The sequence below is a fragment of the Nostoc sp. TCL26-01 genome (genome assembly GCF_013393945.1).
Lineage (GTDB): Bacteria > Cyanobacteriota > Cyanobacteriia > Cyanobacteriales > Nostocaceae > Trichormus.
On sequence record NZ_CP040298.1, the window covers coordinates 114,355 to 215,845 of the forward strand.

Annotated in this window: 89 protein-coding genes and 5 pseudogenes (1 of these 94 cut by a window edge); 45 read left to right on the forward strand and 49 right to left on the reverse strand. The window is 40.2% G+C overall.

All coding sequences use genetic code 11. The features are described from left to right. The 4 genes from FD725_RS29785 to FD725_RS29800 all read left to right on the forward strand — a co-directional run. Positions 1–1,433: the final stretch of a strawberry notch-like NTP hydrolase domain-containing protein gene (locus FD725_RS29785; protein ID WP_179051820.1), read on the forward strand. 2,821 nt of this gene lie to the left of the window's left edge; the window shows 1,433 of its 4,254 coding nt (coding positions 2,822–4,254); its start codon lies off the left edge, out of view; its stop codon occupies positions 1,431–1,433. Between the two features lie 110 nt (positions 1,434–1,543). Continuing rightward, positions 1,544–1,792: an MmgE/PrpD family protein gene (locus FD725_RS29790; protein WP_179051821.1), complete on the forward strand. Its 249-nt coding sequence runs from the start codon at positions 1,544–1,546 to the stop codon at positions 1,790–1,792. 128 nt (positions 1,793–1,920) lie between these two features. Beyond that, positions 1,921–2,337, forward strand: coding sequence for a XisH family protein (locus FD725_RS29795; protein WP_179051822.1), 417 nt, complete (start codon positions 1,921–1,923; stop codon positions 2,335–2,337). Then, positions 2,325–2,654 carry a XisI protein gene (locus FD725_RS29800; protein WP_179051823.1) on the forward strand — a complete coding sequence of 110 codons (330 nt, stop codon included), beginning with the start codon at positions 2,325–2,327 and terminating at the stop codon, positions 2,652–2,654. The genes FD725_RS29795 and FD725_RS29800 overlap by 13 nt, the downstream gene beginning before the upstream one ends. 343 nt (positions 2,655–2,997) lie before the next feature. On the opposite strand, the gene FD725_RS29805 is transcribed toward FD725_RS29800, so the two are convergent. Then, positions 2,998–3,759, reverse strand: coding sequence for a DUF6748 domain-containing protein (locus FD725_RS29805; protein WP_179051824.1), 762 nt, complete (start codon positions 3,757–3,759; stop codon positions 2,998–3,000). A 344-nt stretch (positions 3,760–4,103) separates the two neighbouring features. On the opposite strand from FD725_RS29805, the gene FD725_RS29810 reads away from it, so the two are divergent. The 8 genes from FD725_RS29810 to FD725_RS29845 all read left to right on the forward strand — a co-directional run bounded on the left by FD725_RS29810 (position 4,104) and on the right by FD725_RS29845 (position 20,497). Further along, entirely contained in the window at positions 4,104–6,101 is a 1,998-nt protein-coding gene (locus FD725_RS29810) for a pentapeptide repeat-containing protein (RefSeq protein ID WP_179051825.1), read from the forward strand. A gap of 37 nt (positions 6,102–6,138) precedes the next feature. After that, positions 6,139–7,905: a pentapeptide repeat-containing protein gene (locus tag FD725_RS29815; RefSeq protein ID WP_179051826.1), complete on the forward strand. Its 1,767-nt coding sequence runs from the start codon at positions 6,139–6,141 to the stop codon at positions 7,903–7,905. A 3-nt stretch (positions 7,906–7,908) separates the two neighbouring features. Beyond that, a complete protein-coding gene (locus FD725_RS29820) occupies positions 7,909–9,084 on the forward strand; it encodes a WD40 repeat domain-containing protein (protein ID WP_179051827.1) in 1,176 nt (391 codons plus the stop codon). Positions 9,085–9,190: 106 nt separating this feature from the next. Next, positions 9,191–11,398 carry an NACHT domain-containing NTPase gene (locus FD725_RS29825; protein ID WP_179051828.1) on the forward strand — a complete coding sequence of 736 codons (2,208 nt, stop codon included), beginning with the start codon at positions 9,191–9,193 and terminating at the stop codon, positions 11,396–11,398. An 82-nt stretch (positions 11,399–11,480) separates the two neighbouring features. Continuing rightward, on the forward strand, positions 11,481–12,902 hold the full coding sequence (locus tag FD725_RS29830) for an AAA-like domain-containing protein (protein WP_179051829.1): 1,422 nt from the start codon (positions 11,481–11,483) through the stop codon (positions 12,900–12,902). Between the two features lie 7 nt (positions 12,903–12,909). Beyond that, positions 12,910–14,940 carry an AAA-like domain-containing protein gene (locus FD725_RS29835; RefSeq protein WP_179051830.1) on the forward strand — a complete coding sequence of 677 codons (2,031 nt, stop codon included), beginning with the start codon at positions 12,910–12,912 and terminating at the stop codon, positions 14,938–14,940. A gap of 341 nt (positions 14,941–15,281) precedes the next feature. After that, the gene (locus FD725_RS29840; protein WP_179051831.1) at positions 15,282–17,669 is read left to right on the forward strand and encodes an AAA-like domain-containing protein; all 2,388 of its coding nucleotides are present in this window, start codon (positions 15,282–15,284) and stop codon (positions 17,667–17,669) included. Next, positions 17,669–20,497 carry an AAA-like domain-containing protein gene (locus FD725_RS29845; RefSeq protein ID WP_179051832.1) on the forward strand — a complete coding sequence of 943 codons (2,829 nt, stop codon included), beginning with the start codon at positions 17,669–17,671 and terminating at the stop codon, positions 20,495–20,497. The genes FD725_RS29840 and FD725_RS29845 overlap by 1 nt, the downstream gene beginning before the upstream one ends. Before the next feature lie 125 nt (positions 20,498–20,622). Here FD725_RS29845 and FD725_RS29850 read toward each other — a convergent pair. Beyond that, a pseudogene (locus FD725_RS29850) lies at positions 20,623–20,772 on the reverse strand (IS630 family transposase); the annotation flags it as partial. 430 nt (positions 20,773–21,202) lie between these two features. Here FD725_RS29850 and FD725_RS33220 point away from each other — a divergent pair. After that, a pseudogene (locus tag FD725_RS33220) lies at positions 21,203–22,306 on the forward strand (ISAs1 family transposase). Between the two features lie 12 nt (positions 22,307–22,318). On the opposite strand, the gene FD725_RS29865 reads toward FD725_RS33220, so the two are convergent. Together FD725_RS29865 and FD725_RS29870 are read right to left on the reverse strand one after the other, a co-directional pair. Continuing rightward, positions 22,319–22,678, reverse strand: coding sequence for a hypothetical protein (locus FD725_RS29865; RefSeq protein WP_179051754.1), 360 nt, complete (start codon positions 22,676–22,678; stop codon positions 22,319–22,321). A 677-nt stretch (positions 22,679–23,355) separates the two neighbouring features. After that, on the reverse strand, positions 23,356–24,348 hold the full coding sequence (locus FD725_RS29870; RefSeq protein ID WP_179051833.1) for a hypothetical protein: 993 nt from the start codon (positions 24,346–24,348) through the stop codon (positions 23,356–23,358). Between the two features lie 22 nt (positions 24,349–24,370). Between FD725_RS29870 and FD725_RS29875 the strand changes: the two genes are divergently transcribed. After that, positions 24,371–24,739 carry a hypothetical protein gene (locus FD725_RS29875; protein WP_179051834.1) on the forward strand — a complete coding sequence of 123 codons (369 nt, stop codon included), beginning with the start codon at positions 24,371–24,373 and terminating at the stop codon, positions 24,737–24,739. Between the two features lie 492 nt (positions 24,740–25,231). Continuing rightward, on the forward strand, positions 25,232–26,116 hold the full coding sequence (locus tag FD725_RS29880; RefSeq protein ID WP_179051835.1) for an SH3 domain-containing protein: 885 nt from the start codon (positions 25,232–25,234) through the stop codon (positions 26,114–26,116). An 83-nt stretch (positions 26,117–26,199) separates the two neighbouring features. Here FD725_RS29880 and FD725_RS33225 read toward each other — a convergent pair. Further along, positions 26,200–26,382: pseudogene (locus FD725_RS33225) on the reverse strand (deoxyguanosinetriphosphate triphosphohydrolase); the annotation flags it as partial. Between the two features lie 85 nt (positions 26,383–26,467). Here FD725_RS33225 and FD725_RS29890 point away from each other — a divergent pair. Then, positions 26,468–27,259 (forward strand): IS5 family transposase, encoded by a 792-nt coding sequence (locus tag FD725_RS29890; protein WP_179051837.1) that lies wholly within the window; start codon positions 26,468–26,470, stop codon positions 27,257–27,259. Between the two features lie 34 nt (positions 27,260–27,293). On the opposite strand, the pseudogene dgt reads toward FD725_RS29890, so the two are convergent. From dgt to FD725_RS29910, 4 genes and pseudogenes are all read right to left on the reverse strand, one after another. Continuing rightward, positions 27,294–28,448, reverse strand: a pseudogene (gene dgt / locus FD725_RS29895) (dGTP triphosphohydrolase); the annotation flags it as partial. A 765-nt stretch (positions 28,449–29,213) separates the two neighbouring features. After that, positions 29,214–30,467, reverse strand: a complete 1,254-nt coding sequence (locus FD725_RS29900; RefSeq protein WP_179051838.1) for a hypothetical protein — start codon at positions 30,465–30,467, stop codon at positions 29,214–29,216. 88 nt (positions 30,468–30,555) lie between these two features. After that, positions 30,556–32,217 (reverse strand): hypothetical protein, encoded by a 1,662-nt coding sequence (locus FD725_RS29905; RefSeq protein WP_179051839.1) that lies wholly within the window; start codon positions 32,215–32,217, stop codon positions 30,556–30,558. Positions 32,218–32,549: 332 nt separating this feature from the next. Next, positions 32,550–32,828, reverse strand: coding sequence for a helix-turn-helix transcriptional regulator (locus FD725_RS29910; RefSeq protein ID WP_306296909.1), 279 nt, complete (start codon positions 32,826–32,828; stop codon positions 32,550–32,552). Between the two features lie 356 nt (positions 32,829–33,184). Here FD725_RS29910 and FD725_RS29915 point away from each other — a divergent pair, with 356 nt between their 5' ends. The 9 genes from FD725_RS29915 (at position 33,185) to FD725_RS29955 (ending at position 42,249) form a co-directional block, all read left to right on the forward strand. Next, the gene (locus tag FD725_RS29915) at positions 33,185–34,003 is read left to right on the forward strand and encodes a hypothetical protein (protein WP_256871997.1); all 819 of its coding nucleotides are present in this window, start codon (positions 33,185–33,187) and stop codon (positions 34,001–34,003) included. 106 nt (positions 34,004–34,109) lie between these two features. Continuing rightward, positions 34,110–34,475 carry a hypothetical protein gene (locus FD725_RS29920; RefSeq protein WP_306296910.1) on the forward strand — a complete coding sequence of 122 codons (366 nt, stop codon included), beginning with the start codon at positions 34,110–34,112 and terminating at the stop codon, positions 34,473–34,475. Beyond that, complete coding sequence (locus FD725_RS29925; protein WP_179051840.1) at positions 34,468–34,665, forward strand: hypothetical protein; 198 nt, start codon at positions 34,468–34,470, stop codon at positions 34,663–34,665. Before FD725_RS29920 ends, FD725_RS29925 begins: the two co-directional genes overlap by 8 nt. A gap of 20 nt (positions 34,666–34,685) precedes the next feature. Next, complete coding sequence (locus FD725_RS29930) at positions 34,686–34,892, forward strand: hypothetical protein (RefSeq protein ID WP_179051841.1); 207 nt, start codon at positions 34,686–34,688, stop codon at positions 34,890–34,892. 20 nt (positions 34,893–34,912) lie between these two features. Continuing rightward, positions 34,913–35,982 (forward strand): ISKra4 family transposase gene (locus tag FD725_RS29935; protein WP_179051842.1). Its coding sequence is split into 2 segments (ribosomal slippage): positions 34,913–35,069 and positions 35,069–35,982, totalling 1,071 coding nucleotides; the frame shifts between segments, so codons are not numbered across the junction. Between the two features lie 188 nt (positions 35,983–36,170). Further along, the gene (locus tag FD725_RS29940) at positions 36,171–36,986 is read left to right on the forward strand and encodes a hypothetical protein (protein WP_179051898.1); all 816 of its coding nucleotides are present in this window, start codon (positions 36,171–36,173) and stop codon (positions 36,984–36,986) included. Positions 36,987–37,316: 330 nt separating this feature from the next. After that, complete coding sequence (locus FD725_RS29945; RefSeq protein ID WP_179051843.1) at positions 37,317–37,775, forward strand: DUF1392 domain-containing protein; 459 nt, start codon at positions 37,317–37,319, stop codon at positions 37,773–37,775. A 40-nt stretch (positions 37,776–37,815) separates the two neighbouring features. Continuing rightward, positions 37,816–38,553: a KilA-N domain-containing protein gene (locus FD725_RS29950; RefSeq protein ID WP_179051844.1), complete on the forward strand. Its 738-nt coding sequence runs from the start codon at positions 37,816–37,818 to the stop codon at positions 38,551–38,553. A 510-nt stretch (positions 38,554–39,063) separates the two neighbouring features. Further along, positions 39,064–42,249 carry a plasmid replication protein, CyRepA1 family gene (locus tag FD725_RS29955; protein ID WP_256871998.1) on the forward strand — a complete coding sequence of 1,062 codons (3,186 nt, stop codon included), beginning with the start codon at positions 39,064–39,066 and terminating at the stop codon, positions 42,247–42,249. 18 nt (positions 42,250–42,267) lie between these two features. Here the strand turns inward: FD725_RS29955 and FD725_RS29960 are convergent, their stop codons facing one another. The 5 genes from FD725_RS29960 to FD725_RS29980 all read right to left on the reverse strand — a co-directional run bounded on the left by FD725_RS29960 (position 42,268) and on the right by FD725_RS29980 (position 44,989). After that, the gene (locus FD725_RS29960) at positions 42,268–42,699 is read right to left on the reverse strand and encodes an HNH endonuclease (protein WP_179051845.1); all 432 of its coding nucleotides are present in this window, start codon (positions 42,697–42,699) and stop codon (positions 42,268–42,270) included. Beyond that, positions 42,689–43,084 (reverse strand): hypothetical protein, encoded by a 396-nt coding sequence (locus FD725_RS29965; RefSeq protein WP_179051846.1) that lies wholly within the window; start codon positions 43,082–43,084, stop codon positions 42,689–42,691. Before FD725_RS29965 ends, FD725_RS29960 begins: the two co-directional genes overlap by 11 nt. 112 nt (positions 43,085–43,196) lie before the next feature. Then, positions 43,197–43,469, reverse strand: coding sequence for a hypothetical protein (locus tag FD725_RS29970; protein WP_179051847.1), 273 nt, complete (start codon positions 43,467–43,469; stop codon positions 43,197–43,199). After that, positions 43,466–44,053, reverse strand: a complete 588-nt coding sequence (locus tag FD725_RS29975; protein WP_179051848.1) for a PEP-CTERM sorting domain-containing protein — start codon at positions 44,051–44,053, stop codon at positions 43,466–43,468. The genes FD725_RS29970 and FD725_RS29975 overlap by 4 nt, the downstream gene beginning before the upstream one ends. A 222-nt stretch (positions 44,054–44,275) precedes the next feature. After that, the gene (locus FD725_RS29980) at positions 44,276–44,989 is read right to left on the reverse strand and encodes a chromophore lyase CpcT/CpeT (RefSeq protein WP_179051849.1); all 714 of its coding nucleotides are present in this window, start codon (positions 44,987–44,989) and stop codon (positions 44,276–44,278) included. Positions 44,990–45,257: 268 nt separating this feature from the next. Between FD725_RS29980 and FD725_RS29985 the strand changes: the two genes are divergently transcribed. Next, positions 45,258–45,458 carry a hypothetical protein gene (locus tag FD725_RS29985; RefSeq protein ID WP_179051850.1) on the forward strand — a complete coding sequence of 67 codons (201 nt, stop codon included), beginning with the start codon at positions 45,258–45,260 and terminating at the stop codon, positions 45,456–45,458. Between the two features lie 28 nt (positions 45,459–45,486). Here FD725_RS29985 and FD725_RS29990 read toward each other — a convergent pair whose 3' ends face one another. Next, positions 45,487–45,843, reverse strand: a complete 357-nt coding sequence (locus FD725_RS29990; protein WP_179051851.1) for a hypothetical protein — start codon at positions 45,841–45,843, stop codon at positions 45,487–45,489. Between the two features lie 122 nt (positions 45,844–45,965). On the opposite strand from FD725_RS29990, the gene FD725_RS29995 reads away from it, so the two are divergent. Continuing rightward, positions 45,966–46,199 carry a hypothetical protein gene (locus FD725_RS29995; RefSeq protein ID WP_179051852.1) on the forward strand — a complete coding sequence of 78 codons (234 nt, stop codon included), beginning with the start codon at positions 45,966–45,968 and terminating at the stop codon, positions 46,197–46,199. 149 nt (positions 46,200–46,348) lie between these two features. Continuing rightward, positions 46,349–47,281, forward strand: coding sequence for a GIY-YIG nuclease family protein (locus tag FD725_RS30000; protein WP_179051899.1), 933 nt, complete (start codon positions 46,349–46,351; stop codon positions 47,279–47,281). A gap of 63 nt (positions 47,282–47,344) precedes the next feature. Here FD725_RS30000 and FD725_RS30005 read toward each other — a convergent pair whose 3' ends face one another. The 3 genes and pseudogenes from FD725_RS30005 to FD725_RS30015 all read right to left on the reverse strand — a co-directional run bounded on the left by FD725_RS30005 (position 47,345) and on the right by FD725_RS30015 (position 49,383). Further along, positions 47,345–47,692 (reverse strand): hypothetical protein, encoded by a 348-nt coding sequence (locus FD725_RS30005; RefSeq protein WP_179051853.1) that lies wholly within the window; start codon positions 47,690–47,692, stop codon positions 47,345–47,347. A gap of 63 nt (positions 47,693–47,755) precedes the next feature. Further along, positions 47,756–48,046: an HNH endonuclease gene (locus FD725_RS30010; protein ID WP_256871999.1), complete on the reverse strand. Its 291-nt coding sequence runs from the start codon at positions 48,044–48,046 to the stop codon at positions 47,756–47,758. A 266-nt stretch (positions 48,047–48,312) separates the two neighbouring features. Next, positions 48,313–49,383: pseudogene (locus FD725_RS30015) on the reverse strand (ISKra4 family transposase). A 68-nt stretch (positions 49,384–49,451) separates the two neighbouring features. Between FD725_RS30015 and FD725_RS30020 the strand changes: the two are divergent. Together FD725_RS30020 and FD725_RS30025 are read left to right on the forward strand one after the other, a co-directional pair. Beyond that, positions 49,452–49,640, forward strand: a complete 189-nt coding sequence (locus tag FD725_RS30020) for a hypothetical protein (protein ID WP_256872000.1) — start codon at positions 49,452–49,454, stop codon at positions 49,638–49,640. 333 nt (positions 49,641–49,973) lie between these two features. Beyond that, entirely contained in the window at positions 49,974–50,804 is an 831-nt protein-coding gene (locus FD725_RS30025) for a HEAT repeat domain-containing protein (protein ID WP_179051854.1), read from the forward strand. Positions 50,805–51,150: 346 nt separating this feature from the next. Here the strand turns inward: FD725_RS30025 and FD725_RS30030 are convergent, their stop codons facing one another. The 5 genes from FD725_RS30030 to FD725_RS30050 all read right to left on the reverse strand — a co-directional run bounded on the left by FD725_RS30030 (position 51,151) and on the right by FD725_RS30050 (position 52,708). After that, positions 51,151–51,399, reverse strand: coding sequence for a hypothetical protein (locus FD725_RS30030; RefSeq protein ID WP_179051808.1), 249 nt, complete (start codon positions 51,397–51,399; stop codon positions 51,151–51,153). A 17-nt stretch (positions 51,400–51,416) separates the two neighbouring features. Next, on the reverse strand, positions 51,417–51,737 hold the full coding sequence (locus FD725_RS30035; protein ID WP_179051809.1) for a hypothetical protein: 321 nt from the start codon (positions 51,735–51,737) through the stop codon (positions 51,417–51,419). A 74-nt stretch (positions 51,738–51,811) separates the two neighbouring features. Beyond that, the gene (locus FD725_RS30040) at positions 51,812–51,997 is read right to left on the reverse strand and encodes a hypothetical protein (protein WP_179051810.1); all 186 of its coding nucleotides are present in this window, start codon (positions 51,995–51,997) and stop codon (positions 51,812–51,814) included. A gap of 97 nt (positions 51,998–52,094) precedes the next feature. Further along, complete coding sequence (locus FD725_RS30045) at positions 52,095–52,349, reverse strand: hypothetical protein (protein WP_179051855.1); 255 nt, start codon at positions 52,347–52,349, stop codon at positions 52,095–52,097. Between the two features lie 104 nt (positions 52,350–52,453). Beyond that, positions 52,454–52,708: a TIGR03643 family protein gene (locus FD725_RS30050; RefSeq protein ID WP_179051856.1), complete on the reverse strand. Its 255-nt coding sequence runs from the start codon at positions 52,706–52,708 to the stop codon at positions 52,454–52,456. A gap of 49 nt (positions 52,709–52,757) precedes the next feature. On the opposite strand from FD725_RS30050, the gene FD725_RS30055 reads away from it, so the two are divergent. From FD725_RS30055 to FD725_RS30065, 3 genes are all read left to right on the forward strand, one after another. Further along, positions 52,758–53,021 (forward strand): hypothetical protein, encoded by a 264-nt coding sequence (locus FD725_RS30055; protein ID WP_179051857.1) that lies wholly within the window; start codon positions 52,758–52,760, stop codon positions 53,019–53,021. Positions 53,022–53,109: 88 nt separating this feature from the next. Further along, positions 53,110–53,568: a hypothetical protein gene (locus tag FD725_RS30060; RefSeq protein WP_179051858.1), complete on the forward strand. Its 459-nt coding sequence runs from the start codon at positions 53,110–53,112 to the stop codon at positions 53,566–53,568. 136 nt (positions 53,569–53,704) lie between these two features. Continuing rightward, complete coding sequence (locus FD725_RS30065) at positions 53,705–57,970, forward strand: strawberry notch-like NTP hydrolase domain-containing protein (RefSeq protein ID WP_179051859.1); 4,266 nt, start codon at positions 53,705–53,707, stop codon at positions 57,968–57,970. Between the two features lie 72 nt (positions 57,971–58,042). On the opposite strand, the gene FD725_RS30070 is transcribed toward FD725_RS30065, so the two are convergent. The 3 genes from FD725_RS30070 to FD725_RS30080 are packed head-to-tail and all read right to left on the reverse strand — an operon-like array spanning position 58,043 to position 59,544. Then, complete coding sequence (locus FD725_RS30070; RefSeq protein ID WP_179051860.1) at positions 58,043–58,294, reverse strand: hypothetical protein; 252 nt, start codon at positions 58,292–58,294, stop codon at positions 58,043–58,045. Between the two features lie 3 nt (positions 58,295–58,297). Beyond that, on the reverse strand, positions 58,298–58,549 hold the full coding sequence (locus FD725_RS30075) for a DNA-binding protein (RefSeq protein ID WP_256872001.1): 252 nt from the start codon (positions 58,547–58,549) through the stop codon (positions 58,298–58,300). 59 nt (positions 58,550–58,608) lie between these two features. Further along, positions 58,609–59,544: a M48 family peptidase gene (locus FD725_RS30080; RefSeq protein WP_179051861.1), complete on the reverse strand. Its 936-nt coding sequence runs from the start codon at positions 59,542–59,544 to the stop codon at positions 58,609–58,611. Positions 59,545–59,565: 21 nt separating this feature from the next. Here FD725_RS30080 and FD725_RS30085 point away from each other — a divergent pair, with 21 nt between their 5' ends. Beyond that, positions 59,566–60,357: an MGMT family protein gene (locus FD725_RS30085; protein ID WP_179051862.1), complete on the forward strand. Its 792-nt coding sequence runs from the start codon at positions 59,566–59,568 to the stop codon at positions 60,355–60,357. An 81-nt stretch (positions 60,358–60,438) separates the two neighbouring features. Here the strand turns inward: FD725_RS30085 and FD725_RS30090 are convergent, their stop codons facing one another. Continuing rightward, the gene (locus FD725_RS30090) at positions 60,439–65,211 is read right to left on the reverse strand and encodes a hypothetical protein (protein WP_179051863.1); all 4,773 of its coding nucleotides are present in this window, start codon (positions 65,209–65,211) and stop codon (positions 60,439–60,441) included. 39 nt (positions 65,212–65,250) lie between these two features. Between FD725_RS30090 and FD725_RS30095 the strand changes: the two genes are divergently transcribed. Next, positions 65,251–65,787 carry a hypothetical protein gene (locus tag FD725_RS30095; RefSeq protein WP_179051864.1) on the forward strand — a complete coding sequence of 179 codons (537 nt, stop codon included), beginning with the start codon at positions 65,251–65,253 and terminating at the stop codon, positions 65,785–65,787. A gap of 3 nt (positions 65,788–65,790) precedes the next feature. Here the strand turns inward: FD725_RS30095 and FD725_RS30100 are convergent, their stop codons facing one another. The 5 genes from FD725_RS30100 to FD725_RS30120 all read right to left on the reverse strand — a co-directional run bounded on the left by FD725_RS30100 (position 65,791) and on the right by FD725_RS30120 (position 69,438). Further along, complete coding sequence (locus FD725_RS30100; RefSeq protein ID WP_256872002.1) at positions 65,791–66,408, reverse strand: restriction endonuclease; 618 nt, start codon at positions 66,406–66,408, stop codon at positions 65,791–65,793. A gap of 29 nt (positions 66,409–66,437) precedes the next feature. Further along, on the reverse strand, positions 66,438–66,803 hold the full coding sequence (locus FD725_RS30105; RefSeq protein ID WP_256872003.1) for a hypothetical protein: 366 nt from the start codon (positions 66,801–66,803) through the stop codon (positions 66,438–66,440). A gap of 41 nt (positions 66,804–66,844) precedes the next feature. Continuing rightward, on the reverse strand, positions 66,845–67,660 hold the full coding sequence (locus FD725_RS30110; protein WP_179051866.1) for a hypothetical protein: 816 nt from the start codon (positions 67,658–67,660) through the stop codon (positions 66,845–66,847). 202 nt (positions 67,661–67,862) lie between these two features. Beyond that, complete coding sequence (locus FD725_RS30115; protein ID WP_179051867.1) at positions 67,863–68,318, reverse strand: hypothetical protein; 456 nt, start codon at positions 68,316–68,318, stop codon at positions 67,863–67,865. After that, positions 68,311–69,438 (reverse strand): ParM/StbA family protein, encoded by a 1,128-nt coding sequence (locus FD725_RS30120; protein WP_179051868.1) that lies wholly within the window; start codon positions 69,436–69,438, stop codon positions 68,311–68,313. Before FD725_RS30120 ends, FD725_RS30115 begins: the two co-directional genes overlap by 8 nt. Before the next feature lie 561 nt (positions 69,439–69,999). Between FD725_RS30120 and mobF the strand changes: the two genes are divergently transcribed. Further along, a complete protein-coding gene (gene mobF, locus FD725_RS30125; RefSeq protein ID WP_179051869.1) occupies positions 70,000–74,805 on the forward strand; it encodes a MobF family relaxase in 4,806 nt (1,601 codons plus the stop codon). 6 nt (positions 74,806–74,811) lie between these two features. Here the strand turns inward: mobF and FD725_RS30130 are convergent, their stop codons facing one another. The 17 genes from FD725_RS30130 to FD725_RS30210 form a co-directional block, all read right to left on the reverse strand. Beyond that, positions 74,812–75,918: a hypothetical protein gene (locus tag FD725_RS30130; protein WP_179051870.1), complete on the reverse strand. Its 1,107-nt coding sequence runs from the start codon at positions 75,916–75,918 to the stop codon at positions 74,812–74,814. Next, entirely contained in the window at positions 75,915–76,310 is a 396-nt protein-coding gene (locus tag FD725_RS30135; protein WP_179051871.1) for a hypothetical protein, read from the reverse strand. The genes FD725_RS30130 and FD725_RS30135 overlap by 4 nt, the downstream gene beginning before the upstream one ends. A 119-nt stretch (positions 76,311–76,429) precedes the next feature. Next, positions 76,430–78,190, reverse strand: coding sequence for a type IV secretory system conjugative DNA transfer family protein (locus tag FD725_RS30140; protein WP_179051872.1), 1,761 nt, complete (start codon positions 78,188–78,190; stop codon positions 76,430–76,432). Between the two features lie 100 nt (positions 78,191–78,290). Beyond that, the gene (locus tag FD725_RS30145; RefSeq protein WP_256872004.1) at positions 78,291–79,517 is read right to left on the reverse strand and encodes a hypothetical protein; all 1,227 of its coding nucleotides are present in this window, start codon (positions 79,515–79,517) and stop codon (positions 78,291–78,293) included. Beyond that, entirely contained in the window at positions 79,514–80,404 is an 891-nt protein-coding gene (locus tag FD725_RS30150) for a hypothetical protein (protein WP_179051873.1), read from the reverse strand. Before FD725_RS30150 ends, FD725_RS30145 begins: the two co-directional genes overlap by 4 nt. Continuing rightward, on the reverse strand, positions 80,401–81,924 hold the full coding sequence (locus tag FD725_RS30155) for a hypothetical protein (protein WP_179051874.1): 1,524 nt from the start codon (positions 81,922–81,924) through the stop codon (positions 80,401–80,403). The genes FD725_RS30150 and FD725_RS30155 overlap by 4 nt, the downstream gene beginning before the upstream one ends. Beyond that, positions 81,921–82,643, reverse strand: coding sequence for a hypothetical protein (locus FD725_RS30160; protein WP_179051875.1), 723 nt, complete (start codon positions 82,641–82,643; stop codon positions 81,921–81,923). The genes FD725_RS30155 and FD725_RS30160 overlap by 4 nt, the downstream gene beginning before the upstream one ends. Next, the gene (locus FD725_RS30165; RefSeq protein WP_256872005.1) at positions 82,640–83,668 is read right to left on the reverse strand and encodes a hypothetical protein; all 1,029 of its coding nucleotides are present in this window, start codon (positions 83,666–83,668) and stop codon (positions 82,640–82,642) included. The genes FD725_RS30160 and FD725_RS30165 overlap by 4 nt, the downstream gene beginning before the upstream one ends. Positions 83,669–83,695: 27 nt before the next feature. Then, positions 83,696–84,520 (reverse strand): hypothetical protein, encoded by an 825-nt coding sequence (locus FD725_RS30170; RefSeq protein ID WP_179051876.1) that lies wholly within the window; start codon positions 84,518–84,520, stop codon positions 83,696–83,698. Then, positions 84,459–85,004: a hypothetical protein gene (locus FD725_RS30175; RefSeq protein WP_179051877.1), complete on the reverse strand. Its 546-nt coding sequence runs from the start codon at positions 85,002–85,004 to the stop codon at positions 84,459–84,461. The genes FD725_RS30170 and FD725_RS30175 overlap by 62 nt, the downstream gene beginning before the upstream one ends. Beyond that, entirely contained in the window at positions 85,001–87,742 is a 2,742-nt protein-coding gene (locus FD725_RS30180) for a helicase HerA domain-containing protein (RefSeq protein ID WP_179051878.1), read from the reverse strand. The genes FD725_RS30175 and FD725_RS30180 overlap by 4 nt, the downstream gene beginning before the upstream one ends. Further along, a complete protein-coding gene (locus FD725_RS30185; protein ID WP_179051879.1) occupies positions 87,723–88,061 on the reverse strand; it encodes a hypothetical protein in 339 nt (112 codons plus the stop codon). The genes FD725_RS30180 and FD725_RS30185 overlap by 20 nt, the downstream gene beginning before the upstream one ends. Beyond that, positions 88,062–88,472 carry a hypothetical protein gene (locus FD725_RS30190; protein ID WP_256872006.1) on the reverse strand — a complete coding sequence of 137 codons (411 nt, stop codon included), beginning with the start codon at positions 88,470–88,472 and terminating at the stop codon, positions 88,062–88,064. It abuts the gene before it with no gap. A gap of 106 nt (positions 88,473–88,578) precedes the next feature. Further along, complete coding sequence (locus FD725_RS30195; RefSeq protein WP_179051880.1) at positions 88,579–88,929, reverse strand: hypothetical protein; 351 nt, start codon at positions 88,927–88,929, stop codon at positions 88,579–88,581. A gap of 576 nt (positions 88,930–89,505) precedes the next feature. Continuing rightward, positions 89,506–90,705: an AIPR family protein gene (locus FD725_RS30200; RefSeq protein ID WP_179051881.1), complete on the reverse strand. Its 1,200-nt coding sequence runs from the start codon at positions 90,703–90,705 to the stop codon at positions 89,506–89,508. A gap of 253 nt (positions 90,706–90,958) precedes the next feature. Continuing rightward, the gene (locus FD725_RS30205) at positions 90,959–91,795 is read right to left on the reverse strand and encodes an SWIM zinc finger family protein (protein ID WP_179051882.1); all 837 of its coding nucleotides are present in this window, start codon (positions 91,793–91,795) and stop codon (positions 90,959–90,961) included. Positions 91,796–91,800: 5 nt separating this feature from the next. Further along, positions 91,801–95,010 (reverse strand): DEAD/DEAH box helicase, encoded by a 3,210-nt coding sequence (locus FD725_RS30210; protein ID WP_179051883.1) that lies wholly within the window; start codon positions 95,008–95,010, stop codon positions 91,801–91,803. 74 nt (positions 95,011–95,084) lie between these two features. Between FD725_RS30210 and FD725_RS30215 the strand changes: the two genes are divergently transcribed. From FD725_RS30215 to FD725_RS30250, 9 genes are all read left to right on the forward strand, one after another. Beyond that, a complete protein-coding gene (locus tag FD725_RS30215) occupies positions 95,085–95,447 on the forward strand; it encodes a hypothetical protein (RefSeq protein WP_179051884.1) in 363 nt (120 codons plus the stop codon). Further along, positions 95,444–95,878 (forward strand): HNH endonuclease, encoded by a 435-nt coding sequence (locus tag FD725_RS30220; RefSeq protein ID WP_179051885.1) that lies wholly within the window; start codon positions 95,444–95,446, stop codon positions 95,876–95,878. Before FD725_RS30215 ends, FD725_RS30220 begins: the two co-directional genes overlap by 4 nt. A gap of 365 nt (positions 95,879–96,243) precedes the next feature. Next, the gene (locus FD725_RS33230) at positions 96,244–96,477 is read left to right on the forward strand and encodes a four helix bundle protein (protein ID WP_372726749.1); all 234 of its coding nucleotides are present in this window, start codon (positions 96,244–96,246) and stop codon (positions 96,475–96,477) included. Then, a complete protein-coding gene (locus tag FD725_RS33235; protein ID WP_372726750.1) occupies positions 96,461–96,679 on the forward strand; it encodes a four helix bundle protein in 219 nt (72 codons plus the stop codon). The genes FD725_RS33230 and FD725_RS33235 overlap by 17 nt, the downstream gene beginning before the upstream one ends. A gap of 61 nt (positions 96,680–96,740) precedes the next feature. After that, positions 96,741–97,616 carry a hypothetical protein gene (locus tag FD725_RS30230; protein ID WP_256872007.1) on the forward strand — a complete coding sequence of 292 codons (876 nt, stop codon included), beginning with the start codon at positions 96,741–96,743 and terminating at the stop codon, positions 97,614–97,616. 24 nt (positions 97,617–97,640) lie between these two features. Then, positions 97,641–98,687: a site-specific integrase gene (locus FD725_RS30235; RefSeq protein ID WP_179051886.1), complete on the forward strand. Its 1,047-nt coding sequence runs from the start codon at positions 97,641–97,643 to the stop codon at positions 98,685–98,687. 3 nt (positions 98,688–98,690) lie between these two features. Beyond that, positions 98,691–99,158, forward strand: a complete 468-nt coding sequence (locus FD725_RS30240) for a hypothetical protein (protein ID WP_179051887.1) — start codon at positions 98,691–98,693, stop codon at positions 99,156–99,158. After that, positions 99,155–99,838 carry a hypothetical protein gene (locus FD725_RS30245; RefSeq protein ID WP_179051888.1) on the forward strand — a complete coding sequence of 228 codons (684 nt, stop codon included), beginning with the start codon at positions 99,155–99,157 and terminating at the stop codon, positions 99,836–99,838. The genes FD725_RS30240 and FD725_RS30245 overlap by 4 nt, the downstream gene beginning before the upstream one ends. 625 nt (positions 99,839–100,463) lie before the next feature. Continuing rightward, on the forward strand, positions 100,464–101,195 hold the full coding sequence (locus tag FD725_RS30250) for a hypothetical protein (protein ID WP_179051889.1): 732 nt from the start codon (positions 100,464–100,466) through the stop codon (positions 101,193–101,195). Positions 101,196–101,491 lie beyond the last annotated feature (296 nt).

Sequence of the window (101,491 nt, forward strand, 5' to 3'; positions counted from 1 at the left end):
TCATGGCGGGAGATAAGCAAATTCTCATCTTCTCTGATGCTGGTGGTACTGGTCGCAGTTACCATGCTGACTTGAATGCACTCAATCGTCGGCGGCGATCTCATTATTTGCTGGAAGCTGGCTGGAGAGCCGATAATGCCATTCAAGGGCTTGGGCGCTCTCACCGGACTAACCAAGCATCTGCACCAGTTTTCCGTCCTGTAACAACCAACGTTAGAGGTGAGCGCAGGTTCATTTCGACCATTGCTAGACGATTGGACAGTCTCGGCGCACTTACTCGTGGGCAACGACAAACGGGTGGCAACGGAATATTTGACACTAAGGATAACCTAGAATCTCAATACGCCGAATACGCCTTGTACGAATTATTCAAGCAGATATTCCAAGGTCGATTTGCCCAAGTGCCTCTGGGTACATTCGAGCAGATGACAGGTTTATCACTAACTTCTCACGAAGGAGGTATGAAAATAGACCTGCCACCTCTGCGACAGTTCCTCAATCGCTTGCTGGCTTTAACAATTGGGATGCAAAATACGATTTTCGAGCGCTTTGAACTTTTGCTGAGTCAGCAAATCGAGACAGCGATCGCTAATGGTGTCTTTGAGGTTGGTGTCGAAACTCTCCGGGCTGAACAGTTTACGATTGAAAGTAGTCAAACAGTATATACTCACCCAGATACCGGGAGTGTAACTAACTACTTGAAGGTTGAGCAAGTTCAGAAAACCAACATTAAAACGGCTGTCGAAATGCTGGAGTTTGCCTCCCAACACCAGGGGCGACTCATAGTAAATGCAACTTCAGGTAATGCTGCTGTGTCAATTCCTACTCATAGCTTATTTGACACTGAGGGTGGTGTTGTACCACGAGTTCTTCTCATTCGTCCCCAAAAGGAAACCCGTGTCCCCGTTGATAAGCTGGAATCTTCTACTTGGAAAACGGTTTCAGTCGATGAGTTTGTTGCAGCTTGGTCGAAGGAGGTAGACGAATTACCCTCTTTTACCACCGATTACCTGCACTTGATGACAGGAATATTACTACCAATTTGGAAAATTCTGCCGCAGAAGAACAGCCGGGTATTTCGCCTGCAAACTAGTGATGGTCAGAAGATTCTGGGACGGGTGGTCAATGCACAAGATATTCAGTCTGTGGCTGAACAATTGGGGATGAAGAACAAACTGCTTTCTCCAGCAGAACTTGTATCACTGGTTCTTAACGAAGGCTATTCTCAGCAATTGCCGGGTGGCGTAACCTTGCGTCGTTCTTACATTGCTAGCGAACCACGCTTGGAATTGGTTGAGGCTCTTTCCCTGGAAGAGAGACTTGTTGCTGTGGGTTGCTTCACGGAAATTATTCAATGGCGTAAGCGGTTGTTTGTGCCAACTGGAGATCGATCTGCGGCTGTTCTAGCGGCGGTGATTGGGATTCTTGGGTAATGAGAGCAAAGCGATGTGGTTTTACCCATCGCTTTGTTTTTCTGAAATTCTGGTGTGCATATAAACTGAAACAGTGACTTCTATTTGGGCTAAAACTAGGGAGATTTTAGATGATACAGGAAAATACTGAATCTAATAACAGCAAACAGAGTAAATTCTCTATCTGGGGGAAAGAGCTTGAGCCGCTAGCTCAAGAAGGCGTGAAGAAAGAAATTAGCAAACATAAAGTTGCTGGTTGTCCAATTTTTTATTCTTTAAAGGGTGTAGCCATTATAGAGTTATCAGATGGTCGTTGCTTTGAATATCATCTACGAAAAAACGGAACACGAGAAATCATCCGTGAAGTTAAGAGTCGATGACGCAACCAATACCTACCCCAACTATCATTGCTGGCCCGAATTGGTCATTCTCATAATGAGAATTGCTGGATTTTCGGAAGGCGATCGCTTCATGGTATGAGTAGTGGTAATATAAATTTAATATATGTATGCCAGCTAAAGATATATTTCATAACACAGTTAAAATAGCCCTCGAAAAAGATAAATGGACAATTACTGACGAGCATCTATTTATTCAAGTTGAGGATATTGATTTTTACATAGACCTAACAGCAGAGAGAATTTTAGCTGCTGAAAAAACTGGTAAAAAAATAGCAGTAGAGATAAAATCTTTTTTAGGAGCATCGGACGTAACTGAATTTCATCTAGCTCTTGGTCAATGTCTCAACTACCGTTCAGCATTGAGGTTGACCGAACCCGGTCGGATTTTGTATTTAGCCGTTCCAGTAGATGTTTATCATGAGTTTTTTCGTCGGAAGTTTATTCAAAGAATAATAGACGAATATCAGCTAAAATTACTAATTTTTAATCCAGAGCAAGAGGAGATTGTTATATGGAGAGACTAAATTATCAAGAAATAGTCCAAAAAATTCTGGAAAGTCACGCCAAAAATCGCTCAAATAGCCAGACAGAAGTCAAATTGTTATTTGATACTGAGCGCGATCGCTATCAAGTTATGAATATTGGTTGGCAAGACCTAACTCGAATATTTGGTTGTATTATTTACGTAGAAATTAAAAATGGCAAAATTTGGATCGAACGCGATGGAACGGAAATCGGAGTGGCTAATGAATTAGTAGAAGCTGGAGTTCCTAAACAAGATATAGTTTTGGCTTTTAAAGCCCCATACAAACGAAAATTTACTGAGTTTGCTGCTAGTTGAAGCACATAGGAGTTAGGAAATATACGGTAATTAGGGAAATAACAGATTCTGGGAAAATGCGATTGCCTCGTCTTGTCGGCTAACGTACCTTTTGAATTATTGCTGAAATTGACCATTTTTTGAATTTGGCACAGCAGAGGCGATGGAAGAGTTGTTCTCCCTGCGGGATGCTACGCGAACATGAGTATCTGCTCTGTCTTTTGAGTCATAAACAGGGTGTTGGGTATAGGGAGGGCATGGGGATGAGCCTTGAAACCATGACCAATGCAATCTTTCTGACGGAACAGGGATAGCGGCTCAAAGATTGTTGGGGTGATCTTTTCTCTTACTTATCAAAATTCCTTTAGTTCGACTCTACTCTTAGATAAAATTGTGTAGTGACAAACTTAGTATCTCTCTTGGTTGGGTCTACGTTTTCTACTACCTCAGTTCTACCTACAGCAATCAAACCTTTACCAAAAATTTCGCTTGTTGCTGCGTCAAGTTGTTTTTGTGTTGCACCCGTTTGACCCAAATCAATTGACGAAACTTGAGAAATCTTCGGCTTATTCAAAACCAGTTGATCTGTGGAGAAGCAAGGAGTGGTAATGCAACGAATGCCATTGTCTTTTAGTCCCACAAAAGTACCTTTTTCGGGGGTATTTGTAGCGGCTATGAAGGCTTCTTTTACTCTCAAATTCCCAAACTCACCGAATCCGAGAAATGTCACTGGAACGATGTTACCTCTCAGGAGCAAACGGCTACCATCATCATTTTGAATTTTTACCAGTTGGTAAGGTGAGACTTTCAGAGAACTCCAATCAATTGCAGACACATAGCATTCGGAGCGAAAAACGCCATCTACGCAAGGAGTAGCTTTCAAGTTGACTTGTTTGATGAAATATCCCCCACATATAGGAGAAACACATTTGCGAAAATCTCTTCGTATCGTGTAATATCCCCACTGTGGAAACTCTTGGTTTTTGACAGTGGCTAGTGCAGAATCAGTGGTGTCTGGAGCAGAAATGTCTTGAGCAGATACTTTGGCGAAAAATCCGTTGCTAAGTATAATTGCGCCTAATAGAGGAATGATTGAGTATTTGTAGCTAAATGATTGTTTGTTCATGGTAACTTTAGATTTTATTTGAGGGTTTAATATCTTTGTTAAGAGCAGAGTTGACAGAATTTCTGGCGAAAACTAGGAAAATTACTCACATACTAAGCTATTACTTGACAAAGTATGTGGAAATGTCAGAAATTTTACATTACCGTCAATAGGTTAAAAAAACCTCACAGGAAACCTTAAAGGAATTTTAAAGACTCATTGTTTTTGCCAAACTTTGTCCCAGAACCGTCTGAATGTACGCTCAAAACTGCGATCACAATAGCTCAGAGATGTTGTGCAAAAGTCCGTAAAACCGCATACTTAAGTTGTATCTAGCGTAAACCCCCGTTTTGACTAGCCCTGTTATGCCGCAAGATTTCTCTTATCAGAATCTCCGAGGTCGTTCATTCAAGGGACAAAATTTGGCTGGGGCAAACTTTAGTTATGCAGATATTCGAGGAACAGATTTTACAGGGGCTAATCTAACTGGGGCAAACTTCAGTCATGCTACAGATGGACTGATGTGGAGTGAATTAATTATTTTATTAACTACTGCATTGTTTTTCGCAATATTAGCTGGTTTATTTTTACCTTATTTCGCTTTCGATACTATATCTTTACTTACTACGAAAAGAGACCTAATTGACCTAATTAAAGTGTTGGTATTGGTAATATTAGGATTTTCCTTTAGTTACTTGTTTATGCGTCAAGGCTTATTGATTGCCTCATCTGTTATAGCTTTGTCAGCAACTTTTAGTGGTGTAACGTCTTTGGCAACTAGCATGGTATCTGTTTTAGTTTTAACTTTAGCAGTAACTATAGCTGCGGCTGTGGGTAAAAAAGCTGTGAACATAACATTGGCAACATCAGCAATTGCAGCTTTATATACAACTCTATATATAACTGTAGTATCTAGGAAGACGCAACCAGAATTATTAACTTTAGTTATGATGATGACCATAGCACAGGTTGCATTATCAGATTATATTAGCCGACAAGCTCTAGCAGGAAAGCAAAAATATTCCCTTGTTCGGACTTTTGCAATCATATTCGGAATCGGTGATGGAACTCATTTTCAAAAGAGTGACTTAACAGATGCAAATTTTGCTGGTGCAACACTCCAAAGTATAAATTTGCTAGATGCCAATGTGACTCGCACTTGCTGGTTGAATGTAAAAAAGCTTGACATTGCTCGTTTTGAAAATACTTATCTGGAACAGCCACCAGTACGAAAATTAGTTACGACAGGGCAAGGACAAAATAAAAGCTTTGACCATCAAAATCTACGTGGAGTCAACTTACAAGGAGCCAATCTAACAGATTCCAGCTTTATCAGTGCAGACTTGAGCGGGGCTAACTTACAAGACGCAGACTTATCAAGAGCCAAGCTAGTGCAAACCCAACTAGACGGCACTAACTTCACAGGTGCAACTCTCACAGGAGCATACATCGAAGACTGGAACATTACCACCAACACCAAGTTTGACGGAGTGCGCTGTGAATACGTTTATATGCGCCTGCCCACAAAAGACAACCCCGACCCCCACCGTAAACCAGACAACAGGCAGGAAGTGTTTGCTGATGGTGAGTTTGGAGATTTCATCAAGCCCATCTTCGATACCCTTGACCTCTACCATAGCCAAGGAGTTGACCCCAGAGCGATCGCCATCTCGTTTAAGCAGTTAGCTGAAAATCACCCAGAGGCAGATTTGCGGATTGTTGGTATGGAAGTACGTGGTGAGGACAAGTTTTTACTCCGTGCTAAAACAGCAATCGCCGCAGATAAATCCCAACTGAGTGTGGAATATTTCGCTACATATAATCAGCTAAAAGCTCTAGTAGAACAAGAAGTTCAACAATTAATTGCCGAAAAGGATAATAGAATTGTTGATTTACAAACTATGGTAGTGACAGCACTACAACGCCCCAGCTTCTACGCCCAGACTTATCAAAATCAAGGAGATACCATAATGCCAGATAGCTCAAAACAAGTATTCAACAACAACTTACAGGGCGCTCAATTCGCAGGCAGTCTAGTCAATGCCGACACAGTAACAGCAGGGCAAATCGGCGGCAACATAACCAACTACAACCCAGAGCAAAAGCAGAACCTCGCTCAAGCCGCAGCCGACATTCAGCAGCTTCTCAACCAACTGAGCCAGACATACCCCACGAATACAACATCGGAGAAAATGAATGTTGTGGCTAAGGCTGTGGATGAAATTGAGAGTAACCCAACATTGAAAGCACGGGTGATTGGTGCATTGAAGGCTGGGGGAACGGAAGCATTAAAGGAACTAATCGATAATCCTTTGATTAATATACTGCTGGCATCAATCGACGGATGGCAGGATGCGGAGTAGTTTATTACTGACAGGTGAGCAGAGGGGTTAGCCCAAGATGGCGAATGAGGAGCATCTGGCAATACTGCGGCAAGGGGTAGAGGTTTGGAATGAATGGAGAGATAAGAATAGATATATCACAGTAGACCTTAGCATGGCTAATCTTCAAAAGAAAGACCTTCGCAAATTTAATTTTAAAGGAACAAATTTAAAACAGGCTAATCTTCATGGTGTTACTCTTTGGGACGCTGATCTGAGTGAAGCTAATCTTAGAGACAGTAATCTTAGTATGGCTGGACTGATGGGAGCCAATTTCAGCAAGGCGGATCTTCGTAGAGCGAACCTTAGTGCTACTAATCTTGATAGTGCTAATTTCAGTAATGCTGATTTGTGTTTAACTAATCTGAGTAATGCTAACCTTAGTCAAGCTAATTTTAGTAAGGCTGATTTAAGCGGAGTTATATTAAATAACACAAAATTAAAGGGAGTTATTCTCAGCGAGGAAACAATTATTGCTGAAAAATGGCGTATGGTCTGCAATCTTATTCATGGGAATATAGCAACCCAAAACCTTTGTAATGCTGATTTGAGCGAAGTTGACCTTGGTGAAATTGATTTTAGTGGGGTTAACCTAAGTGGTACTATTTTTATTAAATCTAATCTTTCTCAAGCTAATCTTGCCAGAGCTAATCTTACTAGAGCTAATTTGAGAGAAGCAGACTTAAGCGAAGCTGATTTAAGTGAGGCAGACCTTTCTTTTGCTAATTTAGATGAAGCTGATTTAAGTGAAGCAGACCTTTCTTTTGCCAACCTTCAGCAGGCCAGTCTAATCAATGCAAACCTTGTTCAGTCTAATCTCGCAGAATCAGACTTAAGCAATACGGATTTGCGAGGAATTACCTTTAGTGAATTTGATTTTCTCTACAGTGAATTTTCAGATGATTTCGTAGAATCTCTAACTTACGAAGATATTCAAGATATTAATAAAAGCACAGCTATTTTAACTAACGCAGTTTTGAGCAATGCTAATCTTAGTAATGTTAGCCTTTGTGGACTTGATCTTAGCGGGGTAAATCTGAGCGGAGCAAATTTGAGTGGTGCTAACCTGACAGAATGTAAACTTAGTTACTCTAACTTAACAAAAGCATCTTTAGAAAATGCTAATTTGAAAAACGTTCAAGCTCTAGAAACAGATTTTACTTCAGCAAATTTCACAGGAGTCTGTATACAAGATTGGCAGATAAACAGTAACACAAATCTTAATAACGTAATTTGTGACTATATTTACCTCCGCCAAGGTCAACAAGAACGCCGTCCCAGCAGTGGTAACTTTGCCCCTGGAGAATTCACCCAACTATTCCAAAAATCCCTAGAAACAGTTGACCTAATCTTTCGCAACGGTATCGATTGGGATGCTTTCGCCTACTCCTTCAAAAAAGTAGAAGTCGAAAACCAAGGCGCACAATTGGATGTCCAAAGTATTGAAAAGAAAGGTGATGGCATTATCTTAGTCAGAGTGGCTATTGCCCCTAATGCAGACAAACCGAAAATCCACAACGACTTCATGCAGGGGTATGAATTTGCGGCTAAGACATTGGAAGGGCAGTACCAAGGTAGGTTGGAAGATAAAGATAAAATAATCAACCAGCTATTTTCCACAATTAACCTGCAAAATAAGTTACTAGCTCAGACGGGTGATAAAGTCTCAATTTACTACCAACCGAACTCGCAGTTTGCAGGTGGTATAGTGGATGCCAAGACTGTTGATGCACAGCAAATCGGTGGTAACATTCAAAACAATAACACTGAAGACTTTCCAAGCTAACCCATGCCAGACTCCCAAGACCCGAAGCAAGTCAATAACAACGACTTAAGCAATGCTCAGTTTGGCGGTGGGTTTATTAATGCTGAGTCAGTAAACGCAGGGCAGATAGGTGGCGATGTCTACAATATTTACCTTGGGAAGCCAATATTAGATAATCCAAAATCATCACCTAGCCAAAAGCAGCAAGCGCATAAAGAAAGCAAAAGTAGCGAAACACAGTATTCTTCCGATACATTAGGTCAAGAATGTGAAATAGGTAAATATTCGCTAAATGGTCATTCAGGAGCAATTCAATCAGTAGCAATCAGCCCAGATGGACGATTACTTGCTAGTGCCAGCAGTGATACAACAGTTAAACTCTGGGATTTAAGTAATCGAAAATTACTGTTTAGTATGAATAGTCATTCAACTGTCACTAGAGCCGTAGCTTTTAGTCTAGACGGACAAACTCTTGCTAGTAGTAGCAATGTAGATGTACAAGATGGCAATATCAAATTATGGGATGTGTCCACTGGTTCCTTAAAACGAATTATCGGCGGGGGAGTCTCAACTTTTCGAGTTAATTGTTTGGCTTTCAGCCTAGATGGTAAAGTTCTTGCTAGTGGTCAAGTTAACACGGTAAAACTCTGGAATTGGCAAACAGGAGAAGAAATAAGAACTTTGTGGGGACACGCGATTGATGTTAATACTGTGGTATTTACTCCAGATGGAAAGCATCTTGTCGCTGGATGTTCTCAAGGAGATATCAAAATTTGGGAGTGGCAGACTGGTAATCTGTTACGCACACTCAATCAAACTTCAGATTTGTTTGGTGTAATCGCATCTTTTATTCTTCAAGGGCTTTGGTGGGTAACAGTTAGTCCAGATGGACAACTGATTGCCAGTTGTGGTTATGGACAGCCCATCAATATCTGGAACTTCAATACGGGCAAAATTATTTCTACTCTCAATCATCAATCAGGTGGCGTTCATTATGTTGCGTTTAGCCCAGATGGTCAAGTTCTTGCTAGTGGTGGTCAAGATAAGACCATTAAGTTTTGGAACGTCAAGAATGGAGATTTGCTTTACAGCTTTGAACATCAAGATGCAGTGAATTGTCTTGCTTTCAGCCAAAATGGCAAGCTGTTAGCTAGTGGAGGCGAAGATAAAGCAATTAGAATTTGGACGACATCTTTTTAAGGAGTTTATCTAAAGTTTTAAGAATGCTCAAGCATTTAGCTAGAATACACAGCAGGTAGATGGTAACATTCAAAACAACAACACTGAAGACTTCCCAAACTAACCCATGCCGGACTCTCAAGACCCGAAGCAAGTCAATAACAACGACTTACGCAATTCTCAGTTTGGTGGCGGGTTGATTAATGCTGAGAATGTTAATGCTGGCAGAATAGGCGGGGACATCTGGAATATTTTCTTTGGGGGGCAGCAGACAATACCAGTGGGCAACCCGACTCGACCAAAGAACGAGCGCATACTACTGGCCGCAGTTAAAGAAGAAGTGACTGCACGATTAAGGCAATCTCTACACAATGCCGTTCTGATTAACTTAGGGAAGGAGTCACAACCCCAGCAGGTAAAGCGCCCTTGGGATGCAGAAATAAAAATTGGTTTAAAGCCGGCTGAACCTCTCCCAGACACCACAACAATTTTAGAAGTTTTTGATTCAGAAGAAATTGCAGGCAAATCATTAATTTTGGGTGCGCCAGGATCAGGCAAAACTACTACGCTGTTAGAACTGGCTCAAGCTTTAATCAACCGTGCCGAAGAACAGCCTGATTATCCTGTTCCTGTTTTATTCAACTTGTCCTCATGGAAAGATAACCGACAATCGATAACTGACTGGTTGGTAGCTGAACTCAAATCTAAATATGGTGTTTCAACCAAACTAGGTAATGAATGGGTTGCAGATCACCAATTACTACCATTTCTTGATGGCTTAGATGAGCTTGAACCACAACGTCAAGATTCTTGCGTCCATGGTATTAATCAGTTTTTAGCAGGCGAAACAAGACCGCTTTATCTAGTCGTTTGTAGCCGAAGTGAAGAATATAGTAACTACACCGCTTTATTACAACTTAACGGTGCTATTTCTTTACAGCCTTTAACCAGTAATCAGATTTGTGATTATCTAACATCAATAAATTATTTAGAACTTTGGTCAACCATTAGTAATGATTTAGATTTACTAGAGTTGGTTAGAACTCCCTTACTACTCAGTGTTACTGTCTTAGCATCTCAGGAAATCTCCGTTCAACAATGGCAGTATCTGACTTTTACAGCAGACCCTCTTCAGTATATGCTAGACGCTTATATAGGTAGAATGTTAACACGGAATATTAATAATAAGGCATATTTACTTATCAAAAAGTATAACTCTAAAAAAACGCGAATGTGGCTTGTTTGGTTAGCCAGACAAATGCGGATGGAAGCCAAAACGGAGTTTTTGATAGAAGAAATGCAACCTAGTTTGTTAAAAAGCAAAAGTGCCAAGATTATTTATAATTTAATAGTCTGGGGGAGTATACAAATGCTGATAGCTGGGCTAACTTCAGGATTAATTAATGGGCTAATTATTGGCTCAATTGATAGGTTAATCAATGGTTTAGCTAATGGCTTGATTGGAGGACTTATTGGAGGAGCGATTAATGGTTCATTTGGTGAAATCATAGAGTTAAAAATAGAAGAAATAAATTTTATTAGCTCTAATAAGTTCTTTAGCAAAACTGTTATGAGATGGCTAATTAATGGATTAATTGGTGGTCTAACTGGTAGTCTGATATCTGGTTTAATTTTTGGTTTAATTGGCGGTTTAATTGGTGGGATAATTTTTGGTTTAATTGGCGGTCTAATTGGCGGTTTACTTTTTGGAATAATTGGAGATAAAATTGAAGCAGTTGAAAGTATACAATTTTCTCCTTATAATTTAAGAAATGGATTATTTTTAGGGTTGATTTTAGGTTTGTTCAATGGCTTAATTTCTGGAATTATTTTATATCCTACTTTAGGAGTAATTAATACGTTAATTAGAGGAATAATTTCTGTACTAGTTGGCAGCTTAATTGGTGGTTTACTTTTAGGGTTTCATGGTTTGGAAATTGAAGAAAAAACTATTCCTAACCAAGGTATATGGCAATCTGCTAAAAATACTATTAGGTTCTCATCTTTGTTATTTTTACCTTCTACAATATTAATATTTTTTATCCAACGAACTTTACAGACTAATTCTAGTCCAGTCAAGATTTTGATTTTGAGCTTAGTGTCTGGATTATTTTTGGGACTATTAGGGGGGATACCTAGAAGTGGAACGCCAGTTATTAAACACTTCACCCTACGCCTCATCCTCTACTTCAACGGTTACATTCCTTGGAACTACGCCCGTTTCCTCGACTACTGCACCGAGCGTATGCTGCTCCAGCGCGTCGGTGGACGTTATCGCTTCATCCACAAACTGCTGCAAGACCACTTCGCTCAAATGGAGTTTAGGCGAGATTAAGAAAGAATTTGCATCTGTTGACCTAAATATCAATGGTGATATTATTTACAATAACAACGCTTAAATCTGCCAAAACTGATCTATGCCTGACGACCAAGATCCAAAGCAAGTCACTAATAACGACTTACCCGATTCTCAGTTTGCCGGAGGGTTGATTAATGCTAATACGGTGAATGCTGGGCAAATTGGTGGGAATGTCTACAATATTCACTTTGGGCCGCAGGCAACATCAGATAATTCATCCCCATCACGACAGCAAACAAACCGATTGCAACAAGAAAGAGAATCAATATACAAAGCATACACATTGCAAAGCCAGAAAGTTGCAAATATAAGAAACGCATGGGTAATTGAGACAGACCCATCCCGTAAGTTTCAATATGGACAACAGCTTCAGACTGAAGAACGCACTTTACAAGAGCTTGGTGACAAGTTAGAAACTATTGAACAAAAGCTTTCAAAAGTTGACAATGAACAGACTAAAACAAACGCAAACATATATATTAAACGTCCACCGATTGAAGAAAAATGCTACAACGCAATTGTTCAGCCTGGGGCGTTAATTCGCATCAAAGCCCCCCAAAGAATGGGTAAAACTCTTTTACTAGAGAAAATATTAGACCATACCAGAGGGCAGGGCTATCAAACAGCAAAGCTCGATTTAAAACTAGCTGATGTTGAAAATCTAGCTAACTTAAAAACATTCCTGCAATGGTTGTGTGTTGATGTAGCAGATAGCTTGGATTTAGAACCACAACTAGATAAGCACTGGCAAGAAGTGTTTGGGCTGAATAAAAACTGTACTCGCTATTTTCAAAAATATTTACTATCGGTCACAGATGCACCCCTAGTTTTGTCCATCGACAACTTTGAGCGACTGTTTGATTATCCAGAGATTTTCCCTCAGTTCTGCTTACTGCTGAGGGGATGGTATGAAGCAGCCAAGCAAGGTGACAAGATTGGCAACATCTGGAAGAAACTGCGCCTTGTAGTAGTTCATTCCACTGAATCCTACCCCTCTCTCGATACTAATCACTCTCCGTTTAACGTTGGGTTGCCCATTGAGTTACCTGAATTTAATGATCAACAAGTATTAGACCTTGCTGAACAACAGGGTTTAAATATGTTTGGAGAACAGGGCTTAAATGGGTTGATGGGTTTGGTTGGGGGACATCCTTATTTGGTACAGTCTGCGATAACTGCGTTAAGCTCCGCTAACGCACATCTGAAAAGCCAGCAGATACTGTTAGAAGAACTTTTGAGACTTGCCCCAACAGAGCAAGGAATATTCAGCGACCACCTGCGACAACAACTGTGGCATTTACAACATAATCCCCAGCTTGAGACAGGGTATAAAAGAGTAGTAATGACAGATGTACCTGTCAGGTTAGATACTGAAGTTGCATTCAAGTTACATAGCTTGGGCTTAGTAAAACTTGTTAGTAATGATTGCGTTGCTAGTTGTGATTTGTATCGCCAGTATTTCTCAACTCGTTTGGGTTAGGTGAGTTATGGTTGACCAATACATATTTTCTGGAAGCCTACCTGAAAATGCTAGCACCTACGTCACCAGAGAAGCTGATGCTCAGTTATATGAAGGGCTGAAAGCGGGAAAGTTTTGTTACGTACTAAATTCACGTCAAAGTGGAAAGTCCAGCTTGCGTGTGCGTACCATGCAGAGATTGAGAGATGAAGGTGTACATTGTGCCGCCGTGGATCTTTCTGCTGGTGGGATTCAAAATGTCCCGCCTGAACAATGGTATGCAGATTTGATTGACAATCTCATCGATAGTTTTGCTCTGGAACTAAATTTTTGTGATTGGTGGGAGGAAAATCAGTTAAATTCATTAGTAACCCGATTTCGTAAATTTTTAGAAAAAATCTTACTAACTAATATTAAAGAAAATATCGTTATTTTTATTGATGAAATTGATAGTGTATTAAGTTTGAATTTTCCTACTGATGATTTTTTTGCTTTGATTAGAGCTTGCTATAACAAACGTGTTGATAATCCTGAATATAATCGTCTTACCTTTTGTTTACTAGGAGTGGCATCCCCCAGCAATTTGATAGAGGATAAACAGCGTACTCCGTTTAATATTGGGCTAGCTATCTCTCTCAATGGGTTCCAATTACATGAAATAAAACCATTAGAAAAAGGATTGTATGGTAAATTTAACAATCCTCAATTAGTAATGCGAGAAATTTTAGACTGGACAGGGGGGCAACCATTTCTAACACAAAAGTTGTGTCAACTTATGTTTGAAGAATCTGAGCAGAAACATCCTCGTTCGGTTGCAGCGGTTGTTCGAGAATGTATTATTGAAAATTGGGAATCTCAAGATGAACCTGAACATTTACGGACTATTCGAGATAGAATCCTCAGAAATGAGCAAAAATCTGGCTATTTATTAGGATTATACCAACAAATTTTAATAGCTGAAGAAAACTCGAAGTTAATAGAAAATAATATTTTAGAAGAAAGTGAATTACATCTTACTGGTTTAGTTATTCGATATAAAAATAAATTAAAAATTTATAATAAAATTTATAAATCTATATTTAATCAAAATTGGCTCAATCAAGAATTAGCTAATTTACGTCCATATTCTGAAGCAATAACAGCTTGGTTAGCTTCTCAATATAAAGACAATTCTCGCTTATTACAAGGACAAGCTCTACAAGATGCTCAAGAATGGGCAGAAGGAAAAAAATTGAGTAATGAAGATTATCATTTTTTAACGGCTAGTGCGAAACTAGATAGACAATTAATTTTAAAACAACTTGATACAACATCGCAAGAAGTAGAGCAGAAAAAAAGAGAATTTTTGGACAACATAAATTATGAAATACGTACTCCTCTCAACGGTATGATTGGGTTTTTAAAACTAATTTTAGAAGGCATGGTAGATGATGTAGAAGAAAAGAATCAGTTTATAAAAGAAGCCCACCACCTATCCCTACATCTGCTTAATATTGTTAATGATGTTTTGGATATAGCGAAAATTGAAGCAGGAAAGATGGAAATAGTTAGCACTAGCGTCAACCTCAATGAATTATTTTCTGATGTTGAAAACTTCATGCGTCCTCAAGCAGAAGCAAGGAATCTTAGCTTTCAATTGGAATTACCAAATTCGGAAGAAGTTATTGTTTACGGTAATTATCAAAGATTACTACAAGTAATGCTGAATTTAGTAGGGAATGCCATCAAATTTACATATGAAGGCAATATTACTGTTAGTGCCGATCTTATCAACAAAGATAAATCACTAGAAAAACAAATTCCTAGTATGGTGATAGTCACAATAAGAGACACAGGTATTGGTGTCTCCCTAAATAAACAAGACAAACTATTTCAACTATTCTCGCAAGTAGATGGTTCTCGTAGCCGCCAATATGGTGGTACAGGTTTAGGGTTAGTAATATCTCAAAAATTGATAGAGGCAATGGGTGGTGAAATAAATTTTTTCAGTCTTGGGGAAGGGTTGGGTTCTACTGTCACATTTACTATACCTCTGTATCAACAACCTGTAATGTTTTGACAGATTTAGCAAATCAATTGGTTACAATCCTAAAGTTTATGTAATATCTATCGTTTATTTTGCTTATAAAAAACAAGTTCAAGTTTATATCGCTCTTAAACCTCATCCTTTGTTTTAATGCCTACATTCCCTGGAACTATGCCCGTTTCCTCGACTACTGCACCAAACGTATGCTACTCCAGCGTGTCGGTGGACGCTATCGCTTTATCCACAAGCTGCTGCAAGACCACTTCGCCCAAATGGAGCTTAGGCGAGATTGAGCCAGATTTTGCACCTGTTGACCTAAAAATTAAAGGTGATAGTATTTACAGTAGAATACTTAAGTATGCTAAAACCGATCCATGCCGGACTCCCAGGAACCGAAGCAAGTCACCAATAACAATGCACCCAATTCTCAGTTTGGTGGAGGGTTGATTAACGCAGGTATAGTAAATGCTGGGCGCATAGGCGGCGACACTTATAATATTCACTTTGGACAGCCGCAGGGGACATCAGCAAATCAGTATACCCAGCAGCAGAAAATCTTGATTTTGGCAGCAATCCCTCATGGTTTGCGTTTGGATCGAGAGATCAGAGAAATTGAGGAAGCCATACGACGAGCCACAAGACGGGATTTATTTGAGATTCGCATTAGAACGGCTGTACGTCCTCAAGATATTCGTCGTGCGATCGCAGAAGAACGTCCTTTCATCGTTCATTTCTGCGGACATGGCTTGGAGGATGGCAGTTTGTTACTGGAAGATGATGGTGGGAACAACAAACCCGTTTCACCAGAAGGATTAGCAGCGCTGTTTAAATTACACGCCGATTATGTCAACTGTGTCTTACTCAATGCTTGTTATTCAGCTAAACCCGCTCATGCTATTAGCCAACATATTAATTATGCAATTGGCATGAACCAGCCCATTGGTGACAAAGCTGCAATTGTATTTGCTCAAGGATTTTATGATGGTTTAGGTTACGAAAACTCAGAAACTCAAAATGTATTCCAAAGAGCTTTTGACGAGGGTTTAGTTGCAATTCAAATGGAAGACCTTTCACAAGGACAAATACCAGTTTTAAAGCAGAAGTCAGAGAACAACTTACAATTTAGTGATGAAAAGCCGGGACAAGTATCTAAACAAGAACTTGTTTCAAATATCTCATATTCAGTTGACTCTCTTCAAAGAGCTTCTTCCACTGTCTCAACAAAACCCATAACTAGTCAGCGAGTTTTCATCAGTTATCGCAGTCAAGATCCAGATTTAAGCCTTGCCCAATATTTCTACGAAGCTATCAAAGCGGCTGGTCATCAAGCATTCATGGCAGGAGAGAGAATTCGTTTAGGGCAAAGCTGGCCTCAACGCATTGATAGAGAATTAGAATTATGTGATTACTTCTTACTGCTGTTGTCTCCACAATCAGCCAGCAGTGAGATGGTTACAGAAGAAGTGAGACGGGTAAAACATTTACGAGATTTACGGTCAGAATGTAAACCAGTAATTCTGCCCATTCGTGTTAACTTTCCTTGGAGCGAACCACTAAATTATGATTTAAGAGGTTATTTAAATCAAATTCAGCAAAGAGAGTGGAACTCGCCTGCTGATACTTCTAGAATCTTGCAGGAAGTCTTGAGTTTACTCGCAGGTATTACGGAAGGTGAAGTCTTCAGTACTGACGTAGAGGAAAAAATCAGCCTTTCGTGTTCATATACACCTATGCCAGTAGCAGAACCCGAATTACCTGAAGGGCAGGTGGATTTAGCTTCAGAGTTTTACATTGAACGTCCTCCTATTGAATCTCGTTGCAAGGAAGCAATTTTAAAGCCAGGTTCTCTAATTCGTATTAAAGCTCCTCGGCAAATGGGAAAGACCTCGCTTATGGCTAGGATTCTTTATCAAGCTTCACAACAAGATTACTTAACTATTCCTTTAAGTTTTCAATTAGCAGATGGAAAAGTCTTTGCTGATTTGGACAAATTCCTTCAGTGGTTTTGCGTCACTGTGGGACACAGACTTAGAATCCCTAATAAAATAGAAAATTACTGGGATGAAATTTTTGGCACTAATGTCAACTGCACTTTATATTTTGAAGAGTATCTTCTAGCAGAAATCAACCAACCCATAGTTTTGGGATTAGATGAGGTTGATCGTGTTTTTCAATATCCCGAAATTGCCAATGACTTTTTCGGACTTTTACGTGCTTGGCATGAGGATGGAAAAAATCGGGAAATATGGAAAAAGTTGCGGTTGGTAGTGGTGCATTCCACTGAAGTTTATATTCCACTTAATATAAATCAATCACCATTTAATGTAGGTTTACCGATTGAATTACCAGAATTTAATGCTGAACAGGTGTTTTATCTGGCACTAAAGCATGGACTCAATTGGAGTCAGACTGAAGTTGAGCAGCTAATGGCAATGGTAGGAGGGCATCCTTATCTTATAAGGGTTGCACTTTATCATATTGCTCGGAAAGATACTACGCTCAATATATTGTTGCAAACTGCACCTACAGAAGCTGGTCTTTATAGTGATCATTTGCGACGGCATTTATGGAATTTAGAGCAACATCCGGAATTAGTTGCTGCTATCAAAAAGGTAGTTACGAATACTATACCTGTACGGTTGAACCAAATACAGTGCTTTCAATTACTCAGTATGGGATTGCTTAAACAGCAAGGAAATGATGTTATACCGCGTTGTAATTTATATCGCCAGTATTTTTGTGATCGTCTAAGAGTCAGCTAATGAAGATAACACAACCCCCAGCTTATGAATATCATGTCGGAGGGAGTTTGCCAGTTGATGCTCCCAGTTATATCAAGCGACAAGCAGACCAGGATTTGTATGAAGGTTTAATAGCTAAGGACTATTGTTATGTACTAAACTCACGGCAAATGGGCAAGTCTAGCTTGTGGATTCAAACAATGAAAAGACTGCAAAGTGAAAATATTGCTTGTGCTGCAATTGACTTGACGAAGATTGGCAGTCATATCGTTACACAAGAACAGTGGTATGCAGGTATAATCCGTATCTTGATGAGTAGCTTTGCTCTTTCTCAGAAACTTAATTTACGAAGTTGGTTGTTAGAGCGAGATCGCCTTTCTCCTGTGCAGAGGTTAAGTGAATTTATTGAAGAAATATTATTAGCTGAAATTACTCAGGAAATTGTTATTTTTGTAGATGAAATTGATAGTGTACTTAGTTTAAAATTCTCGAATGACGACTTTTTTGCTTTAATTAGGTATTGTTATAACGCGCGGGTTGTTAATCCAGTATACAAACGCCTTACATTCTGTTTACTAGGAGTAGCTACTCCCTCTGATTTAATTAAAGATAAAAAGCGTACTCCATTTAATATAGGTCGAGCAATTGAATTAAAAGGTTTTAAATTGCATGAAGCTTTCCCTTTAACGGAAGGATTGCCAAGAAAACTTAGTAACCCAGAAATAATTTTACAAGAGATTTTAAATTGGACAGGCGGTCAACCATTTCTTACGCAGAAGCTCTGTAAGTTAATTCAAGGTTATGATAAAAGATTGAATGTACAAGATTTAGTTCAATCCCATATAATCAAGAGTTGGGAATCACAGGATGAGCCAGAGCATTTGAAAACGATACGTGACCGTATTTTAAGAAATGAACAGCGTGCAGGGCGTTTACTAGGTTTATATCAGCAAATTTTACAGAGCGGAGAAGTTACAACAGATAAAAGTTCAGAGCAAATAGAATTACGGTTATCAGGATTGGTAGTTGAGGAGCAAGGTAAGTTAAGAGTTTACAATCGGATCTATGAGTCTGTTTTTAATCAGAGTTGGGTTGAAAATAGATTAGCAGATTTGCGACCATATGCTGAGGCAATAACAGCTTGGCTTATATCTAAGCGTACTGATGAATCAAGGTTATTGCGAGGTCAGGCTTTGCAAGATGCTCAGGCGTGGGCATTAGGTAAAAATTTAAGTGATGAGGATCATCACTTTTTAAATGCAGGACAAGCTCTGGAAAATCGAGAGTATCAAAATGCTTTAAAATTGCACACTTTTAGGTTTAAGAAAGGAAAAGCATCATCATTGCCTGAATTAATTGCTATGTGTGATCAATATCCTGATGAAGCACAAGATTATCTATATAATAACGATATTACACAATGGCTGTTAGGGCAAGGAAGAACAGATTTAGGAAATTTATCCCGAAAAATAATTAATTCTTATACACAAAAAAATAGGAAAGGTTTGGAGATATTTGTTCGAGAACTTTGTAAAAGTGTAGGAAGTCCTCCTAATCCAATAGTATTTGTACAACCAGATAAACTTGATTTAGGTGAAATTCCAGTTGGATATCAAACAAATATTAATTTTGAAGTTTTTACAAAAGGGCGTGGTTTTGTATGGGGAGATGTAAAATTAGAAGGTTATCTTCCAGGCATTTCTTTACTTCCAGAAATTAATTCTAACAATTTAAGGGAATTTTCTATTTCTCTAGATACTCTTGCTGTGACTCAAGGTAATTATGAAGGCTATATCGTATTTCAACTAGAAGGTATAAGTCAAATATGCCGAACTTTTTTAAAATATACAGTACGAAATATTTATATTCAGCTAGAGCCAGAGCAAATAAACTTTGGAAACCTTACTTTTGTAGAAAAAAATATCCACTTTTTACAAAGAGCATTGAAAATTACTTGCATAAGTAGATTTGGTAAAGTTGAAGGAAGAATTAAAGGTAATATTTATAATTTTCCGAAAGAAATTGAGATAAGCCCTGATAGTTTTGAAGATAAAGAAGTTGATTTAACAATAAAGCTAGTTCCAACTTTTATACAAGCTGGAAAATATGAAGATAAAATTACTTTAACAACTAATATTGGTCAATTTGAAGTAAGTGTAAAATTTAAGAAAGGTATACAATGGGTGACGATTATTCAAAATATTATTAGGTTTGCTATTATTTTAGGAATATTAATGTACGTAATTCGTAGTATTTTGAATTTTTGGATTCAAGTAGATAATGTCTGGTTTTTGTCATATACGAAAAACGGAATTACTATTGTTTCAGATATTAATTTTGCAGAAAAGTGTATTTTGAATATAAATAAGGAACAAGCTATAAACAATATAAATTTATTTTCTGTTTTGACAGGATTTGTTTTAGCTATATTTACACCTTTAATTAATCCATATTATCGAAAAATTATTAAAAACTATATACAGAATCTAGATTTTAGATTAGTATTATTTACATTATTATGTCTTGGATTTTTGATTTATACAGTTGCTGGAGGATTTGGTAAGGATTTTTTTAGTTCAATAACTTTTGTAGCATTATTTATAATTGATTTAATTGCATATTCTTTTACTTTGATATCTGTAAAACAACCAGCATGGGGATGGTCATTACTAGGTGTTTTAATAGGTGGTATTTTAGGTATTTTCCAAGCACTAAAAACTACAAATCAGTATAGTTTTATACCAAAAATTACATTTGTTGGCTTTATTACAATTATCACTCTAGCCGTCGCTGGTTATTTAGCAACAAATTTTATAAAAGATACTTGCTATTTTATTTCTAATAATTAATTTTAAAACTTTTGCAAAACTAGTTTAATGCCACTATAATAGCTGGTCAAAAATAATTTTTACAATTCGCTATTTAGAAAGCTATGCTTTTACTCAAAAAATGACCAGATTGAGCTAATCAGCATTTAAACTGCAATATAGCTAAAATTACCTTTATGTTTGGTTTTCCGATGCCGCTTAATCACTAGCTTACCTTGATTTAACACCTTATCCAGCAGCGATCTCAACTCATTTACTGATCTAAATAACCTATGAGCAACATATTCCTTACATGAACCTATCCCACTATTCTAAAAATCTCTAATTCTTGGTATAAAAAGTGACTGAAAACCTTAATTTTTCGTTTTTACTTCTTTAACTCAACTTAAGCTTTTTAACGCAAATATTATTAGTGGCATAGATTCATGAGTGCCAGACTAACTCAATAATGACGCAACAAAAATCTACAACTGCAAGCGGAAGAACCTGTGCAGCTAGAGTTAGGGTTGGAGCAGCATCCCCCTACTCCCTTTCAAGGGTAGGGGTTTTAAAATCTCGAAAATAGTTGAGAAATTTCTTAACTGTTTAACGTGGTTTGGTCGTTTCAGGATTTAAGTATCGGCTAAAATAGTCAAAAAATGACCAAGTACAAAATCCCTACCCTTGAAAGCCCCCTACTCCCCCAGGGCTGTTTCATTCCCTAAAACAGGTAAAATAGCAAGAGTTGTGGGGAAAAAATATGGGTGCAGAGCTGATAGAACAATTAAAGCAAGTGGAAGATTTTAGAACGACTGATGGACGAAGACATCCACTGTGGCTAGTGTTGCTGTTTGTCATAATGGGAACAATGAATGGATATGTTGGGTATCGTGAGTGGGGAGATTTTGTTAAAAGGCATAGACGGGTATTAATAGAAAAATTTGGCATTCAAAAACATGGGGTTCCCTCATATTCAACAATTCGACGTGTAGTCATGGGAGTGAATTTTGATAAACTGACAGAAAAATTTAATGAATGGGCGAAAAATTATGTGGATTTAGAAGTATCAGAATGGTGTGCAGTAGATGGTAAAAGTATTAAGGGTACAGTGGAGAACTATAGTTCATCTCATCAGAATTTTGTGAGCATAGTATCAGTATTTGCTGGCAAGAAAGGGCTAGTTGTGGGGATGAAGAAATTTGATAACCAACTCAAAAGCGAAATACAAGTTGTCCAGGAGCTAGTCACAGCATTGGATATAGAAGATGTTATCTTGAGCTTTGATTCCTTACATTGCCAAAAAAAACTTGCAAAATAATTATTGAAGGTGGTAACGATTACGTTATTGCTGTGAAAGATAATCAACCAAAACTACATCGACATATTCAACAGATTGCCGCTACCAGAAAACCAACTTCTCGGATAATTGAGACAGAAAAGACTAGAGATAGATTAACAACTCGTACTGTCGAAGTTTTCCATGATGTCAATGGAATTGACCCAGAATGGACGGGAATACAATCTTTAATTAGGGTCGAAAGAATTGGCACAAGAAAGGATAAGAAATATCATGAGATTGTTTGTTATATTAGCAGCTTGATTTGTACAGCGAAGGAATTTGCCATCGGTATTCGCGGTCATTGGGGTATCGAAAATTGCCTCCATTGGGTGAAAGATGTTGTTTTCAAAGAAGATAATTCGACGATCCGTATGGGCAATGCTCCCGCAAATCTCTCCATATTGAGAGCAATCGCTCTCAATATACTTCGCCGAAATGGTCATACTTCCATCACAATTGCCCAAAGATTTATCTCTCATGATATTGACAAACTCCTTCACCTTGTGGAATGAAACAGCCCTGCCCTACTCCCCCACCGGAAACCGCCGCATCATCTCGGCTAACTCCACAGCTTCACCATCCGGCGCATACACAACTTCACCAGACATCGCAATCACAATCCTTGGCTGCCTAGCCCACTCAAACCAAGCGATCGCACCCGATTTTACCTGCTGGGCTTCCGGTTTTCGTCTCTCCCTACAAGCAGCCACAAACACAGCTTCCGGTGATTTGATCCCTTTCCAAGTTCGCACTGCCTCTTTCAAGTAAGAGATTGCCCCCGGCACATTCTCCCGATACCGCTTGACTGTGCGCTGAATCGCCCCATTTAACCGAAACTGCGGAGTACAAGGAATCTCCCGTAGCTGCTGCAATACCTCCTGCACTTCTTGCTACTGGCTAGGCTGAACTGATTTTTCCACAGGCTCGGCGTAATCATCAACTGAGTCAACATTTTGAAAATTTGAAGCAACCGGGGCGGCGGAAGAATGGTATTAATGAGTGTCTATCTTGCTATAGGAATCGTACTTGAATCCTGCTAAGGATACTGAAAAACAAACCTCTGTATGACAAGCTTATAGGGAACTTGGTTTTTCAGAAATCAAATATGAGTCCTCTAGTCGAATTCATGCTAACTTACAAGAGTTCGCGCAAAGAGTTAGCTATATTTCGGCTCTAGAGACATCTAGAAAGCTGACAAAACAGGAGCTTATAAGCAAATCAAAAGACTTTGGAAACAGTTGAAGCGAAGCAAGAAAAAACTTTTAACTAGCTCTGAAGTACCAGCAGAATTTTAATGTTTTTTAATGAATATTTGTCTATAAAATTAACAAAAAGATTTCTGTTTTGTATGACTGTCAAGCAATTGTAGATTGCCGATTGTAGATTTGAGATTGACTGCACCCACTCTTGGACGCAGCTTGAGGATTTGAGATTGATGATTTTAGATTTATTCCTGCCCCTTGCGGCGGGGCTTGTACCAAAAACATTTAATCTGCAATCTGCAATCTTCAATCTCCAATCTTCTCCGTCAATACGAGCAACAATTTTATATTCCCAACTGCTAATATTGCTTTATCAATTGTTGAATATATTGCTTAGACGAGCCATAACTAACAATTATTACATCCAGATCAACATTTCTATATAGATTCAAAGCACGTTGAATAGCGTCAATAATCCATTCGTGTTGATTGCCGAATGCTCCACCACCAACAAGCGTCAGAAACACTCTATTGTTGCCATTGTTGAGCAAATTTAAGATTGCCGTACAAATAGTTGCTTCATAAGATGCTTCTAGAACCAATCGTGCAAATTCCGCCCATAGGTCACACGGATAATTTGAGTAGGCAACTGGCAAAGCGGAACAATAAGCTTGTGAAACTATATGTTGGCAATCATTGAGGGTTACTTGCGTATTCCACTGAATACCGATTCTTAACAATTGCCGTAATTTATCTACTTCTGAATGAGTCAATTCCCGAAGCTGACGTGAAATCTCGACTAAACCATTACGTGATGGTAAAACATAACCGTTTCTCATTTTCCAAAGACGATTCCCCTCATTTCCCAAAGCTACGCCTATGTCTGCAAGGCAATCAATTTGATTTATAGCTGATTGCCCAATTTGCTTATTTACCTTTACAAAATAATTTCGATAAATTGTTCCTGCACCTGCTGCAATAGCACATACTGGGCCTTGGGTAAAATCCTTCTCATAAATTCCTACACCAATCTCAGGAGTTACAGAAGGAGAACGCATTTCCAGTAGATTAAACTGTGATGCTACCTGAAAAAGTGAATTAGCATTTGATTTGTTTAGATGCAAATCCTGAACGTTAGCAACTAGTTCACTTACCGATATTTTTCCTACTTTATATGCACTCGACTGAACACTTTCTCTCAGTTCAGCTAAGGACGGCGTTTCCAAACGGCCACAAATCATTTCTTTCCCATTTACATGAGATTTTAAGACATTCCCCTCAATAGTGATATTGTCTCTAACTTGCTGTGGCGATTCCTCAGCAAAACCTGTTAGTTTTTCAAACCAATTCATTGGATAAAATTATAAAACATGAATGTATTATACAGAAACTTATGAATCCAAATATACTCTAGCTTTGGAGAACAAACGGTTACAAATTTGTCTGTGTAGTGATCATTTACTCTACTATTCCTCAGATTTTTGGGCATATCTACAACCTTACCCCTCCACCGGATACCGCCGCATCATCTCCGCCAGTGCCACAGCCTCCCCATCCGGCGTGTACACAGTATCCCCCGACATAGCAATCACAATCCTCTGCTGCCTTGCCCACTCAAACCAATCCTTCACAGCAGATTTGACCTGTGCTGACTCCGGTTTCCGCCTCTCTTTACAAGCAGCCACAAACACAGCCTCCGGTGACTTGATTCCTTTCCAAGTCCGCAGGGCTTCTTTGAGATAGGCGATCGCACCCGGCACATTTTTCCAGTACCGCTTAACTGTACGCTCTCATCTTCCCATTAAGGCGAAACTGCGGAGTACAAGGAATCTCGCATAACTGCTGCAATATCTCTTGTACTTCCTGTTGGTTGGGCTGTACTGATTTTGCCATCAGTTCAAGCAGCGATCGCGATTATGCTGCAAAAGCACCAAATTTTTCTCTAGTAGTTTGTGTATAAAATGCTTGACCCCAAGTGTGGCAATAAAAACATAGGAATAATTAAGTAATATGTACTTTTAATCAAAAATATACTTTAGTTATCAAGTAAGCAAAATCTGATTTAGGCTCTTAGTAAAGCATCTTTGCTGAATTTATTTTTCTAAGTCCACCAATTTCTTATTCATAGATTTAAAGTCTTCATACTATTTATCAGTAAGTTAACTGTTGCTTTTTAGCCAACTAAGTAAAGAAAATAATTATATATTCTTGCCTATTGTAAACTCTAATTAACTGATGGAAGACTTAATCAAAAAAATTATATCTAAGCATCCAAAATCGACTGCTGTAGGTATTTTTGTTTTTCTATTTTTTATTTGTTCTACAACAATCATAAATACACCTCAATCGTCGAACAAATATCATCCAGAAATTAAATCAGCAGAGATAGATTCAGATACTGACTCATCTTCCACTGATTTAACTTATCCTGAAAAGGCTGAGGAAGACTCAAAATACCAAGATGAACCTAAATCAGATTCATCACATTCACTAAATGAAACGATTCCTGCATTAGTTAAGAAAACTGGATCAGACTTTTCTTATGAAACCCCAGGTAATGTACAGCTAAATGATAAAGAAATACTTGTTACTTATGTACGTACTGAGAAGTGTAATGAAGAACTGCCTGAAAATATATGGCAACAAGAATGGGAAGCCAAGTTCGATTTAACCTCCAATACGTGGACTGATAAAGTAAGAGAAATAAGTAGTTGCTTGGGTAAATCAAAGCAAGACTGGATAAACTTTAATACTCATCCGAGCAGATTCAGTATTGAAACTGAAAGTAGTCAAATAATCATTAGGGCTGATGCTCAAGATTATGATAATTCACTTATTATGAAAGACACATTAGTTATAAAGTATGCTAATCCAAAACTTGTAACTACTAATGAACAGATAACTCATCAATCTTCTACTGATAATCGAGTTGTTCAAGCTGGTGATGGTTATGCAAATTTACGGAGCTACCCAAGCACAGAAGTTGAAGTCCTAGCAAAAATCCCAAATGGTACTTCAGTAACTATCTTGAGTGAAGAAACAAATAGTGCTGGTCAGGTTTGGTACAAAGTTCAGGTTGATGATAAGATTGGTTGGCTTTATTCAGGATTAGTAAATTAACAGAAATAATAATTCTAAAGTTAAGCTTAACTCTAATTTGAACTACTGATATTTACAGAGAATAGTTTTCTTAATTATATGAGCTAACTTGTTCCTAAAGAAATGCCACTTAGTTCTTGAAACAAGCTAGTCGCGTAAGAATCAGTCATGCCAGAAACATAGTCTGTAATTTTAAGGATTTTTTCGTAAATATCTTTCTCATCTTTTGGATGATATTCTTTAGGAAGCAGATGATAAATTAATTGCATTTTTTTGTCATTACTTAGAGGATGTTTTAAAAGTGGGAGGGTGTTGTAAGAAAGCTCACAAGGCGTATGCTGAGATTTGTAGAAACCAGCACCTTGTGAGCGAATGAGTAAAGCATACCGTAGCAATCTGTCATGGGAACAGTGGGAACTAGTTGCAAACCTTTTCCCAGAAGCAAAAGTTGGTGGTCGTCCCCGAAAAATAGCATTATTTGCTGTAGTCAATGCGATTCTTTATGTACTGTGTGAGGGGTGTACATGGCGAGGTCTACCTGGGGATTTTCCAGCGTGGTCAACAGTTTATGGTTATTTCTGGAGATGGAGTAAAGATGGTACATGGTTGAAGGTTCATGACCAACTCTACCAGTGGGTAAGAGTAGACGCTCTGCGTGAACCTAGCCCATCAGAAGCGGCAGTTGATAGCCAATCAGTAGAAACAGCAACGATGATATCTATTGATGTTGGTTACGATGCAGGTAAAAAAATTCATGGGCGTAAACGCCATTTGAGTGTAGATTTACTGGGTTTAGTTTTACGGGTTTTGGTGACATCTGCAAGCCTTCCAGAACGTGAAGGTGCAAAACTTGTTCTCCAACGAGTTCACGATACTGGTCATCAGGTAAAACGATTGAACACCATTTGGATGGACGGAGGATACCGCGGCGAAGAATTTATGCGTTGGGTGATGGATATGTTTCGCTGGATTGTTGAAATTGTTCTTCGACCATTGGAGAAAAAAGGTTTTGTCCATTTACCAAAGCGCTGGGTTGTTGAGCGCACTTTCGGGTGGCTTAATTGGTGTCGGCGTTTAAGTAAGGATTACGAAAAATTACCTCAAACCTCGGAGACATTTATCTATATTGCCATGATTCGTATTATGGTCAGACGACTAGCATGATTTTTAACTAGTTTCGACTTTTAAAACATCCTCTTAAAATAGAGTTAGCAAACTCAGTAAAGATTTTTCCTAAAACTTCGTATCCAGCAATCTGAATACTAACTACATCACGATGCTCAAAAACAGCATTACGTGTTTTCTTATTAATCTTTTCTAAGTGATTTCTATAATCGCTTAAAGATAATATATCCTCATCAAACTCTCCAGTAAGTATTTTTGACTCATTATCTAAGAAAATCTTTACTACTTGGTCGATAAGCTTACTGATAGCTTTCGCACGCATCCTTTTAACTTTTTCTTCATTACTATCATCTGTCTGTTGAATATCAATACAAGCAATAAAATTAAGTAAATTTTTAGTATCTTCAAATGATATATAACCCATGCGATGACCATCTTCTACATCAACAATTGAATAACAGATGTCATCTGCTGCCTCAACTAAAAAAGCAAGCGGATGCCGCGCCCACCATGCTGCTTGTTCATGACGACGAATTAGCCCTACCGTTTCGGCTACTTCAGTGAATAAATCTTTCTCTGCTTGAAAGAATCCATATTTTTTAATACTTCTACCCTTATAACCATTAAAAACAAATTCTGGTATTAAAGATTCTCTAGGATATTTTGTAAATGCTGCTAAAGTTGGGCAAGTAAGCTGCATTCCTCCTCTTTGAGGTGGCATTTCTAATTTTGTTAAAATACGGAATCCTTGTGCATTACCTTCAAATAAATTAAAATCTTGTTTCTGAGCTTCATCAAAAAAATTTTCTTCTGTTTGTTTAAAACTGCCATACCAGGATTGAAATGCTGTACGAATAGCATCTTCTCCTGAATGCCCAAAAGGAGGATTACCTATATCATGAGCCAAGCAAGCTGCCGACACAATTTCACCAAAATCTGAGGCATTGAAATCATATTTATCAAGTTTGTGTCTTGTGATAATCTCATTTCCTACGATCCGACCAAGAGAGCGACCTACGCAGGAAACCTCTAGACTATGGATAAGGCGAGTACGAATATAGTCATTTTTAGATAATGAGAAAACTTGCGTCTTATCTTTAAGGCGGCGAAAAGGCGAAGAGAACACCAAACGGTCATAATCTCTTAAGAAAGAAGTGCGTCCATGCTGAATATCCTCTGGTTCACTCTTACCTAGTCTTTGAGGTGTCAGTAGTTTTCTCCAGTCCATCATAATTGTTTAGTTTTGAAGTAGTAGACAATGCCATTTTTGCTGAAAGCAATAAGCGATGCCACATTCTAACTCTACTTAGGGAAAAGTAAAAAAATATCCTTGCTGTAAAATGTCCTAAGCAATAACTACCTTCAATTACATACGGGCTGGGCAAGCAACAGTAGAACAGTCAAAGTGATCCAGTACATTCTACAGGTAGAGTTACTAGACTGATTGAGCAGGAAGTTAAGGGAAGACCAAGTATTAAGGGATTTATTAGGTTTAGGTATCGAACCGAGCAAATCTTCTGTCACTAGCAGCCATGTAATGGCTGAAAGTTATACTACGAGAGAGCCATAAAAAATAAATTATTTGTTTTCTGATTCTTTATGCTGACCGCGCTGAATAAGCGTAAAACTAGGGACTTCTGTATCATTCCACTCCCGTATCCTATCACCACAAACCTGACAATCAAAGTAATCTGAATCTCTCGTTGGTAAACGAAAAGTGGTTACTCTATAAATAGAATTACATTTTGGACAGGTTTCGTTCTGCTCGCTTCCATGAGTCCAAGTTTGCGCCATTTTTTGATTTCATACTGGTTATAAAGTTTACCATTGCATTATATAGGGATGTTTATCATTGCTGCCACAATAACAGCAATTACTAATGACAAGTTTGCAAGCCTGCGGTTATACACCAGACACTAGAGGCAGGCGGTAATACAGTAACAAGCTTTACTGTAATTGCTCAAGGCATCGTTTGCACTGTCGTCTGATTGTCTTACTCTCGCTCCCATTTAATCAACTGCCCATCCACAACCACAAAACCCCACTGCGGACACTTCCGCACCAACCCCTTAATCACAATTTGCAAGGCTGGGTCATCTTGCCAGCACTCTATAAGAAAATCTAAACCTGGGTTTTCCTTGAGTAACCCCGCCATCTTAAGTTTCTCCATGCGCCAAGGTCTAACTTTTGACCTTTCAGCAATCACCTCACTCGACCATTTGTCAGGTTGTGTTTCCGGCTCAGGGGTGGACGGTGCGGAAACAGCGACTTCATTAGTAATTATCGTCTCATCACCCAAGTCTTGTTTCTTATTCAGCAACGGAGTGGATTTACCTTGTTGTGTGGGTTCCTCGCCTTGAGTTACAGAATTTTCAAAACCAGAGGCAACGGGCGCGGCGGAAATATGGCCTTCATGACTGGTTCCCGGCTCATCACCCAAGTCTTGTTTCTCATTTAACAACGAAGCGGGTTGACTTGGTACACAATCCACGAGAGACAGCGACGTACAGTCCGTTACCATAGGTAACTGTTCTTTCTTTTCTTCCACGCCTTCCAAGGTCTGAGGCGACGCATCCCCCAAGGATGCGCTCGCCGTCTCATCAAAGTGCAAGTTTTCGTTTTGCGTGGAAGACCTAACTACCTTACCAACAACCTTAGTTGGTTGTTGATAGGTAGTTAAGGAATTGTTAGAAACGTTGTTAGGTTTCTGGAAGCCTTGCAATTCCTCACTTTTTTGACCATTCTTTTGGAATTGTTCCAAATCAGGTTGGATTTGTTCCACGCCGGGATGCTTTTGATTCGGTTCGGCGTGGTTGATTTTCCCCTCGGCTTGGACGGCTTTCTCGTCACAAGAATTAGTTTCTTCGGACATAAACGATTCCCAGTAAAAGCGATTGTAATAACCGTGAAGGTTACGGACACGGTAGCCAATTAGCCCAGGTCTACCAGAGGGTAGTCGGCCAAACACTTCCTCATACTGGAACAAACCCTGAGCCGCCAATACTGCACCCGCTTTCTGCATTGACTTATAGGTGAGATTGGTGTCCAACTTGTGAGCAGCCCCACCAAACTGTTCTGCTGCAACCGAGTCCAACCACAACTGCTGCACACAGGGCGCTTGCTGACGAACCCAGTTAATATCCTCTATCGATATTTTGCAGTGGGGTCTGATTGATTTTTCGTCTGAGGATTTTTGGCGATCGCCATTTCGCTGACCACCTTTAATTGCTTTCAATGCTGTAGCCATATTTTCTCCTAATTTTGAGCATGACAATATCGGCAGCAGTTGAGCCATGCTGCATTGCGTTGTTTAAACTATTGAGTAGTCGCTAATCCTACAAAAGCCGTAACTCGTTCTTAAAATATCGGTCAGTCTTTTTCGGGCGGTCTTTCCAATGCTCCCAAGCCACCCACACCTCATCACCCATGTCTTCTATAACTTCTCCGGTTGCTATATATAAAGCACAGTAGGGGTCATTGTGGGCAACGATAGAACCAAGCCCAATAGTCAGTTCGTTATAAGAAAAATCAGAATTGGCAAGGGTTTCTTGAAGAACCAACGATTCCGTAACGAGTGAGGATTCAGCTTTCTCCAAAGCGGTGATTAGTTCTGTCTCTTGGGTGGTTAATTCCGCCCAGTAGTCGGTTTTGATAACCTCATACTCTTGCGCTACTTCTAAATAGTCCCACCAGCTACACCCAGGCTTGGATAACACTGCCCGAATATCGCTTACTGCTTGCGGTAGTAGTTGCAATTGTTCGGCACGGTAAGCGATCGCGCTTGGTGTCGGTTCGCTGCCCAAGATTAACGCCGCAGCTTGCATTGCTTGGGTGTTATTCATAGCACTGGCAAGATTACTTAATGCGATACCCATGAGCCGTAAGCATTCTTGAGCATTTTCTTTGGGTGGCTCCTCGGCAAGCGAGCGCAAATCAATAGTTTTGTCTAAAGCTTGCTTGACTCCTTTATTTAGTGCTTTAGTTGCCTGCTTAGTAAAAGTATTACCCCACTGCTGGGCAGGATGTTCTTGTACTGCGTTCTCTAACTCCTGAATACGCTGCTTAAGTTGTTGGTTCTCAAACTCCAACTGCCTCAATGCTTCCATCTCATCTAGTCGTTGCTGTAGTTGGATATTCTGCTCTTTCTGCTGCTGGAATAACTGCTGTAATGAGGTCAGTTGTTCTTGTACCTGCTGTTCGGCAAGAGCGTTAGCTTGGGACTGTAGACCAATCCTCAGTTCTTGCTCCAGCCGTTCCAATTCCTGCTGATGCTGTTGTTTCATTTGGGCGATGGCGTTCCGCCCAGCTTCGCTGATCGCCTCGGCATATTCTGGAGGATATTTGCGCTCAGTGGTAAATGACGCAATTGGATCATTACTCAAGTTAGTCAAATCAGCATTATTTACCAGCAACTTCTCGCCATCACTAAAAGTTACAATCTGCTGGGTTGGGTTTGGTGCGTCCGCCTCAATGATTCCCTCATCTCCACATCTGGGGTGAGATGGTGACGTAACTTTTATTTGGTTGGATTTAGGAAGCACTGGTTCCTGAGATGGTGCTTTTTGTCGGGGGAGCCGGGGAACTACTTTTTGTGCCGCCGCCGCAAAGTCTGATTCACTGGGTGAGGGATTCTCTTGTATTGCGATCGCTACGGCTTCCTTTAGTTTCTCTGGTTCCTTAACCAATCGCAGCAACGGACGGGCTTGGCGCTCATTTTTAATGTGTTCGCCTAGTTCGCCAACTGTATCGATGACTTTCTTAGCTCCCAGCAGTTGGTTAATTCGTCGGAAACCACCCCAAGCTGATAGTTCGTGCTGGCAGTATTCTTTAAAACTGGTATAGCCAGCTTTGAGGTAAAGTTCCTGATCTCGGATTTGAAGAATCTCGCCCACAGCCTGCCACTCGAAGCGGTCGAGGGTGGTGAAGGTTTCTTTGATGCTGGAGTTAAGAATGCTATAGCTGGGTACTAATGCTTGTTCGCGGTCTAGTGTCAGCATGATGATTGCCCACTATTCGGTAAATGCACAAAAACAGTCATGCACACATCACCAAAGTGAAACTCATGCTGATCTTGGGGTTACACCAAAAATGTGTCAGCATTATATTTAGCTCACTTTGTGGTAAATAGATTGAGCAGGCGATCGCAATGCTTGTCCGGCGGGCGATCGCCTTCATCTATGAAAATTTAAGGAAGAATAGGTTTGGCCAACGATAATAGCCAAATAAATAGAAAGTAAAATAGTTGAGCATTTGATACAAGTAGAATTGTTGAGTTATTTAAGAAAACCACAGGAAAACACAATAGGTATTAAAGGTTGGTTGTGTCTGATCATGCCGCCTCTTCATTGCTAGATGAGAGTTGCCTTTTGGTACGCCTTTGAGGAATATCTTGTGGATCTCTCATTTCAAAAAGATCCCCGACGGTTCGATCAAAGTAATTACATAGGGTTTCAACTGTACTAACATCCACGCGACTGAAACTGTTGGTGAACAAACGATTAATAGTAGTCACGTCTAAGCCAGTATCTCTTGCCAGTTGTCGTTGGGACAACTGGGGATCTTTTTCTGCCATCAAAACAGCTAATCGACAATACATCTTTTTATTCATTCCTCCATCGTACTTGTAGGCCATGTTAGCACAATGTTTGTACTATCGCATACAAAATATGCAAATAAGCAATTAACATATGAGTTATGTTGACAAGTGTATGTATTTCCGCATATACTATAAGGTACAAGAGCAAAGGGAAATCTATTTTCAACACTCTTAACAGCTATAAGCTGGCACTTACAGAACCTTGAAAACTATATCCATCAAGACACCACTAAAAAACAGAAGCCATCACTGGTTAGCTTCTGCAACCATCTATCTTTGTCTTATTCATGCTCAAATGCCTGAGCTTGAAATTTTGATGAAATGGCTACGCCAAATTTCAATGATTGCGTTGTGGCTGCCCCACAACGTTGGTTCCTAAAAACAAAGGCGACCGCTCTGCCTGGAAAACTTTGCGATCGCCTTTTATCCAACTGAATGGAGATTCTATTATGACTTACATTGCACATACACAGCAACCAGTTGACGCGCAATCCTTAGCCCAAGACGAACTCGCGCAGTACATGAAAGGGCAAGCGCAGGCTGTAGCACCAGAATTCTTGACATCGCGCGAAATCGACTTCTACGAGCATGAAATCTATGCAGGTGACAAACTGGTTGCTCGAATTATTTACGATCATGCAGACTTCGTGACCGAACGCTGGGTTGTGATGGTAAACAATGTCGAAGTCTTCCGTCGCAGTTGGTGGCAAAAGTGTTTCGACGATACCCAATGGCACTACTCTCGCGGAACTTTACCAGTTCAGGAAGAAGCAGGGGAGCAGGGAGCAGGGAGACAAGGTGAGGAATTTTCTCCTCTGCACCCTGCACCCTGCCCCGTTGCCTCTTGTACGGGTAACGAAATTCTGGTGCAGATTTTCAACGAGTGCGAAAATCTGGGATTGGAATTGCTGAATGATGGAATCTACAGAGGAGACGAGAAGCTGGGCGAAGTAGGCTGGACAAATGGCCAATGGTGGTTTATCCGAGCCGAGGAATCCCTAGAAAAAGCACCCTGCGAGTCTGCGATGGACGCTGTTTACTGGCTGTCAATGGTTGATACTGTACCCTCTACTGAAGCTTTGGATTACGAGCAGTTACTAGAACTTCCATTCGACCAACTGACGAGTATGCAATGGCAGAAGTTACTGAGGTATGAGCCAGAGTATCGGGAGTTAGCCGCAGCGTAGACCAGAACAAGTTCAATTCAAAATGCAAAATTCAAAATTCAAAATTTCAGAGTTTGACAAATAATTTTGAATTTTGAATTACTAATTTTGAATTGGAGCAAAGCGAGTGCCTCTCATCACATTATCAAATACCACCAATACGACTATGCAACCCACCATATCAATTTCCCAAGGTTGGGACTATCCTCGATTCGCACTAGGGCAACGGACAAAGCAGGGTATCATCATCGGCTTGCAATATTACCCCGCCGATACTTTATTAGCTCATGAGTATGGTACAGGCTGGCGCTATACAGTGATGACTGACAAAAACTCAGAAGAAGTCCGCTCTTACTTCGACGACCAAATCCAACAGCTTTCTGTGGCAGAACTTCAGACGCAGTTGCAGGCGGAAGTTGAAGAACATCAGCAGCAAATCACGGCACTTCAACAGCAATTAGCAGTGATCAGGGGAGGTTCAAGTGATGGCTAAAGCCAAGGAAAACGCCTCTGATTTGACTGCTGCGAATTTGTTGCAATCGCTCCGTTGTCGTGGCGGCTCTGCACCATTGCATAGTATTGGCTTTTCTAGAGGGGTTATTCAGTATTTGTTGGATAGAAATTTGGTGAAAGTGCAAAACACTGGCTGTGGTTTTGTGTTGCAACTTATCGAAGAAAAATAATCAGCACTGGAGAAAGTTTTATGGCTGAAATCAACCTAATTGATTTAGTTAGTGTCACTCAATACCTACTATCTCAAATTGCCCAACATCCAGATTTGCTCAAATTGGAATATTACTCAGATTTAACCATTGGTGACGCTAAAACTGCACTGTCTTATCTCAAAGATGAGCGGGAGCATCCACTTTTGGAAGATATACAGGTTCTGGGAGAATATAACAACAGATAAAACAGTGTGGATGACTTACCATGAACCAGGATAAACAAGAAAGAATCAAAGCCTGTTTACAAGAATTGTCAACACTACTGTATGAAGAAGCAGATAAAAGTAAGCTGACAGACCTCGAAAGTATAGAAAAAACAGTTCGGAGTCAAATATTAGAACTAGTCAGTCCAGAAATAGCCCTTTTTTTATCGAACAAAAAACTGGAACAAAAGTAGGTAAAACCAGGAAAATTAAAAGCTTAGTGGGGGAACTGACTCTTAAAGCCAAACAGTTACAGAAACTGGGTTTGAAGCCAAGAACCCGGTTAAGTCCATTACTTCAAAAGTGTTGTTTAAGGCTGTCAGCTAACGAATCATACCAAAAAGCAGAAATTGAAGTTGAGGCATTGACAGGAGTCAAAGTGGGTCACTCAACGCAACAAAAATTAGTGCTGTCACAAGATTTTCAACTACCATTTGCAAAACAAGCAGTTTCAGAAGTCAGTGTAGATGGAGGAAAAGTCCGACTCAGAGGTAAACCGAAAGCAGGCTGTTACTGGCGAGACTATAAAACCGTTCGTCTGCAAGGGATTTACTATGGTGCGTTTTTTGATGACAACCAATCATTAGTTGATTATGTCAATAGCCAACGTCTGGTTAACCCGTTAGTGTGCTTGGGGGATGGTCATGATGGCGTGTGGAATCTAGTCAAAGAGTTTGGTAAAACAGAAAATTTTGAGCGTTGGGAAATCTTGGATTGGTATCACCTCAAAGAAAATCTCTATAAAGTTGGTGGTTCTTTAAAACGGCTTAAAGCTGCTGAAACGCTGTTATGGCAAGGTCAGATAGAAGAAACTCAAGCTTTATTTCTTCATTGCCGAGGTAAACAAGCGAAGAACTTCATTGCTTATCTTGAAAAACATCGCTCTCGTATTGTCAATTATGCCTATTACCAGGCTGAACAACTTTGTTCTATTGGTTCTGGCGCAGTTGAATCTGCTATTAAACAAATTGGTGCGAGGATTAAAATTTCTGGCGCACAGTGGAATGTTGATAGTGTTAATCACATCCTCTCTATTCGTTGTGCTTATCTCAATGGTTTATTAGCTATTTGAGTCTTTCTGCCAAAAGTGGATGCTCCCAAGATGAGCTAGAAACTAATCAACAATCTCCTGCTACTGCAAAGGCTTTTGATTAGAAGAAACTCGCCCGAATCAATTACTGAAAATTCGGGCGACTGCTAGTATTCATGGACTTAACATTTTACGACAGCAATCTGATTATTTTACACTAGAGGTTAAATATTGTGACGGAAATTAAACTAGGGCTTTGCAATCCACCTGAACCCATTTACTTGTACGTCAAAAATGGTGAATCAAGCGGTGAATCTTTCTTGTGGTATCACTACGATATTGAGAAAGATAAAACTATCCCTGTACAACAACGTGGGTTAACTGGTTATATTTCAGAACTGCGGCTAACCACAAAAGAATACAAGGGCAAGGACAACATCAAGTTAGATATAGTTCTCGCAGCTGATGAACTTTACGTCATCAGAACTGGCATAGAAACCAATTTTGCCAAGACGTTTTTACTAGCAGCTTCACAAGTTTACGACTTTTCCAAACCCGTGATTATGTCCGTTACTGCTGGTGAAGAAAATACAGTATTTTGCAGACTATACGATGCAGCTACTAAAGTGAAAATCCGCAGGGAATGGAATCCAAACTCTGACTGGGCATCGCTCATTACCGAAATTCAATCTAGATTGAGTGGAATATCTTCATCTATTTCATTAACACCAGAACAACCACCACATCCTCAAGATTTCCGGGTGAAACAGATTCGGACTTTGTTAAATTACCCGCTTGATTTAGTCCGTGAGTATTTGCAGTTTCAAGATGTGGATCGCCCCAGCTTACTTCCTTCCGGCAAGATTGATTCTTTGGTAAAAACAATGTGTTTAGCTTGGGCATCTGACAAGTTTGAGAATCCTAATGATGCCGAATCTGAATATCAAAAACAGGTGATTGATGCGTTGGCTAGTGGGGCTGATGAATTGGCAGCAATTCAGGGATGGATGCAGCAGTTGACAACAGCCAGGACTGGGGCAGCTTGATGAATAATTCAGGATTCATGAGTCAGACTATTTTTGAATTCTGGCTCTTGATTCTTTTCCTCTAAATCAAAGAAAAGGAAAGTTACACATGAGTAAACATTTTACTGAATCAAATAATTACTCCTGTCATCAAATTGCTAGTTTTCTTTCGCTGAATTTGTTTACTGTGCGGTTGTGGATCAACAGAGGTTGGCTCAAGGCTGATAATCGTTCTTCCAAGCATTATCAGGTGAAGATTGGGCATCTCAAACAGTTTCTAGAAAACCCTCCACATGAATCAATTCGCAATTCGCAATTCGCAATTATTAATTGTTTGTTGAGTAAGAAATTATGACAGAACAAATCACAGATTTAGAAAGATGTTGGTATTTATCGCCGCCCTGGGGTCAAAACATCCCACCTGTTGAAGTCAATGTATTAGAAAAAGTTTACCTCAAGACCAACAGAACATTTGGCTACTGCTTAGGGGTGCAGTGGTATGGCGACTGCTGGAATTACGTTATCGAAGTCAAAAATGATTTCATTTATGCAACAAAACATCAGATTATCGGCACTGGTCAAATACAACCCAAAACTGTGAAAAAGTCTGCTTTCGTTTTGGGAGAACGTGTGCTGTTGTGTTTCCCCAATCACGGCACAAAGCAAAGGTTGATTTTGGGGATTGAGCTAATCGAAAAGTCTTGGTTCTATTTGGTCGAGTTGGCATTACCTACTTTTGAACAATCACTTATCACGAGCAATCGGTTTTCTTTGGTACGAGAAGAAGATTTGGTGCGTGTGAATGTCTAAGCAATTACCAACAGTTTGAACAATAACGGGAGAATTAATCATGTTGACACATTTATGGCGAGACTCTGAAATCAACCAGATGCCTCAAGATGTCGAGATAAATAAATACAGCATTCCCAAAGGTTATGTGAATGCAACGCAAATGTGCCATGCCAACAATAAATTTTGGGGACATTACAAAGAAAGAAAGTCTACAAAAGCTTATTGGATAGCACTTTCAAACGACATCGGAATTCCGATATCGTCTTTAATCATTGAAATTGATGGCTATGGCAATTCTCAAGGAACTTGGGTTCATCCAGAAATAGTGATTGATTTGGCGCAGTGGGTATCTGTTGAGTTTCGCTTGTGGGCCAACCGAACTCTGATGAAAGTGATGACAGTCCAAGAAACTGTACAGCAGCAATCTATGACCCAAATCCAGTTACTCGCTGCAATTGCACAACAAATGGCCGAACTTGAACAACGTTTAATTCAACAGCAACCACAGCAAGCCGAAATCTTGCGCCGACTCAAAGATGTCGAAATCGAACAAGACAGGTTCAACACACCCTGCGGTCATAAATACAGCATTGTCGGTTTTGCTAATTTACAGGGGTTGGAAATCTCAGTCAAAGAAGCAGGTGCTAAAGGACGAAAAGCCAGCGCATTGTGCCGTAAACAGGGTATCGAAATCGAACGCATTCATGACCCCAGGTTTGGCAGAGTTGGCTTGTATCCCGAAAGTATTTTGATTGAGGTTTTTTCTAGTAATTCCAGAGATAAAGCGATCGCCTAGTACAGGACAGAACGATCGCTCGTCAATGGCAATTGCTTCAGCATTCATTTGTTAATGTAACAGTTTATCTTTACAAAACTTAAGAATTGGCGAGATGGCTGCATTTGCTAGTCAAAAAGTAAAAAGCAACCGTACACAAAAGAGCCACGATTGCAGGAGGAAAATAGGTTGTTTAATTCTTCACGATTGTCAACAAAATTCCGCATTCTTTTCAAAAACTGAAACAACTGACTTCACACATAACTGCGATCTTCTCAAATTCCCTCACTCATCAGGAGAACCATTCGATGTCAAACATTCAAGAAAACATTAACCAGTTAGAAAAAATCAACAGCGCTGCGATCGCATGAGTTTTAACCCAATTTTCCAGAATGGTGTAAAGTATTCCTACTTTAGTTCAAATGTACTATTAACTCGGATTTAGTTTTTTAACCAGTGTCTATTTTTCAGCATTTCAAAGCGGTATGACCACATACCGCTAACTTTTCCGTGCGTCTATCGAAGGAAATTATGAATCTCGAACCACATCACTTAAAAGAATGGCTCAGTAGTGGCGTTGACGAAGACATCATCACGCTAAACGTGCGATCGCTCGTCGGCACAACACCCTATGATTACCTTTTGTACAGCGATAAAATCTCCCGTCGCAACGATGGACGGTTGCGGGACAGGGACTTGAAGAAATACCAACACATTGAACACGGCGGTTGGTGGTGCAGTGGTGTTGACCCCTTGGCTGACTATATTTTAATGATGTGGGGCTGTTTCAAACCAGACCATCCCCGCCGCGACAAACAGAAAATCCACAAGTTCATTAAATATGAGCATCCTTACAGGGAACAAACACGCGCATTTTTCCTACAAGTAAGTCGCCATATTTGGGTAAAAGTCTCGAATCGTTGCGGTATCCCTATTACAGAAGAAGACCTGCAACATCCTGGTGGCTTTTGGCACTGGGTTTGGAAAAACAATGTGCCAGTCGTGATCGTAGAGGGAGCTAAGAAAGCTGCTTGTTTACTCAGTGCTGGTTATGCAGCGATCGCTATCCCCGGTGTTAACGCTGGTTACCGCAATCCCTCTGATGAATACGGTACTGCCATTGGTAAACCATCTCTCATCCCTGATTTGAAACATTTCGCAACAAAGGGCAGACAAATCAACATCTGCTTTGACCACGATACTAAACCCGAAACCGTCCAGCGAGTGCGAACTGCAATTAGTCGTATGGGGCGATTGCTGGTTGCAGAAGGTTGTCAGCTGCGAGTGATTGACCTACCAGGACAAGAAAAAGGTGTTGATGATTTTGTCGTTGCCCAAGGACAAGATGCTTTTCACGCACTCTACAACACCGCCGAAACATTGGAACTGTGGGAGATTAAGCTGTTTACTTTGTTGACCTATCCCCCATCCATCGCACTTAACCAAAGATTCCTCGGTCAGTTGATTGTACCCGAAGACGAAAAACTGATTGTCCTCAAAGCTCCCAAAGGCACTGGTAAAACCGAATGGCTGTCTCAGGAAGTCGCTAAAGCACATGACCAGGGAAGGCGGGTCTTAATTATCACTCATCGTATTCAATTAGGTGAAGCTTTGTGCGATCGCTTCGGGGTCAACTATGTCACGGAAATGTATCATTCCGAAACCAAAGATTTCTTAGGCTATGGCGTGTGTGTAGATTCGTTACATCAAGAAAGCCAAGCTAGATTTAATCCCAACGACTGGACTAATGATATTGTGATCGTTGACGAGTGCGATCAAGTTTTCTGGCATCTACTCAACTCTGGGACAGAAGTACAAAAGCGCCGGGTTTCCATTCTTAAAAACCTCAAGCAGCTGATCCAAAATGTCTTGGGTAGTGAGCATGGGAAGATTTATTTCTCTTCTGCGGACGTGTCAGATACCGATGTCAAGTACGTTCTAACTCTTGCGGGAGAATATCGGGTTAACCCGTTTGTGATCGTAAATAATTATCAGCCCAATTCTGGCAATTGTTACAACTACTCTGGCAGTAACCCGAAGAATCTCATTGCCGCACTGGACAAAGCCATCAATAAAGGAGGGCATTATTTACTCTGTTGTTCTGCTCAAAAAGCCAAGTCTAAATGGGGAACACAGGTTCTAGAAGAACGCTTTCGGCGCAAATTCCCCCACCTGCGAATTTTGAGAATTGATAGTGATTCCGTATCTGAACCCAATCATCCAGCTTTCGGGTGTATCGCTCACCTCAACGAAATTCTCACACAGTACGATTTGGTTATCGCCTCTCCAAGTCTAGAAACTGGCGTGTCGATTGACATCAAGGGACATTTTGATTCAGTGTGGGGGATATTTCAGGGAGTGCAGCCTGTTAATTCTGTACGGCAGATGTTAGCCAGACTCAGAGAGACTGTTGACCGCCATATTTGGGTGAGAGAGTGGGGTATGGGGAATGTGGGCAATGGCTCTACATCTGTAGGTGGATTGCTCAGGAGTCAACACGTTGCGACTCAGGCTAACATCGCCCTGTTGTCGGCTGCTGATAATGATGATTACAGCTTTATTGACCAGAATTTCCAGCCAGAATCATTACAAACTTGGGGTAAACGGGCTTGTGTGATCAACGTCGAGATGCGCTGCTATCGGGAGTCTGTACTTCGGGGATTGGTGGCGGATGGCTATACTATTAGGGATGCAGCCGATGCTGATGATGATGAAGGTGGGGCAGTAATAGAGTCCGTTAAAGCCGCATCTGTTGAATTGTATGCTACAGAATGTCAGGCGATCGCCCAATCTGAGGAACTGTCTGAAACCGAACTCAAGAAGCTGCAAGACAAACGTGCTAAAACAAAGACCGAACGACATCAACAACGTAAAGCTGAATTGTCCCGTCGCTATGAAGTTGATGTTACGCCTGATTTGGTAGAGAAGGATGATGACGGCTGGTATCCTCAATTGCGGATGCACTACTATCTGACTATGGGGCGGGAGTTTCTCACAAAACGTGATGCTAAACGTGCTAAGACGCAAGCTGAAGCTGGAGAGAATGCTATTTGGAAACCTGATTTTAACAAGGGGCAGATATTACCTGCTGTGTTGTTACTGGAAAATCTCAATCTGTTGCAGTTTCTTACACCAGATGTTCAGTTACGTGGCAGTGACGAGAAGATGCTGAAGTTTAAAGCAAAAGCTGTAGAGAATCGCTATGTCATCAAGAATTACTTGAATGTGAGTGTTTCAGAAAAACTGACTCCTGTAGCGATCGCACAGAAATTATTAGACAAGATTGATCTGCGGCTGTCTTATGTGGGGCGGTTGGGGCCAAGGGAGAAACGGGAGAGTGTCTATAAGTTTGTTGCGCCTGATGACCAGCGTGATTCAATTTTCGGGCAATGGCTTAATCGAGATGAAGCATTTTCTTGTGAGTCGGTGTCAGTCACTCATAATATAGATTTAACAACACCAATGACTGACACACCTAATACTCCCCAACAATTAAATGAAGCTGCTCTTGGCTGGAAAGGTGTGAAACTGAGGTTGCAGCAGGGTTTGGAAAACGCTGGTCGGTTCTATACTGAGCTTATCTCTCAAGTTGGCGAGGCTGTTGGTGTTGCTGATGGGGAGCCGTTTTGGAATGGGTATCTAGGGCAGTGGCAGGTGGCTGTTAGCTTTGCCAACGGGTGTAAGTCTGTGGTGTACGATTGGTTGGTGGTGGTGTAGGTCAAAACGCCGATATTCTTATGGCGGTGGATGCAGACCCGCCGAGGTTAGAAGACGACGCAAGTTAACGACTCCAACTCGATTCAATTGCAGAGCTTCTACTGTTGCTCGACCCCAGGAAGTTTTACCAATAACCTGGGTAAAATCATCGTTCCAGCTAAAATGCTCTGACCACATCTGCTGACGAGGATGAAACAGCGCCACCTCTTGTTGGGTTTCTGGATCACAATGACTGGTTTTGGTATACTTTCGACCATTACAACCAAAACATGACCAAGCTAAATTTTCTGCGCTAGTTTTTCCACCTGCCTGACGGGGTTTGATGTGTTCTACTGTGAAACTGTCAGGAGAAAATTCTTCTGGGCATCGGCAATATTCACAAAAATTTTTGGCTCTGTTGGCTACTGTCCGTCTTAGTCTAGCAGATACTCGTTCAAATTCAGGTGGCATGGAATAACTCAGACTCCGACAGAAATTGAAGATTCAAGGTCAGCAAGTCTATATTCCTTAGCTTTGCTAACTCCATAAGAGCTTGCAGGCGTTCTACCCTCCACTGTTCTAGCCTATCCTCATACTGGAGCAATTCTTCATGTTCGATGTCAGTGAGTTGGCCCCACTCACAACGCGCGCGTAATTCCTTTAATCGTTTTTGCTCATCAGGAGTCAGGCGACGTTCGATGACTTCAAGCAGGGCTACCTCAATCGGATTGGATGCAGCTCGCACTGGAGGTTCAGACAAAAATTCTAATAATTGAACTACAGCAGTTAACCTCTCTTCTGACAACTGCTCAATCAGTTTGATCGCTCTTGTGCGAATATCAGTTACTGGGGTCATGGAAAATCATGCAAGTCTATCTCTAATCAGATTGTACTCAGACCGAGCGGGTTTTTCGATAAATATTTCACATTCATCACTGATATTCAATTACACAAAATTCCTGAAACAGTTACCCAGGTCTAAAATACCAACCTGCAAGGATGGAACGGGCTGAAGCTGAAAATGCACCTTGGGCTAGATAGCGCGGATCAGTTCTATACTCTCGCTTGTTTCCAAAGTCGGCGATGCTGTTGGCGTGGCTGATGGTGAGCCGTTTTGGAATGACTATCTGGGAAACTGGATGGTCTGGGTTAATTTTGCCCAGGGGTGTAAGTGTGTGGTGTGCGATTGGTTTTTTGCGGTGTAGATCAATAAAGCTTTGGTAAAGAGTTGAGTAATTCAAGCTTCAGATTTCGTCTCACCAGCTTTTCTAGAGAAAGCAATTGCACCAACTCCAAACAATATACCTACTAGGGAATTGGGTTCGGGTACTGATATAGATGAAGAACTCAGGGTAATATTGGCAGCAGAATCTTGATAGATGTATGTTCCTGCCCTTCCCACTTCACCCGTCAAGGTAATTTGCGAGCCGGAGATTCTTTCTAAGGTATATCTAGGAGCATCAAAAGCAATACCAAAATCAATCACTAAACTCCAATTGAACCCAGAATCAAGCTCAAAATCGACATCCGGGGTTAAGTTACTGCCATTACTAGAGCCTCTCTTCAAATTCAGGTCTAGATTGTTGACGGATAGCTCCCAATCGCTCAAAGTCCCGTCCTTTGAATAAACCACAAATCCCGAATATTCGCTCTCTTCTGGCAAAAAGTTCGTAAGGAATGGGGTAGTAGCATCGACTAAGGTAAAATCGCCGGAAAATTCTTGTCTAGTGAGAATAGCTCCCAGCACAGGAGTAGTATGAAATACACTTGCAACTACCAAACCAATCACGGCGACGCTAACTTTGGGGAGTCGAACTTGATTCATGGAAGGGGTATGCTATTTAAAATTTCTCAACAGATGGTATCACATCCAACACAACTTCCGATACATTCGGCGTATTCCTGCTCTTATGTGCTTTAAGCAAGGTAAGTTGACCAAAACAATAGTCGGTTATACTCGATACTTACTGCTCCAGAAGTAATAGGGTGAGATTTTTATAGTATTTCTGTACTATACAAGAAATTATGGACAATAGCGATCGCCCCACTACCGTGTTGATTTGTGTTTTACTTTGCCTAAAAATGCTATGGCATTCCCCCAGATGCCAAGAGCTAAAATTCCTAAGATAAAGGATGGTTCGGGGATAGAGGTAATTCTGCGAAACTCAATTGGCGTGTTGACAATCAAATTACCATTGGCCGTGAAAATTTGGTCTAACGAGTTAACACCGTTATTAAAGAAAGTTACGTTGGAAACTACCTTGCCACCAGTACTTGTTGGGCAACCATTTGGGGCATTAGTGCCTATGTAACGATTCTCTTGCCAGGTGAGTGAGAGGTTACAACTTGTTGTAGCTATATTGCTAATATTAATGATTCGCTGTTGTTCTGGTTGATTACATAGCCCACGTAAAATACCACTGTTGAGAAAACTACGAATGCTGAGGTTGACTACAGAATTTCCCTCACTAAAAGAATAAAACCTGATGCGCTCGAAAACAGTACTTTGCTGTTCTAAATAGACATTTTGTGAATTAGAGAATAAGTTACCATCGTCTAGTTGCACACTACAGTTAGACATGGTGATGGGTGTAGTAGTAGGGTTAGAAGCCATTTGTTGAGCATTATCAAAAAAACCTGTGAACCACTGCGCTACTTCCTTAACCTGTGTTGAAAGTGGCGGAGCAAAAGCAACAGCACGACTGGGAAATACTAATACTGAAAGTAAAAACGTCAGAGAATATACCTTTAGTTTATTCATACATTTAGTTGTAAATTTTCAAGCTAAACAATGCTGATTCTCTGATAAATCATACTAGGTGTTCAGATTTTTACAACATAGGAAAGGTAGCAATACCGAATTGTGATGCTCCCGAAAGGATCTGGCAAGGGCATTTTTTAGCTTTCATACTTGTGGAAGACGTAATCTATCACCAAGAGAATTGTCATTATGGCAATAGGGTTCTTTGTAGCGCACTGGAATAGTTATAGAAAGAACTGACGCGCTTAACAGAAATAGGGATACTTATATGAACAAAACGACAAAGAACACACTCGGTTCTGGGATGGCTGATGAAGATTGGTTTAGCTTAGGAAAATCTGATGCCTGGGCTGGAAAACCCAAAATGCCACCTGAACAAGATGCTCAATCGGCAAGTATGTATGACCTGGGTTACAGCGAGGGAGAGATTAAACATCCGCCAACTCAAACTCCAAAGGCTCCTCAATAGTCAGAAATCGTCAAATCGTGTCGCATTTCTACACAGTATCATCCATCCAGCCGCAGTCAGAGTTTAGGTAATCCCAATGCACCCTTGCTGTATAGTCGCGGTCAAAGGATGCACCGCACTGGGGACATTTACCTGTAAACATCGGATGCCAGTCAATCAGTTCTAGCTGTTGTTCCCGTGTCCAGCGCTGTTGCGGTTGCAAAATCAACTCGCCATTGTAATAAGTGGCCCCTTCTGGCTCCCACAGTTCTAGCGGCTCGGCGTTGGGGTCTTCACGAAAGTCTAGGCAGTTGTTACTGTCTACCCCCGTTGGGTGAATAGCACAGACGAGGTAAGGGTTGTGGGCATACAGGAGACAGCAATCGCATTGGGGGATTTTTGGCATACTACCAGTTATACACCATGATTTTTCCTCTAAGAAATTTTATTGGTAGTAATTTACACAAATCACTTTCATCTCTAAAATTAAGAAGCGATCGCTCTAACGAACGATAAATTGCACTTTTTATGAAGTATCAGATTTGCGACTTGGAAGCGACTCCAGAATGGCTCACTATTGAATCGATTGATCACATTGTCGAGTGTTTGGAGGCTTGCCAATCGCTAGAAATGCTGGCTGATTTACGGGCAATCTTCCCCAGGAGGGCGCTACGCTCGGCAAGCATCAAAGTCAGTAAGGCGCAACGCCAAAGACTGGTTCAGTGGTTGCAAGTGTTGAATCAAGAGGAAAAAGCTGCATAGAGTTTTCAACAGAGGAAAAGCGATCGCTTGGCTCCATTGCCCCTAAATTCTTCAAATCATTAATACATTAGCCCAAAAGATAGACACATTTTTGAAAAGTTGAAGCACACTGGTAAGAGCAAATTCAACTTTTAAATGATGGTGTGGCAATGTGGCTAAAATATGGGGTAGATGAAAATGGGATAGTAATGTGTATTGAAGATATCACGCGGGGAAAGACTTTACTTAAGTGTCCTTATTGCAATGGTGATTTAATTGCCAAAAAAGGCAAGGTCAAAGAACATCATTTTGCTCATAATGAAGAAACCTGCCGCCCCGTAGCTAACAGAGACTTCCCCACTCTTCCACTTTATGATAATTTCAACATTCAGCTATCTGGCAAAGATTTGCAGCAACTAAAACTACTTTGGCAGGAGTACGGCTCAAAAAATTATCCTATTAGTTTTGACTTAATTTCTCCTGGTTTAATAAAAACAGGAATGTTGAAAAAAAACATATACTTAATACCATTTAGTTATGAATTTAGTGATTTAGGTAAAATTCCTATTGGAGCGCTAGAGTTATCGTTATTCAACAAAGTGCAAGAACCGCTATTACTTCAAAAACTGCTGAAAATAGAGTTAGCTTTTGAACACGCAAAGCATAAAAACGCCCCAGATTTAGCATACAGACTCACTGATGTAAGACTGTATCGCACTCAACTTAAACGGATATTGTCTTGTACATTATATTTCTTAGAAATCCAAACTAATAAAGGCACTTTGTACAAAATAGGAGTTACCACTAGACCTGTTATAAAGCGGGTAGCAGAAGTAGAAAAAGATTTAATTAATCACTACAAAACTGTTACCATTAATGTACTAGGTAGTTGGGCGCATCGTGGAAATATTGAACTGTATTTTAAACACCGCTATAAAAAATTCAATTATCCCATTGGCAGTTTAACTGAGTATTATAAATTTAATGCTGATGATGCCGAAATTGCCATGCGTGACTTACAACAGATGTCACCTAAATTACTTTCTGAAGTTGAAATAGATGTTTTGAAAGAGGATTCAAGCTTAATTCAAATTGCTGTGTAATATTCTTATTAAAACCCTACAGTCAGTATTATTAGTTAGTCAGCGAAAGTACATTTTATATTACTATGCCTCTAAATACTCTGCCACTGCCGCCAAATCTTCCATTGCTTGATTCAGTCGATTGAGCATTGCTTCGGCTACTTCCGGTTGAGCGCTGACAGTTTCTAGTTTTTCTTTGAGATGATGGTCTAGGGCTTCTATCCACAATGACAATTCTGTGTGACGGATTGCTGTGAGTAGTCCCATATTTCTTAAAACAGCCAAATGAAACCCTAGTTGGTTTTGTCCACCGTAGCCCAGATATCCATTCCACAGTTCCAACTTTTCTGGTGTAAATTCTTCATATTGGTCAAAGGTAATCCCCGCAGGCTCTAGTTGGGGTTGTGGCAGTGGAGGTTGAGGGTTAGTCATAGTAATGTTTTGCTGACTACTCTAAATTTAAAAGTGTATCTAAATTGAAATACAAGTGATTGTTTAGCGATGAACTGCAATTCGCTTACCAGGGTCTTGTTTTATTACCCACGCCAAGAATTTTTGCATTTGCGGTTCGTTACTGAGTTTTTCTAGAGTATTTAGTTCTCTAGCCAGTAGCTTATTGTCAAACAACGCATGAATTTGGCGATGGCAGGCAGAACAAATATTTACTGTTGGACTTGGATCTTGTTTCTTGCGTTTGGTATTTTGTCTCGGAACTAAGTGATGGATAGTTAAATGTTCCATCTGTCTTTGACACAGTTGACATTGCTCTAATTGATTGTTAGACACCTGTTGATTTTGCTAAAACCCTATCTAATAGGATAGCTATCACTAAACACATTCTGCACGCTATACCCTGTAATTTTTCTTAGAGGAAATTTGTAGTATGTGTTCGCTCATTTCTGCTAATTTCCTGCCGAAAAAGCTTGAAATAGTTCTGTTATATTAGCTTTGAGTGCTGAAATAGCTTCTTCTAAAGTCTCACTTGGCTCTGTATGTACTAGATGAGCGTCCCCCACATCAGCACTGGGAGCATCCACTTTTGGCAGAAAGACTCAAATAGCTAATAAACCATTGAGATAAGCACAACGAATAGAGAGGATGTGATTAACACTATCAACATTCCACTGTGCGCCAGAAATTTTAATCCTCGCACCAATTTGTTTAATAGCAGATTCAACTGCGCCAGAACCAATAGAACAAAGTTGTTCAGCCTGGTAATAGGCATAATTGACAAGACGAGAGCGATGTTTTTCAAGATAAGCAATGAAGTTCTTCGCTTGTTTACCTCGGCAATGAAGAAATAAAGCTTGAGTTTCTTCTATCTGACCTTGCCATAACAGCGTTTCAGCAGCTTTAAGCCGTTTTAAAGAACCACCAACTTTATAGAGATTTTCTTTGAGGTGATACCAATCCAAGATTTCCCAACGCTCAAAATTTTCTGTTTTACCAAACTCTTTGACTAGATTCCACACGCCATCATGACCATCCCCCAAGCACACTAACGGGTTAACCAGACGTTGGCTATTGACATAATCAACTAATGATTGGTTGTCATCAAAAAAACGCACCATAGTAAATCCCTTGCAGACGAACGGTTTTATAGTCTCGCCAGTAACAGCCTGCTTTCGGTTTACCTCTGAGTCGGACTTTTCCTCCATCTACACTGACTTCTGAAACTGCTTGTTTTGCAAATGGTAGTTGAAAATCTTGTGACAGCACTAATTTTTGTTGCGTTGAGTGACCCACTTTGACTCCTGTCAATGCCTCAACTTCAATTTCTGCTTTTTGGTATGATTCGTTAGCTGACAGCCTTAAACAACACTTTTGAAGTAATGGACTTAACCGGGTTCTTGGCTTCAAACCCAGTTTCTGTAACTGTTTGGCTTTAAGAGTCAGTTCCCCCACTAAGCTTTTAATTTTCCTGGTTTTACCTACTTTTGTTCCAGTTTTTTGTTCGATAAAAAAAGGGCTATTTCTGGACTGACTAGTTCTAATATTTGACTCCGAACTGTTTTTTCTATACTTTCGAGGTCTGTCAGCTTACTTTTATCTGCTTCTTCATACAGTAGTGTTGACAATTCTTGTAAACAGGCTTTGATTCTTTCTTGTTTATCCTGGTTCATGGTAAGTCATCCACACTGTTTTATCTGTTGTTATATTCTCCCAGAACCTGTATATCTTCCAAAAGTGGATGCTCCCAAAAATACAGTCTGGTTACATCGATAAAATCGACAAAGACCCACGCAATAAAACAGCCTTTCTCGTTACCGTCCGCGAGGGTAATGGTTCCTATGTCCCAATGTTCCAATACCGACTCAATTTGTCCACACCTTCTAAACCTGCACTAACCAAACTACGGACTTGGAAATCAGGACGGTAGTTGCTCTGCTTTGGCAGTCGGGTAAGCCATCCCACATTTACTATTTATTTTCTAGTACATTACTAGCCAGTTGTATGTAGCGTTCGCGCAGCGTCTCGTAGAGAAGCGATGACCGAGCGCTGTGGGTTGCCTGAGAAGTTATTCTACAGCGTTGGGTCAACAACTGGCGATTTGTGGCTCTTCTGTTCTCTTGATATCTCATTTAAACTGCAATTTACAGAGTTGTTATGCCAAATTGCCAGAACCTTAGAACATGGCTGTTTAAGTGCGCCGTTCAAGTAAAGAATTTCATTATGATACTAATAGGTTTTATCTCCTACACGATTGCTATATATGAATTTAAGTGATAGCCATTGGCAAAATTTAAAAAATGATTCAAGAAGTACAACAAAAATAATTCAACTTGCTTCTGATGAAGAAGACAAAGATTCTTATTGGGATCTGGTATGGATTTTACGCGCTCGTGGTAGTGATGAGGAATTTGCAGCAGCATCGAGGTTATGTCAAAGTCAAAGCTCAAAACAAAGAAGTTTAGGAGTGGATATATTAGCAATACTAGGAATACCGCAAAGAACTTATACGCAAAAATGTGGAGATATTCTGTTAAAACTATTACCAAGTGAAGAGAACAGTAATGTTCTTGCTTCAATTGGGTTTGCCTTCGGACATTTAAATGATTCGAGATGTGTTTTGCCTTTAATCAAACTTAAAAATCATCCCGATACTGATGTTCGTTTGGGTGTAGTTTTTGGTTTGGCTGGTCAAGAAGACGAATTAGCAATTAAAGCATTAATTGATTTATCTGCCGATGATGAAGAAGATATTAGAAATTGGGCAATTTTTAATTTAGGTTCGCAGATAACGACTAATACGCCGGCAATTCGAGATGCTTTATTTCAACGTCTAATTTTAGAAACAGGAGAAGATGATACTATTGCTGAAATTCGTGGAGAAGCATTACTGGGTTTAGCGATTAGAGAAGATGAGCGAGTAATTAATCCACTTATCGCCGAACTTGAAAGTGGATGCGTGGGTAGATTATCTGTTGAAGCTGCCAAAGAAATGGGAGATACAAGACTTTATCCAGCTTTGATTGATTTACAAAAGTGGTGGGATATAGATGTTAAGTTATTACAAGAGGCGATATCTAGCTGTCAACCATAAGAATTAAATTTCTCTATTAGGTCTGAATCATTAAAACAGCGATCGCACTCCTAACGCTCCACCCCCTACTTCTTCCAAGGTAGCTTTATTCCCATCTCAGTTAATGCCGAGAACACCAAATACATAATAAGCAGACCAGCACTGATAAGAAAAATTACAACATCGTTATCCATGTTATCCATAGTAAAGTGGCAATTCTAGCTGCCCAGGTGATGTATTTGAGCGTCCCCTAGCTCTACCGTGAACTGCAATGTGGCAGGGAGTGCAAAGCGGGATTAGGTTCTCAATTCGGTTGTCTTCAGGTGTAAAATTAGCATGGTGTACTGAGAGCGTCAATACTGTCCATTCAGAACGAGACAGTTCCTTTGGTTTCTGGCCAAGACGTAAACATTTTTGCCCACAGTGCCGACATTGCCACTGAGATGCTTCTTTGATAGCCAGCGATATTTCGTCCCAATTGTCCGCGTAGCGTTTTCTGTAGATAGGCATTGTCTACAATGCAAACAAAGCTGTTGGGGGATTTACTAACTCTACCAATTTTTGGGAGCAGCGATAAAAGCCTAAGAGCGATCGCCCATGATTCAACGGTTTGCATTCACCGTCATTTTGTACTTAAGACTGATAATTTGGCTCATCTTTGCCAATCCCTAATTCCTGTAATTTAGTTTTGACATCTTCCCAGTTATCACCACAGTAGTAATATTTTTTATCTCGAAGATTGACAAGGTAATAACCAGCGTTACCGCCATTGATGCGGAACAATTCAATTACTATTTTATTTTTAGTTATACCAAACAACCTTTCTCTGTCACTTTCAGGAATGGGTTCACCAGTGCGGTTATAAAAAACACCTCCATTTTTAAAATACCAAGTCGTACCTTCTCTACGAATAATTTGGAAATGCAGAGGATGAATAATGCTTGTGGTTAACATAAGCTATACTCCAATCAGAAGAGATGGTGAGGAAAGCCCCCAGGTGTAAGCTAGGGGCATAAGTTAATTAGATGCTATTCTTCATCTTCAGAGTCTGACTCTTCATCATTCTCTTCCAATGCTTCTAAGACATCTTCAGTATAGGCAACGTCTCTGTTTCCTTCAGAGTCTGATTTAATCCAGACATCTGCTGCCAAGTATTCAAACTCGACTTCAGGATTATATTCTCCTTGTCCGTTGCCATCTTTAGATTGAGTCATTATTTCACCTCCTGATGAAGATTTAGTTTTTTTTATTTATCCTCATAATTAAGATTTTATCATGATATATATAGGTAATTAATTAACAATAATTAAATCATGAATCGCATAACAGCACATCAATAAAAGCTTCTGAGTTGATTATATTTAAAGAGTTACGGCTATTAATGTCTATGTTATGAACTACCTTCGTTAATTTGCCATCATGTCCTTTATACCTAATAAATTCTCCCACGCAAGGAACTCTTGATATCTCAATTTCCTGCAAAGCTATAGCGTCTTTATCATTAATATGCCTAAAAGTTTTGACTCTTTCTGGTGGAATATTTACAGAAACAAATACAATAGCCACTTGTTTTATCCTGACAGTAATTTTTATTTTATTGGCTATGTTTACCAGATGCGATGGCAATGTCTGTTCGCAAAGCGACCATTGCACTTGTCAAAGATTCATGTTCATGATTTTTGATTTTGTGACTTAAACCTACCTGCAATAAACTCTCGCTTAAATAAATGTTTTGTCTTGCGTTTGGTAACTCGCTCTCGCCACATACGAAAACTGGATTCTTTCATTTGCTGCCGCATTAAGAGAATTACCTGTTTCTCTTGTAGCCCAAACTGAGTTTTAATAACATCAAAAGGTGTTCTATCTTCCCATGCCATTTCAATGATGCGATCAATAGTTTGGAGATCAAGGTTTGGTAACTTCATGAATAGAAGTCGCTGCGCGAAATTTAGGTGAGTTATAGCATTAAGAAACATGAACTTACTATCACCTGAAGTCGAGTATATTTTTGAGGCTGTCTCTGATGGCAGTCAAAGACAATGGACTGTTGAAGAAAAAGAGGTAATTCTGAATTCTCCTCAATTACAAAATCAACTTGAAAAATGGTTGAATAATTCCCTTAGCGATACCTGTTGGCATTCTGAAAACTACAAGATGATTCGAGCGTTAACTAAATCTCTAACCTCAAATCTTCCCAACAATTTGTTTAAAGATGAGGAGATTTCTATTCCTTTTTAACACTTATTTTAGAAGTCTCATAGTTTAGTATGAGACTTCTAACGCTTTGCGTGACTTTTATGAAAACTACAAATACTGGAGAAAAACGATGGACATTCAATCTACACTTACATTGGTTATTGAAGTTATTGTTATGAGCTTTGTTACCCTGATGATTTTCGACTTTGTAGATGGGCTTTACGCAGTGCCATTACCAACCGTTACATTTGCACAGCCAAAGGTAATTTCCAAATCCACAATATCAGCAGTAACACCTCAGTTTAAACCAATTTCAAACTCTGAACAATTAGAACCAGAACCTCAGCAAATTGCCCCACAATTTGAACAACTGCCTGACCCTTGGGAGTTAGAATTAGCATTCCAAAATAGTACCGTCGAAACTCAATCAGTTGTACCCTTCTCTACATTAAGACTGTTACCACCAGTTCAAAAAGTACAACCAAAACGTACCAGAACTACCAAAAAGACTACTTCCACTAAAACAACGAAATCTGCCGAGGGTGAATCGCTTCGCAAACTCGGCAGACCACGCAAGAATGCTGCTTAAAATCAAAAACTAATACCCATTTAATTTAGTTGAACGGTGGGGCGTAGCCCATCGCTCAAATTCACAACTGCTCTGGACAACATCTGGAGCAGTTCTGGCTACGCCAAGTTTTAGAGAAAATTTATACATTAGACATATGGTGAGCCTCATCGCTACACAAGGTTCTCTTTTTGACGTGCAAACTGTTTTAGATTACGGGCAATCGGTAGTCAACGTTGCTCAAGAACTCGCCAAATTCTTAATTGAGCAACGACCACTGACCACAAAAACGATTCAATCCCAGATGAATCGCCAGTTCCACGGGACAGCAGCAGAAGGCGCGTGGCAGTGGAAAGATGCCTACGAAGCTGTTGAAGTGGCGGCAATTTTGTACTTGCGGCTCAAGGGTTTATCTGACAATCCTCTGGAAGAATTGCAACTGCTTGAGTCTCTGTGTCCCACACACACCCGTCGGAGCGAGGAACAATTAAAACTTCAGCAGTTTAGTACCCCGTTGTCTCTGGCTTATTTGGTTTCTGTTGCCGGACAAATCACGGCTCTTGATTTAGTTTTGGAGCCATCTGCTGGTACTGGTATTTTAGCCCAGTTCGCAAAACTTCAAGGTGCAAGTCTAATGCTCAACGAACTGGCTGCCGATAGAACAAAGATTCTCCGGCGCTTGTTTCCTGGGACTCCACTATTCTCTGTGAATGCTGAACAAATCAACGACTATCTAGCTGGTAAAACTCAGCCATCTGTAGTGCTGATGAACCCTCCTTTCTCAGCATCTCCCAAGGTCAACAGTCGCAACCCTGATGCTACACCACGGCATATCAACTCAGCATTGCAAAGACTGTGCGATCGCGGACGACTGGTGGCAATTTCTGCTAATTGGTTCTCACCAGCTAATCCTAATTGGCGCGAGACTTTTGTTAAGTTTCAGGAGAAAGCCAGCTTAGTGCTGTCGGTTGGAGTCAGTGGTAAGGTTTACTGCAAGCACGGGACAACGATGGAAACCCGCATTACGGTGATTGATAAAATCCCGGCTGCTGATCCAAATAACATCCCTTGCATTGAGCATACTGTTGAGCTTGGAGAACTGTCCAGACTAATTGAGGAACTTCCGCCGCGACCAGTGTGGGAACAACCTAAACTGAATGCTCAAGCTTCTGTACTTAAACCGATTTCTTTAAGTGTTAAGTCAAAACCCACTCAATCCACCCCGCTTGATCAGGTATTATCTCAATTTCAGGATGTTGCAGTTCTCAACTATGAAGTTGTCGATTGGGTTGCCATCGAAGGACTCAAAGATGCACTGTATGAAACATATCGCCCACAACGCTTGAGAATCAAAGCCGCAAAACCTCATCCCTCACTACTGTGTGAAAGCGCAGCCCTGGCTCTCGTCTCGCCCCCTGCATCCACCTACAAACCCTATCTCCCTCAGCACATCGTCACACAAGGATTGCTATCTGAAGCACAATTAGAAAGCGTGATCTACGCAGGTCAAGCGCACTCTGAGTTTCTGTCAGGTTCTTACTTGGTGGATGATTCTTGGGACAATATTAAAGTAGCAGCAAATAGCGAAGAAAATGCCGTTAGATTTCGCCGTGGGTGGTTCTTGGGCGATGGCACTGGTGCTGGCAAAGGACGACAGTGTGCGGGTATTATATTGGATAATTGGTGTCAGGGTCGCCAGAAAGCCATCTGGATTTCCAAAAGCTCTGCACTTATTGAAGATGCCCGACGCGATTGGTGTGCTTTAGGTGGTAATGAGAAAGACATTATAGACCTCAGTAACATCAAACTAGGCGATCGCATCCCTTTCACCCAAGGCATTCTGTTCTGCACATACTCAACCCTGCGCTCTCAAAAGAACGGCAAAAGTCGGCTTAAGCAAATCGTCGAGTGGGCTGGTAAAGACTTTGAGGGAGCGATCGCTTTCGATGAATGTCATGCAATGGGTAACGCGATGGCACAAGAAGGCAAACTGGGCATGATGAAAGCATCCATGCAAGGCATTGTCGGGTTACGGCTACAAAATGCACTACCTCTTGCACGGATTATCTACGTCTCTGCCACCGGAGCAACCATTGTCTCAAACTTGTCTTATGCCAATCGCTTGGGACTTTGGCAGACTGGTGATTTCCCGTTTACGAACCGTGAGGATTTTGTAGAGTCTATCGAAGTCGGTGGCATTGCGGCGATGGAAGTTGTTGCCAGGGATTTGAAGGCTTTGGGTCTGTATCTGGCACGATCGCTTTCATTCGATGGCGTTGAGTATGAGATGTTAGAAATCGAACTCACTCCTACTCAAGAAAGGATTTATGATAGTTACGCGGACGCTTTTCAGGTTATTCATAATAATTTAGAGAAAGCGCTAGAAGTTTGTAACATCACTGGTGCAAAAACTTACAATCGCATGGCTAAAATGTCTGCGTTCTCGCAGTTTGAGTCCCACAAGCAAAGATTCTTTAACCATTTGCTCACGGGGATGAAATGCCCTCAATTAATCAAAGCGATTGAGCAAGATTTAGCCCAAGGCAATGCTGTTGTAATTCAAATAGTTTCTACCAATGAAGAATTACTCAAGCGGCGACTCAATGAAGTTTCGGCAGACGAGTGGAAGGATTTAAACCTTGACCTAACTCCACGAGAATATGTCATGGACTACCTGCTAAGTGCGTTTCCTGTCCACTTGCATGAGATTTATTCTCTTGAAGATGGCGATGAACGCTCCGAACCAGCCTTTGATCACGATGGCTCACCCATTGTATCGGCTGAAGCTGTGACTTTGCGAGATGCCTTAATCGATAAATTGGCCAGTCTTGACCCCATTCCCGGTGCTTTAGAACAACTCCTTTGGTACTTTGGTCACAAGCAAATTGCTGAAGTTACAGGACGGAGTAAGCGCATTCTCAAGGATGATTCTGGACGCTTGTTTGTTGATTCACGGGGCGCTGGCGCTAACATTGCGGAAACTAACGCATTCATGGTGGGAGATAAGCAAATTCTCATCTTCTCTGATGCTGGTGGTACTGGTCGCAGTTACCATGCTGACTTGAATGCACTCAATCGTCGGCGGCGATCGCACTATTTATTGGAAGCCGGTTGGAGAGCAGACAATGCTATTCAAGGGCTTGGGCGCTCTCACCGGACTAACCAAGCATCTGCACCAGTGTTCCGTCCTGTGACCACCGATGTCAGAGGTGAGCGCAGGTTCATTTCGACCATTGCTAGACGACTCGATAGCCTCGGCGCACTTACTCGTGGGCAACGGCAGACTGGGGGTAATGGCATCTTTGATACCAAGGATAACCTAGAATCTCAGTATGCAGAGTATGCACTGTATGAATTATTCAAGCAAATATTCCAAGGTCGGTTCCACGAAGTTCCTTTGGGAAAATTTGAGCAAATGACTGGACTTAGCCTGACTTCCCATGAAGGCGGCATGAAAATAGACCTCCCACCTCTGCGACAGTTCCTCAATCGCTTGCTGGCTTTAACAATTGGGATGCAAAACGTGATTTTCGAGCGTTTTGAGTTGTTGTTGAGTCAGCAAATTGAAACGGCGATCGCCAATGGTGTGTTTGAAATCGGAGTAGAAACGCTTCGGGCTGAACGGTTTACTGTAGAAAGTTGCGAATCAGTTTATACTCATCCTCAAACTGGTAGCGTAACTAACTACTTGAAGGTTGAGCAAGTTCAGAAAACCAACATTAAAACGGCTGTCGAAATGCTGGAATTCGCAACCCAACACCAGGGGCGACTCATAGTAAATGCAACATCGGGCAATGCTGCCGTGTCAATTCCTACTCATAGCTTCTTTGATAGTGATGGTGGTGCTGTGCCACGGGTTCTACTCGTTCGTCCCCAAAAGGAAACCCGTGTCCCTGTTGATAAGCTGGAATCTTCTACTTGGAAAGCGGTTTCAGTCGATGCGTTTGTTGCAGCTTGGTCGAAGGAGGTAGACGAATTACCCAGATTTACCACCGATTACCTGCACTTGGTCACAGGAATATTGCTACCAATTTGGAAAATTCTGCCCCAGAAGAACAGTCGGGTATTTCGCCTGCAAACTTCGGATGGTCAGAAGATTCTGGGACGGGTGGTCAATGCACAAGATATTCAGTCTGTGGCTGAACAATTGGGCATGAAGAACAAACTTCTTTCTCCAGCAGAACTGGTTTTACTGGTGTTAAACGAAGGCTATTCGCAGCAACTCCCAGGTGGCGTAACTTTGCGACGTTCTTTTGTTGCTGGTGAGCCTCGTCTAGAAATAGTCGATGCCCTCTCACTAACTGAAAAGCTTCTGGCTGTTGGATGTTTCACCGAAATTATCCAATGGCGTAAGCGGGTATTTATACCAACAGGCGATCGCGCTGCTGGTGTGCTGGCGGCAGTGATTGGGATTGTTGGCTAATAAGAGCCTAGCGATGTGGCTAATCCTCATCGCTTTATTTTTTTTCAACTTCTGACGAATAATCGTATATCATCACCTATAAATGTGCATAAATAAGGAATAACCACTAGCTGCCAAAATAAAAAGTATAATTGCGGAAAATATTATTACATCTCTAAGTATAAATAAAATCCAATCTTTTCTAAGTTCTTGTTTAAACTTCAGTTTTCGCAGCTTGCATTCAATTTTTGCATATTCTTCAGACTGTTTGCTTATTATTGATACAACTAAAGGATTTTCACCTTTGCTAGCAATTATTTGTGAGATATCTTTTACTTCTGTCATGGGCTAAAAACCTACAATTTCAGTTTCCAGGTTTTGCTTATCGTCTGTAATCCAAATGTGCCTACCTTTCTGCTTGGCTTCTATAGTTACCTCTAAAAGAGCGATTGCTTTTAACAATACTTCAGCAGTATCTCCATTCATTTGTTCTTTTAAATTGTTTATTGTTTCATATAATTCTGATGTTATATCTAAATTTAGTTGAACTCGTTCACCTTGGTTTTGTTTTATCATATCTAGCCAATAAAACAACGACATTTTAATTTCTGAGATAAAAAAATAATCTGATTAAAAAATATAAGTTTTGATGTTTAATTTTAGCCCTCTGTTGCTTTTTCTAGCCATCTCGATGCTTCATTATAAAATTTAAATTTGCTTTCACTAGCTCGAAATTCTTTCGTATGAACCATTCGTCTTCCATCAACCCACTTCGTACCGTAGTACTTATGTAACAATTCATGATACAGGACAAACTCAACTACAAATCTAGGTACTTTAGGATCATCAAGAGTCAAACTTATAACTACTCTATCTCTAGCTAACTCATAGTGTCCTAATTTACGGTAAGTATTAATTCGACTCCATGCTAGACGTGGTTTAGCAAGACTGGCAGCGAAATATTCCTGATTTACCTGCTCAAATAACTTATCTAGATCATAAAACTTACCTTTTGCCTTCTCTGCCACTACCTCAGCAATCAAATCAAGCTCTAACAAAATATTGCTGTATTCTTGTGTACTGGCAAAGGCTCTAATTATTTGTGTATTATGTTGACTCTTGCCAAAAATAGCAGATTCTACTAATGCTTGCAATACTTCATTTGGGGCATTTATAAAGCCCTCGCTAATCATGATATTAGCTGAAATAGTAGACATTTTGCCTTGATATATCCCAGCTAAATTGGTTATTCCAATCATTAATTGCAGGGCTTTTTGACCACGCATACTCAAGATATGTTTAGCAATTTCCCATAAATAACAAGTATTTTTTAGGTGGAGTTGTAGATAATATTCATCTGTCAAAAATTTTATCCATGAGTAGATTTTTCGAGATTGATGTGTCAGATTTGCTGGTATTGCTTGCTTTTTGGTGCATACTTTTTCAATTATTATTGATTTTGTAATTAAAGTCTGATGTAGTTGCTGTATTTTAGTCGAATCACAATTAGGATTCGAGGCTAAGTGAAAAATTTCTTGTAATATAGTATTTTGTTCTACTTTAATATTTTTCAAGCGAATAGACTCAATCTTCATTTTTAGGTTAATTATTAGTGTATGTCTAGTGATAATGGTTCTATTTTACATCTTTTTATTAAACATAAGCATGGTTCAGTAATGAGAGAAGTTGAGAAAGTCATATTGAAAGAAGGTTATGGTATAGAAGAAGATATTAATGCTAACCCCATCAGTCCCAGGCAAGTTTTATTTGTTAGATATGAAGATATTGTAGATTTAACAATTCCCCCAGGAGAATTACGAGAAAATTTTATCATAGCAGGAATAAAATCTGAAAATTTTACTCCTGGTTCTCTTATAACTTTTGATAGTGGTGCTGCTATTCGTTTAACTTTTCATTGTGAGCCATGTAAACGCATAACTCATTTAGTTAATTCATTAAAAACTATTCAATATAAAAGAGGTATTTTAGGCGTAGTTATTAATTCAGGTATAATCTGTGGTGGAAATAATATTCAGATTCAAACTGATCAATTCCCAGCCTTGCCTGAAAATCCTTATGAACGTTTTCTTAATTTTATCATAAAAATACCAGCAGGCAAAGTAGTAACTTATAAACAAATAATTCAAGCTATTGGAGTAGATAACAGCTATCTCAGAGCTATTCCTATTTATATTAAAAAAACATCTGCCGATGATTATCCAATTCACCGTATCTTAGACTCTAAAGGTTATTTAACAAAGTACGTTTTTAACCAAAAGAATAAATTACAGTTAGAAGGTATTCAAATTCTGAATGATTCGGATTTATCTAACAGTTCAATTAATAATTTTATAGATGATAGTAAATATTTATATCAAAATAATGAACTTTATCTAAATTCAAAGTAATACCTGCCTCTTAGATTTTTCTAAATAACTCAATAAATCGAGAATTGCTAATATTATTGAGATTTCAGAATTTTAAGCTTTTTATGGGTGAAATTCCTGATTTCTCTGTCTAGATTGTGCTAGATTCTGATCAATTTGAGTATTAGCATTCTCGAAAGCATGCAAAATTTCTGGCGTTAATTTATTGCTCTGTACCTGACCTGATTGCACGCTCAAAATTACCTCTCCATCTTTTTGAGAGATCACTAAATCCTTGGTCTGAGCATTGAATACCAGATCATATATTTTCCCCCGCACATAAGTAAAACCATCCTCTCCAGGTTGCCCCAAAACGTCTCCTATTCTCTGAGCGATTTTGGTCAGCCGACTAATCGACTGATATTCTTCTGTATCTTTCCTCATTGCCATCAATGCGGCGGGTGATAATTGCCCACTAGACTTAAACTGATTTGCTATCTCGACAATCCTTTGTTTATAGCTCTCGGACTTCCCCAATTTATCAGCCGCACTGTACCAATCTCTCAAGTAATCAACACTCACCGCGCACGCAGATGATGAACTGGCGCTCTGAGCCTGCTGGTTTTGTTCTAACTTGTCACCAGTTGCCACATCTTTTTGAATGTCCTGGGTGACACCTGGAGTTTTTTGATTACTGGTCTGATTGTTCTTCAGTAACTCTGGTGGTTTGAGATACTTCGGTCTATCAGGCAGCGATCGCACTTTCTGGTCATAATGATTTTGTGACTCAATCACACTTCCAAACTTCAGAGTCATCGCCTGATAGACAGATTCAGGAATGGACGAACTGACCAAGTTAAAAACCGCCAATCCCTTTTTAGTTTCCAGAGGTACATCTTCGGGTGACACTTTAGTAAACGCGACATTCTGCTGACTTAACCATTTCGTTACAGTTTCGACTTTATGGTTATCTACTGCCATCTGTGTAATGCCAAGCATTTTATCTTCGGCACTAGCAAATAGTATTGTGGGTCGCTCTTTGATTTTTTGCAGTATGGGTGCAGCTTTCTCTATCATTACCTGCTGCTCTTGATTGACCTTATATGTCCCAAATGCTTGAGTTTCTTTTGTCCACACTTGGGGATATTCGACAGTACTGGGGTCAACTTTCAGTACAGTTGTCGTAAAATTGCTTTGCAGCGTCGCTTCTACTGGGGTCAATTTTCCAAATTGTAAAATCCCCAACTCTTTGAGAGCTGCTTTATCCTTTTTAAAGTGCAATACTCCTAACAGTTCTCCTCCCAGAAATACTGCATCTCTAGTTTTTGATGCTGGTACTTCTAAAGTAAATTTGCGGTAGTCATCGTTAAACGTTTGACCTTGAAAGTCATAGAAGTTAATCTTATTAATCTTAAGTAAATTGCCATTCGGTGAAGAAGCGAGCGCAAAGGCGTTTTCCTTACTGTCGGGGATAGTGGTGAGTTTTAAATTTAGCTGATTGCCATCTTTAATATAGTTAAATGCTTGAAGCTGCTTAACTGAATCACTGTCTAATTCACCCAAGGTTTTACCATCTAGCTTAATTTTTACCGCTTGGTTTGGAACGCTGACTGTACCAATAGCTAAAGTCATTGGTTCATTGTTGAAACTCTTACCTACATAAGCAAACTTACTAATTTCCCGGATGGTGAACTCTACAGGTTCTTTTCCTGATACTTGAATGGTGGCGTTAGCTGTGTATGTCTCTCCAGGAGTGATGTTGGCTTGTGCTTTTGTGCCAATGGGTAGCTGTCCCGTTCTTGGCTCCAGCATGGCGTATTCTTTGTAGTCCCCGTCGCCATCTTGCACAAATACTAACCGAGAAGCGTGGCGTTCGTGTCCTGGTGGATGGTGCGAAGCTCTGATTTGAATGAGGTATTTTTCCTGTGGATTCCAAACTTTCTCGTGAAAATTGTTGGCTTCATTGCCCAGTGTGCCTAATGTCAATTCCGTGAATTGCAACTGGTTTAATTGTGAGACAATTTCATCACCGAATGCAGCAAACACAAAGTTGGGGATTTTCTTCTGGGCTTGAGCGTGAGATTGTTTATCTTCAAGTTCGTCTTGTCTAGCTGCACCGACACTCCATGCTGCTGCCGCCGCAGATAGTCGCTCTTGTTCTGGTATACTTTCTCGGAATGCTTCAGCCGCCAAGTAAGCTTGCTGGAACATTAACTTGGTTTGTCCTCGGCTCAATTCTGGTTTGAGTTCCAGTAGTTTTGCGTTGTTGGTGGACATTCCCGGTTTGAGATGATGATCCTCTACCGACTGTTGGCTTACTGTCCCCAGTTTTCGATATGCGGGTTTACCATCATCCCCAATTTCATTATTGATTTGCGCCACTGCCATTAACTTATGAGGGCGTTCTTTGGTTTGGGATTTCTCATGAATAGCTTCTAACTTCAGGTTAATAGTCTGCGCTTTCCAAATGAGGGGATGTCCGTAGCGGGTGAGATTGGTAATTTCTAGTTGCGCCCCCTGCTGCGTTTGGATAACAGCACAAGGGCCACGTTCTGTTTCCCGCTTTCTTTCCATTGCCACAGCTGCGTTAAACTTCTGATCAAACTCATATTTGGCAGCGATCGCACTAAACTTTTGCTGTGGGGTAAACTCCACTCCCTTGAACAAATCCTGAAACTGAACAATTGGGCGCGATTCCAGTTGTGACTGTTGGAAATATTTATTGGTTTGATTAATGAGCAGTTCTACTGGAGAATAACCTGTGGTAGTTATTCCCGTGTTTAAATAAGCTGTTCGGGATTTTTTATCTTTGATATAGTTAACCTCTCGATATAAGTAGCGGCTGTTTTCTCTAACTAAGTCCATTTCTGGCTTTTTGGCGCTTTTAAATAAATCTACTGCTATTTGGTTTTGGTAACACCCTTCTTCAATCATGTTGCGGTACATTTGTCTATTAACATCCATCGCCTGTTGGATGATTTCGGGAGTTCTAGTCGGGGCTTGCGACAGAGTTACAAACTCCTGCATATATGGTTTATACTCTGCCCTAATTGGTTTGAGTTTCTCATGATTTTCCGCCTCAAATAAGCTTTCATAGTGATGAGAAACTTGGTCTAAGTATTTTGATTTCTGTTCAGGTGTACCATAAGTTTTTAATATCTCAATTTCTGATTCAAGTGCTTCTAATGCCGTCACTTGATTATTAATCACGCCAACACTAATACTATCGCTCATGTGGATGGCGATTTCTTCAAAGGGTGGTTGTGTACCATCTGGTAGATAAAAAGACTGTTTCTTCAATTTAATAGTAGGAGTATAAGCATTTTCTCTCTGGTTTCTATACTCGGCTTCTGCTGTAAAATTCGGATATTTACTTGCTAATGCTACGCCGATACAGTCGCCATCAAAGTCTCGTCCCTGGCGTTCTGACTCGGTTTCTAATGGTGCAATTTCATCAGCCTCAAGCCTTGTTAATATGCGCTTGTGGTCTTCATCATTGACTATGATAAGGCCTTCTAAATTCTTTCCATCTGGAGCTAATCTATCTTCAACACGCTTATTAATTGAGACACACAAACCATTGGCGTTGAGGAAGGGAGAACGAAAATTTAGCACCTTTTCGCCATCATCTAACCAAGGTACGCAGATTTCACCATTTTTCAGTTCCTTGGAGGGAATAATCATTCCCCTATCAAAAATTAGGGTTTTTCCCAGTGCAATGTCTCTCCATTCGTTTTGGACAAACTTACTCAGTTCTTGTCTAACTTTTTCAGTTTCCAAAAGCTGATTATGTCCACCGATTAAGTCAGCTTTTATAAGCTTATAAATTAATAAATCATCTTTCTGGGATTGGTCATTTTCTTCATCAGCGCTACTCAGCTTGAATAGTTCTAACTGCTTAACAAGTGAGCCATCAACAGCTTGTTCAGTAATTTCTTGCACTACAGAGGCTTTCTGCTCCTCAGTAAAAGCCTTCCGTTTTTCATACTTCTCACAGTACAGTTGTGCTACTTTCCTGGGGTCATCTTGAACTTGAGCTAATTTCTGGGCTTGTGCCTCTAACTCCTCAGCGAAATCCTTGATTCCTTGAGGGAACGATGCCAACAGTTGAGATATCGCTGTCTTCCCTCGCTCGGATTGCGACTTTTCTCCTAACCAGATTTTTTGTTGGTACAATCCTGGTTTGATTTGGGGTTTACTAGCACCATTAGGGTTGTCTTTGTCTGTACCTTTGAAACTTGATATAGGAATGATTAAGTCTATTTTAATTTTATTTTTGGGGTCAGCGTATTTTATTTCTGCTAAATTGTATGGTCTTAGTGTTCCTTTTCCAAAACGGTATTTTGTATCTTCTCCATCGGCTTCTGTCCAGCCAAAACGATATTGAATAACATGATAATCTTGCTGTTTATCTGTTTGGGTTAAACGGTGATATAGTTCAGTAGATATTTGCCCATAGCAGTCGCCTACTAATTTGAACGCATCTTGCTGTTCAATAAATCCTTCATTCTCTCCATTAGAATCATCGACAACTAAAATATTTAATTCTTCATTAATTGAGTTTTTACAAGCACCCAAAAAGATTGAACCGTAAGCACCACGATCTTTTCTGTCTGGGCATAATTTATCAATTACTTCTAAACATTCCGGCTTACCATAAAGTAATCTAGTTTTAGAAGACAATAAAAGAGTATGTCCCTCTGGATGATTTTGTAAATCTTCTGACTTACTATATTCATCAATATGCCCAAAGGAAAATTCTTTACCTGGAAGGAATGACTCTAGTAAGGTATTATCTAACTTTTCAGTTAAAATTGAATAAGGATTATTCTTGTCTCCATCAGAATGAATCCATTGATTTAGCCTGGTATCAAAATGTTTAAATTCAAGAGACATAGGTTTATTTAAGTATTCAAAATTCTTCAGGAGTTCAATATGTTAGGAACAAGAATTAAACGCTGGATAAATATGCACCGTAAAGAATTTAATGCTGATGGAACATTAAAAGATGAAGCTAGACAACAAATGTCATCTAGGGGTATGAGCAATGAAGCAATTGATGACTATGCTTATAGGTTAAAAATCAAATATGATAAATGGAAACATCTTGATAAAACAGATCCTATACCTTGGCCTGTGTACACTGCTTACGATTTCTTCAGCGCAGAAGAAAAACAGCAGTTTAAACCAGATGGTTCTCTCAAGCCCGAATATAGAGAATCTCAACTGGCACTTGGGATTAGTGAAAGTTGGTTAGATGAGATGGAAAGACGTAAAAAGCTAGATGTTGATAATTACAACAAGGTATCTGTAAGAGATGCCGAACAAGGGATAAACTTTGGCGAACAGGAAATGAATAGATTATGTGCTTCCAGTCAGACATATATGGAACGCCGGAAGCAGATGGAAATCGACTTGCAAAACTTTGAAGAGCCAAGTAGTTTGCCTTTCGACAAAAATACACCCTACTGAAAATCACTCTGGAGGTATTGTCACGCCGACAATTCGCAGTGGCTTGCCCAAAACAAAATCTACCAGTCGTTGACCACTCAACAAATTTACTTGTGGGTATTCTTGCAATAATTGTTTAGATATTCCCCCAGTCTTGCCACTGTGAACAAAAAACCCACCACTAGCTCCTTGAAGTTGGATAACTTCTTGGAAATTTTTAATATGCTGGGGTTTTATATAACCCACATAACGTTTCGCCTGTAACAAGTACAGTTTACTCAAAATTAAGACACGACCATCCACCCCACCATCACCACTATATTTAAGATTGCGTTGAATTCGCCAACCCTGCTCCCGACAACAAGTTAAAAGCAATTCCTCAAAAACGTAGGGTGTCAATCTACGCAATGTAGCAATCACTACAGAGAACTCAGCTTCAGGGCTTTTGCTACGAAGCCATTTCAAAACAGATTCGGCATGGATAATATTCTGCTGATGTCTGCGACTAGGACGCTGCACCCAATTCTTGCTTGATGGTCTAAAAGGAACTGTGGGAGTAAGAACTTGCGGAAATTCCGTCCTATCGGCAGGTCTAAAGCGGGGTCTAAACACCCAAGCTATCAAAATCAATGCAATGATCAAGATTAGAAAAAAAATGATCACCACCATATTTACCTACGACGACGTTGATGAGAACGCTGATAATCTTTTAATATCTGCTTGATTTGTCCTGGGAGAATCACAGATGGTTTATCCCAACGCAGTTGATAACACAGAGTTTTTTGACTGGGACAGGAGATAGCTTTGGGCATATTAGTACCCCACAGTAACCCCCCTGTCAAAAACACCGCCGCACCAGCTAGAAACATGAACACCCCAGAACGACCAGACCCCACCCACATTCCAAACCAGAATAGGTTTGACCGGAATTGTTCAGAACGTTGTTTACGGAGTTTGTTCTGCATTGCCTTGGCTTCATTCCAATCTTGCAGATGCTCTAGTTTTTGAGAAGCCAGTATCTTAGCCTTGACATCCAAAGTTTTTTGGAATTGAATCTCAATAGTTTGTCGTTCTTGTTCTAGTCGGAAGTCGAACCATTCTCTGAGTTCGGTGGCAAACTGTTCAATTGCAACTGTTGCTGTAGCACTTGCACCTTGGAGGTAAATTGGGGTCGAGGCTTTCCCACGGCACGAGCTTTAATCATTCCCAATAAGTTTTGCCAACTCTGGCGAGATGATTCTGTCCCCATCTCCTGTGCCAAATATTTTAAGTACAAAACCGGAGCTATCGCCGCGTGTTGTCCAGCTTTCTCTCGCAGTATCTCCCCAAACAGTTGATCTCCTCCTGATTCTATTAGTAGTTGTGTTTCTTCAAAGGTTAACTGAATATCTGCGGCATCCAATTCACTGATTCCAAGGTTGGCTGCAATCTCAATTTCTGTTTTCCCCTGACCAACTAAGTTACACGCTGCTAGAAAACGCTCTGTTTCTTCTGGGGTATATTCATCCTGCTCTTTTAACCCGCACGAAGCAAAAATTTGTAAGGCTTTAGTCAGTGTTAGTTTAAAACCTTGTTCACGCGCATAACTTAGCAATTCAGTTATATCTAATGGTTTTGATAGTTTTTTGCGAGATTTTTTGCGTCCATTTTTGTTTTCGGGCAATTCAGGCGAAGAATCATCCTCTAAATTTTGTTGAAAAAGAGTTGTAGCCTGTTCATAATCAGAGGCTTGTCCATCTTTGAACAATTGACGAACCATATCAAACCGAGTCTCAATATCGGTATCTGAATATTCTTGTGTGTCATGGGAAAGTCCACACGCCGTTAAGGTTGCTAAAACATCCTCTGGTGACAGAGAATACATATTTTGTAAGGCTTCTTTGGTGTAAGGCATACTTCCATTCCTTCTAAATCGAGCAAAGGGTTTGTTATCTAAATAGAATTCAGGAGTCAGAATTCAGCATGAATTCTGTACGACTGGCAGGTCTGAATCCCCCACTACGAAAGTTCTGACTCCTGTAGCTTGCTTCCCGTAGGGTATTCTGACTTCTGAATTCTTCTTCAATAAAGTCTCAAACAACGTATTTGCACAAGTTCTAGAACATTGTTTCCACCAGATTGTCAAATTGATAAGGTAAGAAATCTACGACTGGCTTGGGTTGTTCTGGTTCAATCAAATTCTCACTAGCTATTGCCACGTTATATATAGGCACCTGAGATTCCACCTGTTGCACCATTGGTTGAACAGGAATCTTTTGTCCAAAGTTGTTAACAGGAATATTTTCTTTTAAAAACGCTTCAAACAAATACGCTATGTGCAAGTTCAGCTTATAAATAGCATTTCTGGCAGACTGCTTTACTTCCTGTTCTGAATAATTCCCGTCGGCTTTTATAGCAAAAGGCAACCAGTATCCAGACAAAGCAGATAACACCTTTTCCCTCTCGCTAATGTCGTTATTCTGTTTAATGTATTTGATCAGAGCAACGCTGGACGGCTCTTTGTTCATCGAAATTCGACACCGATAATCCATTCTTTCAATTTTTTCACCCATTTGTTGCACCTGCACCCACAACATCAGAGTTTTGTCTTATTCCCTTGGCACATAGAAAGAAAAACAATCCATAAACATCTGTCAAGCGATAATTGAGAGACTTAGAAACAGCTTGAGGGAAATTATTCATCAGTTGTGTCTCTAAAATTTCACACCAGTTGATATTAGAGAATGAAAACAAGTTGTTTAACTGCGACTGGAAGTAATGTGCCGTCCCTCCACTAATAATCACTTCATCAACATCACGAGGTACTTGCAACTTCAACCAGTTGGATAGCATCATCCAATATTCCTCTTTACAAGTCGCAACAGCATTGCGAATTCTGGAAGTTTCATACTCTCTATACACTGGATCTACATTTAAAGCTAATTCGCCCAACGCTTTATGAGATGCGTTTTTCCCAGACTTACAAATAGCTGATGTCAACTCATCTAGGTTCAATCCCGATGTTTGGCTCTTCACTGATTCCACCATTTTCGAGAAGCCTAAAGGGTCAGTTTTACCCTTGCTCATCTCTCCACGGTCAATCAACAAAATGCTTGCATCTCTATAACCCAACATCACTACTGCAAAAGATTTTTCTTTTAAGTTGGAGCCAGGAGCTATTCCTCTAGAGAAAATCCCCCCACCTTCAGGCAGACATAAAAATAATTCCAATGAAAATGTTTTTTCTCGTCCTTTAAATTTGTAGTTAGAAAGGGCTGTTGTTACCAACTCCTGGAATAACACCCTGTCTTGATATTCTCCCCAAGGCAGCAAAATCCCTAAATGAATTGCTGTCCCATTCTCTAATTCGTATTTGTCAGCGATCGCTCCCACCATTGCCAACACCTTGGGTAAGGCTAACTCAAACTTGCGCTTCTGCAATTGTAAATCAGCATTAAAACGTTTTCTGGCTAAGAACCCTACTGCTTGACACTTATTTTGATATTCAATCCAAGCACTATTCTCAGGGTTTGACTCCCCTATTTTCGTTTGCTCATAATTCTCTAAACTTTCTAACGGGACTGTCGTTACATCTGGCTCCATCAAAATTAATTCTGGCTTGAAGGGATCTAACGTGTAAAACCCCTTCAATAATGAACCACCTGGATCTACAACTAACCTTAGCAGACTCATCAAAACTACCTCACTTTTATAATTCAGTAGGGCAGATATTTAGTAGTAAAACACATCAGTACAGCTTTTTACTAATGCGTTATTTCTCTGTTAATTGTACGATAAAAAAACATAAATGCAAGGGGAATATTTGACTTGTTTATGTTATTTTTATGGCAATTCCTAGCAGTTCTTATGACTTCTTAAAAATGGCTTTTATGCTAATTCTGTGATTAATATCAGACTAATCTACGGCTTACTCACGGTATCCTTATGGCAATTATATGTCATCTTAATTTTTGATTTTGACGCACAGTACGCCATATTTGGCGGAAAGTTTTTTCAACTATTTTGCTATATTAAATAGAAGATAAACGTTGGAGAAATTTATTTTGGAATCAAAGCCCCACGAAAATATTTTCACTCGCCATCAGCTATTACTAACTTTGATGGTTGGGACTTACTTCGACTTTCAAAATTATTTAAACGGCGACTATCTTCCCAACAGAGAAAATGACCCGAATTTGTTAGAGGGCAGGAGAAGGAGTATTAAGTTATGTAAAATCGTCGGGAGGGTTCGCCATGCTGACATCTGCTAACGTTTCCTCCGAGATGGCGGTGAAGTACTTCGTCAAGAATTACTACCACCAAGGGAAGTCCCTTTGGAGTGGTCAAGGTGCGAAGAAGTTAGGATTATCTGGTGCAGTTGATGACGAAGATGCTTTTAAAAATGTCATCGAAGGAATGTCGCCCGATGGGAGTCAGACCTTAAGCTCCAGAGTAGTCAAGAAGGTCGAAGGAAAAAAAAACCAAAAAGGTATTGAACGTAGAGCCGCCTTAGACTGCACATTTTCCGCCCCCAAAAGTGTGAGCTTGATGGCTTTAGTGGGTGGGGATACTCGTTTAATCGACGCTCACCATCAAGCATTGAAACAAACCCTGGAGCTAATAGAGCAGAGGTACGCTTACACTAGAGTGACTTCTGACAATGGCAGACAGAGGGTGAAGACTGGCGACTTGGTCGTAGCCCAGTTTGACCACATCGAAAGTCGTGACTTAGACCCACATCTGCATACCCATTGTTTGCTCATGAATATGACCCAAACACCTGATGGTAGATGGTTGAGTTTGGGGAACAACGAGATATTCGCCAATAAAAAATTCTTGGGCATGGCATACCAAAGCTATCTGGCGCGAGAGGTGCAGAAGCTGGGGTATGAGATAGAACCTCGCTTACATGGGCAATTTGAAATCAAGGGGTTTAAGGAACAGGATTTAGAAACTTTTTCTAAACGACGACAGCAAATTATTGCCAAAGCCGGGGTTAATTCTAGTTGGGCAGAACGTGAGAAAATTTGGGACACAACCAGACAACGCAAGCAGAATCTACCAGAATCAGAGTTACGAGAGTTTTGGCAACAAGAAGCGGCAGCTTTGGGGATTACTTTTGTTAAGCCGGGAGAAGCAAGACAAGATATACCAGTCAATGACTTGAGTTTGGCACAAGCTTTGGATTTGGCGATCGCTCATTCTAGTGAGAAGAATGTTGCGTTTAAGCAGGAAGACTTAGAAAAATTTATCCTCGAAGAAAGACTCTACACTGATGTCACGACAATTGAACCTCTGATTAGAGAACATCAAGAGTTAATCACTTTACCAGGATTGACTCACCAATTTACAACGATGAAAGCAGTGCAGAGGGAACTGGCGACGATTGACTTGATGCAGCAAGGTCAAGGGAAATTCTCCCCTATTTCACACCCAGAAATAGTTGAAAGCCTTTTGGAGAAAACCTCACTCAATCAGGGGCAAAGGCAAGCCGTAGAAATAGCTGCACTCGCAAAAGACCAGTTTATTGCATGGCAGGGGGTAGCTGGTGCTGGTAAGACTTTTGCACTCAAGGAATTGAAAGCACTCGCCACTGATGCTGGCTACGCTATTAAAGGATTCGCCCCCAGTTCAGCCGCAGCTTCGGTTTTGAGTCAAGAATTAGAGATTGAGACTCAGACAGTGGCACGATTATTGGTGTCTGAGCCGCTACCAGAAGCAAAACCTAATCAAATCTGGATTGTGGATGAAGCGGGTTTACTTAGTGCCAAAGATGCCCACGCTCTCTTGCAACGGGCAACCCTTGAGCAAGCCAGAGTATTATTTGTGGGAGATACAAAACAGTTGTCAGCTGTAGAAGCAGGCAACCCGTTCAAATCACTACAACAGGCAGGAATTAAAACCGCACACCTGAATGAATCCTTACGCCAAAAAGACCCCCAACTGAAATTAGCCGTCGATTTAATTGCTGATGGCAGGGTACAAGCGGGTTTTGAACATTTGTTAGCCAATGGATCTATTCTTAGAGTTGATGCCTCAGACAAAATCGAAGCGATCGCCAATGATTATATATCAGGCACACCAGAGCAACGCATCAAAACCCTTGTCTTAGCTGGAACGAATACTGAAAGACTTGCCCTTACCCAAGCCATTCGCTCAAAACTTAAAGATGAAAGGACTTTGGGAGAAACTGCACCCATCACCCAATTGCAAACTAAAAATCTGTCAAAAGTACAGATGCAGTTTGCTCATAATTTTGAACTTGGTGATGTGGTCATGCCGACACGGGACTACAAGCGTCGGGGATTGTCCAAGGGCAAATTATATGAAGTGGTAAGTCAAAATACTGACAAGTTAACCCTCAAAAGTGATGATGGTCAGGTTTTAGAAGTAGACACGGCCTTTGAGAAGGCGGTTTACCAAAGAAATGTGATTGAGATTGCTGTGGGCGATCGCTTGCAATGGAAGAAGAATGATAGACAATTGGGACGACGCAACGGACAAGAATTTACTGTTATTGCGATCAGCTACGCTGGGCGTTCCGCCATCGCTCTGGGTACAGCCGAGATTAAATACAGTGATGGTCACACTGAGTCCATCAGCTTACTCCAAGCCCAGAACCTAGACTATGCCTTGGTGAGTACAACATATAGTAGCCAAGGTAAAACTGCTGACCGTGTGCTAATTTCGGCAGATTTCACTATTGGGCAAGAGAGTTTTTATGTTGCGGCCAGTCGTGCCAAACATGAACTGAAGATTTACACCGAAGATCCAACGCGATTATTGGAGTTGGCACAAGAGTCAAAAGCCAAAGAAAATGCTCTGGAATTGCTACGAACACAGGTTAAGGAGTCTCAGCAACAGCAGCTAGTAAGTGTTAACAATGAAGTTTCTACAGTAGCACCTAAAACAGTAGTCTCTTCACCAGTTGTACGGTCAGTAGTTGAAAAAGAGGCTCTTGTGCAGGCAGGAGGGGGTAGTGGGGATATCAAGGTTTTTGAGAAACCCATACTCAAACCAAAAACAGATGTACCTACTGTTGCGTTTTGGACTCCATATTCTGTGCCATGTCCTGAGCATATAGACCCAGAACACTGGCAAGAACTAGTAGAAAAAAGCGCGATTCACCCAGATATTGCTACACTCAACTTTAAAAGCCTACATCTTGACCCCATTGAACAAGAACATGAGGCTTGGGAACATCTAATATATAGTGACAATATCTCCCGCCGTAATGATGGACGGCTCAGAGATGGCGATTTAAGGAGATATTCTCACATTGAAGCTGGTGGTTGGTGGTGTCATGCTGGGGTTGACCCTCGCTCATTTCCTTGTCTGCAACCTCAACAACAACCAACTACCAAAATCTGGGGATGCTACAAGCCTAATGCTCCTAGAAATCAAATTGATGACCCCGGAAAATTCATCAAATATGAGCATCCACCTAAAGTTGATTTAAGTATCTTTTTACTAGATATCCCTGATGATTTAGCAGACCGGATCTATAAGAAGCATGGTGTCAAACCATCCCATAACGATGGCCAATCTGGGTTTTGGTATTGTGTTTGGAAATATAATCTACCTATTACGATCACGGAAGGAGCGAAGAAAGCGGCTAGTCTGTTAAGTCAGGGACACGCCTCGATCGGATTGCCAGGAATTTATGCAGGGTATCGCAGCAAGGATGAACATGGTGAACAAATCGAGCCTGTATTACATGAAGAATTAGCCATTTTCGCCACACCTAACAGGCATATTCAGTTTTGTTTTGACTACGAAACCAAACCCAAAACATTAAACAATGTTCAAATTGCTGTATCACGGACTGGACGACTTTTAGAACACCAAGGTGCGAAAGTCAAAATCGTGACACTGCCAGGGCCACATAAAGGAGTGGATGATTTTATCGTCGCTGTTGGGTCACTTGCTTATGAAAAGGTGAGCCATCAAGCGATGAATTTAAAAGATTGGCAACAACGTCATCAGCAACGTGCCATTGCCATAGAAGCACCAATGAAGTTAACTCCAGAGCAACGTCAACAACGGCTAGCCTCTGAACTACCTTCTCCATCAAATCAAACACAGGAGCAAATCAATGGAATCCCACAACAACTTAGACCAAACACAAGTCATAGCACTAGTAGTAGCATCATTAACCGAGAAGATAGAAGAATTAAGCAACAAAATCCTACACCTCGAACAGAGCCAAGCACAAGAAATGAGAAATTTCTTACAGCAATTAGCCGAGACGTTGAACTCCAGGAAATCAAGCAGCATGGAGACTACATTGAAAGAATTAACCAAGGCATTGGAAACTATGGCATCAGAAATCAAGCATCAGAGAGAGTCTCAGGAGACATTAAACAGCAAAATTCAGGAATTATTGACTACACAGGTACTCACACCGGAATTTTCCAGTCTAGTTTAGATGCGATTATTGACTTTGTTGACCAGTCTGCCATTGAGTCTGCTCTAATTGAAAAACTATCACTACTTTCTCAAGAACTATCCCAATTCCATCACAATTTAAGTAATGAGACGACCATATTAAAGCAACTGAAATCACTTCTTACTCAAAAACAACAGCATCAACTTTCACAACAAGCTGTAGATGCGATTATTGACTTTGTTGAGCAGTCTGCTACTGAGTCTATTCTTGTTGAGAAAATACCAGCACTCATTAATGAACTATCACAGCTTACAACTACTAAATCTATCCACAATCTAGAACCCGTAGTTGATAAATTAGTTAACCGGTTTCAGTATCAAGAAAATTTAGATTTAATGCTTAAACAGAAAATTCATAATCTGGATAAGCTAGCACTGAAAGCTTTATTTATCGAAGTAGGAAAATTTGTTAAAGGCGAAAAAGTCACAGGCGAGAAGGTTAACGAATTATTCTGTTTAGTCGGTCAAGCTGATTCACCTTTAACTTTTGATCAAAGAATGGATACTGTTCGTCAATTAATTAGAAACGACAAATCCCAACTTATGAAAAAGTTGGGACTTAATTCTCCGCATAATCATTATCAGAAAAATTCCCCTAAATTTAGTAGATAAAGAAGATTATCTACGCATTCCCTTACCAAGAGATGCTGATTCTTGTCTAGCCTTCTGCTCCAGTCTATGATGCTGCTCAACTACAACATTAACTTTTTTAAGTGCTTTTAACTGCTGCTCTGAAACATTAGGTGATAACGCTCCATTATGAAGAACTGGTTCTCCATTTTTCGCACGAACAATTATATTGTCACCTTGCTGCTCAAAATCGAAACTAGAACTTTTAAAACTTACAGAGCCATCTGAGTTAGATTTACCAAAAATTCTCAGCAATGCTCTCACACTTTTTTCAATTGCTTTACCTTTAGCATTTTCACTCCATTTATAAGTTTTATATTTCCAGTTATATATTTGGTTTTTAACATTATTTAACTTTGGCATAATTGCATCTTCCACCCTCTTCAATAAACCTTGTGCTATTTGCTTCACTCCTTTCTCAATTCCACCCACAAAATTTTGTAACTTCGTATTTTGAATTGGTGGTAAAAAGCGATTAATTTTAGCTAGAGTTTGCTGGGTATTTTCATTTAAGTTTTGCTGCTTCTCTAGAGACTTGAATAATTCACCAATTTGTTGTGTCAGTTGAGTAATACTTTCTTCGGTTACTTGGGAAGATTTCCAACTCTCAAATAATTTCTGCTGCTCTTGTACCTGATTTTGGAGAACATCTACTTGCTTTTGCAGTTCTTCTACATTATATGTTCGCTCTGCTACTTGTAAATTCCTCTGAGATTCATTTTCTTGAGTTTGAGATTGAGACTGCGATAGTTTTATTGATAAACCTAATCCATCTTTTACTACTACACCATCTTCTACATGAAATACTTCTTCCTCTCCAATTTTTATTGATACTTTTCCTTTTAGCTTCTGAGGTTCAAAAATAGCTTTGTTTAATTTATCTACCAAGTTTTTCTCAATAAAAGGATTAATTCTGTGGAAATTATTATCATCAATTCTTCCTCTATATATTTTTTCATTATCTACAGTAATAGAGATTTTATTTGAGGATTTTACTCCTCTGTTTTTAGCACTTTCGTAAATTATCTTGATTAAATTTTCTAAAGTCTCTAAATAATCATTTTCGATTTTTTCTGCATCAGATGCTTCAATCATGACTTACTCCAAGCTAGCATATCAATCAAAGTAGATGGGTCAATAGTTACTTGAGGTAATGAAGCACCACCTAGCTTATTTAACACTTCTTTACCCTCAATTTCGATGTAAGCAACATCTCCATCCAGGAATACTGATACATAATGAGGATTGCCTTCAAATTCTGGAACATTATATTTTTTTAAGACTCCATTAACTATACGGACATTTGCTTCCCCAGGAATTGCATAATAAATTTCAACACTTTCAGGAATATAACCTTCAGGAAATGGTTCTTCATCCCAAGCATATATCACACTCATCATCTCACGAGGATATTTATGTGCTAAAGATGCTATATCAGGTGGTAATTTAGCAATTTCACTTAAAAAATATTCGTTGAACTGAGGCATATTTACTCCTTAATTTTCAGAAGCCAGGAGTCAGAATACAAATATAAAAAAATAAGTTATCAGGGGATTAACGGCAAATTATAAATCTTTGACTTTGCCTTTTCTTCTGAATTCAGATTTTATATTAAACTGGCATATTCTGACAATTGTTCTTGATTTTCTATCAGAGGTAACAAATCTAATGCCTCTTGCCGTCTTACTCTCATTTCTTCATCTGCTGGAATTTCTAAACTGGATTGTAATGCTAATTTTTTTTGAATCTCATACCAGAGTTTCACACTTTCAATTTCCGATTTTATATCTCTTTGGGGAATCTTAATTTTCTCTAAAATCGGTAAACTTATCTGTCCACGAGAGCGAAATCCTGGGTTAATAATTACCGCTTTTCCTTCTGGTAAAGTATTAAATTGATTCACTTCAAATAATTTGCGAGTGCCGTTTTGGTCAGAATTAGACGTACTTGCCCCGGACTTTCCTCCCGAAGAACGAGAATGCTGTTTATACTTAATTTCAACATCACCCAAAAACTTACTAAATCGCTCGGCAGCAATATCATCCTGTGGGTTAAAAAATGCTTTGGTCGCACATCCTCCAAAAATGGCATTCGTTGTATTTTCTCCATAGGCTTCTTCTAACATTGATAAGTTTTGTAATCCCAGTATTGACACTAGCCCATCCTCTCTATTTTGGTTAAGCCAATCGACCAGGGCAGGTAAATACAGCGTAGGTAATTCATCAATTCCCAATACCAAAGGAATTGTGCGCTTTCCTGCCACATTTCTGCTAACTAATAGATGAAGAATGGAAACTAACAACGGCGCGATTACATCCCGCTTCTCTTTATTCATCCCGAAAATTATCATTTGCCGACCCTTCAAATCCAATGGAATATTCGTTTTTCCACAGAATGCTGCTAATGCTGCCGGCACCATAAATCGACTGAACAATCCACTAGCTGTACCCACTATTGAAGCTGCTGTTTCCGGCGACCCCGCTACAGACACAAACTGTGCAAACGCTTCTCTGACCATGAAGTTCAAATTTTCGGCTTGTTCTATTCTATGTACTAATTTCGGCAATCCCAAAATTGCTTGGCACATCATGATATCCGGATACTTTGTCCCTTTCGCCAACATAAACACTGCCTGCACCAACTGATCTCCTGCATTGGTGAAAAAGCTATTTCCCGACTTATCTGAACTCAGTTGAAAGTTCCGGTTTAGTGTGATAGCAAGCTGTCGCGCCATTTCTGAGTCTTCGTTATTACGCAGAAAATCTATTGGATTGGTAACGGCTGATTCTGGAAAGCCTGGAGCTAGAACCTTAACTTCATAACCACGCTCTAAGGCGTATCCTGCTAATATTGGGGCTTGTCCCTTGGCTTTAGCTGTAGGTGATTCTTGCTCGCTATACTTAAAATCATAAAGCACTAGGGGCAAACCTTGGTCAATGGCAGAACGGAGTAATGGATTAATCATGGAAAATGATTTACCAGAACCCGGGCCACCACAAACTAAAATCCCACGTTGTGCTTCCGGTAAGTATAGTGTCGCTGCATCTTCCGGTATCTGTGTAATTCTTCGCTGATTCACAATTTCAGTTTTGGTATTTTTCGGAGTCCCAACAAATAAACAAACTCGATTATGTCTGCGCTCTCGAATTTGCTTACATCCCAGTTTACGGGCTGCTGTTTTCTCTGCACCAACTCCCCATCTTGCCGTTGCCAGTTTTCCTTTCCCTCCTTTGCTATCAATATATTTAGCTATGAGGATAACCAAGCCACAAAAAAGTATTCCTAATCCGGCAGGTGAAATCAACGCTGACTCCAGCCCTGGAGGGATAAATTGATGGAAACTGACTTGGGAGGTAGTTTTACTCATATCTAACTTTTTTAATTGCGTACAGCCCTTTGGGCATGAAAACAGCGGAACGGGGCGGGAGCATCGTTGCGACTTGCGACTTGCGACTTGCGAATTGATATTACCTCCCCGTCCCCACAAACACCAAGTCGTTTTCTTTAACTGGTATCCAAGGAATCGGGCCAATGAAATACGGCGTACAAGTCTTTGCTGAAAATGGTGGGCGGATGCAGATACGGAAGAACAAACCAAAATCAGCCGTTCCCGTGGATTCATTTGCACCAATCATTGCCACTTTAAATGAAGGAGAGAACACCAGTCTACCTGTGGGTTCTCTACCCCCGTTAACTCCAGCTAGAAACCCATAACCACCTTTGACTTTTTGGGAAGAACCTGATGCCCAGCGTTTTCCGTACAAAGCTCCACGCTTACCACCTAAATCTCCCAATTCTAAGTAGGAGCATTCTTTCCTCGCTTCACAAGCTTTAAATTTGGTGCTGTCCCCCCTGACAACACTGCCGGAAATGTAATAAGCATCCCCTACCATCGGATCTCCTTTTTCCGATTTCCCGAATACAGTAGAAGCAATGCCCACTAAACTAGTCCCAGACTTAAGTGGATTTGGCATTTGACTAAAAGGTACTTTATTGAGTCCGGGAACTTGATTTATGTATGTGCGCTGCCATTGTTTAAACTGACGAATTGGTGTTTGTCTTAACCCTGGTATGGAATTGGTGGAATATTTATTTAAATCAATATCCCCTAAAGGACGTTCTCCAGCTTGGGGATTTGCGAGTAAACATTGGGAGATCGTCCCACTACGACATGAACTTGGTAGATAGTCACTCTCTCCCAATGCATCCAAAATCGGTTTGACTCTATTAACTTTCAGATTTCCTAATGATGGAATCGCCTTGACTAATGATGCTGTCGTCTGCCATTTGACAAACCCTACATCTTTCAATTTTGGCTCTTGAGCTTGATCTTGCCCCTCATCTTTAAACACTATTTTGGCTATATCATCTAATGTAAAATCTCCAAATCGGAATTCCTCATCTGCATCACCCAGCATGATCACAGAATCCGATTTTTGTCCCGCATTCCATGACCGCGACGGGTCATACCCAAATTTTGAGACATATCCTTTTGGAACTTTGAGATATCCTCCTTGCTGTACTGCTGGTAACATAGCCCAGGTAATTTTTGCCCAATCGGGGGCTTGACCTCGGCGGTTTCCTTGCTGGTAAGGTACTGTTGGTAAAATGCTTGCTGTATCTGCGTTCGCTGATGCGGAATTTAAAAGCAAACATCCACTAATAATTAAGGACAACCGCAAGATATGGATCATGGTTTTCTTCCCCACTCAATCAATTGGTCAAAAATTTGTGCAGAAATCCCCGACCTAGAAATAGCCTCTTGCTGGCTTTTACCTTGCCGCAACAACTTAATAGCATCTTGAACTTTCTTCCAAGTAGTAGAACCAGACTTAATCTGACCATTACGATGCGCTACAACTAGACCAGCAACAATAGCATTAGCGTTATTTCTTTGCACTGTTCCAGTTACAAGTGATGATTTAGCTGTAACCGTAATAGTCTCAGAAATAGCAGCCTCTGTAACAGCAATCTCAGGCTTAGTAGACTCAGGATTGATAGAAATTAATTTTTGCTGTGGAGTTGGCAAGGCTTGTGGGACTTCTCTCCTATTAGCTAATAATAAAGGTGCTGGTCTTTCTGATTCTGGTTTAATGACCAGACTTGTATAAGCTGGTTGTCCAGATGCCGGAATTAGCTTGAATTGATATTGCTTTTGTCCGTCAACACCAATTGTGAGAATAGTGATTTGAGTGCTGCCATCTCTACTTGATGTCATATTGGGAAAATTAATTGGCTGAATCTGCCTTAAAAATAAAACTGTTGCTCCTCCATGACAATCTTGACTTGCATCTTTGGGGCATAAATCCCCATTGGAAGTAAAGCTAATCCGACTTGGATCTCCAATCCAGACTTGCTTGATTATTTCACCTGTCGGAATTAAATTAATTGTCACGCCATATCCTTTCCAGACGCGCAATTCTACAGTTTTGGATTGCACACCTTGAGCATCTTGTGCATAAATCGTTCTGGTATTCGCTAAAACTACTTGACCAGAGTTTACAAGCATCAAAGATAAGGAAAATGCTAAACTACTCTTTAATTTAGGCAAGTATTGAACAAGACTAATCAAATTATTCATAAATTAATAGTTTGATTAACAAATATTTGCACCTGCTTTCCAGCTTCAATTACAAACACTTTATCGTCTGATTGAAATTGCTGATTCTGCCGTTGGTTATTTGTCTGAATCCCTCGGACTATTTCACCTAATGTTCCTTCAGTAAACCCAGCTAATAAATCTTTATTGTCATTGCTAATCGTGCTAGATGAAAAGCCATTAGAGGTAGTAATTTGACTATTAGGGCGATTCTGAATTTCAGATGCTTTAGCCACACCACTCAATACTGCTGAGAAGATTGTTCCTCCTAAGTCATTGCCTTGACGTGATTTAGCTTTTAAGAGCTTGCCATTTTTAGCTAATATCAAAACTGTTCCTTCAGGTATACTTTTTTCTTCGGTTTCACCATTATTATTGACTAGTGCTGATACAGCTTGTAATTGAATATATTCTGATTGACTAGCCCCCTTCATTTGCACCACAAGATAGGAATCTTTAGGTAATACCTCACTACCACTAGACGTTTTTAATGGTTTTGTTAATCTAATCAAATAACTTAAGGATTGATTTTCAGTATTATTACTCCAAACAATAGGGGTTTCTAACTTCCCTTCACTACGAGTGCCTACTAAAACACGCGCTTGACCATAATCAGGATTTTCAGTTTTTTTGGTTTGTTTATCTTTGGACGAGACAGCTAAAGATACGGGTTTTGGTTGTCCAAGTCCTCCCTCTATCCCTTCTGCACCCTCAACATTGGATGCTACTTGCGCTGTATTTGCACCAAAACTACCAACATTAGAAACAGCCAACCATTGTTGCATGGGGTCTACTGGTGCTTTAGCAGTTGTAATTGCCTTGGTTTGGTGTTGAACTGGTTGAGATTGAACTGGTCGCACAACTGAAGATGAAGGTGTATCAATTCGGCGATAAGTGCGTTGAACAGGACGTTGAGCAACTGTTTTTGGTTGTGGTGCAGGTGCAGATTTTCTTACTGGTACAGATTGAGATGTCGGGACTGCGGTTGGCGTTGGTATTGGTGTGGCTTCTTTTTCTGCTTTGAGAGCGCGGATTTTTTCCATTGCCATGCTTTGCCTCGTCAAAGCTAAGGCGGCTTTATCTGTCCCTGATTCGTCCTTGACTGTTTGTGCCACTTCTTCTGTTTTTTGTGGCGGTTCGATTTTCTTTGTAGTGGACAATTTTAGCGCGTTCATCGACCCACTAATTACACCACCTATTAGTGCTACGAAAAGCAGCGTTATTCCACTAATTACTGCAACTTTTATCAAGGGATTTTGGGAAGTTGGGCGAGTTGTGGTAACTTCTTCTGGTTCTGGAACTTCGGTTTCATTTACTGCTCCATTAGTCTCAAAAGCAATATTTACCCCATTCATGACGGCAAAGTCTTGCTTATATTCTGGGGAATCTTCTACTGTTAAATTATCTTGTACCTCTAATTCTAATTCGGTAAACTCGTCATCTTCTGACCTTAAATAATCTTCTATTTCTACTTGTGGATTTTCTATTTCTGTTGCCATCATTTTTCCCCTAGTTCAAAATCTTGAATTTTATAAATTTCTAATCCAGCCTTACGAGCTTGATATGCTATTTTTTGAATATCAGAATATTGTTTAGATAATTTGGGCGTATCTACGGCTTTGATGAAAATAGTTTTATTAAATGCTATGGGTTCACCAATAACATTGCCACCTTTAAAAATAATTAGTTCCGCAATCAAATCTACAGTCCATCCTCGACTTTCTTTTAGCTTTCTAGGTTCGCCCAGGAAGCTAACTTTGAGGATAGATTGCGTTGAACCCTGAAAAACATCTGCTGGTGTCAGCTTACCTATTTGCTCAAGAAATGGGGCGCGAAAATCTTCCGATAATGCAAATCCTGTCGCCCAAGTCTTTGTGGTGATTCTGCCCTGTCCTGCTTGTACGCCAGTGTCAAGTTTTAACTTCTCTAGTGGCGATTCAGCATCATTTTGAGGGACAGCATTCCAACTCAATAAGCCTGTCATTGTTTGTCCTACAAAATATGTAATAGCTTCTGGTGATCTCTCATCACTACTTATCGGATATACTCTAATTGATTCTCCATCACTTAGCTCTACTAATGTTGGGGCTTTTGAGTTAGCAATTTTTACTAACCCCAAAAAGTTTACTAACTCTATTAATAGTAAGAACGTTAATATAACGACGTTTCCTATTAAAAAAATAGGCGTGAGATTTAATTCTTTTTTTTCTAATAGCTTCATCTTCTTGCCAATAAAGATATAGAGAAATTCAGTCCATTTGTGAAAGCTGTGAACACCGACATCCCTCCACCTGTCCCTATTGCTACCGCTAGAATGGGTGAAAAGATGGCTTGGAGTAACTGGGTCAATAAAAGATTAGTTGAAGGCTGGCTCGCTATTGAACCAGCAACTATTCCCACAATGACTGAATATGAAATCAGTACCAAGGTTAATCCCAACCATCCAGAGAACCAAGCATAAATAGGTTTAGCACTAACAGGTAATAATGACAAAACTAAAAATATAGGTGCTACATAAACTACCAACAAAAAAGACAGTTGCACAATATATTGAAATCCGGCTGCTAATCCACTCAAAATAATAAATACAATACCTTGCACAGCATCATTAACTAACTCTCCCGTGATATCAATAGGATTCCATTTCAAATTCACAGTACTTCCACCTAATCCTCTGCTTTTTTTAGTTGCTTGTGCCTCTTCCTGAGCCTTCTTTATTTCTTTATTAATACATTGTTGACGTGGTTTTGTTGTCTTTCCTTCAGTATCAGTTTTTGATATTTCTAATTTGTCGCATGAGGCGATAGCCGTTTGCAATGCTATTAAAAAACTTTGCTCTGTATTTACACTGCGTATAGCATCTCTGAAGCTGATTCCATTCCTGGTAATTGACAAAATACTACTATTTATTTTAACTGTCACATTCCTTAATGCTAATGATGTATTAGCTAACATCGCTCCATTATTAGAAAGCATGAGAATTACTAGAAGTGGAAAAACCATTTCACTCATCACATTAGCTGAAAAACCCTCATCACTAATTTGTCTATACCAGCCTAATGACCAAAAGCTCACTAGTACTATCGCCATTAACATTGATACTGATACAACCGCTATATAAACTGGGCTTTGACCTGTTGCTAAATCCTGCCAGTCCTGCTTAAATGCATTCACCATCAACTCTGAGCCGTTCTCAGCACCTTTAACAATTTCACTAGAAAATGTTTGTCCCAATATGAAATACATAAACAACTCGCTTCGTTATATTTAAATTTATTGATTTTTCCAAAAGGCATCTAATACCGCCCCAGCACGTAATATTTCTCTGGAGGTAGCTGATGATTCTGCCTGCCTTTTTTTCTCCTCTATGCTCATTTGATTATTAATATCAGCCAGATTCATGTTTGACGTTGCTAGAAGTTGTGTTTGTCTTTGGGATTCGCCATGAGTAGCTCTTACAAGCATGGCTGTTTGTACATTCTGAATAGCCATTTTTTTGAGAATATCTTGCGTCACAACATCAGCTTGAGCCGCATCAGCTTGTTCTAATGAGTCGCTGACAGCAGTATTAGTAATCTGTACTTCTTCAGCTTGATTTTTTTGTCCTTCTCTTCCTAAAACTGCTTGAGATTGTGCGCGAGTGTATGCTTGATGTACATCTATTTCGGCATTCTCTCCTTGAACTTCTGGAGGAGTATCAATTAAATTTGTATCTTCTTGCTCCGAAACAGCATCGTTAACACCATCACCAGTTTTATATGGGTCTTTCTGCCCTTCTTTGATTGCTTTATCTATGGCTTTTCCTATTTCAGTGTTGAGACTTCCCCATTTGATACCGAACTTTTTAAAATCCAGATCAACGTATTTTTTTGCTGTGGTTAAATATTCTTGTCCTTTGATATATAAGTCCAGTGTTTTTTCTAAGAAAGTCTTTTTGGGCTTTTTGGCTGGATTCGCTACATCTGAATCAGCTTCTACTTCAATAGTATCAACCACAACAGCACTTGAATCTGATACTTCAGCTGGCGCTGGAATACTATTCCAGAAAAGTTGGGAAGCCAAAATTGTCACGATAATCGTTCGGTTGAAAAGTTTCATAGATATTCTCCAGAGGTACTGTAAATGGTGTTTTTGAACAATAAGAAGAAACTACAGCTTTTTTTTTTGCTATATCTATAGATACACCCTTTACCGCTAATGGCTGTGGTGGATAATCCCCAACGGAGGAAAGAGACTTGAAAAACGAACTATCATAATTAGACACATTAGGAGGAATTAAGTAATCTGGCTTTCTTTTAATCAGTAAATAAATTTCATCTTTTTTAAATTCAGTATTATTTCCTGGTTGTTTTAAAGCTGGATTTGCTACATTGTTATACCTCAACATTGTCAGGCTACGACTGCCTTTAATATGAACTTCTCCAGTCAATAAATCATGTTGACAGTCTTCTTCTCTCTTCGCTATTAGTTTTTCATATTCAAGTTTGTTATGTTGCCAAACTTGAAAACTCCCTATTGATATAACCCCCGCTAATATCGCTAATAAGATTTTGTTTTGAATGATTGTGGATAAAGTTTTCATAGTGGCTTACCCTGCTTAATGCAATCGACGTAATACTTAGAAAATTCTGCTACCCATTCAAACTTATTTTTGTAACGTTCTTTAAACAGATCGCGTGTCGCTTGTTCTTCCCTGCTATTGGCAACTAAAGCCAGCAAGGGATAGGACGGATAATAGCGACATCTGGTGTATTTGTTGTTGTAATCCAACAGCCACAATGTATATAATTGTTGAATATTGGGAGTGAAGCTTTCGTTGTTATCAATGATTTCTCTCTTAATGCCCAGCAAATCAGAAAAACTACCAGATGCTCCTGGAACAATTCGCCCAATCAGCCTCAGAGGCATATTTTGTAATATTTGCTCTCCGGCTTCTGATTTGGCAATAGAGATTACATCCTGGGCTGCAAGGATAATCCGACATCCAGATTTCCGCGCAGTCGCGCATTTCCGTCCCACCAGCCGGGATAATGCCGGGAAACGTAGGAGTACGCTGGCTTCATCCATGAAAAACACGCTGTTGGGCGAAGATAAGGACTGCCGGGAAGCTGCGATGTAAGCCGACATCCCAAATACCTCAGCATCTTTACCTGATTGCAGGTTGGTTAACGCAAAGGTGATCAGCTTGCTGTCAGTTTCAAAAGTTGAAGGTTTACAAATTGCGTCCCCTATAGAACTAGCTTGCCAATATTGAAGCCGTAAGCGAATATAATTCAGCGCTTTATCGACATTCTCATCCTCATACCCCAAATCAATGCAGTCTGCCGAGAAAAACTGCTCCAGATCAACTAGAGTCGGGGTGTTCGCCCAAGCTGCTGAACCTAACCCTTCTGTTTTGGCCGACTCAAAACGGCGTTGAATTTCTGGATGATCGTAAAATGCCTTTGTCCCTAACGGAATTAACGATTCAATTGTTTGAGCGAGAAAACCGTCAAACTGTTGTGAACCTAAAACCAACTGCAAGACGATGAGATTTACATCATTACGATGGGCTTTTACTCTATCTTCTCTTTGCTCTAATGGGGTTTTTGATAAATCTAGTGGCTGGACAAGATTGTTCGATTGTTTGGAAATGTCAAAGTAAAAACCGTTGTAGTAAGGGGTAAAATCGCCAAACGTGCCTGAGCCATCGTCATTTGGCAAGTCAATCATCAAAACTGACATATCCAATGCCAAACAATCGGCAATAATTGATGACACTAGAACTGATTTTCCACTTCCCGTTGTCCCAATCACCATCATGTTTTTGGTTCTGGACAAATCAATCTTGACTGGTGAGTGTCCCTCATCGGAGATTAACTCAAATCCCTGGGTGTCAGCAGAGGCTGTCTGCACCGCCGGAGTCAAGCCAATCACTTCACTGGCAAAAAATGATGTTCTCCTGTTATATGGACTTGTTAGTTGTGGTCTTTGCCTCAACAGCAAAGTTTCTAACCAAATCAGCCATGTATATTGCATCTCACGGCTTAATTCCGCAGGTTGGTTCACATAACCTGAAATCAACCTGCAAGCATCGTCTATTTCTTCTGGACTGTCTCTATAAACCAAGATAATCAGTGCGACGTTTTCTGGCACATCACCCGTGTATAGTTGCTTTTGGGCATTCACAGACCACTCAGTGTTAATCTGTGATGCTACGTCGATAGTTTTTCGACTGGCACTGATCTGGGCATTGCGAGATCGCCTTGTAATCAACTGCTGAGTTAACCGCACTATTTTCTGGTCGGCTGGGCTAATCTCTGTAATTATCTCGATATCATAAATAATCTCCCTGGCGAATATATTCCACAGAAATCGCACTTGCGCCGTTGTCGAGACAAACGCCTCTGGTTTTTGTGTGAGCGTTAACACTCCCACATATTTCTGACCATTTTTTGGCGTGGAGAGACATACCCATTTGCGATCTGCAAAGGGAATGCCATTATTTAACAGCACAGATGTTATGTGAGCCGCATCTATATATTGCCCTGGTGATGGCAAAGACTCATGGAATTCTTCTGTCAGCTTTCCATCACTAAAAACTAAAGTATGAGGGACTTTTACTGGTTTTGCTCCTACTTGTAATGATAATCCCTGCCACAATTCCTTTTCAGATTTCGGGGAGGGATTTAAACCCATTGACGACAAGATTTGTTGATGTCTGAGTGATACATTTATCGCTTTCTCCAGAACTTGCATCAAGCTTTTCCTTGTCAGTTCTGTCGCTCCTGTCGGCGTAAATCTTCTTTGGAGAAAATTCGATAAGTTGACTATTGCCCGATCTACTGCATCTCCCGCTTCTGTTCCCCCTGGTTTTACGGTGAATGTTGCGTAAACGTTCAGGGCAATATTTTTTCGCTTTTTCTGTCTTGTTAGTTGTTGGAGCCGAGATACACACCCCCAATCTAAAAACTCACTTTCATCATTTACTGGATTACTTAAACGATGGCGAAAATTTTCTATTACCTCCTCTTCATTGCAAAACGAACTCCAGCGAAATGTATAGCGTTCCCCTTGAGCGAATTCTTTACAACCATTCTCGAATGCTTGGGCGATCGCTTCTACTTGTTCATCTGAATTAAATAATGGGTGAATGCCCCTACAGCTATAACCAAATACTAGCTGCAAAGTATTGTTAGTATCGCCTATCTGCTTTTTACTTAGCAAATAAGCCCCTATTGTATATCCTCCTTTCTTCAATCTCACTAAGGTAGTCAGGTCTAGCAAGTCTTCAAAAGGATTTAATTTTTGGCTTTTAGTTTTACCTTTTTTTAATGCCATAACCTAACTTTTTTGTCTCGGCTTTTCTCTTCTCTATCGGGGAAGTATACTTTATATACCCTCGTGTCCAAAATGGCACATTAGGAAAAATTCTCGACCAAAATAAATATGGTCTTTTTCCCGATAAAATTATGGCTGTCACAGCGAACCAAATGCCAACTAGAATGCTCCATATCATTCCCACACCTAGTGGGAATGCTAAGAAAAATCCTAATCCAAATGACAACATAGAAATCGCAAATTGGAATCCCGTAAAAATTCCAATTTGGGCATTCTTTCCTAATGATTGATTAACTGGCTTAATTTCTTTCTGTCTCATTTAACAAGCTGCTGTCACATTCGCAAACAGAATATTTTGCGCGATAAACAGCACCAAGGTGATGAAAAATATCCCAATCGGTTGTTGCACCATCTGGGTTACTTCTTGTCCTTCCCCTAGAGCATTCGCTACTTTCACCCCAGAAGCTACAAAATACACAAATAGCATTACGGTTATTGCCGCATTTATTACTCCAGGAAGCGCGCTTATTGCGGCATTGGCAGTCCCCGCAGATGCACCACCAAACATACAGGTCAGCGCTACCTGTGCTGGGTCAAACAATCCGAATGCGTGGGCTGGCATTGTTTGTAATACCATAATCAATGCTGTGCCAACTGCATAAATATGATGCTGGTATTTCCGGACTAATCTACCTAAAGCTTTTGCCAAAATTTGAGTATTAGATGCCAAGTTAATTCCTCCTTTTATCTATTGCTTTTTTAGAACCAAAATTTAACAAAACAGAATACATACGTCAGTCGCCAGAATGGGCTAAACGCCCTGCTACCGCGAACGCTTAGAGCGAGTCATCGTTCGCTTTTAGCGTGTCGTAGAGAGCGTCATTTTGAATTGACTTTCTTTTTGATGCTCTTTTTTTAAATTCGTCCTCTATCTCAGCTAAAGTATGTTCTCTGGCCAGCGAACGAATTTCTTGAAGTACCGGGATATGGTATTCGCGTAATTTCGCATAACCATTTATTCCCCCCGTTTTTGGATGGGTGAATCTCAAGAAATCAGGCTCATATTTGCGAGCAATATTGATGTATTCATGTAGTTGCCTTGCTGTAACTGGTGGAATCATTCTAGAAGCAACTTGCGGTCTTGTTAATTCTTCTTTATACGGACAGGAAAAACCTCCCGCTTTCATTTGTTCCGCGAATCTCTTAGAATTTACAAATATAAAAATACCCGCTTTTAACTAGGCGGGCAAGTCTCAAATGCAACTACAAACGAAAAATTTTTTCAACTAATTTCTTAGGTGTTTTGCAAGCCTACACTGTACTGTACTCAGTCAGTATAGGTAGTTGACAGACAAGAATTTAGCTTCTTACCTTGACTTGACCATTTCTCATCTAAAAGACTGCACGCTATGTGAACAACGTTTTGAGGGTTTCGCTTAAACTTTCCTTTCATTCCCCAGCAGCGAACAGTATAGTCACTTTCGTATCCGAGGACAGATGCAAGTTGTTGATAGCTTAATTCCCACTTTTTCTTAAACTCTATTGGGTGCATAGTATTTATTTAGATACTTGCATGATTATTCTCTATTTATAACATAAATTATTTAGTAATTGTCGCTATTTTACATTTTTAAATACTTAAAAATATGAGATTTGTTTATCTTAATTTTCTTATAAATTTTATTAGTTTTTATTAGCTTAATTCTCTTATTTTATCAGGAACAGGGAATAGAGAAAACTATTCCCTGTTCCCTGTTCCCTCTTTAATTCGCCAGCTTTAATTCTTCGCGCCCTTTCGAGTTCACCATCTTCATCAAGTGCTGATTGAGATAGCTTTGAGCCGAGAGGTAGAGACTATCCCAAATCTCTGGATTGCGACAGATTTTGCTTCCTACTGTATTTCCTGCCAATTTCTCCGACACCAAGTATTTCTTGTAATAGTTAGTCCACAAATGTTGCAGGAAATTTTCAGCAAACTCCTCAAACGGTATTATCCAGTTGTACTCTTCATCCAAAAACACCCGATAGGATGCAATAATTGGCAGCGCAATATCCGCCGGCGCACTAAACCCAAACGAATATCTACTGTCAGGTAGAAGCGTATTTTTGCGTGTATCTATTGATGCTAAGTCGTTCACTCCCTTTCTTCTGGGGTTCGTGATATGCTCTTGTATAATTTGAAATAGGCGTTGCTCTAACCACAAAGCTTTGGGCAGTAGCGGTAATAGCTTAGTCAATCTTTCTGTTTCCGCCTCACTCAAGCTGGGTGTGTTGCTCACCGGAGGGTGCTTGGCTCTCTTGTTAGCTTCGGGATTGTATCTGTTTCTGTCCAGGCAGTTTATTAATTTGATTAGATGATTGACATTACACTGCGGATTTTTGGGAGTGCCACTTTGGTTTTGATAGTAGGCGATGCGGAATTTTGTTTCTTGTTCGCGCTCTAGTTTCACTAAAAATTGCTTGATGAAGTTATAGTCACCTCTAGCATTTACTTTGGAGCGAGAATCTACCGGGGCTGTTGTATTTGAAGCCAATGCTATATCTTTGGCTTCATCTTCCGTTAGTCCAATGTGGATTGTTACTTTGACCCTCGCTTTTGTCAGGTCATAATTGTAAATTCTCGCTTGCTCAAAAGCTAAAACTGTATGCCCTCCATTAATAATGCCGTCGCTACCACCTTCACAAGCTTCTAGTACCTCTAGTTCTAGTTCAGTTTTGTTTTTGCTAGGCTTCACCTTGTTTGCACATAGAACTATCCCGCTATGTCGCTCAAAGAATTTTTCGGGTTGAGTCGTCACTGAGTCAAATATTTGTCTGTATGTCGCACTTTTCTTGTTTGGTTCTCTAATGTTTGGTTCTAAAGGTAAGTCTGTTGGAAAAGTATCTACATGGGCAGTTGCAATCATGCAGTGAGCATTGGCACTGACATAGTTGTCTATTTTCAACCGATAAATTTTTGGCATATTTTATTCTTCAACAGCATACACAATTATAATGAATCATCTAGACTGACCTGTACTCAATCTGTGTAGGCGAATGGCGTTTTCATACTGCCAAAACTTCCTTCAAAACATCACACCCATACCTGGCGCAAGTGATCAAGGTTTCAGAAACCTCTTCATTTAGTCTATATGTGACTTACACCATTACACGTAGTATCAGTTGAGTGTAAAGTTGAACTACAGGACATTCGAGAAAGCGGAAAACGCACTGAAATCAGAGCCTTTGATTTTTGGTTTTCACCCGCTGATACAATTCTTCCATTGTTTCAATAAAAGAAGCATCATTATGCCAAAAATCAGGAAAATCTCCTTGTTTCTTAATCAAAATTGCTGACACACTACTGACAGTCGGCACCTCGATAGTTTGTGGCAATCGCTTTGTACCTAACCAAAACTCCCTAACATTTGGCATTTGGCTAAGAGATTGCTTTTCTATCTTCGTATACAGCGAACTAGAAAGTTCTAAAGGCATTTCCTTAGCATTCAGTTCCTCCGACAAAGCTTTTCCTAAAGGAGAATCAGCTAATTTGGCTTGAAGTTCTGCTTTCGATAATCCCCGCAGTTCAAATAACAACCAGGGGTTATTATCTAATTGAGAAGCCACTAAATAGTAAACTCCAGCAATGTGCTTACAAGGATTAGCATAATCTGGACAAGAGCATTTAGTTTTAAAATCCTTACTACTATGGGGCAATAAATGCAATCCTAAAGTAGAGAAAGTATCTTCAATATTTTCTGGGACTTCATTTAGTATTAGTCGAGAAATGGTACTAGCTTTAGAAGAAAGCTTTTGGATAGCTTCATTCCAACGTGTTTTAGCAATAGGTGTAATCTCAATTTCTATATTATAAGTTGGTTCTTTGTAGACTCCAAAATAGGGATTAACCGAACCTCTGACTTTCGCAGTAATTTTATTTAAGTCAATCTCAAAACTTTTAACTTTACCTCCACTAGCATAAGAACGTCCTCTTTTAAGTCGGTTATCATCTGTAAAAGCTTCTAGTGCTTGAATAAAGCGATCGCCCCACCAAGTTCGACTAAATTTAGCCATAATATCTACTCCAAAATTGCACTCTTATTCAATGAAATTAACTGTTTAAAAGCTTCATTATTTAATTCTGTGAGCCAAGATTCATCACTACCAACAACAGCATTAGAGAGTTTTTTCTTATCTTCAATCATTTGGTCAATTCTCTCTTCTAGAGTCCCAATGGCAACAAATTTATGCACAAAGACATTCTTTTTCTGTCCAATACGGAAAGCACGGTCAGTTGCTTGGTCTTCAACTGCTGGGTTCCACCAACGGTCAAAGTGAAAAACATGATTGGCTTTCGTCAGGGTGATACCTACACCCCCTGCTTTCAAGGAAAGGATAAAAACTGATGGTTCTGTATTAGGGTCTTGAAATTCGGTAATCATTTGTTCCCGACGTGGGCGACTGGTACCACCATGCAAGTAGTAAGTATTGCAATGCAGACTATGTTTGAGATGTTTTTCAATTTTTTCACCCACTTCCGTAAATTGACTAAAAATAAGTAAACTTTCTCCTTCAGAAACTGCCTCCTCAACCATCTCTGCTAAACGACTGAGTTTGTGAGATCTCAGGGGTGAAAATTCACTGCCATCTTGCAAAAACTGTGCTGGATGATTACAAATCTGCTTCAATTTCATCAGGGTGGAAAGAATCAATCCTTTGCGTTGAATTCCCTCTACTGCTTCTAATTGTTTTTCTACATCCTTGACAACCACTTCATAAAGCGATGCTTGTTCTTGAGTCAGGTTGGTGTAGAGTTTTTGTTCAACTTTATCTGGCAAGTCATTGATAATAGATTGGTCAGTTTTTAACCTTCGCAAAATTAGAGGTTCTACCAGTTTTTTCAAGGTAGCTGATTTTACGCGGTCATTGTCTTTTTGAATTGGAGTCTCGAAGATTTTACGAAACTGGGCTTCTTTGCCCAAGTAACCAGGATTGAGAAAGTTAAAAATTGACCACAAATCCAGTAAGCGGTTTTCTACAGGAGTACCAGTCAATGCCAGTCGGTGTTTAGCTCTTAGTTTGAGAATAGCTTTAGTTTGGGCAGCTTTGGGATTTTTAATATTTTGTGCCTCATCCAGTACTAAACGTTGCCACTCAATACTGCTCAATAGCTTTTCATCTTTGCGAACTAGAGTAAATGAGCTAATGACTACATCGTTTTGTTGACAAGCAGCTTGAAAATCAGCCAGATTTTGCAGGCGATCGCTACCATGATGCACTATGGTTTTTAAATGAGGCGCAAATTTGGCAATTTCCTTCTGCCAGTTGCCAACAACAGAAGTAGGGGCAATTAATAGTGTGGGTAAGGGAGATAAGGAAGTAATTTCTTCCCCTGCTCCAAGAGCTTCGTACAACTCCTTCTCCTGCACTAATCGGGCAATCACCTGCACGGATTTACCTAAACCCATATCGTCTGCCAAACAGCCATTTAATCCCAAATGTTCCAGATATTGTAGCCAGGAAACACCACGCTTTTGATATTCTCGGAGCGTACCTTGCAGATTTAGCTGTTCAGAAATCGGCTCTAAGCGACTTTTATCTTGCAGGTTCGCTATCATCTCTGACAAAGCTTTGTCATGTTCAATTTCCCAGTCTTCTCCAGCTTCGGCACTGCGCTGCAGAAACTCCAGCAAGTTCATCTGGGGTTGTTCCTCGCCGTGGGACTGCCAGAATTCGAGTAGTTGCTGCATTTTATCCCGGTCTAATTCCATCCATTGACCGCGAAAATGAACCAGAGGAGTTTTAGCATTAATCAGTTGTTCCCACTCCTGTGGTGTGACAGCTTGCTCTCCAATTGCTAACTCATACTGATATTCCACCAGTGAATCTAAGCCGAAATAGCTTTTTGTTTCTCCTTTAGTTGCAGCAAGTTTGCGACCCGATGCTTTGAGGCGAATTTTGGCGCGACGACGACCTGCGGGAGTATACCAAGTAGGTACAATTACTTTGAATCCTGAATCTTCTAACACCCAAGCACTTTCTTGAAGGAAGTCAAATGCTTCTTCTAAGGTAAGTTGCATTGCGATTGGACTCGCTGTTTCCAACCCTTGCCACAGTTTGGGATACATCCGGGCTGCATACCCCAAATTCAGCAGTAAATTTGTTTCAAAATCTTTGCCAAAATCTTTATGTACACCAGTTTTGGTTTTTTGATTCATTGTCCAGTAGTCTGCTAACGCCAACTTCAAGGATGGGTCTTGTTTACTAGCTACTAGAAATTGAATTTGCCAATTGTCTATTTGTTCGTCAGAAGGAGAGTGTAACTGGAAGCACAGATGAAAAGGTGAATCAGCTTGAGTGCGGGTAATTTTGGTTTTCCACACCAACCATTGCCGATATTCTGACAGGGCAGTATTTATTGTTAGTGGGTTATGCTGACGAGGATAAAAGCAAGATTCAATGAGAGAATCAGCAATTTGTTTGTCAAAAGCGGCTGTAGATGGAGTGTGAGTCACTAAATCGTCAAGTACAAATTCCGAAAAGTGACGCAATAGTGTTTCTTTGTCAAAAAACTCAATCTGATTGCTAGTTGTTGCTGCACCTGCCACACAAATCAGTGGCATATATTCAATATATTTAGCAATATTTTGTTCATATTGCTCAGAAATAATTGCCCAGGTGGCATAAATTTCAAATGCTGCTTGCTCAGTCTGTTTTTTGCCTTTTTTCTTGGGATTTTCGCTTGCTAACTGCCGATATTTTAGTGCAGGAATAAATTGGTCTTTGAGGATTATTTGTTTAAAACTTTGAGTGTAATGATACCAAAAGAATAAATCTGAACCAATTTGAAACTTCTCGGCATTATGTATTGCTAAAAAATGGATATCTTTGAGGAGCTTGATAATATTAAGTGTTGTTTCATTCTTGACAGTTACCACTGTTTCATAACAATCTACTTGCCAATATTGAAATTCTTCGTAGCTGTCGGTCAACTCAATCTCTAAGTACTTGATTAATTCTGGTGAAGGTAGAGGTTGATTATTCGCAGTTGGTAAAGCAAAGTATTTTGCAGATACGCGCTGGCTTAATTGGGAAGATGGTTCTTTGATTCCCAATTCTTGGACTAAAAAGTTGATTAACTCGTCTTTTGCTAGATGTCCCGGATGAATTTGTTGACTATTGGTGTGAGTTTTTGGGAATACAGGAGTTTCTACCCACAAGTAAAAAGACCCTGACTGAATAAAGTCAGTTTCCTCGTTTGCTATCCAGGTGCCATGAAGTATTCTCATGCTTCCAATACTGCGTTAGCATCATCATAGTCTACATTAGCTAAATTATCAGATCCAAAGACCCGCGATCGCTTATGCAAGTTATATTTGATCTGCCTGATGATGTTGTTTCTCAGCTATACCCCCTGGAGGACAAGCTGCCACAAATATTAGAGTTGGGGTTACGAGAACTTAATGCCATCACCCAGAGCGAATTTTCAGGTGTAGCTGAAGTTCTGGAATTTCTAGCCAACCTCCCCACTCCCGAAGCCATTATTGCCCTACGTCCCTCACTCGCTCTACAAGCTCAGATATCTGCCCTGCTTGAGAAAAATCGGACGGTGGGTTTGACTCCTACCGAAGAGCAGCTATGGCAAAGCTATCAATACCTGGAGCATGTTGTGAGAATGGCAAAAGCCAGAGCATTCGTCAAACTCCAAGAAATTGACGGGGAATGAGTACAACCTATATCCCTGTAGCTCTGCGAAAACAAGTTTATAACCGGGGAAAAGGCTGCTGTGAGTATTGCCTGATTCCTGATATCACCACCTTTGTTTCTCACGAAATTGACCACATTATTGCTGAAAAACATGGTGGCTTGACTCAATCCGAAAACTTAGCCCTTTCCTGCACTTTATGCAACAAGCGTAAGGGAAGTGATCTTGCATCCATTGATCCAGAAACTGGGAAGATTGTGCCACTGTATCATCCTCGCCAAGACTTATGGCATGAGCATTTTCAACTCAAAGATGCTGAAATTTTACCTTTAACAGCCCAAGGTCGCGTCACAGTTAGCCTATTGCAATTGAATCGTCCTGACAGAGTTGAGGAACGTCTACTTTTTCTACAGGCTGGAATCTTCAAACCATCAGGAACACAACAAGCATAGAAAGCTTGATTTGGTGCTAGGAGCGATAGCTTCTCTACGTTCGCTGCACGAAAGTTAAGCTCCACTAATGCGTTTCCTAATCTGCGTTGCCAGCAGAAACCAGTGCTAGCGGTCAACTTATGGTTTCAATTGTTGGTTCGCGGACTAATTGAAAAATTTTCAACGTAGTTATAGGATTTCTAGCTCCTTATCGAAGTCACAAAGTCAATAGCAGAGGGGGAAGAAATATTAATCGTAGATTATATCGGATAAAAGATAAGGGTTCCTTATTTTGTCTTGGATATGGTATTATTGGTCATTGAAGTCGCAAGTCGAAGGTCGCAAGTCGCAAGTAAGAATAAACAGAAGTAAAAAGGGTAAAAGCAGTGGGTGTAAATGTAGACAGAAGCATTAGTATCACTGACAGAAGTAAAGCGTTTGCGATTAGAATTATCAAAGCTTGTAGCTTTCTTGATGAAAAACCGGGTGTTTGCCGTACCCTTTCTCAGCAACTGTTACGTTCTGGTACAAGTATTGGTGCTAATGTACACGAGTCTCGTTCTGCTCAGTCTGATCGAGATTTTTTGAGATTTTTTGCACAAAATGGAAATAGCTCTTAAGGAAGGACGCGAAACTGAGTACTGGTTAGAAATTTTAATTGAATCTGAAATTGTAGAGAAATCTAAATTTTCTCCGTTACTTCAGGAAGCTAAGGAGATAGTGAGGATACTCATAGCCTCTACTCGCAAAATTAAAGATAAATTGACTGGCAATAAATTTCGTAGCAGGAAGATAGTGGTTGCAAGAGATAAACATTCTTAATTGCGACTTGCGACTTGCGACTTACGACTTCTTTAATAAATGTGGGTTGAAAGAAAGAATCGTGGTAAATAATAATTTAGTTTCTACGAAAATATATTCAAATCTGAATTATCGGTCACAAGCATCTGATACAAATATTGAAGCGGATATATATATGTTCTTTCGCCTGCGGCAACTTTCGCTGACCCAACGCTTAGAAATGTTCATGACTCATGAGCGTGGAATCAAGAAACTTTGCCTGACCGGAATTAAATTTCGGCATCGTGGAGCATCTGTGGAGAAAATTCGTCATGAGTTTATCCGTGCTTTGCTAGCAGAGAAATTTAGGGGTGATTTTCAGCCTCAAGGAAATGATGAAAAAATGTGGATTCAGGATTCTATAACCCTAGCAGCAGAGCTACACCAAATTTTTGAGTCTACTAATATTCCTTACTATGTCAGTGGTGGTGTTGCCGCTTCTTTACACGGAGAGCCACGTTCGACTCGTGATTTAGATTTGGTGATTGAAGTACAACCACAGAAAATCAATTTATTGGTGGCAACACTTGAAAGTGCGGGGTACTATTGTCCAGCAGGTGCAGTTGAGGGGTTGAAGCAAGGAAGTGAACGAATGCTAAATATTACCCATACTGAAACTATTGCTAATGCCGACTTATATCTAAGTGATGTTTCGCCGTTTTCAGTTTCCCAGATGGCGCGTCGCCAATTAATAGACTTAGAAGGAATACCTAAATTTTGGGTGGCTTCGGCAGAAGATACCATTTTACAGAAGTTGTGTTGGGGGAAGGGGAGTCAATCTGAAAAGCAGTGGCGCGATGTGCTGGGAATACTGAAGTTGCAGGCAGAAACTCTGGACTACACATACTTGACACAATGGGCAGAAAGTTTGGATTTGATTGATGATTTCTCTCAAGCATTAACCCAAGCGGGTCTATAATTATTCACTTTCTTTCTTAGGAAAATGCCATCTCCTGATAGTTTAGAAAAAGATTCCTTACCACCAATTAAACTCATACCACTCGAAAATGATCCGGCGGCATCTGACAAGAGTGCTACAAAACTCAGTAGCAGATCCAAAAAGATAACAGCACCCATTGATATTCGGCTTGTCAAAGTACTGGAGTTTTTACGCAGTACCAATCTTGCGCCGAACAGTCGCAAAATGTATGAACGCGAACTCAAGCGATTTTTGGCATGGACGCAACTGCACTATCATGAGTTACGCCCACGTCACCTGGGGTTATACAAGGAATATCTGCGCGATGAAGTAAAAACTGATTCAGGAAAACCCCTATCAAAAAGCAGTATCAATGCTGGGGTTGCTGCGCTCAAAAGCTTCTTTAAATGGATGTGCTACACGTATCCAGACATCATTGCTACTAACCCCACACTGGGGATAAAGCTAGAAAAAGTACCATTGCCACCAGCCCAAAGTCTAACTGACGAACAGATGGAGCGAGTTTGGTCAGCATTAGAATTGCTGGGCGAAACAAGGCAACGGGATACAGCGCTCGTCCACATTCTCAGTCATGGACTCCGCGCTGGGGAAATTATACAGTTAAATGTCGGCTCTTTTGATGGCAAGCTGCTGTTTTTACCTGATACCAAAACTAATGAACCGCGCTTAGTGCCATTGCGTAAAGAAAGCCGCGACGTGTTACAAGAGTATTTGCGATCGCGCTCTTGTCAGGGTGAAGAACTAAATAGCCTCACACCGTTGATGATTTCGTATCATGCTTCATATAAAGGTGAAAGGCTAAGTTATCACGGAATTTACTTTGCTGTGGAAAAAATCGGTGAATTAGCTGGGATTGTTGATTTGCATCCCCACCAATTTCGGCATACTTACGCCACTGATTTACTACTACTGGGTGTTGACCCCAGCCATGCGCGGAAATTGACGGGACATCAAAGTGAGAAGGCATTTCGACGGTATACATTGCGTAGTGAACAAGAAGCGGCGATCGCTGCTTACTACCGTGCTATTGGTGAGGAAGAAGCGGAGTAGGCTATGCCCAAACCATTAGACCCCAAGTGTCAGTTATGCTCTAAGTTACCAACTTCTAAAGCAAAAGTTCTGCATGGTACTGATGGGGATGGATGCTGGAATCCCAAAGTTTGCCACAATCGCCGTTCGTTCTACCGCCGCCGAAGTGAGAATAACTCAGCAGAAATTGATGCTATTGCAGTCGAACCACCAGCGACGTATTTTGCTGTGCTGTATTTATATAAAGAACCAGGGGATAAGCCATTACACGCCTTGGGTGCAGAACTCTGGCTGGGACAAAAGCCTGTTTGTCGGTTAGAGCCAATTCACTGCTTTGGGCTAACTGCTGGCAAGATTCGCACTTATACAGATCAAGTGTTACAGGCTTTTGCTCAACAATATGGTGTTTCCCTCCACCAATATAAGGATATGTTTGAGATTAGTCCAACTCACTGTCCAGCGCGTCCCTGCCCATTGCATCCTGAATCATGACTACATATCATCAGTTAACAATCTGGGATATCTTGGATGAGATGTCAGAAGCTCCAGTCACATCTTCACTTTCTCCGGTGTGGGAATGTTTGGATACTGAGCTAAAAAGTTTATCTGTGGAAGCACAATTGTCAACTGCCGCCGCCGCCTTTTATCAAATTGCAGATATTCTCAACTCTCGTGCTGAGTTATTGTTGTCAGATGTCCGCGCTCAGAACGATGTTGAAGGGCCAGTGATCAGCACTCTCTTATTTGCTGGGTTAGTGCGGACGACAATGCAGCTAGATTTGGATGATCTCATAGAAGAACCAGCACAGCAAACTTTTAGACCACATTGGCCACATCAGTTTTCTCATGCTGCCGAAAGTCATAATTCAGTTGCCGTGCCTGTTGAGAAAGAGAATGTCTTGGCAATGTTGGAGATTCAGACTGTAGAAGATGTGCATCGGTTGGCTGGTGATGAAGATGTGCAGAAATGGCAGAGTGCGATCGCTCACTATCTTGCACAAGTCAAAGATGAAATTACGCTCACTAAACTACAATCTAGATTGCGTATGCCAATGGTAGAGGTATGGTTGGGATTGTTGCTGGGTGGTTTTACATTGGAGCAGAGAGGCGATTTTTATAATAGCCAAGATATTTGGGTGATTGCCAACACAGATCAACTAGTTATGAAATAGTTTTCTGGCTGGAACCAAGCTGGTAAAAATCAATTAAATCATAAGTCGGAAGTCTTTTCTGGCATAGGAATTTTAGCAACAGTAAAATTACTGCTTACTATAAAATTTTCGTTACTGTAATATCTAAAAAATCTGACATTACTGGTTATCTTACCGAAGAATAAAATTTATAAAAAAGTAAGATATTGCAATCTTTTGACACTTTTTATGAATTGCCAAAAAGATGTAAAGCATTCTCCGGCAATGTTTTCATACTTTTAATAAACTTCGGCGGGTTTAAGTCCCCGGCTTCTAACAAGCCGCAAGTTTTGTGGCGGGGTCTAAATCTCCGTTACAAAACTGTACTTGCGACTTGTGACTTGCGACTTGCGACTTGTTTAACTGATTAAATACATAAACTTCGCACACAATACATGAAAAACTCAATCTAGACTGCGGTGATTACTGAAAAGTCTATCTAACCAGTTTTCAGCATAAACGCGCTGGCAACTAACCGTATAAAAAGTGTACAAAAGTACAAGCCAGACTACTCAAGTATGTTCAGTAGTAGATTGTCTCCAGAAAACCAAGTGCTAGAGAACACAACTACAAACAAATTAACTCATAAAATTATCAGGAAAGTGTCATGAGCCAAAGCTTAATCACGCAAGAGTTGGGAATTATCATTGCCGCTAAAAATCATAAACCAACAATACTTAATCCAGATTTTCTTAAATACAGTGGCATAGTTCCCAGCGAATGGGAAATGGCTCGTCAACCAGTATATACCCAGAGTGTATCTCAAGTTGCTTTCACAAACGGTGTCGCCATCATAGCTGAACCTACACGAGTTATATTTATAGAGGCAATAGAAAGTAAAACAGCAGCAGAAATAGCAGTTGCAGACATCGCTAAAAAATATGTTCAAACCTTACCTAATGTAGAGTATGAGGCAGTAGGTATTAATCCCAGGGGCTACATTGCTTTTGCAGAACAACTTGATGCAGCCCGCCTGTTCCTATCAGAAACCCTATTATCTCCAGGAGCATGGCAAGAAGTGGGCAATGCACCTGTCAGAGCTTCACTCAACTTAGTTTACAATTTAGAGCGTAGCCCCCTTTACCTCAGCATCAATGAAGCAGGATTACGGAACCCAGATGAAACGAACACTCCCATCGTTTTATTTAGTGGTAGCTTTAGCTATGAAGTAAAAAGTGAAAATCCCTCAGAACGACAAAATAACGTATATCAAATTTTAGATAACTGGCAAGCCGACTTAGAAGCCTATCAAGAAATTATTACCAGTAAATTTATTGGTAAAACTCATGAAGAAAAGGTAGTAATTCCTAATGTATTTGCCATGAGTACTGCTGTCTAAATATAGTCACTGGTACTCAAAACTCAATCATTAATAAACTGCGGATTTAGCTATTAGCGAAAAGCTAATAGCTAATGTCATTGCCACATATTTTTGTAGAGCGCCAAGACAAAGAAATGAGAAACCAGGGGCTAGAATAGCCCTATGGTCGAGCTATGTTGAAATATTAAACCCTAGAAAAGTTTAATATTGCCCAAAATCTTTCTACAAAATTACTTCATTCAGAGCTTCTGCTAGCTCTTAAACAACTAATATTTTCCTAATTAACTACTTTTTAAAATTTATTAGAGGTCTAT

What these genes read in the sequence shown, in the direction of transcription:
- FD725_RS30135 (WP_179051871.1), bottom strand. Translation starts at nt 76,310, where the DNA reads ATGCCTCAGTTCAACGAATATTTTTTAAGTGAAATTGCTAAATTACCA.
- FD725_RS30035 (WP_179051809.1), bottom strand. Translation starts at nt 51,737, where the DNA reads ATGTTAACCACAAGCATTATTCATCCTCTGCATTTCCAAATTATTCGT.
- FD725_RS29925 (WP_179051840.1), top strand. Translation starts at nt 34,468, where the DNA reads ATGGCTAAAGCCAAGGAAAACGCCTCTGATTTGACTGCTGCGAATTTG.
- FD725_RS30080 (WP_179051861.1), bottom strand. Translation starts at nt 59,544, where the DNA reads ATGAAGATTGAGTCTATTCGCTTGAAAAATATTAAAGTAGAACAAAAT.
- FD725_RS29960 (WP_179051845.1), bottom strand. Translation starts at nt 42,699, where the DNA reads ATGCCACCTGAATTTGAACGAGTATCTGCTAGACTAAGACGGACAGTA.
- FD725_RS30180 (WP_179051878.1), bottom strand. Translation starts at nt 87,742, where the DNA reads ATGGCATTAAAAAAAGGTAAAACTAAAAGCCAAAAATTAAATCCTTTT.
- mobF (WP_179051869.1), top strand. Translation starts at nt 70,000, where the DNA reads ATGCTGACATCTGCTAACGTTTCCTCCGAGATGGCGGTGAAGTACTTC.
- FD725_RS30150 (WP_179051873.1), bottom strand. Translation starts at nt 80,404, where the DNA reads ATGAATAATTTGATTAGTCTTGTTCAATACTTGCCTAAATTAAAGAGT.
- FD725_RS30025 (WP_179051854.1), top strand. Translation starts at nt 49,974, where the DNA reads ATGAATTTAAGTGATAGCCATTGGCAAAATTTAAAAAATGATTCAAGA.
- FD725_RS30030 (WP_179051808.1), bottom strand. Translation starts at nt 51,399, where the DNA reads ATGCAAACCGTTGAATCATGGGCGATCGCTCTTAGGCTTTTATCGCTG.
- FD725_RS29790 (WP_179051821.1), top strand. Translation starts at nt 1,544, where the DNA reads ATGATACAGGAAAATACTGAATCTAATAACAGCAAACAGAGTAAATTC.
- FD725_RS29810 (WP_179051825.1), top strand. Translation starts at nt 4,104, where the DNA reads ATGCCGCAAGATTTCTCTTATCAGAATCTCCGAGGTCGTTCATTCAAG.
- FD725_RS30070 (WP_179051860.1), bottom strand. Translation starts at nt 58,294, where the DNA reads ATGACAGAAGTAAAAGATATCTCACAAATAATTGCTAGCAAAGGTGAA.
- FD725_RS29830 (WP_179051829.1), top strand. Translation starts at nt 11,481, where the DNA reads ATGCCTGACGACCAAGATCCAAAGCAAGTCACTAATAACGACTTACCC.
- FD725_RS29835 (WP_179051830.1), top strand. Translation starts at nt 12,910, where the DNA reads ATGGTTGACCAATACATATTTTCTGGAAGCCTACCTGAAAATGCTAGC.
- FD725_RS30210 (WP_179051883.1), bottom strand. Translation starts at nt 95,010, where the DNA reads ATGAGAATACTTCATGGCACCTGGATAGCAAACGAGGAAACTGACTTT.
- FD725_RS30050 (WP_179051856.1), bottom strand. Translation starts at nt 52,708, where the DNA reads ATGAAGTTACCAAACCTTGATCTCCAAACTATTGATCGCATCATTGAA.
- FD725_RS30220 (WP_179051885.1), top strand. Translation starts at nt 95,444, where the DNA reads ATGAGTACAACCTATATCCCTGTAGCTCTGCGAAAACAAGTTTATAAC.
- FD725_RS29995 (WP_179051852.1), top strand. Translation starts at nt 45,966, where the DNA reads ATGAAGTATCAGATTTGCGACTTGGAAGCGACTCCAGAATGGCTCACT.
- FD725_RS30115 (WP_179051867.1), bottom strand. Translation starts at nt 68,318, where the DNA reads ATGGGTGAAAAAATTGAAAGAATGGATTATCGGTGTCGAATTTCGATG.
- FD725_RS30000 (WP_179051899.1), top strand. Translation starts at nt 46,349, where the DNA reads ATGTGGCTAAAATATGGGGTAGATGAAAATGGGATAGTAATGTGTATT.
- FD725_RS29800 (WP_179051823.1), top strand. Translation starts at nt 2,325, where the DNA reads ATGGAGAGACTAAATTATCAAGAAATAGTCCAAAAAATTCTGGAAAGT.
- FD725_RS30130 (WP_179051870.1), bottom strand. Translation starts at nt 75,918, where the DNA reads ATGATTGAAGCATCTGATGCAGAAAAAATCGAAAATGATTATTTAGAG.
- FD725_RS30195 (WP_179051880.1), bottom strand. Translation starts at nt 88,929, where the DNA reads ATGAAAGCGGGAGGTTTTTCCTGTCCGTATAAAGAAGAATTAACAAGA.
- FD725_RS29910 (WP_306296909.1), bottom strand. Translation starts at nt 32,828, where the DNA reads ATGAATAAAAAGATGTATTGTCGATTAGCTGTTTTGATGGCAGAAAAA.
- FD725_RS30085 (WP_179051862.1), top strand. Translation starts at nt 59,566, where the DNA reads ATGTCTAGTGATAATGGTTCTATTTTACATCTTTTTATTAAACATAAG.
- FD725_RS29955 (WP_256871998.1), top strand. Translation starts at nt 39,064, where the DNA reads ATGAATCTCGAACCACATCACTTAAAAGAATGGCTCAGTAGTGGCGTT.
- FD725_RS30245 (WP_179051888.1), top strand. Translation starts at nt 99,155, where the DNA reads ATGACTACATATCATCAGTTAACAATCTGGGATATCTTGGATGAGATG.
- FD725_RS30240 (WP_179051887.1), top strand. Translation starts at nt 98,691, where the DNA reads ATGCCCAAACCATTAGACCCCAAGTGTCAGTTATGCTCTAAGTTACCA.
- FD725_RS29815 (WP_179051826.1), top strand. Translation starts at nt 6,139, where the DNA reads ATGGCGAATGAGGAGCATCTGGCAATACTGCGGCAAGGGGTAGAGGTT.
- FD725_RS29875 (WP_179051834.1), top strand. Translation starts at nt 24,371, where the DNA reads ATGTATTATACAGAAACTTATGAATCCAAATATACTCTAGCTTTGGAG.
- FD725_RS30235 (WP_179051886.1), top strand. Translation starts at nt 97,641, where the DNA reads ATGCCATCTCCTGATAGTTTAGAAAAAGATTCCTTACCACCAATTAAA.
- FD725_RS30160 (WP_179051875.1), bottom strand. Translation starts at nt 82,643, where the DNA reads ATGAAGCTATTAGAAAAAAAAGAATTAAATCTCACGCCTATTTTTTTA.
- FD725_RS29795 (WP_179051822.1), top strand. Translation starts at nt 1,921, where the DNA reads ATGCCAGCTAAAGATATATTTCATAACACAGTTAAAATAGCCCTCGAA.
- FD725_RS29840 (WP_179051831.1), top strand. Translation starts at nt 15,282, where the DNA reads ATGCCGGACTCCCAGGAACCGAAGCAAGTCACCAATAACAATGCACCC.
- FD725_RS29980 (WP_179051849.1), bottom strand. Translation starts at nt 44,989, where the DNA reads ATGAATAAACTAAAGGTATATTCTCTGACGTTTTTACTTTCAGTATTA.
- FD725_RS29965 (WP_179051846.1), bottom strand. Translation starts at nt 43,084, where the DNA reads ATGACCCCAGTAACTGATATTCGCACAAGAGCGATCAAACTGATTGAG.
- FD725_RS30175 (WP_179051877.1), bottom strand. Translation starts at nt 85,004, where the DNA reads ATGAAAACTTTATCCACAATCATTCAAAACAAAATCTTATTAGCGATA.
- FD725_RS29990 (WP_179051851.1), bottom strand. Translation starts at nt 45,843, where the DNA reads ATGCCAAAAATCCCCCAATGCGATTGCTGTCTCCTGTATGCCCACAAC.
- FD725_RS33235 (WP_372726750.1), top strand. Translation starts at nt 96,461, where the DNA reads ATGGAAATAGCTCTTAAGGAAGGACGCGAAACTGAGTACTGGTTAGAA.
- FD725_RS29890 (WP_179051837.1), top strand. Translation starts at nt 26,468, where the DNA reads ATGAGTAAAGCATACCGTAGCAATCTGTCATGGGAACAGTGGGAACTA.
- FD725_RS30040 (WP_179051810.1), bottom strand. Translation starts at nt 51,997, where the DNA reads ATGACTCAATCTAAAGATGGCAACGGACAAGGAGAATATAATCCTGAA.
- FD725_RS30120 (WP_179051868.1), bottom strand. Translation starts at nt 69,438, where the DNA reads ATGAGTCTGCTAAGGTTAGTTGTAGATCCAGGTGGTTCATTATTGAAG.
- FD725_RS30215 (WP_179051884.1), top strand. Translation starts at nt 95,085, where the DNA reads ATGCAAGTTATATTTGATCTGCCTGATGATGTTGTTTCTCAGCTATAC.
- FD725_RS30065 (WP_179051859.1), top strand. Translation starts at nt 53,705, where the DNA reads ATGGTGAGCCTCATCGCTACACAAGGTTCTCTTTTTGACGTGCAAACT.
- FD725_RS29930 (WP_179051841.1), top strand. Translation starts at nt 34,686, where the DNA reads ATGGCTGAAATCAACCTAATTGATTTAGTTAGTGTCACTCAATACCTA.
- FD725_RS30205 (WP_179051882.1), bottom strand. Translation starts at nt 91,795, where the DNA reads ATGGCTAAATTTAGTCGAACTTGGTGGGGCGATCGCTTTATTCAAGCA.
- FD725_RS30005 (WP_179051853.1), bottom strand. Translation starts at nt 47,692, where the DNA reads ATGACTAACCCTCAACCTCCACTGCCACAACCCCAACTAGAGCCTGCG.
- FD725_RS29805 (WP_179051824.1), bottom strand. Translation starts at nt 3,759, where the DNA reads ATGAACAAACAATCATTTAGCTACAAATACTCAATCATTCCTCTATTA.
- FD725_RS30200 (WP_179051881.1), bottom strand. Translation starts at nt 90,705, where the DNA reads ATGCCAAAAATTTATCGGTTGAAAATAGACAACTATGTCAGTGCCAAT.
- FD725_RS30020 (WP_256872000.1), top strand. Translation starts at nt 49,452, where the DNA reads ATGCTCCCAAAAATACAGTCTGGTTACATCGATAAAATCGACAAAGAC.
- FD725_RS29985 (WP_179051850.1), top strand. Translation starts at nt 45,258, where the DNA reads ATGAACAAAACGACAAAGAACACACTCGGTTCTGGGATGGCTGATGAA.
- FD725_RS30060 (WP_179051858.1), top strand. Translation starts at nt 53,110, where the DNA reads ATGGACATTCAATCTACACTTACATTGGTTATTGAAGTTATTGTTATG.
- FD725_RS30165 (WP_256872005.1), bottom strand. Translation starts at nt 83,668, where the DNA reads ATGTATTTCATATTGGGACAAACATTTTCTAGTGAAATTGTTAAAGGT.
- FD725_RS30090 (WP_179051863.1), bottom strand. Translation starts at nt 65,211, where the DNA reads ATGTCTCTTGAATTTAAACATTTTGATACCAGGCTAAATCAATGGATT.
- FD725_RS30185 (WP_179051879.1), bottom strand. Translation starts at nt 88,061, where the DNA reads ATGAGACAGAAAGAAATTAAGCCAGTTAATCAATCATTAGGAAAGAAT.
- FD725_RS30250 (WP_179051889.1), top strand. Translation starts at nt 100,464, where the DNA reads ATGAGCCAAAGCTTAATCACGCAAGAGTTGGGAATTATCATTGCCGCT.
- FD725_RS30170 (WP_179051876.1), bottom strand. Translation starts at nt 84,520, where the DNA reads ATGAAACTTTTCAACCGAACGATTATCGTGACAATTTTGGCTTCCCAA.
- FD725_RS29950 (WP_179051844.1), top strand. Translation starts at nt 37,816, where the DNA reads ATGTTGACACATTTATGGCGAGACTCTGAAATCAACCAGATGCCTCAA.
- FD725_RS29825 (WP_179051828.1), top strand. Translation starts at nt 9,191, where the DNA reads ATGCCGGACTCTCAAGACCCGAAGCAAGTCAATAACAACGACTTACGC.
- FD725_RS30140 (WP_179051872.1), bottom strand. Translation starts at nt 78,190, where the DNA reads ATGAGTAAAACTACCTCCCAAGTCAGTTTCCATCAATTTATCCCTCCA.
- FD725_RS29845 (WP_179051832.1), top strand. Translation starts at nt 17,669, where the DNA reads ATGAAGATAACACAACCCCCAGCTTATGAATATCATGTCGGAGGGAGT.
- FD725_RS29905 (WP_179051839.1), bottom strand. Translation starts at nt 32,217, where the DNA reads ATGCTGACACTAGACCGCGAACAAGCATTAGTACCCAGCTATAGCATT.
- FD725_RS29945 (WP_179051843.1), top strand. Translation starts at nt 37,317, where the DNA reads ATGACAGAACAAATCACAGATTTAGAAAGATGTTGGTATTTATCGCCG.
- FD725_RS30155 (WP_179051874.1), bottom strand. Translation starts at nt 81,924, where the DNA reads ATGATGGCAACAGAAATAGAAAATCCACAAGTAGAAATAGAAGATTAT.
- FD725_RS29880 (WP_179051835.1), top strand. Translation starts at nt 25,232, where the DNA reads ATGGAAGACTTAATCAAAAAAATTATATCTAAGCATCCAAAATCGACT.
- FD725_RS30055 (WP_179051857.1), top strand. Translation starts at nt 52,758, where the DNA reads ATGAACTTACTATCACCTGAAGTCGAGTATATTTTTGAGGCTGTCTCT.
- FD725_RS29900 (WP_179051838.1), bottom strand. Translation starts at nt 30,467, where the DNA reads ATGGCTACAGCATTGAAAGCAATTAAAGGTGGTCAGCGAAATGGCGAT.
- FD725_RS30145 (WP_256872004.1), bottom strand. Translation starts at nt 79,517, where the DNA reads ATGATCCATATCTTGCGGTTGTCCTTAATTATTAGTGGATGTTTGCTT.
- FD725_RS30110 (WP_179051866.1), bottom strand. Translation starts at nt 67,660, where the DNA reads ATGCCTTACACCAAAGAAGCCTTACAAAATATGTATTCTCTGTCACCA.
- FD725_RS29820 (WP_179051827.1), top strand. Translation starts at nt 7,909, where the DNA reads ATGCCAGACTCCCAAGACCCGAAGCAAGTCAATAACAACGACTTAAGC.
- FD725_RS30095 (WP_179051864.1), top strand. Translation starts at nt 65,251, where the DNA reads ATGTTAGGAACAAGAATTAAACGCTGGATAAATATGCACCGTAAAGAA.
- FD725_RS29975 (WP_179051848.1), bottom strand. Translation starts at nt 44,053, where the DNA reads ATGAATCAAGTTCGACTCCCCAAAGTTAGCGTCGCCGTGATTGGTTTG.
- FD725_RS30075 (WP_256872001.1), bottom strand. Translation starts at nt 58,549, where the DNA reads ATGTCGTTGTTTTATTGGCTAGATATGATAAAACAAAACCAAGGTGAA.
- FD725_RS29870 (WP_179051833.1), bottom strand. Translation starts at nt 24,348, where the DNA reads ATGAATTGGTTTGAAAAACTAACAGGTTTTGCTGAGGAATCGCCACAG.